Origin of the sequence: Bifidobacterium scaligerum (genome assembly GCF_002802865.1) — a bacterium.
GTDB classification, from domain to species: Bacteria; Actinomycetota; Actinomycetes; order Actinomycetales; family Bifidobacteriaceae; genus Bifidobacterium; species Bifidobacterium scaligerum.
In genome coordinates, this window is record NZ_PGLQ01000009.1 from 1 (window position 1) to 88416 (window position 88416).

Genomic DNA, 88416 nt, shown 5'->3' on the forward strand with positions numbered 1-88416 from the left:
CCTTCGACCACGTTTTTCTTGTTGACTATGCCGCCACCATCGCCATCTACACAATGAGTATCGTCGCCAGCTACAGATGTGTATAAGCGACCGCTCTTCCCCTTCCCGTCCCTTCCCGTCTCCTCCCGTCCGTTCCCGTCTCCTCCCGAACTTTTCGCGCGAATCGTGCGTTTGAGGGTGCGTACAGGGTGCTTTTGCGTACTTTTCGCGCGAAAAGTACGCACAGTGTGCCCCGCGCCGGCCCGTTTCGTACTTTTCGCACGAATCGAGCGCAGAATATGCCCCGTACGCACTTTTCGCACGAATCGAGCGTTTGAGGGGGTGTGCGGGGGCTTTTGCGTACTTTTCGCGCGAAAAGTGCGCAAAGAGGGCGCGTGGGCGTGTGTTTGCGTACGATTCGTGCGAAAAGTATGCGGGGTTGGCGGATGGGGCGGTCTGCTGGTTGGTTTGACTTACTGACTAGTTAGTACGCGCGGCATTCAAATCCCGTGAAAGGTGTTCTTTTGCCCTTGCCCGGCCGCGGTACATTCGCTGCCGAAAGCCGCTGCTCAAGCTGCGCACGATTGTGTACATGCTGCATCTGAAAACGCGCTACAGGAATATGCAGAAGGTTGATGCCGGCTTCTCGATCTTTTTCATGCAGCACGATGTCTATTGAGTCCATCCCTTTGGTCATAGCCGGATTAATGTATTTTTCACGGCCGTCAAGTTCACCGATAATAAGCGAGCCGTCGCTCAATGTCCAAGTGAAATCAGCATATATAGGCTTGTTGTCGATGGGATTGATGAACATGCGTTGACACTCTGGGGCAGCGAATCCCAGCTCAAGTATCGTGGCATATGCGACCGCTTCGCCGCCGTTGGTGCATAGAGGATCTACATTTTGGGCAACGTAGATGGCTCTCCGTATTCCGTGCTTTCTGGAATTAATCTGGCAATAGTTCTGAAGGGCTTCTGCTGTGAGTTGTGTTGCGCGTAATCCCATGGTGCAGATGGACATCGCAGTAGAGAAGTCCAAGGTTCTGGCGCAGTCAAACATGGTGCGGATCGGAGTGGTGGCTCGAATACCGTTATTAACGACGACACTTCTATATTTCGGAATGTAATGTCCTACAAAGGGGCCATGACGACGTGCTTTGGAACGGTCGGAAACAGCTATATGCACAAAGCGATGCTGGTAATAGGTGGCAGTGTAGCCATGTGCCGCAGCGGCTGAGATGCCGCAGACGGTCCAGTCGGGGTGTTGATGGCAGACGGCGCGCAGTATATATGCGATGCGTTCCGCGAATGGTAGTTGAAGCCAAAGTGCTTTTCGCACGAAAAGTCCTTGAAATGGTGTGACGAGGATTCCCGCGCGGACTCGTCGCATAAGGAGCTGACGGTCTCCCTGTTCCATGGGCCATACGCATCTGCGCTGATGCTCCGCCTGTAGCAGGAGCTGCTCGATTCTTGGATGTGATCTCATGCGGGAATCATAGAAGGGTTTCTCTGTCGAGGTTGCGGAATTCAGGGTCTGTGGTTCGAGCTTTCTATTGTGTGCGTGTTTGTTTGATGGTGATACGTGGCATGTCTGATTGTCGTGAATAAATGTGTGCACTTGAGCGTTAAGCTTCGAATTATCCATATTATGGCGTTGCTGAGCGTGTCGTCCCCAGAGGTGTGAGTCTCCTTTCCCTGTACTTTTCGCGCGAATCGAGCGCAGAACATGATCTGTACGTGCTTTTCGCGCGAATCGTGCGTTTGAGGGGGTGCGCAGGGGGCTTTTGCGTACTTTTCGCGCGAAAAGTGCGCACAGAGGGCGCGTGGGCGTGTGTTTGCGCTCGATTCGTGCGAAAAGTGCGGCTGGGGGCGGGAAAAGTGCGCTGGGGACGGGTGCGCTGGGGCGAATGCGCTGGGAACGGATACGCTCGATTCGTGCGAAAAGTGCGGTTGGGGGACGGGAAAGTGCAGCTTGGGGACGGGAAAGTGCAGCTGGGATAACAGCTGCCGCGAGTAGAGGCCGTAAGGTAACCTAGTCCCCGGCGGAAAACGTGCGTGGAGCCGTACAAACAAGTACGAAGCACGCAAAGCACGTGCAAAAACACGTACGAGACAACGTACAACAGTGTGCAAATCGGGGAGGCCAGCATGCCTGGAATTGTTCTTATTGGTGCTCAGTGGGGCGACGAAGGTAAAGGCAAGGCAACCGATCTGATCGGCACCAAGGTCGATTACGTGGCCCGCTTCAACGGCGGCAACAACGCTGGCCATAGCGTGGTGGTCGGCAACGAATCGTACGCCCTGCACCTGCTGCCTTCCGGCATCATCAACCCGCACCTGACCCCCGTGATCGGCAACGGTGTGGTGGTCGACCCGGAAGTGCTGTTCCAGGAGATCGACGGCCTTGAGGCCCGTGGCATCGACTGCTCCCACCTGCTCGTTTCCGAAGCGGCGCACATCATCGCGCCCTATCACCGCACGCTTGACAAGGTGACCGAGCGCTTCCTCGGCAAGCACAAGATCGGCACCACCGGCCGCGGCATCGGCCCGGCTTACGCGGACAAGATCAACCGCGTCGGCATCCGCGTGCACGACCTGTTCAACGCCAAGCACCTGCACGACAAGGTCGAAGCCAGCCTCCACCAGAAGAACCAGATGCTGGTCAAGCTCTACAACCGCCGCCCGATCGACGTGGACCAGACCACCGACGAGCTCCTGAAGCTCGGCGAACGCCTGAAGCCGTACGTGGCCAACACCGGTCTGATTTTGAACAAGGCACTTGACGAAGGCAAGACCGTGCTGTTCGAGGGCGCTCAGGCCACCATGCTTGACGTGGACCACGGCACCTACCCGTTCGTCACCTCTTCCAACCCGACCGCCGGCGGCGCCTGCACCGGCACCGGCGTCGGCCCCACCAAGATCAACCGCGTGATCGGCGTCTCCAAGGCGTACGTGACTCGCGTGGGTGAGGGCCCGTTCCCCACCGAGCTGTTTGACGAGTCCGGCGAGTGGCTGCGCGCCCAGGGCCACGAGTTCGGTGTGACCACCGGTCGCCCGCGTCGCTGCGGCTGGTTCGACGCCGTGGTGAACCGTTACGCTTCTCAGGTCAACGGCCTGACCGACATCGTGCTCACCAAGCTCGATGTGCTTACGGGACTTAAGGAAATCCCGATTTGCGTGGCCTACGATGTGGACGGCGAACGTCACGACGATATGCCGACTGATCAGGCCGCCTTTGCCGCCGCCAAGCCGATTTACGAGACCATGCCCGGCTGGGATGAGGATATTTCGCAGGTCCATGATTTCGATGATCTGCCGGCCACCTGCCAGGCGTACGTTAAGCGCTTGGAGGAGCTCAGCAACTGCCGTATCTCCGCTATCGGTACTGGCCCGCAGCGCGATCACATCATCTCCGTGCACTCCCTGATCGACTGAGCCGCCGACTGAGTCGTCGACTGAGTTGTACGTAACGCGTAACGATTAAGTTCCTCAGTGAAACCGCAGCCTATGTCTGATTCCGTGAACACCATCGGTGCCGAGCCGCAGCCTAGCACGCAGGAGATTTCCGTCGCCCAGGTTCGGGCCCAATCCATGCCCGAACCGCAGGGAGCGGCCGCCGCGGCCAAACCGCCGCAGATTCCGCTTGCTCCCATCAAACGCGTCCAGGCTCGATTCAACCCGCTGGCCGACGGCATGCTGTATCTGGTGGTGTTCCTCGGCGGCACGCTGGGCACCGCCATGCGCTACGGCTTGAGCTTCATCCTGCCCGCCACCGCTGGGACCGAGGGGTTCTGGCATGCCTTCCATGTGCCCACCTTCACGGCGAATATGGCGGCCTGCTTCATTTTCGCGTGCCTGACGTCCTACCTGTCGCAGGCGGTGTGGATTCGTAAGCGCGTGCGCGAGCTCACTTCACGCGGCATCGGCATGGGTATGTGTGGCGGCTTTTCCACGCTGTCCGCGTTGGCGATCGAGGAACTCACCACGTTGCAGGGCAGTGTGGTTGCTGGTGCTGTGTTCTATATGCTGGTGAGCTTCCTGCTGGGCCTGGTTGTGGCGTATCTCGGTGCGCGGCTTGGTTTGGCGCTGGCCGCCGGCAAAACCGCGAAAGTTGCGATTGCCGCGGTCTGTCAACAGCAGCAAAACTGGCGTCATGTGACGGCGGGGGAGACGATAGTCGTGCCTGCCGCTCAGGGTAACGGTACCGCCGCGTCGCCCGCCGCGCCCGCTGCGTCGCCGTCCGGCATGCCCGGCGCGCCCAACGCGGCTTCCATCGCGCCCGACGCCAACGATCCCGCACCTGCCGCCACCGCCCCTATCAACCCGCCCTCCTACGAACCTGCGCCCATCACCGACGAGATTCCGCTGGTAGGCGACCCGACCACTGGGGAGGCGCACTGAGATGTCGTTTCTGCTCATCAGCATGTGCGGCGGCCTGGGTGCCGTGGCCCGATTCGTGCTGAACACATCCATCCAGCGCTGGTGGAATCGCATGTTCCCGCTCTCCACGTTCATCATCAACGTGATCGCCACATTCTGCGCAGGTGTGGCGGCGGCCGCATACGCGCATCAGGTGGTGCCGGAATCCACGTACCTGCTGTTCGTCACCGGTTTCCTCGGCGGCTTCTCAACTTTCTCCACCGCGATTAACGAAATGGTGTCGCTGGCTCGCAACCGTCATTTCGCCATGGCTGCGTACTACTTGGTGGCCACTATCGTGGTGCCGATTATCTGCGTCACGTTGGGATGGATCGTCGGTTCGCTGGGCCGCTGAGCAGGGGGGGCGTACGAAGCTTCATCGCAGCATGCCAACAGATAGTCTCGCCTTGTGCTGACAATGGACTCACGAGAAGCATAAGGAGGGCATCATGTTGGAACCGTATGTGCGCCCGGGCATTGACGATCGCCCGGACCTCGACAAAGCACTCAGCCCGGAAGACAAGGAGGCCGTGGCGCGACTGGCCATGAAACCGAGCCGCCGCCCGCCGGAAGCGTCTTCCGATCAGCCTGAAGCGCAGGCCATGCGCCTGGCCGCATCCGCCTCGTCCGCAGCCGCCGCAGCAGTGTCCAGCGTGGACACTCCGGCGCCTGATATGTCGTCCGCGTATCTTGACATGCGCGACCCGATGGTGTCCGCCAGCGGCGAGAAGCCGTCCGTGGCCCGCGTCTCCCGCCTCAACTGGGGCTTTTTCATCGCCTCCATCTTGGTGGGGGCTCCATGGGTGGCGCTGAACACTGTGGCGATGCCCAACGTGGTGGCGCGCCTCGGCGGCTATAACACGGCCGTCCGCGGCGAGATTCCCATCAACCCTGCCACCGGCCGCGCGCTGCCTGTGGCTACGGAACTGGCGATGCCGCTGGCTGTGCTGGTGATTGTGGGCGTGGTGGCCTCCGTATTCGCCATGCCGCTGATTTCCGGCGCTTCCGACCACACCCGTACGCAGTTCGGTCGTCGTACTCCGTGGATGGTGGTCGGCGGTGTGCTGAGCGCGTTGCTGACGTTGCTGCTTGGTCAGGACCTCAACATTGTCGGTTTGTGCGTGCTCTGGGCGGCGATGCAATTCGCCTACGCCATGCTTTCCGTGCCGCTGGCCAGCGCCATCAGCGAACGCGTGCCGGACAAGTTCCGCCCGCGTATCGAACGCTGGCATGGCATCGGTGTGATGCTCGGCCAAGCGGCTGGCGTGTGTCTGGGAGCCATCGGCGTGATGTTCAGCTCGTTCACCCCCTTCGTCCTGACCGCGGTACTGTTCGCGCTTTCCGGCATCCTGACCGTGCTGATTCTGCCCAAGGAGCCGTCCAGCGAGGCCCTGCCGCGTGCGCCGTTCAACGCGTCCACCGTAGTCGCCCAACTACGCCCGCCGACCGACGCCCCCGCATTCGCCCGTGTGTTCGCCGCCCGCACCGCAATGATGACCGGTGTGGGATTGACCGGCGTCTTCCTGTGGTACGTGGTGCGCTACTGGGTGTACGGCAAGGCGGTGCTGTTCACCTCCGCGCCGCTGACCATTCCGGCCGGCTCCCTGATCATGGCCATGGCGATCGCGACGTTGATCGGCACAGCTTTGGCCTCTTGGCTCGCCGCTCCGATCTCCGAACGCATCGAGGAGCGCGGGATTGCGACCGCCACTGTAGTCGCCGGCTCGTGTCTGCTGTACGCCGTGGGATTGGCGCTGGCGTGGGGCCTCGGCGTCTGGTCCACTGGTGCCGCGCGTGAAAATGGTCTGATCGCCTTCGCGCTGATCTCCGGTTTCGCGTTCGGCATTTACGATGCGCTCGGCCTTGAGCTGGTGATGGATGCCCTGCCCGACCCGCGCAATGCCGGCCACGACCTTGGCGTCTTCGCGCTCGCCAACTCGGCTGGACTGGCGCTTGCGGCCATCATCGGCGCGCTGTTGGTCAACGCGTTCGCATCCAGCTACGGATACTATCTGCTGTTCCCCGCGGCTATCGTCGCGGTGCTGATCGCCGGCGCGGTGACGCTCGTCGGCTCTCGCGCGAACGACTGATCGCCGACTGATCGCCGACTGATCGCCGACTGATCGCGCACGACTGATTATCGACCGCGACTACTGATCGTGAGTCGTGCTGTTGGGCCTGTCCGGCCACCTGCCGACGTCTTTACGAACGTCTGCAGGCGGTTGGGCGAGCCTTTTTGTTTTGCGCAGAGCATATGTCGTGCGAAACGTACGTCGTGCGGTGTGTTGCGGGCATTTGTCGTGCGAAACGTGCGTTTCGCGGGGCGTGTACGTCGTGTGGGACATTTTGTCGTGCGAAACGTACGTTGGAGCGAGCGTTTGTTGACAACGTACGAGAGATTGTCGAACGATGATTGTGCGGTGGTCGTCGTGTGATCAAACCGGTTCGAGTACACTGGGCGTAGTTGACGTTGGCCGTACCGGCGTATGCGCGTATGGCCCAATGGTGTGCACGGCATACGTCCGGAAATCGGCAAGCTGACGGCGATTGCGGGCGATTGGACTCGTAAGGAGGAATCATGGTTGGCATGCGTGACGTGGCTCGCAAGGCAGGGGTTTCAGTGAGCACCGTTTCGTTGGTGGTAAACAACGCCGGATACGTTTCGACGGACATGCGTGCCAAGGTCGAAGCCGCCATGCGCGAGCTCGACTACATCCCCAACGAGTTGGCCCGCAACCTCTACCGCGATCGGACCGACACCGTCGGCGTGATCGTGCCAACCATCGCCCACCCGTTCTTCGCATCCCTCACCTCGGCCCTGCAGCACGAGTTCGCCGAGCGCGGGCTGAAAACGCTGCTGTGCTCCACCGTGGACGCCGACAAGGGCGAGGCTGAATACGTCGATATGCTGCAACGTCATATGATGGACGGCATTGTTATGGCCGCGCACACCGCTCATCCGGCCGATTACTGGACGTCGATCGGACGACCCATCGTGGCGTTCGACCGGTATCTCGGCCCAGGCATCCCTTCGGTGGATTCGGACCATGAGCAGGGCGGTCGGCTGATCGCCCGTCAGCTCATCGATTCAGGCGCGCGTCATGTGGTGCTGATCGGCGGTCCGCGTGCGCAATTCCACGATCTGGCGGCTCATGTTGACGATGCGGTCGCAGACGGGAACACCACCTTCCCCACGGTGCGTTACTACCTCACGTTGGAGCATGAGCTCGATGCCGCGGGTGTGCGCCACGATTATGTGGAGGCCGGCGAGGTGTCCGAGTTCGCCGGATACGCTGCTGCCGCGCGCGAGCTGTTCGACCGGTTCGACGATGTGGATGCTGTGGTCAGCTCGGATACGGGTGCCGCGTTGTGCGTGCAGGAAGCGATACGCCGCGGATTCAGCATTCCGCGAGACTTGCAGATCATCGCCTATGACGGTACGTATGTGGCGGATGCCGCAGGACTTCGCCTCAGCGTGATTCGGCAGGATTTCGCGGCGTTGGCCTCGGTGCTGGCCTCGCGTCTGAGCGACTGCATCGCTGCTGGGGCGGGGGAAGGTGCCGCTGGCGGTGCGTCGAAGTCGTCTGCTGGGGCTGCTGGGGCTGCTGGGGATGCTGGGACTGCTGAGGCGTCGGATGCGGCCGCGGTGAGTGGCGATGGTTTGGCGGATGGTGTTGCCGGCGATACTGCTGCTGGCGACGCTACTGATAATGCCGCAGCCCAGTCCGGCGGCTTCGGCGAAACCGTCGTTCCTGTGACCTTCGTGCCGGGAGAAACCACGCGCTAACCCGGCTTTTTCATATAGCTTCCATCCTTGTGCCTCGGCGTGTCGAACCGGTTCGAGATTTGACGTGCTCGAACCGGTTCGATATAGTATGTATCAGGCTTAGCAAGGACAATGTGCCGTCCTGAACGAGCCGCCGAAACCCTCCATATGAGGAATGCGTTCGCCTGCTGCGAGCGTCACGAGGATAAAGGAGATTCGATGAAGAACAAGGTCCAGCTCATCACCTACGCCGATCGCTTGGGCGACGGAAACCTGAAATCGCTGACCGATATTCTGCGCACCCGCTTCCAAGGCGTGTATGAAGGCGTGCATATCCTGCCGTTCTTCACGCCATTCGACGGTGCCGACGCCGGCTTCGACCCGGTGGACCACACCACGGTCGACCCGCGCCTCGGTTCGTGGAATGACATCACCGAACTGGCCAACACCCACGACATCATGGTGGACACCATCGTCAACCACATGAGTTGGGAATCCGAGCAGTTCCAGGACGTGATGAAGCGCGGTGAAGACAGCCCGTACTACAACATGTTCCTCACCATGAGCACCATCTTCCCGGATGGCGCCACCGAAGAAGACCTCGCCGGAATCTACCGTCCGCGCCCGGGCCTGCCGTTCACCCACTACACGTGGGCCGGCAAAACCCGTCTGGTGTGGACCACCTTCACCCCGCAGCAGGTGGACATCGACACCGACTCCGCCGAAGGCTGGGCTTATCTGACCGGCATTCTCGACCGGCTGGCCGCCAGCCACGTCAAGTCCATCCGCCTCGACGCGGTGGGCTACGGCGCCAAGGAAGCCAACTCCAGCTGCTTCATGACCCCGAAGACCTTCACGCTGATCGAGCGCATCAAGGAAGAGGGCGCCAAGCGCGGTCTCGAAACCCTGATCGAGGTACACAGCTACTACAAGAAGCAGGTCGAAATCGCCCACAAGGTCGATCGCGTCTACGACTTCGCCCTGCCCCCGCTGCTGCTGCACTCGGTGTTCACCGGCCGTACCGACGCACTCGCCCACTGGGTCGAAGTGCGCCCGAACAACGCCGTCACCGTGCTCGATACGCACGACGGCATCGGTGTGATCGACATCGGCTCCGACCAGCTCGACCGCTCCCTCAAGGGCCTCGTGCCCGACGAGGACGTGGACAATCTGGTCAACACCATCCACGCCAACACCAACGGCGAGTCCCAGGCCGCCACCGGTGCCGCCGCGAGCAACCTTGACCTGTATCAGGTCAACTCCACGTACTATTCGGCGCTCGGCTGCAACGATCAGCACTACATCGCCACCCGTGCCGTGCAGTTCTTCCTGCCGGGCGTACCGCAGGTCTACTACGTCGGCGCGCTCGCCGGCGCGAACGATATGGATCTGCTGCATCGCACGAACGTGGGCCGCGACATCAATCGTCACTACTACTCGACTGCCGAAGTCGACGAGAACCTCGCTCGCCCGGTGGTCAAGGCGCTGAACGCACTGGCCAAGTTCCGCAACGAACTGCCGGCGTTCGACGGCGAGTTCACCTACCAGGCCGACGGCGACCGTTCGCTGACCCTCACCTGGACCGCCGCCGATGGCTCATCCGACACGACGCTCGTATTCGAACCGGCTCAAGGCCTCGGGGTGGATAATGGAAATGCCATTGTCACACTCACTTGGCGCGACGCCGCCGGTGAACACGAGACCCGCGATCTCATCGCCGAGCCGCCGGTCGTGTCCGCCTGAGCGGCTGGACGCTCCCGATTTCCCTGACCTTCCTTGGCCCGTCTTTCGCGAGACGGGCCAAGGAATCGCCTGGCATAATCCCGGGCCGCACATACTTGTGACTCACATACTTGACTGAACAACGAAGTTATCAATAACAAGAAAAAGAAAAGGGAATCAATTATGGAACAGAATAGTGCGGCTGCAACCGCTGCTGTACCGGTCCGGGACCCGTCGGTATCCGCCGACGGACACCGTCCGACCAAAACCGAGGTTATTCGCCTCGGCATCGGCTTCACCGTCTCCGCGGTGGCCTGCGCCATCCCGTGGGTCGCGCTGAGCTCGCTGATCCTGCCGTACGTGTTCGAAAGCATCGACGCGGGCACCAAGGAAACGATGCTGGGCCTGGTCAACATCTTCGGCTCCATCGTGGCCTTGCTGGCCAACATCATCTTCGGCACACTCTCCGATCTGACTCGTTCGCGCTTCGGCAAGCGTACGCCGTGGATCATCGTCGGCGGCCTGATCACCGGTCTGTCGATCGGTGCCATCGCGTTCACTCGCTCGCAGGTGCTCATCATCATCCTGTGGTGCTGCGCTCAGCTCGGCTACAACGTGATGCTCGCCCCGTACGTGGCCACCATGTCCGACCGTGTGCCTGACAACGTCCGTGGTACGATCTCCGGCTTCTACGGTGCCGGCATCGCCACCGGTCAGACCCTCGGCTCGTTCGTTGGCGCCCAGCTGCTCAAGCAGGGTGATTCCGGTGTGTTCGCCGGCTGGATGATGGGTCTGGTCATCTTCGGCCTGTGCGGTATCTTCGTTGTACTCGTCTGGCCGCGTGAGAAGGGCAACAAGGATGAGGCCCGCGAGGAGATCACCGCCAAGTCCGTGGTCATGCGCTTCCGTCCGCCGAAGAACGCCCCCGACTTCTACTACGCGCTCGCCGGCCGCACGATGATGATGGGCGGCTACTGGATGATCAACACCTACCAGCTGTACATCGCCCAGGATTACGTCTTCGCAGGAGACCCGAACGCCAAGATCAAGGCCGCATCCGTCATCGCCACGATGGCTGTGATCACGCTGGTCGTCTCCCTGATCGCCGCTGTGTGCGCCGGCCCGATCACCGATAAGCTCGGCATGCGCAAGCTTCCGGTGGCGCTCGCCAGCTGCCTGTTCGCCGTCGGCGCGTTGATGCCGCTGCTGTTCCGCTCCGAGATGGGCATGTACCTGTTCGCTGGCATCGCCGGCCTCGGCTACGGCACCTACAACGCCATCGATCAGGCGCTGAACGTCTCCGTGCTGCCGAACCCGGAGGAGGCCGGTAAGGATCTGGGCATTCTGAACCTCGCCAACACGCTGTCCACCGTGATCGGTTCCGCGATGACCTCGTTGATCGTGGTGATCGTCAAGTCCGTGCTGGGCGTGACCAAGACCCCGCCGGCCGCGTACTCGGTGGTGTTCATCGTGGCCATCGCGATCGTGCTGGTCGCCGCTTGGCTCATCATGCGCATCAAGCACGTGAAGTGATTGCGGCGTGGGGATGAGCTTGTGGCTGCTTGTGGCTGTCCGTTGCGTTTGCAGGTGCGGGTGTCCCGCGTGATTGCAGGTGCGGCTGTCCCGCGCGATTGCAGCGCGATTGCAGCGTGGTTGCAGTGCAGTTGCAGCAGTTGCCCGGATCCGCAATATAGCGCTCCTGCGCTGCAGGGCTGAGTTCGCACTGCACTGAGCCCCTATTCAATCCCCCAAAGCTCCATCGGTCCAATGTGACCGGTGGAGCTTTTCTGTTGGTACGGGCGGGTCTGGAGCTGGAGCGGGGCGTGCCGGCTGCCGAGATGGGCGTGCGGGCCGCCTTCGTGCCGAGCACTCAGCGATGTTGCCGGGCTATTCCTTGGCTCACTGCCGTCACTGAAGGGGTTTCATGGCTGATGCGCTGATTTTGGCTTGCTGCTTGTCGAGAAGAGGTGTTCTTGCGGTGGGGTGGTGCCGTGTGCTGGCGGGCTGCCTTCGTGCCGAGCATTCAGCGATGTTGCCGGGCCGGTCTTTGGCAGGATGCCGTCGCTGGGAAGTTTGCTGGCGTCGGCGTAATGCCATGTACTGGCATGTTGCCTTCGTAATCGGGTCTGGGCGCGGTTGTTCGGCCAGTTCTTGGCAGGATGCCTTCGCTGAGGAGGAGGTTCATGGCTGATGCGCCGATTTTAGCTTGTGACATGCCGAGAAGAGGTGTTCTTGCGGTGGGGTGGTGCCGTGTGCTGGCGGGCCGCCTTCGCGCCGGGTATTTGGCGATGTTGCTGGGGATGGGATCTGGCATGCTGGCGTCGCTGAGGAGTTTGCTGGCGTCGGCGTGGTGCCATGTGCTGGCGGGATGCCTTCGTAATCGGGTTTGGGCGGAGTCGTTTGGCCGGTTCCTGGCAAGCTGCCGCCGCTAAAACGGGGACGGGCGACGCCAGCACATGCCCCTCTGGCACGCTGCCCTCGCTGAAGAGGTTTCATGGTTGATGCGCGCCGATTTTTGCTTGCGGCATACCGAGAAGAGGCGTTCTTGCGGCGTGGCGGTGCCGTGTGTTGGCACGCTGCCATCGCAAATAATATGCGGCATCCGTTTGTCAAGACCCTACGTCCACATAATGAACCCTTACTGGATTGCGCGTCCGGCCGAACCTATCTTTGCATTCCAGTTCGGGTCGAACGGACCCGAGGAACACCGAAAGGAGGCCACGCGATGACTGGATTCAATGCTTCTGCGTTTGTATCCGCACGAATTATTAGCCCGTCTTCGCTGGCGGACTAATTCGGCATGATGCTTGAAGCCCCGTCAACGAAGGCAGGGCCCATCAAGCTGACACAATCGGTAAGGCCCTGCACGATGCGGGGCTTTTTTGTTGCGCTCACAAGGCTTATGGCAAACCCCGCAACCCGCAAGAGGAAAACCGCGGACGGATAGCAAACAGTAACAAGCAAGACAACAACAGTGATGCAGTGTGAAACGAAAGCGTGAAACGCATCGTGAAACACTGCGGAACATCGCTCTCGCAAGTTGGGTAATGCGAGGCGAGAACCTACAGGAGCAATAATGACTGCAGCTCTCGAAGAGAACGGTCTGACTCAGGCCGCCGGCGCGGCAAGCGCAGCAGCCGGCAAGGCCGCCGCATTGGTACGCGATTCGGTCAAAACCGTGATCGCGGCATCGATGGTCGGTACCGCCATCGAATTCTATGACTTCTACGCTTACGGTACCGCAGCGGCAAACTACTTCCCGCACATCTTCTTCTCCGACAAGGCCAACCCGACCGTGGCCCTGCTGATGAGCCTGCTGACGTTCGCCATCGCATTCATCGCCCGCCCGCTCGGCTCGCTGGTCTTCGGCCACTTCGGTGATCGCATGGGTCGCAAGACCACGCTGGTCGTAAGCCTCATGACCATGGGCGTCGGCACCTTCCTGATCGGCTGCCTGCCCACCTATGATCAGGCCGGCGTGTTCGCAGTCGCCATTCTGTGCCTGCTGCGTTTCGTGCAGGGCATCGGACTGGGCGGCGAATGGTCCGGCGCAGCTCTGGTGGCCACCGAGAACGCGCCTGAAGACAAGCGCGCGCTCTACGGCTCCTTCCCTGAGCTTGGCGCACCGATCGGATTCTTCCTGTCCAACGGCACCTACTTCGTGCTCGAATCCTTCAACGATCAGGATGCGATGCTGTCGTGGGGTTGGCGCGTACCGTTCCTGCTTTCCGCAGTGCTCGTGATCATCGGCCTTGTAGTCCGCGTTCACATGGAGGAGACTCCGATCTTCCGCATGGCTCAGGCGCAGAAGAAGGTCGTCAAGTCCCCGCTGACCGAGGTCTTCCGCAAGTCTTGGCGTCAGGTGCTGCAGGCCACTTTCCTTGTGGCTGTGACCTACACGCTGTTCTACACGCTCGCCACCTGGTCCCTTGCATGGGGCACCAAGGACACCGCGAACGGCGGTGGCGATCTGGGCTTCACCAATCAGGAGTACCTGCTCATGCTGATGATCTCCATCTGCGTGTTCGCCCTGTTCATCGTGCTTTCCTGCCTGTATGCGGATAAGCTGGGCCGCCGTCGTGTGCTCACCTTCTCCTCCTGCGCACTCGTGGTCTTCGCCCTGCTCTTCCCGTTCCTCTTGGACGGCCAGCTCGTGGGCCAGAAGAACTTCGTCGCCAACATGGCCTTCCTGTGCATCGGCTTTGCGCTGATGGGCATCGCCTTCGGCCCGATCGGCGCGTTCCTGCCCGAACTGTTCGACGCCAACGTGCGCTACTCCGGTTCCGGCATCGGCTACAATCTGGCCGCCATCGTCGGTGCGGCATTCGTGCCGACCATCGCCACCTGGCTGTCCCACAACTGGGGCGTGCACTCCGTGGGCCTGTACCTCGGTGTAATGGCCGTGTGCTGCTTGGTCTCCGTGCTGACCTGCAAGGAAACTAAGGACGTTGATTTCACCAAGTGAAATCAACGGCTGGTTTTCGACTTCGCGATTGCTTGTAGGTTGCAATCGCTCACTGAGCCTACGAAAGCCCACAGGGCTTTCGCTTCACGGCTCAGCACGGATGTTGTTTTCACCAAGTGAAATCCGCGAAATCCGTCCATATTTATAACTGAAAATCGATGGTTCACAACGTGAAAAAATACAGGTTCACAACGTGAACCCCTTGGAGATTTTCCGGGTGCAGGCGGACTAAACCTGCATCTCGGAAAAGCCCACAAGGAAAACCAAGAAGTTTTCTGCACCAGCAGAATGCAGTAATCAATACTCATCCCATAAATAAATAAGAAATAAAGGAGCGCCAAAAATGGCAGCAACTATCTGGTACGAGAAGGACGCCGATCTGTCCGTGTTCGATGGCAAGAAGGTCGCCATCCTGGGCTACGGCTCTCAGGGTCACGCTCATGCGCTGAACCTGCGTGATTCCGGCGTTGACGTGGTTGTCGGCCTGCGTCCGACCTCCAAGTCCGTCGAGTTCGCCAAGGAGCAGGGCCTGGAAGTCAAGTCCGTCGGTGAGGCCGTTGCCGAGGCTGACGTCGTGATGATCCTGCTGCCTGATCAGTACCAGGCCAAGGTCTACAAGGAGGACGTTGAGCCGAACCTGAAGCCGGGTGCTGCTCTGGCCTTCGCTCACGGCTTCAACATTCACTACGGCTACATCAAGCCTTCCGAGGATCACCCGGTGTTCATGGTCGCCCCGAAGGGCCCGGGCCACATCGTGCGTCGTGAGTACGCCGCCGGCCGTGGCGTCCCGGTCGTCGTGGCCGTCGAGCAGGATCCGGACGGCAAGACCTGGCCGCTGTGCCTGGCTTACGCCAAGGCTCTGGGTGCTCTGCGCGCCGGTGCTATCAAGACCACCTTCACCGAGGAGACCGAGACCGATCTGTTCGGCGAGCAGGACGTGCTGATGGGTGGTATCAACCACCTGTGCGACATGGGCTTCGATGTGCTGACCGAGGCTGGCTACCAGCCGGAGATCGCTTACTTCGAGGTGTTCCACGAGCTGAAGATGCTGGTCGACCTCGCTAATGAGGGTGGTCTGAACAAGGCTCGTTGGTCCTGCTCCGACACTGCCCAGTACGGCGACTACACCTCCACGGTTATCACCGAGGAGACCAAGAAGCGCATGCAGTACCAGCTCAAGCGTATTCAGGATGGCTCCTTCGCCAAGGAGTTCATGGATGATCAGGCCGCCGGCGCTCCGAAGTTCAAGAAGCTGCAGGAAGAGTACTCTCACCCGCACCTTGAGACCGTTGGCCCGAAGCTGCGCGCCATGTTCTCCTGGAACAACGGCCCGGCCAAGGATCAGGATGAGGCTGAGTCCTTCAACGGCAAGATCGCTCGTACTCAGGTTCAGTGATTGAGGCGGCAGCAGCCGCTGAGTGCCTAAAGAAACAGGTCGCCATCTCGCGCACAATCTCGTGCAACGGATGGCGGCCTTTTTATGTGGCGCGGGTGCTTGGGCGAACATGTGGAGGCGTGAGCGGGACATATATGGGCATGCTGTACTGAGACGCAGGGTGCAGCATGGCTGCAAAACGAAATGCCGTGGCGACTGCGTCCCGCCCGTGCTGTGTAGGTGAGTCTTCTACTCTTCTGGTTCCTGCTTGAACGCGCTGCGCAGAGACACTCCCTGCCCTTCTTATGCTGCTTGAGCGCTGCGCCAAGATGCTCCCTATATCTTCTTGCGTTCATGTCGCGCGAATACATCTCTGATTCTGTTTTTTTAGGGTTGTGCGCCCTCTTGCTTTTGCCACAAGATTTCGTTTTCTGTGATTCTGCGGTTTCGTACCAATGCGTTGTGCCACGTGAGTGTATTTGCGGCGTTTCCGTCCCTTCGTACCACGCGGATTGGCGTAATTGCGTTATCGCATATGGCTCTTCTCTAGGGTGGCGTGGTACGACATCGCATATTTGGGCATTTTCCAGCTTCGTACCGCGAAACGAATTGCAAGGTGGGAAGCGAGTAACGTGCGCCCGCTCACGAAGCGCGAATCGAAGCGCGAATGGAATCGCGGGGTGACCCACGAAGCGTTCTGCGAGGCGAAGCGGGACATATCGCGAGGTGAATCGCGAATGGAATCGCGAAGCAGGAAGCGAGCAACGCATGTCTGTCCACGAATCGCGAAACGAATTGCAAGGTGGGAAGCGAGTAACGTGCGCCCGCTCACGAAGCGCGAATCGAAGCGCGGGGTGAATCGCGAAACGTCTTGCGAAGCGAAGCGAGGCATACCGCGAGGTGAATCGCGAAGTGTGCCATGAAACGAAACTTGGGTATTGGACCCGACGTAAACCGGTTTCACGGTTTCTGTGTCGTGGCGTTAATCCGGCCAGGGTTGCCTGTTCCGTGAGCAGGAATAAGTCGTCGAGGGACGCTACGCGACGGCAAGCTCGGCCCCACGAAAGTAAGAACCGGGCGCGCCGCCAAGTCCCTTCCGCGCGCCACCAAGTCCCCCTCGCGCACCTACAGCTAGTCCGCATCGTAAGAAAATGTCCATATGCGACCAAAAGTCGATTCGTGAACTGGCTCACGTTGTGGACGGAGGGCAAGCGCCTACGTCGTTCTCGGTAGGATGGACACCAGTTTGCGGGACACAATCCCGCCACGCTTGAGCCCGCTCGGGATATCCCGAGCGCCACCCAAACGCGCACCATGCATACAAATGCATACGCGCAACCACCACAACACCGTGTGCCGGCTGCCCCATTTCGCCGGCACGCCAGTAGTACAAGGAGTGCTTACATGGCTGCACAGATCTGGTACGACAATGATGCCGATCTTTCCGTCCTCGATGGCAAGAAGGTTGCCATCATCGGTTATGGTTCCCAGGGTCACGCTCATGCGCTGAACCTGCGTGATTCCGGCGTTGACGTGGTTGTCGGCCTGCGTCCGACCTCCAAGTCCGTTGAGTTCGCCAAGGAGCAGGGCCTGGAAGTCAAGTCCGTGCCGGAAGCCGCTGCCGAGGCTGACGTCATCATGATTCTGGCTCCCGACCAGTACCAGCGCACCATCTGGGCCAACGACATCGAGCCCAACATCAAGCCGGGCGCTGCCGTCGCTTTCGCCCACGGCTTCAACATTCACTACGGTTACATCAAGCCCACCGAGGATCACCCGGTGTTCATGGTCGCCCCGAAGGGCCCGGGCCACATCGTGCGTCGTGAGTACGCCGCCGGCCGTGGCGTCCCGGTCGTCGTGGCTGTCGAGCAGGATCCGCGCGGCGACGGCTGGGCTCTGACCCTGGCTTACGCCAAGGCCCTCGGTGCTCTGCGCGCCGGTGCCATCAAGACTACCTTCAAGGAGGAGACCGAGACCGATCTCTTCGGCGAGCAGAACGTGCTCATGGGTGGCGTGAACAAGCTTGTCGAGATGGGCTTCGAGGTCCTCACCGACGCCGGCTACCAGCCGGAGATCGCCTACTTCGAGGTCTGCCACGAGCTCAAGATGCTCGTCGACCTGATGAACGAGGGTGGTCTGAACAAGGCTCGTTGGTCCTGCTCCGACACCGCCCAGTACGGCGACTACACCAACACCGTCATCAACGAGGACTGCCGCAAGCGCATGGAGTACCACCTCAAGCGCATCCAGGACGGCTCCTTCGCCAAGGAGTTCATCGACGATCAGGATGCCGGCGCTCCGCACTTCAAGGAGCTGCAGGAGAAGTACTCCAACGAGCGCATCGAGACCGTCGGCCCGAAGCTGCGCGCCATGTTCTCCTGGAACAAGGACGGCGTCAAGGATGCCGACGAGGCCAACTCCTTCACCGGCAAGATCGCTCGCGCCCAGGTGCAGTGATCAGTGATTGCTGATTGCAGTGGATTGCAGTGCTGTGATTGTGCTGCTAGGCGCGGTTTGAGCGAGACAATAGTCCCACGAAAATAGCGTCGGGCTTCGCTAACAGCAAGTACCCAATTGCGCATGCCGCGCACCACACACTAAGACGGCCGTCGTTCCGATTCGTTCGGAGCGGCGGCCGTCTTGTTTTGTTGTGGCGCGTGGTACGTCTGTGTGTTTTGGTTGATTTGGTGTTGTTGTGACAGGATTCCTTGTCGCAACAACGCGCTAGGCGGTTATTTGCTTTAGTGTGGCAATGGTTTGGGCTATTTTGCGTTGGGGACGCATGAAGGGCTGTGGTACGTCCTCATGTTTCGTGTGGATTTGCGTTGTTGTGCCGTCGTGGGTGGGGAGAGCCGCGATGGGGGAGGAGAAAATGGGTGCCGTAGGGCGGCGGCTGTCTTGTTTTGTGGTGGCGCGTGGTACGTCTGAGTGTTTTGGTTGATTTGGTGTTGTTGTGACAGGATTCCTTGTCGCAACAACGCGCTAGGCGGTTATTTGCTTTGGTGTGGCAATGGTTTGGGCTATTTTGCGTTGGGGTCGCGTGAGGGGCTGTGGTACGTCCTCATGTTTCATGTGGATTTGTGTTGTTGTACCACTGTAGATGGGTAGGTGGGTGAGAGCCGCCTCCGTGAAGAAGAGAAGAAATGGGTGTCGTAGGGCGGCGGCCGTGATGTCCTTACGACACCCATGACTTGTTGCACATGGCTGCCGCGCATGAACGGCACACGTAACCATCACGCGATGGATGCGGGTGACCCGTAAGTTGTAATGTATGCGGTGCAACTTACGAGCCGCTTGCGAGTGTGCAGCAGACGCAAGCGCTGCGCACTCGCCTAGTCGGCTCCCCGTCGAGACGGCCGCAAACCCCAACCAGCGTCCGTCTACCGGATCACCCACGCGGACGTGTCGGTGGGCAACTGGCCTTTGGCGGTCAGTGGGCCGGACGTCAGCACGACCTCGCCTTCCGGCAAAGTAACCGGCATGGCACCGAAGTTCGTCACAGCCGTGAACGTACGACCGTTCGTCGCCGCGCGGGTGTACGCAACTACATCGGTGCCCAAATCGATCAGAGCGGCTGACGTGTCTCGTGTGGCAGTCAGCGACTCCTGGCGGATCGCCAGCGCCGCGTGATACAGCGCGAGCATCGAATCCGGGTCGGCTTCCTCCACGTCCACGGCGAAGTCCTTGAACCACAACGGCTGCGGCAGGTGCGGGTCGGCTGCGGGCGTCTCTCCAATGCGCACTGCACCAGCCGTCTCGCCACGCACGTCAGCCGCGCCGGCCGCGCCGGCCGCGCCGCCACGCACGTCAGCCGCACCCGCCGCATCAACCCGCACGGCCGGCGAGAATCCAAACGAAGCACCCGTGCCGAACTGCCCGGCGGCGCACAGCGGCACGTGATTCTCACCGGTGCCGTCGTCGGCCGGAATCGGCAGACTGAAGTCGACCAAAGACGGCTCATCGGCGGCGACCCACGGCAGCGGCACGCGGCAACCGTCGCGTCCCTTGTCCATCGTGGCCTGATTGGTGTGGAATGCGGTCGGATCCTCCAAACGGTCCCACGGAATATCCGCCACCTCGAATAGACCCAGCTCCTCGCCTTGGTAAATGTAGGCGGCACCGGGCAGGCCCAGCTCCATCAGCGCGGCCGCGCGGGCGCGACGGGTGCCGAGCTCGCGATCCTCCGGGTAGCTGGCACCGTTGCGCAGCAGCCAGTCGTGCGGCAGCTGGTGGTACGGCGCACCCTTGACCTGTGGCAGACCGTAGCGCGAGGGGCTGCGCGGCACGTCGTGATTGTTCATCACCCACGTGGTGGTGGAGCCGCCGGTCTCCTCGGCCGCCTTGAGTCCGCCGGCGATCGCCTCGCGGAACTCGTCGGCGAACCAGCTGGCCTTGGCGAAGTCGAAGTTGAAGGACTGACCCAGCTCGTCGGGCGAGGCGTACAGATGTTGATGTTCGGGCACCACCCATGCCTCGGCCACGGCGAAACGCGGCGGATTGTACTCGTTGAACACTTCGCGCCACTCGCGGTAGATGTCGTGCACTTCGCGACGGTCGAACAGCGGGTGGGAGAAGTCGTGGCAGAGCACGCCGACCACGCTGTACTCGCGTCCCAGCTCTTCCAGCGGCTTGGATTCCAGATCTTTGGCCAGACCGTGCGCCACGTCGATGCGGAAGCCGTCCGCACCGTGGTCGGACCAGAAGCGCAGCGTTTTCTTGAACTCTTCGTGGATGTCCGGATTCTTCCAGTTGACGTCCGGCTGGGCTTTGTCGAACAGGTGCAGATACCACTGGCCGTCCGCCACGCGGGCCCAGGCCGGGCCGCCGAAGAAGGACTGCCAGTCGTTCGGCGGCAGTTCGCCGTGCTCGCCGCGGCCGTCACGGAAGATGTAGCGGTCGCGCTCGGGGGAGCCGGGGGCGGCGGCGAGGGCTGCCTGGAAGAATACGTGCTTGTCGGAGGTGTGGTTCGGTACGATATCGACGATCACTTTGATGCCGGCTTCGTGCGCGGCTTTGGCCATGGTGTCGAAGTCGTCCATGGTGCCGAGTCGCGGGTCTACGTTGCGGTAGTCGATCACGTCGTAACCGCCGTCCGCAAGGTCGGAGGGGTAGAAGGGGGAGAGCCAGATGGCGTCGATGCCGAGGCGCTTCAGGTAGTCGATTTTTTCGGTGACGCCGGCGATGTCGCCGAGGCCGTCGCCGTTGACGTCCTTAAAGGAACGTGGGTAGATCTGGTAGACGACGGCTTGCTTCCACCAGTCGTCGTTCAGGTTGTTGGCGGTCATGTTGATCCTTTCCGATGGTTGCGTTGGTTGGGTCGCGCGTCTGTCTGCCTGTGATCGTCGTCTCGTATGCTGATGGGTCGGTTGGGCTGACCTCATCAATGACAACGATACCATCAGTATCGCTCATATTGTTGGGTCATGATATGAATTGGCCGATAATAACGTAGTCATGATTGCTGATGACGTTTGTCTGAGACGGGAGACACGGCGACTCACGGAAGCGCAAAGATGGGATTGGCCGCGTAAGCGTCGCGTCACCGTGCTGCGGCGGCAATGATGTTGCGGGTGCGACGGGGGCACCCGCTACGCGCGCGGCGGCGCGGTGGTCTCGCGCAGCATCAGCGGCGTGGGCGGCTGGCGGAACGCAGCCTCGATCGGCGTGCCCGCGATGGCGTCCATCGCCAGTCGCCCGGCGTCCGCGCCCATCGCAAACGGATCCTGATGCACAGTAGTCAGTCCCACGGCAGGCGCCAGTCCGGCGTCATCGAATCCGATGATCGACAAATCCTGCGGCACCCGACGGCCATATTGACGCAGACGGTACAGTACGGGCAGAGCCAGGTCGTCGTCCTCGAAGCAGTAGGCGGTGATGTCGGCCGGGGCGGTGAGCACGGCATTCAAAGCGGCGCTGGTCTCATCGGCGGACCCGCGTGGCACCTTGAGATGCGTCACCTCGACGTCCGGGTGCGCGTCGGTGGCGTCGAGCATGCCTTGAAGCCGCGCCTCGGCGCTGTAGCGCATATTGGTTTCGGCCCGATACCCGCCCACGAATGCGATACGCCGATGCCCCAGCGCGATCAGGTGCTCGATGGCCGCGCGGGTGGCCGTCCGATCGTCGATGCTGACCGCCGCATCCACGCCCTCGGTGGAGGGGATGTTGATGCCCACGATCGGCACGTGCATATGCTTCAGGCGCGCCACCTCGTCCGGCTCGATGTTGAACGAGCTGACGATCACCGCGTCGGCGTTGCGGCGCACGGGCAGATCGACGAAGAAATCACGGCGCTCGCTGGCGCTGCGCATCGGGTAGACGACGGTGTCGTAGCCGGCCGGACGAAGTACGGAATCCAGCCCGGCGAAAATATTCGAGTTGAACCAAGTGGTGATCGTTTCGCTGGCCAGCAGTGCGATGCGGAACGACTGCCCGGACTTCAGTGCCGCGGCCGAACGGGAGATGGAGTAGTCCAGTTTTTCGGCTGCGGCCATCACCTTGTCGCGGGTTTCGGGCAGTACGAGGTCCGGTTTGGCGAACGTGCGAGACACGGTGGATACGGAGACGCCGGCCTCCCGCGCCACCGCCTGAATGCTTGCCTTGGTCATTGGAACCGCCTTCGCCGTCTGGTTGTTACGCTTGCTCGTTGCGTCGCTCGCCCGCGGCTGATTTGCGTTGCCGACGTGCGGGCTGGTGGCTGGTCATGATCGGACATGGTTTTGCATGTTGTTGGCATGTCTTGATCATGGCCGCGCATGAATGGTGTCGTCATTGCTGTGACAACGATATCATGTGCGGTTCATAAGTGCGACGTGCGATTGCGCGATGTGCGATTGCGCGACGTGTGCTGTGTGCTGTGCCGCAGATTCGTCAGAGTACGTTAGTCCAGAGGAAAAACCCTTCCATCTGGGAAAACGTACGCTGAGTGTCAGTCAGCGTACGTTAGTCCAGATGAGGGGTCTTTTAGTCTGGAAGAACGTACGCTGAGGAGACCGACGGTCCGGATAGACGGGTTGTTCGGTCGCCCGCCCAACCCGAATCAGTCGTCCGAGCGGCGGCGATGGGTGCGGCAGTAACCCATGTAGCAGGTGCCGGACAGCAGCAGCATCAGCACGCCGACGCCCAGAATCGCCGGAAGTCCGCGGCCGCCCGCCATCGGCAGAGTCGGGGTCGCGTAGTTCGCCAGCAGGTAGCCGCCGTCACTGCCCGTCTCGAATCCGGGTGCGAGGGCCGCGGCGCTGCCCACGCTCGTCTGCCCGCTTGCGGTGATGATGGTGGGTTTGTGGATGACGAGCGTGCTGCTGCCTTGGTATGGTGCGGTCACCGTGATGGCCCACTGGCAGTGCGGCGGCGCGAATCCGTCCGGGGTGCCGGTTTCGACCAGCCGATAGGTGCCGACCATCAGGCCGCCGAGCGCTATCGAACCGTCGTCGCCGCTGGTCTTGGCCTCGCCCACGCGCTTCCAGTCGGCAGCGTTGGCGGCGCTGGTGTTCGATTGCGCGCTCGCATCGGTACTCGCGTTGGCGGCAGAATCGTCCGTAGCTGTGCCCGTTTCTCCAGTCGAGCCGGAAGCCGCGCTGTCGATCGCATCCGGGTCGATGAGTCCGGCAGTCGGTGCTGAACCGGAACCGACCCAGCGGTAGAGCGCGAACGTGGCACCCGCGAGCGGTTTCACATCACCCGAACCAGAGCCGCTCGACCCGTCCACCTTGGTGAACGTGAACGTCGCCGTATCCGCCACCAGTCCGACGCGTGTGTATCCGAAGTCGATGTTGTTCACCGCGGTGGCGGCCGTACCGCCAGCCCCAGTGCCAGTGGTGGTGGTCTTCACATGCGTGCCGTTGTAGGCGTGTGCGTCGGCGTCCACATACCCGGCCACCTCGGTCGGATCGCTGGGCGCGTTCATCACGAGCGTCACCTGTACGGACGAGCCGCCGGCGAGTTTCGCTTCGCTGCCGTCCGAGGCCCGGCTCAGGTCAATCGCCACGGCCTTGACCTTGGAATAGTCGTAGGTGCCGTGGTCAGTCTCGTCCCCCACGGCGGGCGGCGTGCAGTCCTCCCAGATTGCGGTGTCCGTCAGGTCGCGGTTCGCTTCGTTGGCGGCCCCGGTCGGCCCGAACAGATTCAGGCCGGCGACCTTGGAGCAGTACACTTTCGGCGCGAACCCTTGGTCGATGGCCTGCTGCACGTTCACGCTGCTGAGCGTGCCCCGCCAGCGCGGCGTGCTAGCGTCGACCGCCGTGTCCGAGGCGGACGTGTCGGAGCTCAGGTAGTTCTCCAGCGAATCGTAGAGCACGATGCCGCGCGCGGTGGTGCTGGGCGTGGGCGTGTAGCGCAGACGGTATTCGTACTGGCCGGCGGCCCGCACCATCACTTCGTTGTTCTTGCCGTTGGTCCAGTCGAGCTGGGTGCCGCCGCGCACGTGCTTCTCCAGGCCGGACGAGGCGACCGTGTCGAAGGCGATGGTGGTGCTGGCCGCCTCGTAGAGGAACGTGAAGTTTGTGTTCATGGTGTCGAGCTTGCGCATGGCGGCGCGCTCGTCGCTGCTCCAGTTGTCGCCGAGCGTGGCGTCCGACAATCCGGTCAGGTCGTCGTTGTCGTCGCCGTCGGCGATGCCGCCGTTGTAGGTTTCGTAGGCCACCACGTTGTGCAGGTCCTTGGCGTTGTCCTTGTAGCCGAGATCGTTGGCGTCCTGCCAGCTGATGTAGGAGTCGAACCGCAGCGTCATGGTGGATTTGCCGGCGTCGCCGTTGGTGTACCGCAGGTTGGTGTAGCCGTCCGGTGCTTCGGCTTCCACTTTCAGCAGCGTGCGTCCGGATCCGCGATAGTTGGGGTAGGCTTTCGCGGTGAGAATGGTCATGACGGTCGTGTCGTCTACGGCAGTGACCTTCACGCTGTCCACATCGGGCGTCACGCCGGTGGGCAGCAGGTCGTAGAAGGTGCCGCGCTGCTGCGGGGTGGCCCAGTTCTTGTTCATGTACTCCTTGCTGTAGTCGCCGGTCTCGCCCATGGTGACCTTGTAGGGGATCTTGACGCGGCCGTTGACGGCGTCGCTCGTCCAGTTGCCGTCGATGGTCTTGCTTTTGATGGATTCCATGGCGAATGGCGTCAGGCGCTGTATGGCTCTGGCGTGGCAGATGGGCGCTCCGGTCGTTGTGCCCGCCCATGGTGGTCCGGAACGTCCGAATGCGGTGTCGTAGTCGTAGTATTGTTCGTCGCTGTTGAACGGGTCCACGTTGAATTGGCCGTGGTAGCCTTCGAACTGCCACTGGTCGTAGTCGCCCCAGTAGGGTGTGCAGGAACCATAATCGTTTCCGGTGATCTGCCGCCAGTCGAAGCCGGCGATGCCTTTCTTGCCTTGCTCGATCTGGTCCTGCGTGCGCACCACCATCGTGTTGTAGTCGGTGAGCGTCACGTAGTCATCGCGCAGTTCGTCGGTTGTCGCGGTTTTGGCGTCGGTGAGTTTCTTGAGCAGCGTCTTGACATGGTCGCTGGTCATGAGCGTGATTCTCACGCCCAGGTTGAGCTCCACGGCGGCTGCGGTCTTGGATTCGTACACGGCCTTGATAGCGATGAAATGGTCGAAGGGGTTGAGCTGCCAGGTGGCTCCGTTGGCCATTGCCATTTCGTTGACGCCGCCGTCGGCATAGCCGAGGTTGCCGCTGATGGGTTTCCATGCGGTGGTCCATTGCTTGGTGTCGTAATTCCATGTGGCGCTCAGGCCGTAGAGGTGCAGTTTGTCGGAATCCTTGTTCTGGTAATCGGTCCAGGGGTCGCGCACGGTCAGTCCCCAGTTGCCGGTGTCGTCCTGCGCCCAGTCGTATACCGTCCAGCCGCGTGCCGATTCGCTGAACTCGACGTCCGATGTGTCGCAGTAGCTTGATTGTGTTTCCGAGCAGCCCGTGGGGATGGTGATCGAGTCGATGTAGAAGTCGTCGGGTTGCAGTTTGGCGTAGCCTTGCGTGGGGAGGGTCGGATCGCCTTGGCGGTCCGGTTCGGTGCCGCCCTGTTCCATCTGGCGCGGGTATTCCTCGCCGAAGAGGAAGTTGTCGTCGATGAATTCATGGCGCACGGTTTTTTGGCCGTATTCGGATTGGTCGGTGGGTGCCGTGTATGACGCGCCTCCGCTCGCGCTGCCCGCTGCGGTGGTCAGGCCGTAGGCCCGGGCGGCGTAGTGGTTTTTGAACATGGTGGGATGTACGGCTTTGCCGATGTCAAGTGCGGTAAGGCCGCCTGTGATGGTGCATTCGGTGGTGGGGTGGTCGAAGTCTTCGTAGTTCGAGTAGTAGTCGCCGCAGGATTTGTCGAGGCGGTAGATGTCGCCGTCGTATGCGAAGGAGTTGTTCTTGATCTCCTGGTCGGCGGTGTTGCTTTTTTCGGTGGTGATGCCGTCGTCGTCGCCGGTGACCTTGCCGGTCACGCTGTTCTCGAACGTGTAGTTTTCGTCGGTGGGCAAGGACTCGCCGTCATAGTAGGTGACCACGTAGTAGGTGTAGGTGGTGCCGGGCGTGATGCTGACCGTGTAAGGCCCCGGGTCCCATGCGTCGCTTATGGGAGTTCCGGCGGCGTTCAGCAGGCCGAGTACGTCGCCGCCCAGACTGTCGGTGATGGTGTCGGTGATTTCGGCGGTGCCCGGTTGGGCGCCGGTGGCGGAAAGCGTGACCTTCCACTTCACATAGTGGTAGCCGTCGATGTATGCGCCGCTGTCGACCCAGTCGCTGGGCAGGAAATCCTCGGTCTCGCCCACGCTGTCGTAATACTTGAAAATGCTGGAGATGGTGATGCCGGTGTCGTTGGTCCCGGTGATTGGCGGGGTGGTTTTGGTTTCGTCGCTGCCTTTGATGGTGGCGCTGGAGGTGATGGAGCCGGTGCCTTTGCCGGCGTAGTCCTTGTCTGGCTTGGTGTTTTTGTCCGGCACGTCGCCGGCGGTGGCTGTGTAGGTGACTTGGATGCTGAAGGTGTTGGCTGCCGGGATGTCGATGGCGTTGGTGACGACGTACTCGTCGGTGGATTCGTCGTAGGTGTACTGCAGTCCGGTACCGGTGTTGTAGTTGGGTGCTTCTGGGACGGGAAGCTGCGCATCGCCGGTGGGTTTGCCGTCGCGTCCGGTGAACAGGTGGGCGGGAATGCGCCATTGGAGGTCGCCTGCGGGGATGGTTTCGCCGCCGCCGGCGCTGGACTGGCCGGACGAGGTGAGATCGAACTGGGCCGTGGCCGAGAGGGTGTCGTAATAGCCGCTCGGCGTAAACGTGATCTGGCCGGTGCTCGGGTCGATGGTGCCGTTGCTGGACGACTTGATCCATTGCGCCGTCAGACTGGTCACGGCGGAGGTGGCGCCTTCGGCTAGTGCGGTGGTGGGGCCGGGGCTGATGATGACGCACAAAGCCGTGACGACGAACGCTGCGAGCATGGTTGACAACGCTTGCAACTTTTTGGCGGTGAATCGTAGCTGTGGGGTTCTCTCCATTGCTCTCTCCCTCACGTAGGCATAGCTCGTCAATGAGTAGTACCGCATACGTATGCACATCAGTATACATGGGAATAATGGGGGATGTATATACGGCGATTATGTGCAAATGACTGAAAATACTTGGATTTGTTAGCGCAAACATGCAATCGGAAGGGAGATGCTGTGATTTCTCTTTCGAACTGTGGACATGCCGAGTAGAAAAATGACAACGTTCGCGGTACACTGTCAACGTGACGGAGGTCATGCAAACAATGCCGTGGTTCAGTTAGCAAACGAATGCAAGATTTCCGGAAAAACAAACGTCACATAACGCCAAGCGACGTGCATAACCCTCAAAGCTGAGCTATGCACCAGCTGACTGCAGAGCTGCACAAGCCGCACAACGGCAAACGGCTCAGCAACAACTCAACAAACCGCAAACGTCAAACAACGACGCACAAATCAACGGCAACGCGAACCGGGCTGGACCGCAATGGTAAGGCGGTCACGGTGAAGAGAGAGCACCGAAGCCCGTGATGCGTGCAGCAGCGCAAAACACAGCGTCGCAAGGCGGAAGTACAGGAGATGAGGTAACCGTGATTCGCGAACATCGCAGGGGAGGCATAACGGCCGGGTGCAAATCCGTATCCGCCGCGATTCTTGCCGTCTCAATGATGCTCGCCACAGCCGTAGCCGGTGCCGTCACAGCCCCTTACGCCGCCTACGCCGACAACGGCACATCTCCTGCAGCCGCCGGAACGGCAGACATTTGCGTGCCAGAAACCCATAATCTTGGTGACAGCAACGCCACGGGTGCCATGAACGACACCGGTGTGGCCACCTATGTGGGCCGCAACTTCTTCGTCGGCACGCCTACCACCGATTCCAACAAACTCAACGGCAGCGACGCACCTGGCCCCGACGGCTCGTACGCCGCGGAAATCGAAGGTCTGACGGTAGTGAAGGGCGATGCATTGCTTCACCCATTGAAGGGCTTCTTCTCAGTCGGCACTGTTGCGTTCGGCTCCCAGTTCACCCCGCCGGTCAACAGCACCGTGCTCGCCGTAGGTGGTCAGGACAGCGGGTTCGACCAAGTTGCCAACGGTGCGAACGTGAAGACGATGGCTTGGGGCACCGCGGCTGGTCTGAACCAGAAGATGAATGCCTCGAAACAGCAGATTACGGGTTACAACGCGAAGCTGGCCGGTACCACGACCCAGGCATGGGGCACGAAAACCGACAGCGTGTATCCATACAGCTACGAGAAGGGCAACGCCGGCGGCGCAAACACCCCGTACGTGGCATGGAACGCCGATGCGAACGGCGCCAACGTGCTCGCCAACGTGAACGGCACCGACTACTCCGGCCAGACCGCCGCAAACGTGCAGCTGTCCACCGAGCTTGCCGCCATCCCGCAAAACGGCACGGTGGCCGTTTCCGACGCGCCGTCCATCAACGGCTACACCCGCTATAAGTACGACAATTCCCAGTCGTTCTCCGGCTTCAATCACAGTGAGAAGCTGCTCACCTTCACCGGTGACGGCCAGTCCCTGCTGCAGTCGTTCACCATCGATGCCGACCTGCTGAACCAGATCACCAATGCACAAGGCGTGAGCTACTGGTTCCGCAACATCCCGGACAATGCTTCCGTAGTCGTCAACGTAACCGGTACGAACAGCGGAACCAACGTCGTGTTCCAGAACGGCTGGCGCTTCTGGTGGGGCGGCAACGCGAACGCCAACATCACCGACGGCGACGTCAAAGAAATCTCCAACGGCTACGTCAACGGCAACGCGAACGCCAAAGCCTACGCCCATGCCGCGCAGGCGATCATGTGGAACTTCAAAGCAATCCCGTCCGGCAGCACACTGAAGATCCTCGGCGGCCAGAACACCACGAACAACGACGACCCGGCCGCCGCCATGCTCGGCAGCATCCTCGTGCCGTACGGCAGCTTTGAATCGCACGTGACCACCAACGGCCGTGTGATGGTCGGCGAGGACTTCGGCATGGCCAACCCGAGCGTGGCGAAGAATTTTGGTGCCAGCAATACGCCTTCCGCATCCATCATCGACATGGATCAGGAGCGCCACAACCTGCCGTGGAATGGCTCGTACACTTCCGAATGCTCGGTGATCGGCTGGCAGAAGGTCGACGCGGCGAACATGACCACGCCGCTGGAAGGCTCCCAGTGGGGCATCTATGCCAGCGAAGCGGACGCCACGGCTGGAACCAACCAGATTCTGTTGGTGGCTGATAACGGCAATAACGATTCCGACGCCACTGGCGGCACCATCAAGGTGCGCAGCCTCAATCCGAACGCCACCTACTACATCAAGGAACTCAAGGCGCCGGCCGGCTACCAGGCGAGCGACAAGATTTACACCGTCACCACCAGCGCGCAAGGCGAAACCGTCAACTGGGTGAGCGGTGTTGCCGGCAGCAGCGAAACCATCACCGACGGCAAGATCGGCAATACAGTCGCCGGCGCAAGCATCACATGGGCCAAGGTGGCTGACGGTAACGACAACGGCACCGTAACTAAGGGGCTTTCCGGCTCCGAATGGACGCTCACCAAGAAGGCCAGCGGCACTGACCAGCAGAAGAGCTGGATCATCCAGGACAACACGTATGCCGTCACCGGCGTGACCGTGACAGACAAGGACGGCAAAACCGTCACTGCGCTCACCATGACCGAAGGCGACACCACCGGCCTGACCGCCAAAGTCACCCCGGCCGGTGCCAGCCAATCCGTGACGTGGATTTCCAGTGTGCCGACCGTCGCCGATGTGAACGCATCCGGCGGTGTGATGGCCTATTCAGCCGGTCAGGCCACCATCAAGGCCTGTGCGGTCTCCGATGCGACCAAGTGCGCCCAAGTGATCGTGACCGTCAAGACACCTGCTGTGAACTCGATCGAAATCCGCGACGAGAACAACCAGACAGTCGAGGCCAGCGACACCCTCAACATGAAAACCGGCGGTGCGGTGAATCTGACCGCCGTGGTCGATCCGGCCAAGGTAAAGGCCGTGTGGTCGTCGTCCAATCCGAAGATCGCCACGGTGAATGCAGCCTCCGGTGTCGTGACCGGCGTGGACACCGGCACCGTGACCATCACCGCGAAGGCCGGCGACAAAACCGCCACCGTGAGGGTGCGCGTCACCGACGATCAGAACACGCTCGTCTACGTCAAGAAGTCGGTGGTTTCCGGCTGGAATGACGCTTGGCTGTACTACGGCGTGAAGAACACATCGGCGGATAAGTGGACGTTCGTGCATCTGGAGCAGAGCTGCAACACCGACTATCTGTATGCCGAAGTGCCGCGACTGGGCGGCAGCAACGGCTTCGTACTGCACGATGCGAACAACAATGCGAGCAGCACGAACTGGTGGCCGGGCGGCACCGGTAAGGATGTGATGTTCAACAACCGCACGATCATTGTGATTGATTCGTACGATGCGAACAACAAGTACGCGGAAACCGCACCCGCCTGCACGTATGTGGCCGCTTCCGCCGCTGCCGCGCAGGACGATGCTGCTCAGGCTGATGTGGCTGCGCAAGCAGCCGAGTCGTGGGCGCGGCTGGGCGGGCAGGTGCCCGGTGACGAGAGCGCTGAGGATGCCGAGGCCGCAGGTTCCGCAGAGATGACTGCCGACAAGGCCGCTGACGAGGCCGAACCTGCCGACTCCGGCACGCTCTCCGACGGCCGTGCGCTCGCCGAATGCGGCACCGACAAGGCGTACCGTTGCGACATCAACGGTACTGAGGGCATCTTCACTGTCAACGACCTGGCTGACGGCACATACACGTTGGTCGAAAAGACCGCGCCGAACGGCTACACGCTCAACGCCACCGTGTACGAGTTCACCGTGACAGGCGGCAAGGTCACGTGGGCGGGCGGCGCAAAGCCGAGCATCCTGACCGATGGCACCGCCGCGATCGCGGACAAGCCCACCGAAGTCAAGTGGTCGAAAAACGACAACAAAACCGGTGAACAGCTCGCCGGTTCGCAGTGGAAGATCGCCGCTTCCGACGGTCGTACCGACACGTTCTGCGTGGCCGACAACATCGGTGGCCAGTCCGACAAGATCGACGGTTGCGACGGTACTGAAGCCAAGGACTCCGACGAAACCGCCGGCGCATTTACCGTAAAGGGCCTTGCGTTCGGCACGTATCACCTGACCGAAACGAAAGCCCCGGCCGGCTACGATCGCATCGCCACGGTGTACACCATCGTCATCGATCAAAGCGGCGTCACAATCACCGACGGCAACGGCAAGGCCGTGACGTCGATTGCGAACAGCGAGACGCCGGTCGACGTAACGATTCCGGTGAAGAAGACCGTGAAGCACACCAGCTGGCCAACCGACGAGAACGGTGCGTTTGTGCCTTTTACGTTCAAGATCGCGGCGTGGGATGCGAACCAGCCCGGCTCGATTCCGGTGCCCAGCAACTGCAGTTCGCTTGACAACTGCACGATTGCGCTCGCACCTGCCGCCGGTTCGACAGGAGAGACTTCGGTCACCGGTACGTTCGGCAAGCTGACCTTCACCGAAGGCACGCTCGCTGATTCCGCTGGAACTGACGGCACGTATGCGAAGACGTACGTGTACCGGATTACCGAGGTTGTGCCGGCCGCCGCCGATCAGGTGGAGGACTTGCGGTACTCCAAGGCCGTGTACAAGGTCGAAGTGACCGTGCAGCACAAGAAGGCTGCGAACGGTACGCTTGCTGGCCTCGCGGTCAGCGCCGTGATGACTCGCGTGACTGACGACTTCGGTAACGCCGAATCCGGTGACGGTGTTGAGGTTGGCAAGATTCCTGCCTCCAACGATTCCAATACTTCGGGGGACGCTCCCGCCGCTGCCTTTGTGAATACGAAGGTGCTGACCGGATTGCCTGTTACGGGCATCGATTGGACCGGAAGACTGGTGCTTCTGGTCGGCGGCGGATTCATACTTGCCGGCCTTGTTGCCGCCGGCATCCATCGATTCATCACTCACCGGCGAGGGGAGGGAGACGCCGAGTCATAACCGCGTTGCACACACCCTGAACCTCATCACAAATGTAAGAACCTTTACACAGGAGTAGAGAAAGGAACAACCATGAACTCCCTGTTCAAGAAGGCGATCTCCGGAGCTGCGGCTCTGGGCGTCGCCGTCGCCGGCCTCGCGCTCGGCGCATCCTCCGCCTATGCGGCGGACACTGATCCGACCGAGGGTATGATTACCATCACAGGTGCCAAGACTACGCACAACTTCAGCGGTTGGCGTCTTGCCCAGTTGACTGATATCACCAAGGACGATGGTGGTACGATTAACGGCTTCCAGATTGATACCATCAATGATCGCGTCACCGACATTGAAACCGCGATGAAGGCGGTCAAGCTCGATGATAACGGTGCCATTTCCGCCACCGGTACGAAGAGCTTGTACACCGGCTACTCCGCAGATAAGAACTACTTCACTGCCGAAGGCAACACTACCGACAACAACCCGATGGGCTACTTGGCGGATGTGGCGTTCAAGGACGGCAACGGCACTTCGATGAGCGAGACCGTGGACCCGTGGGGTGGCGACAGCTCAACGCTGCGTGCCTTCGCTCAGGCGCTGTCCGCGCAGATTACGGCCACGGCTGATAAGACCTTCACGGTTGATGCCACTGCAACTCCTCAGACGGTTCCGCAAGGCCTGTGGCTGCTGAAGGATACCACTGCCACGTCCGACGATACGGCCAAGGAAGAGACCAACTCCATCCCGATCATCACGCCGACCAGCTTTGACGGCAAGGCCGGTTGGGGCACCATCGCCATCAAGAACACCACCCCGACCATTGACAAGAAGCTCGTTGACCCGAACGAGCAGGGCGGCTACACCGACAACACCAAGCCCGACTACGCCGTGGGCGATACCGTCACCTATGAGCTGACATCCAAGATCCCGACCTTCACCGGCTATGACATCGATCCGACGATGGCCGACTCCGACAAGACCCGCGTCTTCCAGATCATTGATACTGCTGATAAGTCGCTGACTGTCGCCGACCCGGTCACGAGCACTGACCCGGTTGTGTCTGTCAAGGTCGGCACCACCGAGCTTAAGTACGACAAGGACTACACCGTGTCCGTCGCGGATTACACCGGCACCGACACCAAGTACACCAACGGCCACGTGACCACCATCGATCTCGCCAAGTACGTGAACATGGCTGATGAGTCCACTTCTAAGACCAACGGCAAGATCGACGAAGGCGCTACCGTCACTGTGATCTTCCAGGCCAAGCTGAACGCCAACGCGAAGATCTCCGATGCAGACTCCAACGATCCGCAGGAGAACTGGAACCGCGACGATCTGCGCTACTCCAACAAGCCGAACGAAGTGAGCGACGCCCACAAGGTCCCCGGCAAGGAAGTTCCGGTCTACGCCTACAAGTTCAACATCCACAAGACCGACAAGGCCGGCACCAAGCTGCCCGGTGCCCAGTTCGTCATCAAGGCTGGTGCGGATACTTCCAACAACGGTAAGTACCTCGGCACGTACACCAACACCGCCGACGACAAGTCCGGCTGGACGTACGAGCCCGCCAAGCCTACGGCTTGCACCGCCACGCAGATCACGAATAACACCTGCACCACTGCTGGCGTCTTCGTGAGCGACGCCGATGGCAACATCGCGGTTGAAGGCCTTGACTCCGGTACCTACGAGGTCGAGGAGATCGCTCCTCCGGCTGGCTACACCACCGCCAACCCGCTGAAGTTCACCTTCACCATCACGCCGACTCCGGATACCACGGAAGGTGCCGGCCATGCGACCATCACGAACGTCAATCTGTCCCTCCAGAACAACGTCGATGAGCGCGTCACCACGGATGCGACGGACGGCAAGACCCTGAACATCTGGAACGCCAAGAACATCACTGAGCTGCCGAAGACCGGTGGCGTGGGCCTCGTGATGATTATCGCGGCCGGTGCCATGTTCATCGCCGCTGGTGGTCTGTTCGCCCTTCGCGCTCGCCGCAAGGCCTGACGTGAATCCCTGAATGATGCCGGCGGAGGTCTTCTCTCCTTCATTCCTTCGCAGCATCATTCCCGCCTCTGGCGCGCGGCGCTGCTTCCTCTCCTGAGCGACGGCGCGCGCCAGAGGTTCTCTCATATCTGTGAAAACGCTATTTATTCGTCAACGTCCATCAACAACAATCTGAATCGCGCCAAAGGAGGTGATGATCATGACCACAGCAGTCGCAAGCACAAACACAAACAGTCGTAACGACAAATCGAACGAAACCAGCGAAACCAATCAAACGGGCGTCACAATCAGTCGTAAGACCAGCGAATCCAGCACAGGCACAAGCGAGGTCGGCAACACAGCCAACGACCACTGCAAACCCAGCAAGCCCAACGCAAGCCGAGACAAAGGCTCCCTGCTGTTCAGCATCCTGTCCGTAGTGTTCCTGCTGATCGGACTGGCCATCATCACCACTCCGTTTGTGATGCGCGCCATCAACGAATACCGGCAAAACAACACCGTGCAGCAGACGCAAAGCGAGGTTGCCAACTGGCCGTACCCACAGGCTGAGAACAAGCTCAAAGCTGCGCGCGCCTACAATCAGCGGCTTGCCGCAAGCGGGCAGACCACCATCGGCGAGGTCCAAGACCCCTTCACCAGCAACGCCGGCCAATCCACCACCTCCGACGCGGACGATTCCCTGGCCGCCAAAGACACCGAATACCAGAGTCTGCTCGACACCGGCCAAGGCGTGATGGGATCCATCCGCATCCCCGAAATCGACGTGAACCTCCCCATCTACCACGGCACCAGCGACGATGCTCTGGCCGTGGGTGCCGGCCACCTGTACGGCACCTCGCTACCGGTGGGCGGCCAATCCACACATTCCGTAATTACCGGGCATCGCGGGCTGCCCGGCTCGCTGCTGTTCACCCGCCTCGACGAATTGAAGGTCGGTGACTCGTTCTACATCGACGTTATGGGTGAAACCCTCGGCTACAAAATCGACCGCATCACCGTGATCGAGCCCAGCGACTCCAGCAAACTGCGCATCACACCCGGCGAAGACCGCGTCACCCTGATGACCTGCACGCCCTACGGCGTCAACTCGCACCGACTGCTGGTTTCCGCCGTCCGCGCCGAAATCCCCAACGAGGTGCCCGCGCCCGATGAAGTGCACGGACTCAACACCACGTGGCTGGCGTTGGGCGGCATCGCGGCCGCCGTGCTGGCCGTGATCGTGGCGACGGTGTTGCTTCGGCGTCGGCGGCGTGGTCGGGAGCGGATCGCCGGTGGTGCCGGTCGTGGACCCAACGTCTCTCTCCAGGCCCGTCACGCCGCTCGCCGCGGCTGACGGTCTCCCCCTGTGCGGCCTCTCCTTTGTGCGAATTTGACTCACTGAGCTCGCGTCAGTGAGTCAAATTCGCGAAGAGGATTCCACGAGGCAAGGTGGACGAGATAAGGCGACCTTCAACGCACCGACGTTTGCAATCGTTGTCAATTTGAGTTACCGTATGATGCGAAAGGCTTAGGCATTGGCCTGTAAGACTGCTGGAAACTCAGTGTAGAGCGGCTTCCGGGTAGTAATGCAAACGATAGGCAATCATAAAGCGTACAAGGAGTCTGTAATGACAGATGAGCAGAGTAATGGCGCGTTCGCCGCTACGGCAGCCAGCACAGGTGCGGAAGAAACTACAGTGATTGATATGGATACAAAGAAAAACGTGGCGGCTGCGGCAGATATGGGGAAGTCGGCGGCGGCTAAGACGACCACAACGGCCACAACGACCACAACAGATGCGGAAGCAACCGCACAATCCTCGCAGTCTTCCGAAACAACCCAGCGCACGGAAAGCGCGGCGCGACTGGCCCGCCCGCTGATCAGGCTCGCCAAGGCGTCCGGCCTGGCCACTTCATTTATTGACCAGCTCGGCACCTACACCGAAATCAGCGACGAAGCGCTGATCGCCGTGCTTAAGGCGCTCGATGTGGACGCCTCGACCCCCAAAGCCGTGGCGCAATCCATCGAGAACCTCGAAGCCGCCGAACGCGCGCAGCTGCTGCCGCCCACCATCGTGGCGGTCGTCGGCAAAAAGACCCGCATCAAACTGAACTGTGCGCCTGACGCGGACGTGAACATCAGCATCACGCTCGAAGACGGTTCGGCGTTCACGGACTTCACCGTACTGCCGAACTTCAATGCCGATCGTCCGGTGCTGACGCTCGACGCCGACCTGCCGATGGGGTACCACACGCTGACGGCCACCGTCGTCGCGCCCGATGCCGCAACAACCGCAGCCGATGCCCCCGCAAGCACCGCAATCCCGGACACCCGCACCGGCACCGCCACCATCATCAACGCCCCCGAGCGGATCCCGGTGCCCAAAGCGGTGCAGGAACACCACCGCTGGGGCTGGATGACGCAGATGTATTCCGTGCGCTCGCACGAATCATGGGGCGTCGGCGACTACGGCGACCTGAAGCGCATGCTGGCCGACGCGGCGCACAAAACCGGCGCGGACTTCATGCTCATCAACCCGATTCATGCCGGCGCCCCGATCCCGCCGCTCGAACCTTCGCCCTACTTGCCGGAATCTCGCCGATTCCTCAACGTCACCTACATCCGTCCGCAGGACATCCCCGAATACGCCACGCTGAGCGCCGAAACCCGTGCGAAAGTCGACGCCTTGCACGCCGAAGTGGCCGCTCGCAACGAGGAATCCACGCCGATGGACATCAACGCGGCATGGGATGCCAAGCGCCCCGCCCTGCGCCTCATCTTCGACGCCGGCCGCAGCGCTGAACGCGAACAGGCATTCGAAGCCTTCAAAGCCGCGGCTGGCCCTGACCTCGACTCCTTCGCCACATGGTGCCTCTGCTTCGAGGTGTGGGGCGCTCCGTGGGGTGAGAACCGCTGGTTCTTCGAGAACACCATCGACGACCCGTCCGTGCAGGAGTTGGTCGCCACCCACCGCGATCTGTTCGAGTTCAACCGCTGGCTGCAGTGGATCGCCGCCGAACAGGTGACTGCCGCCCAGCAAACGGCCACGGACAGCGGCATGGCGTTGGGCCTTATGCAGGATATGGCGGTCGGCGTGCATGGCCTCGGCGCGGACGCCTGGGCCAACCCCGAGCGCTTCGCCACCGGCGGCGTAACCGTCGGCTGCCCGCCGGACTTCTACAACCAGCAGGGACAGGATTGGGGTCAGCCGCCGTTCAACCCGCGCTACTTGGAAGCCACCGGGTACCGGGTGTACCGCGAGATGGTGCACTCCATGTACGAGCATGCGGGCGCGGTGCGCATCGACCATATGCTCGGCCTATTCCGCCTGTGGTGGATTCCGCAGGGGCTGGGCGCGCGCAACGGCGCATACGTGATGTACAACCACGAGGCGATGCTGGGCGTGCTCGCCATCGAAGCCACTCGTGCCGGCGGTATGGTCGTGGGCGAGGACCTGGGCACCGTGCCCGACTACGTGCGTCAGATTCTCGCCGAACGCGGCGTGCTCGGCACGGACGTGGAATGGTTCTCCCGCGAGAATGACTCCCCGAACGCCGGCGACCCGTACAAGGGACCGGAAGAGTACCGCAAGCAGGCGCTTGCCTCGGTCACCACGCATGACCTGCCCCCGACCGCCGGGTACCTGACGTTCGAACACGTCAAGTTGCGTGAGGAACTGCATCTGCTCAGCGAGCCGGTGGAGGAGTTCGCGGTGGCCGCAATGGCCGAACGCACCGCCATGATGAACCGTTTGGTGGAGAACGGCTACATCAGCCAGTCGGTTGCCGACGACGTGCCCGCCCACATTCAGGAAATCGTCGAGGCGCTGCACGCCATGCTTACCGATACGCCGTCGCTGCTGCTGCAGGCCGCGTTGGTGGACGGCGTGGGCGAGACGCGCTCGCAGAATCAGCCGGGTACGTCCAGCGAATACTCCAACTGGCGTGTGCCGCTGGCCGACGGCGAAGGTCACGTGGTCGCGTCCGGCGACGTATTCGACCTGCCGCGCGTGCAGTCGCTGGCCGCCGTGATGCGCGGCGAACGCAAGTAACGCACGTGTCGCGAGTAGCGCACGGCCGCCCGCCTCAACCGAGAGGCCTCGCTTTCCCCGGTACCTAGGAGTACTCAGGTGAGCCAAGGCCTCCCGCCCGTCACGTCTACCGTACTTTTCGCACGATTCGACTGTTTCGCGCCGGTTTTTGTGGGGCTTATCGTACTTTTCGTGCGATTCGATCGTTTCGTACCGGTTTCAGCCGCGTCTATCGTACTTTTCGTGCGAATCTGACAGTTTTGCGGGCCTACTGTACTTTTCGTGCGATTGGACTGTTCCCCGTCAGTTTTTGCGGGTGTAAGCGTACTTTTCGTGCGATTGGACTGTTTCGGGTCGGTTTTTGCGTGGGTTAGCGTACTTTTCGCGCGATTTGGTTGTTTCCTGTCGGTTTTGCGTGGGTAAGCGTACTTTTCGTGCGATTGGACTGTTTCCTGTCGGTTTTGCGTGGGTAAGCGTACTTTTCGTGCGATTGGACTGTTTTCCGTCCGTTTTTGCGGGGGTAAGCGTACTTTTCGCGCGATTTGGTTGTGTGGCTGCGGGGCTGGCTGCTGTGGATTCAGGCTGCCTTGAGGATGACGAACGACTGCGGCGGCAGAAGCAGCGACGCGCCGGATGCCGTAACGCATACGTCGGGCGACGATTCCCGGCCGAGGCTGGCCAGTACCGTCGCGTCGCTGGCGAACGCTGCCGGAACATCGATGGTTTCCTCGTCGCGCCCCGGGTTCATCGCAATCAACAACGATTCCGATTCGTTCGCAGCCGAACGGACGTACGCGAACGCGCGGCCGTCCGACGGCGCGGCGGCCACGTCGAACGCAGCGTACGAACCCAACGCAGGATGCTCGGCGCGCAACTTCAGTACCAGCTGAATCCAGTGCCACAGTGAATCCGGACGTGCCGTCGCCTCGGCAACGGTCGGCGGCACAGTGCCGCCCGACACCGCGCCGCCCGGCACCGCACCGCCCGGCACCGCGCCGCCCGGCACAGTGCCGCCCGACACCGCACCGCCCGGTACCGCACCGCCCGGTACCGCGCCGCCCGACACAGCGCCGCCCGGCTCGACCGGCAGATACAGCGCCTTAGCGTTCGCGGCCGCAGAGAAGCCAAGATTCGGTGTTTTCGCATCCCACTGCATCGGCGTACGGCTGCCGGTGCGCACATAGCCGCCCTCCTTGGTGGGCAGCGGGCGGTAGTGCATGCCGATTTCGTCGCCGTAATAGAGGAACGGGCAGCCCGGCATGGTGAACAGCATGCCGTACGCCACCTGAAGTTCGCGCTCGGTCAGTCGCTGGGCCGTGCGCAGAGTGTCGTGATTGCAGGTGATGAGGTCGAACAGTCCGCCGGCCCGCTCGGCATCGCGCAACTGCGGCAGGTACTGGTCGAGGAACGGCGTGATCGAAGTGCCGGAATCCGCGTTGAAATAGCTGGCGTCGTTCTCGTGGACCAATGGCGTATCGGTGTTGCGCAGCAGCATGTTGTAGCCGTTCGGGTTGCCGTCCCAGCGCCAGTCGAGGTAGAAGTCCATGTCGAATCCGGCTTGCATCGACTCGTGCGGGCGGCCCCATTCGGAAACGAACGCGGCGTCCGGAAACTCGGGGCGGATCTTCGAGAACAGATACTGCCAGGTGCGGATGGTGAAGGGCTTGCCGTCGTCGTCATGCTTGACGAGGCTGTCGGCCATGTCCACGCGGAAACCGTCTGCGCCGCGGGAAAGCCAGAAACGCATCGCGTTCAGCATCGCCTCGCAGGTGGCGAGGGCGTCCGGGCCGAGCGCCGGCTTCTGCCATGGGTACTTCGGGTGCGCGAAACCGTAGTTAAGCGCCGGCTGGCACTTGAAGAAGTTCAGGATGTAGGTGCCGTCGCGTTCGGCCTCGCCGCCGATGAACGGCAGTCCGTCGCCGCCGGCGATCCACGAGTCGGTCCAGATGTAGCGTTCGGAGACGTTCTCGCCGTCGCTCAGCGTGCGTGCTGCCGGGTCGGGGTGGCAGGAGGCGCGGAACCATTCATGCGCTTCGCTGGTGTGGCCGGGTACCAGATCGAGCAGTACGTGCATGCCGCGTTCGTGTGCGGCGGCGAACAGGGCGACGAGATCGTCGTTGGTGCCGTAACGCTCGGCTACGCGGGTGTAGTCGCGCACGTCATAGCCGGCGTCTTTGAAGGGGGAGTCGAAGCATGGATTGATCCACAGCGCGTTGCAGCCGAGGTCGTTGATGTAGTCGAGTTTGCCGATGATGCCGGGGATGTCGCCGATACCGTCGCCGTTGGAATCGGCGAAACTCTGCGGATAGATTTCATAGAATCGCGCTTCGGCAAGCCAGCTTGGGTGGGGGGATGAGATGTTGGAGATGGTATTTGTCTGGGTGTGTCGCGGTTGTGCAGTCATCGAAACTCCTTTGTTTTCGCGGGTTTTCGGCGGGTTGGCCCACTTGCAATACTACTGGTTTAGCAAATATTGCCAACGTATGCAAAAAAACGTGGTACGCTTACAAGCAACGATGTTCCGCAGCGTTGCAAACACGAAACATTTCAAGGCATAACCAAGATGATGCGAGCGTATGCAACACGATATCCAGCGATGGGTTGAGAACGTGTGCATCGAATCGAGAACTTTGGACGTAACAGGCCAAGAAAAGAGAAAGGATCGATCAATGATGATCAACTGGAAGAAGGCTATCGGCCTTACCGCCGCTGCCGCCATGCTGCTGCCGCTCGCCGCGTGCGGTGGCTCCGACTCCTCCAAGGGCGCTTCCTCCTCCTCCGAAGGTGGAGCCGTAACCCTGAAGGTCTGGGCTCCGCAGGAGGACCAGGACGGCGATAACTCCTGGCTGTCCCAGGTCGAGGCCAACTTCGAGAAGGCTCACCCGGAGTACAAGATCACGTGGAAGAACGACGTGGTCTCCGAGGGTGACGCCTCCAAGACCGTGCAGACCGATCCGGCCTCCGCCGCCGATGTCTACATGTTCGCTTCCGATCAGCTCGGCACCCTTCTTGACGCCGGCGCTATCGGCCAGCTCGGTACCGACGCCGCCACTCAGGTCAAGAAGCAGAACAACGACACGGAAATCAACTCCGTCACCGGTTCCGACGGCAACCTGTACGGCGTGCCCTACACCGACAACACCTGGTTCATGTACTACGACAAGTCCGCTTTCTCCGAGGATGACGTCAAGAGCCTCGACGCCATGGTTGCCAAGGCCCCCGTCGCCTTCTCGCTGTCCAACTCCTGGTACATCGGCGGCTTCTACTCCGGCCTGACCCTCTTCGGTGAGAAGGGCAACGATGCTGACGCCGGCATGGTCTTCCCGAAGGATTCCGTGGACATCACCAAGTACCTGGCTGGTCTCGTCGCCAACCCGAACTTCCATGATTCCGCCGAGAACTCCGGCCTCTCCGAGCTGCAGGCCGGCACCGTCAAGGCCTACTTCTCCGGCACTTGGGACGCCGCCACCATCAAGAAAGCTCTGGGCGACAACTACGCCGCTGCCCAGCTGCCGACCTTCACCGTCAACGGCCAGACCAAGCAGATGAAGTCCTTCGCCGCCACCAAGGCCGCCGCCTACAACCCGAACGCCAAGAACCCGAAGGTCGCCGCACAGTTCGCCGCCTACCTCGGCTCCACCGAATCCCAGAAGCTGCACTACGAGCTGCGTCAGATTCCGCCGTCCGACAAGTCCCTCGCCGACCTGACCGCCGACGATCTGGCTGCCAAGGCACAGTCCGACACCATGGCCAACACCGCCATCGTCCAGTCCGGTCTGTCCGGCATGAACGACTGGTGGGCCCCGGCCGAAACCTTCGGCAAGGCTCTGGTCAACAAGGAAGTCACCGCTGACAACGCTCAGGAGAAGACCGACGCTTGGGTCAACCAGGTCGGCAAGTACGCTGAGTGATCCCCTCGATGGTCAAACATCGATAATCAAACACTTGGGCGATACGTATACCCCCTAACTCCTTCGTACCGCCCAACGTAACTTTTCCAACTCAACAACTCAAACTCAATAACTCAACAAAACTGAATATCGAAAAACTGAACACATAACTGAACAGCCGAAAGGCACTGTGCTGGAGGTCCGTCAAAGGTACGCCAGTTGCGGGCGGATGATGGGAAACCGCGCATCCGCCCGCAATCCCCAGCACTTATCAGTGGTTTCATCTTCTTGTTTCTCCTCCTTCATTGCCAGGCAGAGCTCGGGCGACGTGCATGCGATGCCCGAGCTCTCCGTGGGTTTAGCGGGAATCCGCGTGTACCATACCGGCGACGGAGCCGCCAAGGGCGATGATGGGGAAATGTATCAACTAGTAATCGTTATTGTGAGAGGCGGTAGGGTGCGATGAGCACAGCAACCCTTTCCCGGCGGGAGATGAGGCTCCGCAAGAAAATGGGCGCCGATTATGTGGCTCCTTCTCCATATTCGGTGAAGGCCGCGCTGACCAAGGGCGACATTTTCACCAAGCTGTCCGCGGTCGTCTTTGGCCTCGGCAACATCGTTCGCAAGCAGTATGTCAAAGGCGTCGCGCTGCTGGCGCTCGAAATCGCGTTCATCGTGTTCATGATCACGAACGGCGCGAGCTACCTGAGCAAACTGCCCAGCTTGGGCACGCAGAAGCAGGGCAAGCAGCTGGTGGACGGCTTCTGGGTCTACACCGCCGGCGACAACTCCGTCATCATTCTGCTCTACGGTGTGTGCACCTTGGTGGTGTGCGTACTGTTCGTCTACCTGTGGACCATCTCCCTGAAAGCCGCGTACAAGGCCGAATGCCTGATGCGTGACGAGGGCAAGGCGCCGGGTGTGGCGGACGATTTCCGCGCGTTGACCGACCAGAAGGCCAACCAGCTGCTCATGTTCCTGCCCACCCTCGGCATTCTGGTGTTCACCGTGCTGCCGTTGATCTTCATGATCTCGATGGCCTTCACCAGCTACGACCACAAGAACCTGACCCTGTTCGACTGGGTCGGCTTCAAGAACTTCGCCGAAGTCTTCTCCAACAAGGGCGGCACCGTCAACGCCGGACTGTTCATGTCCGTGCTGGTATGGACGCTGGTTTGGGCGTTCTTCGCCACCTTCCTGAACTTCTTCCTCGGCATGTTCTTCGCGATGATCATCAACCGCAAGACCACCCGATTCAAGGGCTTCTGGCGTGCGTGCTTCTCGATGTCCATCGCCGTGCCGCAGTTCGTCTCCCTGCTGGTCATGCGCACGATGCTGCAGCCCACCGGCGCCATCAACCGACTGCTGATGGAGTGGGGTTGGATTGATTCCGCACTGCCGTTCTTCACGAACGCCACGTGGGCCCGCGTCACCGTGATCATCATCAACCTGTGGGTCGGTATTCCGTACACGATTATGCAGATCACCGGTATTCTGCAGAACATTCCGGCCGACCTGTACGAGGCGGCCAAGATCGACGGCGCGAACTGGTGGCAGATCTTCACCAAGATCACGATGCCGTACATCATCTTCGTGCTCACCCCGTACCTGATCACCACGTTCACCGGCAACGTGAACAACTTCAACGTGATCTACCTGCTGTCCGCCGGCAACCCGACGCCGGTCGGCTCGTCCGCCGGCAAGACCGACCTGCTGATCACCTGGCTGTACAAGCTGACGGTCGATAAGAACGACTACAACCTCGGTGCCGTCATCGGCATCATGACGTTCATCGTGCTCGCGGTGGTGTCGCTGATCACCTACCGCAATTCCGGTTCCTACAAGAATGAGGAGGCGTTCCGCTGATGAGCAACCACAGCATTCAGAAGGCTGAATCGCACAGCCTCATGCACGATGCGAAGAAGCGCCGCATCTTGGGCGACGTGCTTTCGCACCTGTTCCTCGCCGTCATGGCCGTGATCTGGCTCGTGCCGATCGTATGGGTGTTCGCCGAAAGCTTCAACAAGAACACCGCACCGTACACGAGGACGTTCTTCCCGACCGAGTTCTCGCTGGACAACTACATCGCGCTGTTCACCGACCGGTCCGTGCTGAACTTCCCGAAGATGTTCATGAACACGTTCATCGTGGCCGTCTTCGTGTGCCTGATCTCCATGTTCTTCGTGCTTTCGGTGGCCTACTGCATGAGCCGTCTGCGCTTCCGCACACGCCGCACGTTCATGAATGTGGTGCTGATTCTCGGCATGTTCCCGGGCATCATGGCCGTCTCCGCCATCTACTTCATCCTGAAGGCCGTGGGGCTGACCGGTGAAGGCCTGACCACGATCGCCCTGATTCTGGTCTACTCGGCCGGCTCGGGCGCAGGTTTCTACGTGATGAAGGGCTATATGGACACCATCCCGACCTCGCTCGACGAGGCCGCGATGCTCGACGGATGCACCCGCCTGCAGGTGTTCTACAAGATCATCATCCCGATCTGCAAGCCCATGATCGTCTACCAAGCCATCATCGGCTTCCTGACCCCGTGGCTCGACTTCGTGATGGCCAAGGTGATCTGCCGCACGCAGTCGAACTACACGGTCGCGCTTGGCCTGTGGCTCATGCTCGACAAGGAGTACATCCAGAACTGGTACGCGCGCTTCGCCGCCGCAGCCGTGGTGATCTCCATCCCGATCGCCATCCTGTTCATCGTCATGCAGCGCTTCTACCAGGAGTCGATGTCGGGGTCTGTTAAAGGCTGAGCCGTTAAGCGGACAGTCCAGTGGACTGTCCGTAGGCTCAGCCTGAGCGAGGCGATAGCCGAGCGAAGGTCGGTTTGAGTCTCGCCGGAGGCGAGTCCGAAATTGCTGGGCCGAAGGCGAGCCGTTAAGCAGGAAGCCCAGTGGGCTTCCCGTAGCGTCAGCCTGAGCGAGGCTCGTTCTTGCCGCCCCTGACACTACATACATAACTGAATGGCTCCCGCCGGATTCGGGAGCCATTCGCATATACATCAACAAAGGAGCTTCCCGTGCCGCAACCTGCTTCAATGGCAGTCGCCGATTGGACCCCAGCCGAGCCGGCGTTGCCGTGCCCCGACTACCCCGTGTATACGGATGGCGATCTCGGCGCGACGCCCGACGCCAAAGGCACCACGTTCCGTGTCTGGGCGCCTACGGCCAGCGGCGTCACCTTGCGACTGTTCGCTACCGGTTCCGCCGGCGAGGAGATCGTAACCGACCATGCCGGGCGGCTCATGGACATCACTACCATCGACGGTCCGTATGCGGCCGATGACGACCCGTGCGCCGCCGGACTCGTCGCCACCCACGAACTCACCCCCGGTGCGGACGGCACCTGGCTCGTCCGCTGCGACGGCGTCGGTCACGGCGTCTACTACGACTACATCGTGCGTTTCCCGGATGGCACCGAACATCGCACCGCCGACCCGTGGGCACGTGGCGCCGGCGTGAACGGCCGTCGCAGCATGGTCGTGGACCTGAGTCGCACGGATCCGAAAGGCTGGGACGAGGACCGTCGCCCGCACATCCCCAGTCATGATCTGGTCATCTGGGAGACCCACATCGGCGACTTCAGCAACGATCCGCACAGCGGCGTCCCATTCGAACATCGCGGCACCTACCTGGCCTTCACCTACCCGAACACCAGCGTGGACGGCGACGGCGAATTCCCGACCTGCGTGGCCTACCTCAAGCGTCTCGGCGTCACCGCCGTGCAGCTCATGCCGTTCTACGACTACGGTTCCATCGACGAATCCCTCGCGCGCGACGATCCGCGCCACGGCTTCAACTGGGGGTACGACCCGCTCAACTACAACGTGCCCGAAGGTTCGTACAGCACCGATCCGTTCGACGGCGAGGTGCGCATCCGCGAATGCAAGCAGATGATCCAGGCCCTGCACAAGGCCGGCATCAAGGTGATCATGGACGTGGTCTACAACCACATGTTCTCCACCGACAACTGGTTCGAGCGCATGATTCCCGGCTATGCGCTGCGCCGGCGCGAGGATGGCAGCTTCGCCGACGGCTCGGCCTGCACGAACGATGTGGCCACCGAACATCCGATGATGCGCAAGTACATCGTGGACTCCGTGACCTACTGGGCGCGCGAATACCATATCGATGGCTTCCGTTTCGACCTCATGGGCCTGATCGACGTGGACACCATGAACGCGGTGCGTTCCGCGCTCGACCAACTGCCGGGCGGCGCTTCGATTTCGATGCACGGCGAGCCATGGGCGGCTCGCGAGACCGCGCTCGTCAAGGGCACGATTCTGGCGGACAAGCGCGGCATGCCGTACCTGAGCCCGCGCATCGGCATGTTCTGCGACTCCACGCGAGACGCGGTGCGCGGCCATGTGTTCTACCAGAAGGTGCCCGGATACCTGACCGGCGCGGCAGCCGATTACGCTGACGACATCCGCCATGCCGAGGACGGTTGGCGCGGCACGTTAAGCGGTACCGCGGCCGTGGGCCAGCTCATCCAGTACGTGTCCGCGCACGACGATTTGACCCTATGGGACAAGCTGTGCGCCACGATGCGCCCGCTGCCGGTCGAGGCCGATTATGCGGCCGAAGGCGAGCGGTGCGAGGACCTGATGCATGCGAACCGACTGGCGGCTGGCATCGTGTTCACCGCGGCCGGCGTGCCGTTCCTGCTGAGCGGCGAGGAATTCGCCCGCACCAAGCACGGCGTCTCCGATTCGTTCCGCAGCCCTGTGGAATTGAACCAGCTCGACTGGCGTCGCGCGCAGCGGCTGAGCGGGCTGGTGGACCATTACGCGGCGCTGATTCGCTTGCGTCAAGGCAATCCGGCGTATTTCGGCGGCGCACGCATGATTGTGCCCCGCGACGACGAGGTGGTGGTGTTCCGCGTGGGCGACGATTGCGTGGCCATCAACCCCACCGGCGAGACGCGTGTGCAAGCCGCGGTGCAGCTGGAAATGCCCGGCCCGTACGACGAGGTCGCGAAGATCGCGCCCGACGATTGGCAGTGCATCTACTGCTCTGAGCCGGATGCCGCCCCCGCTGGCGTCGAGGATCGTCAGCTGCCGCTGCCGCCGTACAGCTTCACCGTGTGGCGGCGCTCGCGCTAACGCTGGCGCTCGCGCTCGCGCAGGAGCAGGCGCTGGTCCGATGAGGCCGTGAGACCTCTTCATTCATTATGAAAGGAATCCCATGCCTCAATATTCCGCTGTATTGTTCGACCTATACGGCACGTTGGTCGATATTCGCACGGACGAGTCGTCGGAGAGGGCGTGGACGGCCCTGTGCGATGCCTTGGCCATCGAATGTGGCGCGCTCTACCCTTCCAACGAGGCGTTGCGTGAGCGATTCGAGACACTTGCCTCTCCGGTTCGGGCCGCGGCTGAGAATGCGCACGGCGAATGGGGCGAACCCGATCTGCTGCCGGTGTATCAGGGATTGACTGCGCGTGCGGCGCGGCGTTCGACGTTGCGCGAGGCGTTGCGTCAGGCCGACGGTGCGGCCGGTGCGGGCGGCATACCAGACGGCATTTCGGGTGATGTAGCGGCCGATGTGGCGGACGTATCGGTTGCCCGTCGTCTCGCGTGGACGTTCCGCCGCGCCAGCACCAGTGTGTTGCGTCTGTACCCAAGCGCGCTGGAGTTGCTGGACCGATTGAAAGCCGCGGGATTGCGCGTAGTACTCGTCAGCAACGCGCAATCCTGCTACACCCGGCCAGAACTGGGGCTGCTGGGTCTTGACGACGCGTTCGATCGTATCCTCATCTCCAGTGAGGAAGGCGTGCGCAAGCCGTCGCCGGACATCTTCCGTCGTGCGTTGGCGCGTGAAGGATTGCGACCGGACCAAGTGGTGATGGTCGGCAACGATTCCGTTTCGGACATCGCCGGTGCCCGCGCGGCCGGCATCGACGGCATCTACCTGCGTACCGCCATCTCCCCGCCGGACGATCCGGACGTCTGCCCCGAAGCAGTTCTCTCCTTAACCGGCGCTGATTATGCTGGACTCGTACGATTCCTCGGCGTGCAATAAGCGAATTACTCGGTACAAAGGAGCATCCATGAACGAGATCGAAATGGCTCGTCAGCGCAAGGCGGCTGAAGTGAGAGCCGGGCGACGTCACAAGGGTCTGTCCGTGTTCCGTCTCAAGGTGATCGGTGCCGTGTTCATGGCGCTTTCCGTGGCCTCCACCACGCTGGTGCCGCTGCTGTTCGGTGAGCCGTCCGCCGACAACATGACTGGCCTGACCGTCGCCGTGGTGTGCGAGATCGCCTCGTGGTGCGCGGTGCCGATCTACGCCTGGCTGCTCTTCGACGGCTGGAAGCACACGGGCAACCGGGTTCGGTATGGGGTCGAGCTGTTCATCGTGGCGAGCCTCGCCGGCTTCCCGTACGACAAGATCATGACCGGGCATTGGTTCGACGCGCACACGCACAACCCGGTGTGGGGATTGTTCTTCGCATACGTGGTGCTTGTCTGCATCGATTGGATTCGGCGCACATATTCGGGCGCTCCGCGTTGGCTGCTCGCCATCGCGGTGATCATCGCCGGCGTGCTGTGGAATCTCATCATGCGCGTCGGCGTAAGCCAGCGCGTGATGTATACGGGCGCGGTGACCCTCGCCTTCGTGCTGATCTTCTACTTCCTGGCTCCCCGCGAGAACACGATGATGTTCACCGCCGGTCTGTTGGGTGCGGTGATGTGCATTACGCCGGGCATTGGTGTGGCCTTCCTCCACTACCGCAACGAGGAGCTTGGGTATAAGCATTCCTGGACCAAATGGGTGTTTTACGCGCTCTACCCGGCCATGCTGCTCATCGGCGCCTTGCTGTAGCGCGATTCGCCTGCATGACTTGATGACGGTCGGACAATAGGAAAACGGCCTGCGAACCATGTAAGTCACATTGGTCGCAGGCCGTTTCCGTGTCTTCGTGAGGGCAGTCTCTTACTCCATGTCGCCGAATGGCATATCGGTGCTGCGCGGCACCAGCTGCGCTTCCACCACTTCGTGCTGGTTGTCGAGCGGCTTGCCGTCGATGAGCTTCAATGCCTTGGTGGCCGCGATCTTGCCCATCGCATACGGATCCTGCTTCATGGTAGTCAGGTTGATGGTGTCGGCGTAGGGGCTGTCGTCAAAGCCCACAATCGAGTAATCGCGTGGCGTGCGGTGACCGTAGCGCTCCAGCTTGAGCACCAGCGGAATCGCCATCATATCCATCTGGCAGCAGATCGCGTCCGGGAATTCCTCCAGCGCCAGCAGTGCGGACAGCGCGGAATCGGCGAACGCCGGACCGCGCGGCACGGACAGCACCTGCCAGTTGAGATCGTGCTTGTGCTCGTTGTCCTTGCAAGCCTGGATGAAGCCGCGCGTACGGGCGTCGATCGAGGAGTTCAGCAGTGCCGCCTCCGAGCACGGGTACACGATGTGCTTATGTCCGAGGTTGATCAGGTGCTGGGTGGCGGTGTACATGCCGCGCTCGTCATCGATGCTGATGGAGGCGTCGAAGCCGGCCTCGGACGGGGTGTTGATACCGACGATCGGTACGTGGAGTCGCTTGAGCTGCTCCGCCTCGTGCGGGTCGATGGCGAACGACGCTACGAACACGGCGTCCACGTTGCGGCGGATCGGCAGCTCGGTGAAGAACTCATGACGGTTCTCTTCGGTGTCGATGTGCTGGAACAGCGAAATGTCGTACCCGGCCGGATGCATCACCGATTCGATGCCGGCGAACGTTTGCGTATTGAACCAGCTGGTGATTTCCTCGTTCATCAGCAGCGCCACGCGGTTGGTGCGGCCGGACTTCAGGGCTGTGGCCGAGCGGGAGATGCTGAAGTCGAGTTTGTCGGCGATATCCAACACCTTGCGACGGGTTTTGTCCGAAACCAGGTCCGGTCGGGTGAACGCGCGTGAGACTGTGGAGATGGATACGCCGGCGGCCTTTGCTACTTCGTAGATATCTGCCTTGCCCATGTGCCCTCCTCAGTTGATGAGACAGTCGGTCATCGTCCCGTGATGGTTGAACTGTCGTGATAATACGTCGTTGTGCTGTCAACTTATATCATTGTACACTGCAAACGTTAGCGAAACGTCGGATTAACGACTGCTTTAATCATGATATTCTTGCGATAGTTACCCGTTGCGAACGTATGCTATTGGTGACGGGGGTACTCGATGGTGAGTAGGGGGTGCGGTGATGCGACGATTTGACGGAGCGCTGCGGGTCGGCGGAACGCGTCGGGCCGATGAGACGTGGCGTGGGAAGTTGCGCGGAGCGTTGCGTAGGTTTGCGGCGGCGATTGCGGCGGGCGTTCTGGCGTTTGGTTCGGCTGGTGCGTCGGGTTTAGGTGCGATTGGCGCGGGCGCAACATTGCTGGGTGCAACGGTCCCGCTTGCCTCTGCCGCCGAATCCGAGCCCGGCAGCGACGTGATCGTCATCGCCTTCCAGACCAACTGGAATTCCGTGGCGCGCGAATGCACCGAAACGTACGGTCCGGAAGGCGTGGGGTACGTGCAGGTCTCCCCGCCGCAAGAGACCATCGCGGGCCGGCAATGGTGGACCTCCTATCAGCCGGTCAGCTATCGGCTCGATTCCAAACTCGGCACCGAAGCCGAGTTCAAAGCCATGATCAAGCAGTGCAAGGCGGCCGGCGTGGGCGTCATAGCGGACGCGGTCATCAATCACATGGCCGGCGCGGATCGTTCCGGCTCCGGCGTGGCCGGCAGCCGGTTCGACGGCGAGGGCAACTTCCCCGAAGTACCGTACACTGCCGCCAATTTCCACAGCTGCACCGACAACGTCAGCAATTATCGCAACGCGAGCAACGTACAGAACTGCCGTCTTTCCGGATTGCAGGACCTCGACACCAGTCAGGAGTATGTGCAGAACAAGCTCGCCGACTATATGGCCACGTTGCTGGACATGGGCGTGGCCGGCTTCCGCGTGGACGCCGTCAAACACATCGCCGCCGCGGATGTTGCGGCCATCAAAGCCAAACTAGCGGCCAAGTCCGGGCGCGCGGCAGACGACATCTTCTTCGAGCAGGAGGTGATCGGCAACTCTGCGGAAGCCAAGGAAATCCAACCCGCGCAATATCTCGCCAACGGCAAAGTCTCCGAATTCAACGTCAACGCGCGACTCAAGCAGGCGTTCGATAACGATATCAATTCCGCCAGTTTCGGCCTTGGAGGCATCGGGGCCAGCGCAAGTTGGGTGCCGTCCGACAGGGCCGCCGTGTGGGTGACGAACTGGGACACCGAGCGTAACGGCAGCGCGCTGACCTATAAGGACGGTTCGAAATATCTGTTGGCCAACGCCTTCCTGCTGGCGTACGGGTACGGTCAGCCGCACGTGTTCTCCGGCTATTACTTCGCCAATGCCGACGGTGGCGCGCCCGGTGCCACGGATAGTGCGGTGCCGGATATGACTTGTCCGGCGGGTGATGCGGGCGAATCGGCGAATACTGAGTCGAGCGGGACGTGGCAGTGTGCGCAACGATGGACCGCCATTCGCGGCATGATCGGCTTCCACAACGCGGTTGCCGGCACCAAGGTCACGGATTGGAAGGAATACGGCGAGAACGTGGTCGGTTTCGGACGCGGCGCGATTGCGGATGATTCCGGGGATTCTGACGGTTCTGCGGCTGCCGACGACCTGGCTGTAGCGGGCAAGGCCGACGCCGGCGTGGGGTATCTGGCGATCAACAACAGCGATGAATCGGTTACGCGAACATTCGCGACTTCGCTGCCGGCCGGCGTGTACTGCAACGTGTATGCCACAGGCGACTGTTCCGCCGCGGTCTCCGTCAGGTCGGACGGTACCTTCGAAGCCACGTTGCCTGCCGGTTCGGCGGTCGCCATCCATGTGGGTGCGGAGCGTTCGGGGAGCGCGGGGAGCGCTGGCGGTGCTTCTGGCGGTGCTTCTGATGGCCGGCGTACCGACCCGGCCGACCCGGACTGGTTCGTCTCCAGCGCGGCGGCGATGGTGGGTGCGCAACCTGCGGATCATGCGCAGATCGTGATGGACGAGGAGATGGCCGAGGCGATCGACGAGGCCAATCATTCCGCGGGGTTGTCGGTGTTGGTGCTGGCCGGCGCGATGCTGCTGGTCGTCGCCGCCGGTCGTGTGTGCAAGTCGTTCGCAAAACTTGAGTGAGATGTGCTCAACTTTTTGTGGGGAATTTGGGAATAGAACTTGCGTCCGGGAAGTTGAGTGGTGTAGGCTCAAGTTTTGGAAGGTCCGAGAACCTGCCAAGGAATCTCCAAAGGATTCCCGAGGAACTTGGGCGAAGAACGTAAGAACGAATAACAAACAAAAAAGGAGCACACATTATGGCACGTGCAGTTGGTATCGATCTGGGTACTACGAATTCCTGCATCGCAACGCTGGAAGGCGGCGAGCCCACCGTTATCGTCAACGCTGAGGGTGCCCGCACCACGCCGTCCGTGGTGGCATTCTCCAAGTCCGGCGAGATTCTCGTCGGCGAAGTGGCCAAGCGTCAGGCCGTGACCAACGTTGACCGCACCATTTCTTCTGTCAAGCGTCACATGGGCACCGATTGGACCGTCGAGATCGACGGCAAGAAGTGGACCCCGCAGGAGATCTCCGCGCAGATCCTGATGAAGCTGAAGCGCGACGCTGAGGCTTACCTCGGCGAGCCGGTCACCGACGCCGTGATCACCTGCCCGGCATACTTCAACGATGCTCAGCGTCAGGCCACCAAGGACGCCGGCAAGATCGCAGGCCTGAACGTCCTGCGTATCATCAACGAGCCGACCGCAGCCGCTCTGGCTTACGGCCTTGAGAAGGGCAAGGAAGACGAGCGCATCCTGGTCTTCGACCTCGGCGGCGGCACCTTCGATGTCTCCCTGCTGGAGATCGGCAAGGACGACGATGGCTTCTCCACCATTCAGGTGCAGGCCACCAACGGCGATAACCACCTGGGCGGCGACGATTGGGATCAGAAGATCATCGATTGGCTGGTCGGCGAAGTCAAGAACAAGTACGGCGTTGACCTGAGCAAGGACAAGATCGCCCTGCAGCGTCTGAAGGAAGCTGCTGAGCAGGCGAAGAAGGAACTCTCCTCCTCCACCTCCACCAGCATTTCCATGCAGTACCTGGCCATGACCCCTGACGGCACCCCGGTCCATCTGGATGAGACCCTGACCCGTGCGCACTTCGAGGAAATGACCTCCGATCTGCTCGGCCGTTGCCGCACCCCGTTCAACAACGTGCTGCACGACGCCGGCATCTCCGTGTCCGACATCGATCACGTGGTGCTCGTCGGTGGTTCCACCCGTATGCCGGCCGTCAAGGAGCTCGTCAAGGAGCTCACCGGCGGCAAGGAAGCCAACCAGTCCGTGAACCCGGATGAGGTTGTGGCTGTCGGCGCTGCCGTGCAGTCCGGCGTCATCAAGGGCGACCGTAAGGACGTGCTGCTCATCGATGTGACCCCGCTTTCCCTCGGTATCGAGACCAAGGGCGGCATCATGACCAAGCTCATCGACCGCAACACCGCTATTCCTACCAAGCGCTCCGAGGTCTTCTCCACCGCTGAAGACAACCAGCCGTCCGTGCTGATTCAGGTCTACCAGGGTGAGCGTGAGTTCGCTCGCGACAACAAGCCGCTGGGCACCTTCGAGCTGACCGGCATCGCTCCGGCTCCGCGTGGCGTCCCGCAGATCGAGGTCACCTTCGATATCGACGCCAACGGCATCGTGCACGTCTCCGCCAAGGACAAGGGCACCGGTAAGGAGCAGTCCATGACCATCACCGGTGGTTCCGGCCTGCCGAAGGACGAGATCGATCGTATGGTCAAGGAAGCTGAGGCTCACGAGGCTGAGGATAAGAAGCGTAAGGAAGACGCCGAGACCCGCAACCAGGCCGAGGCCTTCGCCTACAGCACCGAGAAGCTCGTCAACGACAACAAGGACAAGCTCTCCGACGACATCGTCAAGGAAGTCACCGAGAAGGTCAACGCTCTGAAGGAATCCCTGAAGGGCGAGGACACCGAGAAGGTCAAGACCGCTCAGACCGAGCTGATGACCGCCGCCCAGAAGATCGGCCAGGTGCTCTACGCCCAGCAGGGCGCTGAGGGTGCCGCCGGTGCGGCTGGCGCTGCTGGTGCTGGCGCGGCTGGCGCTTCCGCTGGTTCCGCTTCTGCTGACGACGACACCGTTGAGGCCGAGGTCGTGGACGACGATGACGACAAGGGCAACAAGTGATGTCCGAGTTCAATAAGGACGACTATCTGAACGACCTGCCGGACGCAGACGACTTGGCCAACGCCCAGTCCTCTGCGGCCGGCACGGCCTCCTCTGCGGGCGATTCGGGTGCTGCTGGCGCCGGTGCAGCTGGTGCTGCGGCTGGCGACTCGGCTGCCGATTCGGCCAAGGCTGAGGGCGCGAAGTCCGATGCCGATGCCAACGCCAACGCTGCGAAGTCTGCGGCTGACGGCGAGAAGCCGGCTGGCGATGGCTCGGCTGATGCTGCTGATTCTTCCGATTCTGCTTCCGACGACACCTTGACCCCGCTGGGCAAGGCAAAGAAGGAAGCCGCTGAATACCTTGAGGCTCTGCAGCGTGAGCGTGCGGAGTTCATCAACTACCGCAACCGCGCCACCCGTGAGCAGGAGCGCTTCCGCCAGCATGGCATCATCGACGTGCTGACCGCGCTGCTGCCGGCTCTGGACGACATCGACCGCATCCGCGAACACAGCGAGATGGACGACTCGTTCAAGGCTGTCGCCGCGAAAATCGACAAGGCCTTCGAGAAGTTCGGCGTGGAGAAGTTCGGTGAGAAGGGCGAGGAATTCGACCCCACCAAGCATGACGCGATCCTGCACAAGCCGGACGCGGACGCCGACAAGGAAACGGTCGATACCGTGGTCGAAGCCGGCTACCGCATCGGCGACCGCGTAATCCGCGCCGCCCGAGTAGTAGTAGCCTCCCCGCAAAACTAATCCCTCCGCTAAAAGAGGGCCTTTCCGAAATCTGTTCGCTCGTCAGTCGCTCATTTTCAAGCGCGGCGAGTTGACGAACGTACGGATCTGTGTGCTAACTCACTTACGCTCCATCCAACGTAAGTTGACCGCTACACAGAGCGGGGAGTCGGGATATGCGTTGCTCGACTGTAGGCTTGGCCAAACGGCCTTGAGTGTGTCGAGCAACGCATATCCCGACTCCCCGCGGTCACCGCGCTGAAGTGACCGGCCGTCATCCCGCGGTCACCGCGCTAAAGCAACGTTTCATCATTAACGGTCGCCCCTTCATCTGTTGAGGGGTGCCGGCCAATCATACAGACTTTTACATATAACGAAAGGAGACATGAATGGCTGAGAACGAATGGCTCAGCAAGGATTTCTACAAGGTCCTTGGTGTCTCCAAGGACGCTTCGGACGACGAAATCAAAAAAGCGTACCGCAAGCTGGCGCGCAAATACCATCCGGACGTCAACAAGACCAAGGAAGCCGAGGAGAAGTTCAAGGACATCTCGGAAGCCTATGACGTGCTGAGCAAGAAGGAGGATCGCCAGAAGTACGATGCGATCCGTCAGTTCGGCATGGGCGGCGCTCGCTTCGCCGGCGGTTCCGGTTCCGGCGGCTTCGATGCTTCCGGCTTCTCCGATATCTTCGGTTCCATGTTCGGGGCGGGCTCCGGCATGGGCGGCAATGGCTCGCGTATTCGTTTCTCCACATCCGGTGGCAACGGCGGGCCCAACATCAACGACATCTTCTCCATGTTCGGTGGTGCAGGCGGTCAGGCCGGTGCACAGTACGGCGGCGGGTACGGCAACCCCGGCGGCTCGTACGGCTATGAGGAGGCTCCGCGTCCGGAGCGCGGCGAGGACCGCAACTCCAAGATCAGCCTGACGTTGCGTCAGGCGGTGAAGGGCGCGACCGTGTCGCTGTCGGTGGACGGCAAGAAGTTCAAGGCCCATGTGCCTGCCGGCGTCAAGGATGGCCAGAAGATCAAGCTGTCCGGCAAGGGCAAGCCGGGTGTGAACGGCGGCGCGTCCGGCGACCTGTACCTGCACGTCACCGTCAAGGACGATTCGACCTTCTCGATGCGCGGCCATGATCTGGTCATGGACCTGCCTGTTACCGTGGGCGAGGCCGTGGCCGGCGGCAAGGTCGAAGCCAAGGATATTGACGGCAATCCGGTCACTTTCAAGGTGCCGGCCGGTTCCAGCTCGGGCGCTGAAATCAAGCTGTCCGGGTTGGGCGTCAAGCATGGCAATGCGGCGGGCGATCTGATCGGCCGCGTGCAGATCATGGTTCCGGCCAAGCCGGGGCTGGCGGTTAAGCACGTCGCCAAGGAATTCGACGCCAAGGCCGGCGACTATCTGAACCGGTAACGGATCGGATTCTGACGTTTCGAGTGTTGACGGTCGGCCGTAGCCTAGCGGTTGCGGCTTGACCGTCAACTCGTTTGCCGGGTTCGTCGTTCGGCGGTTCGGGTAAGTCGGTTCGGGTGAATCGTTCGGGTGAATCGTTCGGGCGAATCGCCGATTCAAAGATTCAAAAGTTTGTACTAGGAGGCGCATGATGGCCAGAGGAGCCAATCAGATGCGACAGTTGTACGCCATGTGCGCCACCGCAATCGTCTTGGGGCGTGCCGATCTGGACGGAGCCGACGAGGTCGGTTTCGACATCGAACTGCCTATTTTTACCGTCGGGCAAACGGCCGAGCTGGCCAATATGCATCCTCAGACGCTGCGTCAATACGACCGTCTGGGGCTGATCCGCCCGCAGCGCACGGATGGCGGCGCTCGCCGCTACTGTCTGCGCGATATCGCCCGCTTGGCTCGTGCTCAGCGTTTGAGTCAGGACGAGGGCATCAACCTTTCTGGCATCGCGCGCATTTTGGAGCTCGAAGAGGAGAACCGCCAATTGCGCCGCGAGGTTAAGCGCATGCAGACGGCCAGTGGGGACAGTGTCTTCGCCGCCGGTCGTGATGGCAACATCGTGGAGGTGCAGCGCTCCAATCGTGCTCGTCTGTGGCGTAATGCGATCCGCCATGAGGTCCGAGAACTTCCCGGCCGTTTCACCGCTTCCGGTGTGACTGGCGCTGGTGCGTCGGGCATGTCGGGCGCGTCGGGCGCGGGTGCCAACGCGGGCAGCGTTGGGGGTGCCGATGGCCCCTCTCGTTCCGCCGACATCTCCCCGTATATCGACGACTCCAAATCCATGGTCCTCTGGGGCTGGTGAGACACAAGGCCCTCGGTGCTGGAGCTAGCGCCAAGAGTTTTGTGACTTGACATCTTCATCTGGGCCGATGGCCGTCATCCGCATCTCCATATCCTCATATCCTGAGCGCCATCAGCTTATTTGGCCTGAGTTTTTCTCTCCCCCCCCCGCGAATATGTCTCTCTGACTTCGTCTCAGTGGTACATTTTCGCGAAGGGCGGCGGTGAATTTGTTGGAATTTGCTGGGGTGGATGGAAAATTTTCGTCGTTTCCTTGTTTCGCGAATATGTCTCTCTGACATCGTCTCAGCGGTACATTTTCGCGGCGAGCGGCGAAGGGCGGTGGTGAGAGGCGGTGAGAGGCGGTGAGAGGCGGTGAGATTATCGTTGTTCGCCGCATCCGACACGACCGTCAGAACGATGGCCACCGCTGTCTCACGGAGTTGATGATATAGAAGTGGTTGAAATGGCCGTTGCCCGACTACGAATGGAGAAAAACCATGCTGCTTAAGGCCGTGTTCTGGGATCTGGATGGAACGCTTATCGATTCGGAGCCGCTGTGGCACGACGGCGAAATTGAAATCGCCCATGCCAACGGCGGTGAATGGAATGAGGATCTCGGCTGGCAGTGCTCCGGTACGCCGGTGCCCAGCGTGGCGCGACATATGATCGAGCGAGGTTGCAAACTGAGCGTCGAGGAGATCGACAAGCAGCTCAAGGATTACGTGTTCAACGCCGAGGTGACGCGTCTGCCGTGGATTCCCGGTGTACAAGATGTACTGCGTTCCCTCAAGGATGCCGGCATTCCTTCGATGTTGGTCACCACTTCGCCCCGGCGCATGGCGGAGAACATCATGAAGCAGGCGGATGGTTTGCTCGCCGGCTACGTGTGCGGCGATGATCCGTTTGAACACAAGCCGAACCCCGCGCCGTACTTGGCGGCTGCCGCGAAACTCGGCATCGCGCCTGAAGACATGGCCAAGTGCGTGGTTCTGGAGGATTCCTCGGTGGGGCTTCAGGCCGGTGCCGCTTCCGGTGCCACGTTGATTGCACAGACTGGCTGGATCCGCACTGATACGTCCGGCCTCGGCCAGTTCGCGTCCATCGACTCGTATGATGGCATCGACGCCGCTGCGCTTGATGCTTTCGTGCGTCAGCGGTTAGGCAAGTGACGGTGCTGATTGGCATTATGGAGCTGTGAACGTCAGGTAATCGGCTGTTTGACCGATTGCTTGACGTTTTTTGTTTGATTGTTTGTCTGATGCTTTTCGATGAACGCCGATTGGTATCGGGCAAACGGTGGGCTCTCTCTGATCTGCGCAACGATCTATTGATGCTGGTGGGCCGGAATCATTTGATTGACGTGGGCTGACTCACGCGAGTCAATCGACGTGCATGGCCACAGGCGGGCTGCGCCCAATAATTGTGCAGATTTCTCTGACCTGTTGGTCTGCGCCGTCACTTGTATAAGCCCCGCTGGTAGGGTAGTGGGCGGTTTCCATACGTGCGCCGCGCGTACGGCCGCCCGCCGCAGCGTTCGGCGAGAGCGGGACGAGTGGTGCATGACCGACTTCGACTCATAGGAATTCCAGGAATCAGATGGGCTTTATCAACTTTATTCTTGAACTGCTGAAGGATCCGCGCGCCGCTATCGCCGGCTGGATCGCCATGGGCGTGGCACCGACTCTCGGCTTCATTTTCCTTATCGTTTTCATCGAAACGGGCGTGGTGTTCTTCCCGTTCCTTCCCGGCGACTCGCTGCTGTTCGCCGCCGGTGTGTTCGCCGCTCCGGATGCGGCGACCGGCAAGGCTGCACTGCCGTTGTTCTGGCTGTTGCCGGTTGTTTGGTGTGCGCCGATTATCGGTGATCAGTGCAACTACTTCATCGGTCACTTCTTTGGCCGCCGCATCATCCAGTCTGGCAAAGTGAAGGCCATGACTCCCGAGCGTATTGCCAAAACTGAAGGCATGATCGAGAAGTGGGGTCCGCTGGCAGTGTTCCTGGGCCGTTTCTTCCCGTTCATCCGTACGTTCATGCCGTTCATCTCCGGTATTTCCGGCATGCGTTGGAGCCGTTTCACGCCGTTCTCGGTGCTCGGTGGTCTCACTTGGTCCACGCTGTTCACGCTGCTGGGCTACTTCTTCGGCAACATTCCGGCTGTGCAGGACCATTTCGAACTGGTGATCGTACTGATTCTGTTGGTCTCGCTGACGCCGACGATTGTTGGCCTGTTCAAGGCCAAGTTCGGCAAGAAGAAGCCGGCCAAGGTGACCGACTCCCAGCTGGATGCTATGGAGGATGGCATCGAGCATTTGGAGAAGTAGTCGTACGGTCTGTAACGGCTCGGGGAAGGCTCTGCTGGGCGACTGACTGACTGACTGGTTGGGCTGGACTGGGCTTGGTTGACTGGCTACTGATACGGGGGCGACCGGGCTGGTTGACTGGGCGACCGACTGGCTAATTAGCCGACTGACTGACTAACTAACTAACCGACTGACTAACCCATGCTGGCGTGGTTATCCACATTTGTTGTGGATGACACGCCGGCATGTGCATAACTGGCAAGCTGGAACCACATAGGTCGTTTCAGGTTGCCGAGAACTTCGCCGATACGATTCAATCGGCGTATGAACAGCAACAGCAATATTTCCTCCCGTTCTCACGCAATGCAGCGCTCGCGGGATTCACGAGCCGCGGTGTCCCTCGCACCGCCGCTTGATGTTCCGCTGCCGGATGATGACTGTGCCGCAGCCCGCGCGATCAGGCCTCCGGACATTGCCGCCGCAGTCCCGCGCTACTACACGCCGCCGCCCCAGCCGGCAACCTCGGGCAAACGAAAGCGGTCCAAAGCAGCGCCGGAAATCTTGCCTGCCACGGATACGGCATTGCACAATATCGTGACGATGACCGCCGGGCACGCAGGTGTGGGATCGAGCGTGCTTGCGGCCATGCTTTCGTGGGAGCTTGCCAATCGCGGATTGCGATGCGCGCTGGTGGACGTCGATTTCACTTCGGGATGTTTGGACCTGCTGCTGGGCGTAGAGCGCGAACCGGGTTTGCGATTCAACGAGATCGAAGCTCCGCTTGGCCAGATCGAAGGCGAGGCATTGCATTACGAGCTGACCGCATGGGAGGGCGTGCGTGTGCTGCCATACCACCCGTGGGATGGGCAAACTCCTGAATGGTGGGAAGTACAGGCGGCTTTGCGCGCGCTGGCGCAAACGAATGACGTGGTGATTGTGGACGCCGGGCAAGGCGAGTTGGTGGAAGCGATTCCTGAGTTGCGTGACGCTGCGCAACTGATGGTCGTGGAATTGTCGGTACTTGGTTTGGCGCGGGCCAAGGCGCACAGGAATCGATTGGCGGCGTGGAAGTGCGCAGCGCCGGATGTGGTGGGGATTGAGCCGCGAGGGGCACCGCGCGGGCGCGGCAATGTAGGCATCGGCGAGGCTGAGGATTATCTTGCGGCGGCGGTACTGGGGCCGGTACGACCGAGTGTGACTCTGTGCGGTGATGTGCTGGAAGGATTGGGCATCCGTTCGGTGCCGAAGGGGAGCCGTAAAACGGTGGATTCTTTGGCTGATTTGGTGGAGCGTGCCGTACACCCGAGGTCTCGTGGCCGTGGCAATGATGCCGGTCGTGGTCGTGGACTCAACGGCAATGGTGCCCGTGAGAGTGGCGGCGCTTGGGAAGATGAAGGCGCTTGGAGCGATGGCCGGTGAGTTGGTGCGCGGCCGTGATCGCAAGCGTGTGTGGCGGGGCATGGCGTTCGGCTTGCTGCGCGAATTGGCACAAGATCCGCAGGTGACCGATGTGGCGGTGACATGCGATGGTCGGGTATGGGCGGATCGTGGTACGGGGATGCGCGAGCATGCGCTGCAGGTGCCGTTTCGCAGTGCGCAGGTCGTTCGGGAATACGCGGTGCAGCTGTGTGCGCAATTGGGATGCCGTCTGGATGATGCCAGCCCCATTGCCGACGCGGCCAATGCTCAAGGCGTACGTGTGCATGCGGTGATTGCACCGCTGGTGCCGCAAGGTGCCGCGATATCCATACGATTCCCCAAACAGGAAGCCATGACGCTATCCATGCTGAGTCAGGCTGGACTGTTTCCGGCTGGATGGTTTCCGCTGATTGCCGGTTTGGTGGCCCGCCGCGCCACGATATTGGTCACCGGAGGTACCGGAGCAGGTAAAACCACGTTGATTAAAGCGCTGCTTGGCCAATGCGATGACCGGGAACGCATCATCACCGTGGAGGAAGTGCGTGAGCTCGGCGATTTCGGTCACGCCAATCATGTTTCGCTGGTGGCTCGCGCCGCCAATGTGGAGGGCGCGGGCGCGGTAGGGCTTACTGATTTGGTGAAGGCCACGTTGCGTATGCGTCCCGATCGTGTGGTGCTGGGGGAGTGCCGAGGGGAGGAAGTGGTGGATCTGCTGCGTGCTTTCAACTCCGGTCATCATGGCGGTATGACCACCTTGCATGCGGACGATGTACGCCGTATACCAGCGCGATTGATCGCCTTGGGACTACTTGCCGGAGTCTCGCCTCAAGCGTTGGCGGCGCTCGCGGAAGGCGCATTCGACGTGGTATTGCACGTGGAGCGTATTCGTGGACGTCGTTGTATTACGCAGATCGGGCGTCTGCGTGCGAAGCCGGACATGCATGCGCATCAGCTTTCCGCCGGTGGGTTTTCCGATGGTCTGATGGGTGAAACGCTTGCGGTATGGGATGGCGTGCATGAGCCGCGTTATGCGTCGAGCTGGGCGGATTTCCGTAAGGAGTGGAGCCTATGACGGCGGCAACTGTTTGTTGTGCCATATTGATGGCGTTGGCGATGCTGATATGGCCTCGCCGTGGTTCTGGTTCCGAAGATAGCGTCGCGCGATTGCACGTGGCTTCGTTAAGGCGGACTGGGAAGTCACGATCCGTGCGGGCGGAAGCGTTATCAGGTGATTCGTCGGGTTTTGTGCGACATGTTGCGCGACATCTCGTACAGCATCGTGCGCGGGATGAGCCGTTACGTTCGGGTGTGCTTCGTTCGGACACGCTTCGTTTAGAGGCGTCGCGCGTGGGCGTCGCGCAGGTGATCGCTGCCGTCATCGCGCGAATGAACGGTGGCGGCAGCGCGATGGAAGCGTTCATCGAGCAGGGATTGCGCCCGAGCGCCGTACACCGTATATCCGAGTCGAGGCTGCGTGCGTTGTTTGAGGCTCGTCGGCTGCCGGAAGAAACCGAATCGCAGTGCACGCAAGTGGCGGTCGGAGTGGCGGGTGCGATAGCACTCAGCGAGAGACTGGGATGCCGGGCTGTGCCATGCTTGCAGGCGGTGCTTGAAGCCTGGAGCCAGATGCGGCTTCTGCATGATTTGCGTGCGCAAGCGATGGCTGTGCCCAAGGCCACGGTCGGATTGCTGACCGCGTTGCCGGCTATCACGGTAGCGCTCGGCGAATTGATGGGTGCCAGACCGCTTTCGTTCCTGTTCGGTTCAAGACAAGGTCTGCTGTGCCTGGTGTTGGGATCCTGCTGCTATGCCTTGGGCCTGTTCTGGATGCGTGCATTGCTCAAAACCATAGAAGGGTAAGGTGCGCCATGAGCCTTATGACAACGCACGCGATGTCTTGGTGTGTGGCGGTTGCGGTGTGGCTGTATACCGCGAAACCGGCGGACGATGCCCGCTTGCCGAAGCCAACGGCCCAATCGACGTCAGCGTACGACACCGGCGCATCCGGCACCATGCTGATCTTGCATATGTTACAGGCGGCTCTGCGCCAAGGGGCTTCGATTCCCGGTGCCTTGGAGGCCGTGGGCGCTGTTGCGAAAGGCGCTTGCGGCGGTGGCTTGGCGCGGACCGGGGAGTTGCTGAATGCCGGTGCCTCTTGGCATGATGCGTGGAAAGTCGCGTTCGCTGGTACGAAAGAGCCGACCAACAAGAAGCTGCCTTATGCAGAGCGTTCCCATGTGGAGGCATCTCACACGGAGTCGGCTTTGCGCTTGATTCGCGATGCTTTGGAATCCTCTTGGATGCACGGTGACGCTCCTGCAGCCCGTATTGAAGCGGCGTCGGAACAGTTGAGTCGTGACGAACGTGCGCGTATCGAACGCAGCACCGCCAAGCTCACTGTACGTCTCCTCATGCCTACCGGACTGTGTTTTCTCCCGGCATTCGTCTGCATCGGCGTAATCCCCTCCATCATTTCCTTCATGGTGTAGGAGCTGGTTTTACTTAATGTCCCGCGGCGCGACGAACATTGTACATGTAAATATACATGCATAAAAACATGGAGAATTGTATGACTACATTAACTGTTCCTGTGGATACCTTGGTTCCCATCAGCCGGTTCGGCCGTGGCACGGCAAGCGCTGAGTTCGCCAAAGTTGCCGATAACACTCCTGTGACCGTTTTGCGTAACAACGAACCTGTCTACTTCATCATCAACGAACACGACTATCGGCATTTCCGCGAATTGGAGGACGAAGTGAAGGAGCTGCGCAATGCGGAAGCCCGCCGTCAAGCGCGAGACAAGGAGCATACCCATTCCTTTACATCCGTAGACGAATTGGATGGTTACTTCGATGCGCTCTAGGCTGTCCGGCATCGCAACTATCAGAGCGTTTGATCAAGACGCAAAAGCACTGAAAAAGAAACATTTCGACCTCAAGCTCATGAAGCCGGCCATACAGGCGATAGTTGACGGGAATACTGACCTTCTGAAAACAAAATATCGCGATCATCCTTTGACGGGCCAGTGGACCGGCTTCCGAGAATTGCACATCGACGGCGATTGGCTTCTCGTGTATTTCATCGACGGTGATGAATTAGTGCTCGTGCTCACTCGTACGGGAACGCATGATGATCTGTATTCGGCGAAAACCGCGAAGAGTCTCATTCGTGGGTATAAGGCTTCAGAACGAACAAAATTGCGCTGAAATACATCTTGAAATTCAGAAATACAACAAACATTCTTTGATTTGAGTGATTACTGATTGAAACGGGTGCAGCTGGGCTCGCCATCTTAGTGCTCTCACTCGTTTTTTATCGTCCGGTCTTCCGCCTTTCTGCCGGATCGATGCCCCAACCAAATTGTCGCCCAATGGTTATCCACATGTGTTGTGGATGACACGCCGGGGTGTGGATAACCAGGAAGCTAGAACCACATACCTCGTTTTCACTGGCTTTCGCAGGCTCGATGCCGCACAGTGGAAGTACCTCGCGCGGGGACATCACATTCGACAAACGGAGCAGACGCGACGCCGCGCCACGCTCCGCAAATGAAGAAAGGAACGCCGATGAGCGATCTCATACCACTCACCGTCGGAAATCATGCCGCGGTCATTCCGCGCTTGCAGTCGCGTCTCACCGAATGCAAAGCGGCGGCCAGCAAGCGCTTATGTCTACTGGATGCCCGAATGCGTCTACTGATGGCCGAACCGGAAGAAGGTGCCGCCACAGCCGAATATGCGGTGGTATTGGTGGCCGCTACCGGTTTTGCCGCAGTGCTGATCGCCGTACTGAAGTCGGATGCCATCAAAACGCTGCTGACGAATCTCGTCAAGCGTGCGCTGAACGTCGGGTGATCATATGACATACCGATGCTTTCGACAATGGTCGGCCAGATTGCCGCCGGGATTCGAACAGGGGTCCGCCACCGCAGAGTTCGCTTTGGTGCTGCCGAGCGTGGTAGCCATCGCCGGATTGATTCTGGCTTTATGCCGGGTGGTGGTCGTGTCTATGGATTGCCAAAGTGCGGCGGCCGCAGCCGCCCGAGCACTGGTGGTGTCTGATGCCCTGTCAGATTCTGGCGCAGGTTCCGGTGGGGGAACCGGAACGCACGGTGATGCCGCAGCGGTGGCGTCGCATGTTGCTGGTGCGGAAGTAAGTCTGAACGTCGAGTGGGGGAGCCGGTCGGTACGGGTTATCGCTGAATGCCCGGTCCTGCCGGGGCCGCTCGGGCTTACGCCGGTGAAAGTCAGTGGTGACGCTACCGCGATGAAGCAGTAGCGGTAATGGTAAGGGGATAACGGTGATGAGGTCACGTCTCGAAGAAGGATCGGGCACGATGGCGGGTGCCATGCTGGTCATGGTGGTCGCGGTGGCGCTCGCCGTGACGGCCTGTGCGGGCAATCTGCTGATATGCCAGCGCAAGGCGCGTTCTATGGCTGACCTCATCGCCTTTCAATCCGCGTATGCCTTGTGGCAGGCGGAGTCCGACCCGTGCGCGCTGGCGCAAGATCAGGCTGATGCCAATAATGTGCGTCTGACCGCCTGTTCGCTGAACGACGAAGATGTAGTGGTGACCGTCGCCGTGTCTACCATGGTTCCATTCGTGCCGCAGGTTGAACAGTCATCACGTGCCGGACCGGTCTCATGCGAGGAGCGGCCCATGAGTAGCTAATACTGGCTCTGTACAATCGGAAATGGGCATGACAGCGGGATATGTATTCATCGATGTAGCTGCGCTGAGGCTGCAGTAACGGCGGAAGGAGAAATGGCATGGCGAGTACGCTCACTGAGACTTTGAGCCTCGATTCTGAGCTGAAAGACGAACTCGCCGGCAATGGCGGAATTCGCCGGTTCGCGGAATCCATCATGTCTGGAGTCGGTCCTACGGGCAAACTCTCTACGGCTCTTGCTTTGGGGGATGACCTGCTTGGTGAGGCTTATATGGAATGCCGTACCGCCGAGGAACGCCGTCCCAGCGGAAGTACATATACTCCTCGTCCCATTATTGATGAAATGGTCGGCATCGCGCTTAAGAAGATTCAGCCGTCCCTAATCGTCGACTGTGGATGTGGTAGCGGCAGATATGCTCTAGCATGCGCACGGAAGTTTCCGAACGCCAAAATACTCGCTTTGGACAATTCAGCTGATGCTATCGCGATGTGTCGGGCCAATGTTGTCGCATCCGGATTGTCTTCAAGAGTGCGTGTGGTTCAAGCTGATTTCACCGACTACACAATCGAGCGGCCGCAGGATGGAACGGTGCTATGGATTGGCAATCCTCCGTATGTCAGACATCACGATATTGATCCCGCAGCTAAAGCGCGGTTCAAAGCCGCTGCCGAGAAACTGGGTTTGAAAGCGAGTGGGCTCTCGGGTCTCCACGTGCATTTTCTTGCTGCCATCGCACGGCAGTGGCGAGAGGGTGATTATGGCGTTTTGGTGACGAGCTCCGAATGGATGGACGTGAATTACGGTTCCTTCGTTCGGGAATTGCTGTCCGATAGATTGGGATTGGACGAACTGCGTCTGTTCGACAGGACCAGTCATGTTTTTGACATTGCGGATACGACGGCAGTCATCGTTGCCTTCGGGAGAAAGACAGACAAGGTTCGCGTACGTTCGTCAAATGGAACTGACAGGGACATTCCTTCCTCGATGTTCCGACACAGTGAACGTTGGACCCAATTGATCGAATCCGATGATGATTCTTCCCGCGATGATGCAGACCATTCTTCTGAAAGAATGGTTCCTTTGGGATCGTTGGCGCAAGTTCACCGCGGAGTAGTCACCGGGAACAACAAATTCTGGGTGCGCAAGGGCTCGGAGCTTGATGGTATTCCCGATGAACTCACTGTTCCGGTAATCGCCCATGCAAAGGAAATCATGGGAGACTGTGTGGCGCAGACTTCGCCAGGCTCACTGGGGAGGCTGATTGTTCTTCCCGAGAATACCTCCGTTTTGGAGCGTGACTCCTATGAGGCTGCTATCCGAATCATCGAACAGGGTGAGGCCCAAGGCGTCAATGCAGGATATGTGGCGCGGCATAGGAGGAGATGGTGGTCTATCAGGCCTCCTCAGCCGCCGGCCATTTTGATGACATATATGGGTCGAGGGAAGCCGACGTTCGTGGTGAATCGTCAGAGGCTGCCCATGCTGAATGTTGTGCATGGCCTGTATCCCAAAGTTGAGATGACCCCGAAGGCCCTTGACCGGCTTGCGACGTTCCTGAACGAATCGGTCAATCCGGCCGAAGGGCGGACCTATTGCGGCGGCCTCGTCAAATTTGAACCGAAGGAGGCCGAGGCCATTATGGTTCCCGCATTGGAAGAATTGGAATCGTGAACATGATGTTTGCGCAACCTAGAAGTTTCACCCGTGAAGAACTTGAGGCGGCTGCGGCTCGTGCCGGCGATCATTTCAAGTGCATGCGTGCCGAATCGGAATCCTCGACTGCCGAATATTACAACTCCGTATTTGATCAGGCGTATTCGGAGGTTGAGTACATTCTTTCGTCCACCGATCAGCTTCGGAACCTTGCAGATATGGCCACGCAATTGTTCGAGGAGGGATGTCTTGACACCTTGAGATATATGGAACGGCCGACGCTGAGTGCTGATGATTTCAAGAAGCTTTCGGAAACAAACACGGATGCGAAAGGAAAACTCAGCCAACCCGAGACCGCCGTTATGGCTATGGACTATCTTCGTCGGAACCTGAATACGAGGCTTTTCCCGTGGCTTGACAGCGATGTGGCTCCTGCAGACAGTGATTTGATCGCGGCAAAGTGCGCTGTTGCAGCCTTGGTGGCCGATCAGAAAACCAAGACGATGTTGCGGAACAAACAATCTCACGCTCAGGAAGAAGCTGTACGTGCAGCGTTGGTGAACGATGCTGGCTACACGAAGGTCGCTGCGCATGATTTCCGAATGCTTGCTGAGGGACCAAAACCGGGTGAAGTTTTCCATAAAGAGACTTCGATTGATGGGGTTAAAGCTGATGTTGTCTTTGGCCTTTATGACGGCAGGGTCATGGCATTGGAATGCAAGGTTTCGAATACGGCTGTGAATTCCTACAAGAGGCTCAACCATGAGACGGTAGACAAAATCGTCAAATGGAACAACATGTTCGGTAGCAACGGCATTGTAGGTGGGTGCGTCCTCCAAGGAGTATTTGCTGTGGACAATCTCGTATCGGCTCAGCAAGCCGGCGTTGCTATGTTCTGGTCAGCGAATCTGAAAGAGCTTACGGATTATGTACTGAGCACCAAACAATGAAGGGCAACCTCGAAATGGTTTCGATTAGATTTCGATTAATGCGGCAAGGAGAAGAGTATGTAATTTCCATATATTGATTTTGTGATTCCTGCATAGGTGAAGCGCTAATACTGGCCTCTGGCGGTCCATGGCGGGTATTCGCTAAGGTGAAGGCATGAGTGAACGTAATGAACGCCGTCGGGTCGTGGCTATGGTGGGCAACCCCATCTCAGACAAAGGCCGCGGTGCCAAAATCGATGCCGAGGTGCTCAGGCTTCTGGAAGAGGCCGGGCATATCCATGACTTCACGGTTCTGGACCTCACCGGCACCAGTTTTGACGATTCCCTGCAACGGGCGCGCGAGCATGCCCACGAATACGACTATCTGGTGGTGGTCGGCGGCGACGGCATGATTGCGCTTGGCGCGAATGCCGTGGGATGCAGCGGCAAGCCGCTGGGCATAGTCGCCATCGGCTCGGGCAATGATTTCGCACGCGGTCTGAAGCTGCCGGTGAACCGTGTGGAGACCGCGGTGGAAGGCATTGTGGGCGCCATCGTGCGCGGTTCGCACATCGATGTGGATATGGGCCGAGTGACTTCGCTGCCGGGAGGCTATGCGGTTGATCCCACCACCGGTGAGGAGCTGAACGATTCTAGGGATCGTGCTGATGTCATCGGGAATCTTGACGCCGTTGCCGAGGGGCGCGATGGTGCTACCGGAAGTCGCGACGCTGCCGCCGAGGACACCACTGCCGAGCCGGCCGTCGAAAAAGTCCCGATAGACCGGTACTACGCGGGCATGCTGTCTTGCGGCATCGACGCGAGCATCAACGACCGGGCCAATCATTCGCATCTGCCGAACGGTTCCGTGCGTTATTTCGCGGCGGTCCTCGTAGAGCTGACGCATATGAAGCGGTATGGGTACCACATCAAGGCCACGATGGCGGACGGTTCCACGGATGAGCGAGACATTATCTCGCCGCTGTTGACGGTCGCCAATTCGCGGCATATCGGCGGCGGTATCGAGGTCTCGCCATACTCGTGCTTCTCGGACGGGGAGTTGGACTTGGTGTGGATGGACCACGTGCCCAATTTCGGCGAGTGCGTGCAGGCCATCGCGAACGCCTATAACGGTCGTCTGCTGGCTTCGAAGGTATTCGGCTGGGAACGTGTACGCGAGATCGAGATCACTCGGGCGAATGACGGTGCTGAGCCGCCGGTGCTGATGGCCGATGGCGAGTACATCGGTCGTCTGCCGGTGCGGATTGCGACCGAGAACCGCGCCTTGCGCGTGCTGGTGCCGCCGGCAGTGGCCGCACAGGGCATAGACGACCCGCAACGGACATGGAACGCCATCGTGCGCGACGGCCGTGCGCCTAAAACGGTGGATGGCGGCCCTCAGACTCCTCAGACTCCTCAAACGATGTAGTTCTCGATGTGTAGCGTCTGCGCCATCACCTGCTTAATGGTGCAATCGCTGACGTCGGGGTGCGAGCGGATCAGCGAGATCAGGCCGATGATCAGCGTGAAGAACGTTTCATGCACGTTGGTGATCGGCAGTCCGTGCATCTGCTCGAAGTCGCGTACGGTGGTCTGGGCGATGTAATCGGCGATGCGGTCCGCCGCGCGGTCGATGAACTTGATGTACAGCTCGGCGTTGCCGTCCTGAATCATCTTGTTCGAGAACGGGCTTTCGTCTGCGATCAGCGAGCGAAGCACGAGAACGATGTCGTCAAGTGCCTTGTTCACATTGCCGGTTTCGCGTGCTGCGTTCCACTGGTCGAGCTTGGCGAGGATTTCGCTGATGACGTCGTCCAATACGGCGTCGGCAACGGAATCCTTGTCTTCAAAATAGTGGTAGAACAACGAGCGCGTCATGCCCGCCTTGTCGGCAATGTCGGAAACGGTGATCTTGGAGAAGCCCTTCTCCAGGCAAATGCTTCGTGCGGCGGTGATGATGGCCCTGCGTCGGGCATCGCCGCGCTTGACATTTTGATTCTCGTTCGTCGCGACGTACTCCGCCATGAGGCCCTCCTGATAACAACCATTGTTGACACTATGTTAATACTTGTGGAAGTCGTGGTGATGTGCGCATGTTGTGCGCATTGCGTCGCTCGCATCGCACGCCAAACCAACGTATCAGGCAGCTCGCCAAATCAGCCCACCCAGATCAACAACCAAACCAACGCACCAGACCAACAATCAAACCAAAGACTCCCGCGCATCGCGAATGTTAGTGAGGGCAAGGTAGGTTAGTAGCTATGGCACTTGCACTGTATCGTCGCTATCGTCCGGACACCTTCGAAGGCGTAATCGGCCAGGACCAGGTCACGGTCCCGCTGATGCGCGCGCTTGACGAAGGCAAGCTCACGCATGCCTATCTGTTCTCCGGCCCGCGTGGCTGCGGCAAAACCAGCTCGGCGCGTATTCTCGCCCGCTGCGTCAACTGTGCCAAAGGCCCTACCTCGCATCCCTGCGGCGAATGCGAAAGCTGCAAGGATCTGGCCACCGGCGGTCCCGGCTCCATCGACGTAGTGGAGATCGACGCCGCCAGCCATAACGGTGTGGACGACGCCCGCGAATTGCGCGAACGCGCCGGATTCGCCCCCGCCCGCGACCGCTACAAGATTTTCATCCTCGACGAGGCTCACATGGTCACGCAGCAGGGCTTTAATGCGCTGCTCAAAATCGTCGAGGAGCCGCCCGAGCATGTGATGTTCATCTTCGCCACCACCGAGCCGGACAAGGTGATCGGCACCATCCGCTCCCGCACCCACCACTATCCGTTCCGCTTGGTGCCGCAGGAGGTCATGGGCCCGTACTTGGAGCAGATTTGCGCCAAGGAGGGCATCAAGCCTGAGCCGGGCGTGCTGAAACTGGCCATGCGTGCCGGCGGCGGTTCCATGCGAGATACGCTGTCGGTGCTCGATCAGCTGATGGTCGGGTCCGTGGAAGGCGTCATCACCCATGATGCGGCCGTGGCGCTGCTCGGCTTCACGCCGGAAGCGTTGATCGGTGAGGCCGTTGACGCCGTGATCGCGCATGACGGCGAAGCGTTGTACGCAGTGATCCAGAAAGTGGTCGTTGGTGGCTTCGACCCGCGTCGATTCGTCGAGGATCTGCTGGCTCGCGTCCGCGATCTGCTGGTGCTCACGTTGGCCGGTGACCGCGCGGAATCCGTGTTGTCCGACACGGCTGAGGCTGAAGATATGGCTGATTTGCATCGTCAGGCGAGTGCGTTGGGCTTGGGAGCGCTCACCGGTATGGCCGAGATCATCAACGCCACGTTGGGCTCGATGACGGGTGCGATTTCGCCGCGTATGCGTCTGGAATTGTTGGCGGCACGACTGTTGGCCGGCAGCGAATCTGGGTTCGCCGCCGGTGTCCCGGGGGCTGCTGGAGGTGCTGCTGGCGCGCCGGTACGTAACGTTGGTGCCGCTTCTGGTCCGTCTGGATCGGCAGATGCTGCTGGCCGTAACGCTCAAGGTGGATTCGCCGGGTCATCGCACGGTGGTTTTTCCGGTGCGACGCGCAATCAGCAGACGGCACAGGCGGCTTCGGCTTCGGAACAGTCGCCGTCCGTAGCCCAGTCGGGATCCGCTGTACAGTCGGCCGGAACAGTCGCCGGCCAGACCGCAGGACATGCCGCCAATAACGTTTCCGGTGATTGGAACAACGCCGGGTTTGCCGACGACGCGACCGGTCGCCCAGGTGCACCTGCGACCGTCGCCCCACAGGCCGCGCCTGTTTCTCAGGCCGCGCCCGCGGTGGACAATCGGTCCGTTGACGAAAAGTGGGATGCGGTCGTTGCCGCGCTGCCGGAAACCATTCGCGAATATGTGTCGCGAGATAAGGTGCCTACCGTCAAGTTCGGTCCGAATCGTAAGGGTCTGCCGTGCCTGTCGATGACCTTCGACCAGTCGCTCAGCCAGCATGCCTTCGCTTTAGCTGTGGATAACAGCGGCAAGAAGGCTGCAACCGTGGTGATGGATGCCGTGCGCGACGAATTCGGTGCCAATGCAGTCATCGCGCCGACCGTGGTGGCGGCCAACGGTGAGCGGGTCGAATCCGTCAAGCGCATGAGCCCGGAGCAGCTGGCCAAGGTCAAGCAGCAGATCGCCATGGCCAAGGCCGGTCTTGCCGCGGCAAGTCTTGGCGGCGGTCTTGGCGGCGCGGCCGGAGTGCGCGCCGGCAGCGAGCCGAAAACCGCGAAGGCTTCCGGCGCAAGCCAGGAGGACGGCGGCGAAAGCCATCGAGCCGGAGCCAATGCCGGGGGTGCGGCCGGAACTGATTCGCCGGCCGAAGCTCATCACGAGCACCACAAGAAGCATGTGCCGGTGCCGGATGTAAGTGACGGCATCGATCCTTGGGGGATTTCGTCGTCCGCCGGCACATCGTCCGTGGGCGCGCAATCCGTGAAACAGCCTGTGAAACAGCCCGTGGAACATGCTGTGAAACAATCCGATGACCCGTGGAATCAGCCTGTTTCCGCCGAGCCGAGCGACGACCCGTGGAGTCAGCCGCAACATCAGTCTCACGGCGCGTCAGCTCAGATGACGGCCCCGGAGTCTTCGCCGCAGAAGCAGCTTGGCGACCCCTGGAATCAACCCATGCCACAGCCGAATCCTGCCGATGACCCGTGGAACCAGCCCGCGCCTTCTGCGGGCGCAGACAACGACCCGTGGAATCAGCCGGCACCGCAGCGGTCGAATCAGTCGCAGCCCGCGCCGCAGACGTTGCAGCCGACTCCCGGTCAGGAATCGGACCCGTGGAACCAGCCGATGCCTCCGGCTGGTCCCGAGCCGAGCGACGACCCGTGGAATCAACCGGCTCCCGCAGTCCAGTCCGCGCCCGCGAACGACCCGTGGAACCAGCCGCCAGACGGTTCCCCGAATCCCTCCGGGTTTGAGTCGCATCTCAAGCCGGCTGCCTACAACGCTGGAAACACTGGAAACGTCGGCAACGCTGGAAACGCTGGAAACCAACCGGCTCCCGCAGTCCAGTCCGCGCCCGAGCCGCAGGTGGATCCGGACGAGGACGAGTATTCGATGAGTGACCAGTCGCTCGGCGATGCCACGGCCATGAGTCTGGACGATTTGAAGACGATGTTCGAGGTCAAGAAGGTGGAGGAGTTCGCTGCCGACGACCCGAGGAACCCGCGCAACGTGCAGACCTCCAAGTCGCTATAAGCAAGTCGCTATAAATCCGCAAATCCGCAAGTCCGCAAGAAGGAGCACAACCATGGCCTTGGCGTATGACGGCGCCATTCAACGGCTGATCGACGCGTTCGGACACCTGCCCGGAATCGGGCCGAAAGGTGCGCAACGCATCGCGTTCTATATCCTGTCCGCCCCGGAAGATGAGGCCCGTGAACTGGCCGAAGCCATCGAAGAGGTCAAGGCGAAGATTCGATTCTGCGATACTTGCGGCAACGTCTGCGAGTCGAGCCCATGCCCGGTGTGCCTCGACCCGCGGCGCGACCGCTCGGTGATCTGCGTGGTCGAAGAGCCCAAGGATGTGATGAGCATCGAGCGCACGCGCGAATACCGCGGTCTCTACCATGTGTTGGGCGGTGCCATCAATCCGATGGCCAACGTCGGCCCCTCGGACTTGAAGATCGCCGGTCTCATCAAACGTCTGGAAAGCACCGGTGCCGATGAGGTCAAGGAGGTGATTCTGGCGCTCGATCCGAATATCGAGGGCGAGGCCACCGCCAGTTATCTGTCCCAACTGTTGCGACCGTCCGGCGTTAAGATCACGCGACTGGCCAGCGGTCTGCCTGTGGGGTCCGATCTGGAGTACGCCGACGAAATCACGCTCGGCCGCGCCCTCGCCGGCCGCCGCGAAGCCTAGTCGCCGGCCTAGTGCCGACTTAACTGCGCGGCCTAACCGTCGCGACCTAGTCACAAAGCCTAATCACAAAGCCTAGTCACGTGGTCCCGGCCGATACGTCGTACTGCTCCCCCCCCCTGCCGAAAAGCGCTATTGGAACAACTCATCTATGCCAATGAGCCGGACCGTTGGATCGGTGATATCCGCCAGTGCCGAGTCGAATCCCGACAGAGAGAATAGATAGCAGTTTGTGTCATCGACTCCGATGTTTGCCGCTCGCCTGCGCAATAGGTTCAGCATGCCCATATCCATTGGCGTATTGCGGAATTTGCATTCCCCGGCAATGGCATGGCCGCCGCTGTCGTCTACGGCCATCACATCGATCTCGTCGGTGCGATTCCACCATCGGCCGATTCGTGCCGCGTGGAATGGCAGTCGGTCGGCGATGCTTTCTCTCCATAGCCATTCGCGGCATATCTCTTCAAACGGTTTGCCTGCGAAATCATGCAGTACGGGGGCAATGCGGCGTTCATAAACGCTGATGGCATCGCCGTGCTCCAATTCTGAACGGTATGGGAACACGAAGGAGTACCAGAAACGGAAGAAATTGTCGCTCAGCTGGTAGAGTCCGCGCGTACCCTTCGCTTGTTCTTTGAGCTTGGCAGTGACGGGGAACTCGCGTTCTACGATGCCTAGTTCCATCAGACTGGATAGGTATGACGAGACTGTTCCGTTCGAGAGCATGGCATGCGTGGCGATTTCGTTGAGAGAGGTATCACCTAAAGCAATTGCTCGAATTACGCTGTTGTACCGTGCGGTTTCGCGCAACTCTTCATGGAGTAGAAACTCGACCTCGCTATACAGCGGGGCTATGCGCCGCAGAATGTGTTTTTTGATGTTTACGTCTACAGGCTCGTCCGGGTCAAATTCCTCCAGATATCGGGGAATTCCTCCGAGAATTGCATAGGCGAGGGCCTTCTCCTCGTTGCTATAGTCGGGGAAGAATTTGACTGCGTCCCAGTACGGCATCGGATTCATTTTGAGAATGCCGGTAGCCCGGCCGTATAACGGTGATTTTTCGGCGAGCAGCTCCTTCTCGATAAAGCTCATGGAACTGCCGCAGATGATAATCATGATATTTGCATTGCGCAGCGTATGGTCCCATAGGTTCTGCAATATCGATGGCAGGGATGGATCGGCTTTTACCAAATACGGGAACTCGTCGAACACTACGAGGCGTCGCTCGCCATTGGATGGCTCAGGGAGTTTGCTGAGTTCCGTCAATGCGCTTTCCCACGTCGGGTACTGGCGCAGGTAATCCTTGCCGGGGGCTCCGGCCTCGAACATGAGACGCGAGAATGAGGCGAGCTGTTCCTCGCGGGTTGCGTTTTGCGCAGCAAAAAACAGTGTCTCTTTGCCGCGAGAAAAGTGGGTTAATGTCTCGGTTTTTCCTACGCGTCTACGTCCGTAAACGAACACGAGCTGACTTTTGCGCGAGTGGTAGCACTCGTCCAGTTGTTGCAGGTCATGTTCGCGCCCGATAAATACCATGCCCTCATAGTAACACAGATCAGCCGCTTATATAATCGTGATTATACTAATCGTAACAAGTATAATCACGATTATATAAGCGCTGGTCAGTGGGTCTGGTCAGTGGGTCTGGTCAGTGGGTCTGGTCAGTGGGTCTGGTCAGTGGGTCTGGTCAGTGGGTCTGGTCAGTTCGCCAAACGTATCGCCAAGCGTATCGCCGCCCAGTTCGCCGACCAGCTCCCCGAGCGTATCGTTGGCGCGCATGCCGCGGCGCTTCTGCCACGGCCACCACGCGGCGTGACGCATGATCAACGTGACCTGATGCCGTCGAGCCAGCCAGATGAAGAACCATCCGCCCAGCAGCATCACGGCGGTGGTCAGTATGCCGATGTTGCGCCCGTCATGAACATCCGCCGGCTCCGGGGCGGGCAGCGGTATCGAGACGCGATGCCCGGAGATCAGCAGTCGATGCGTGTTCACGCCATACGGCGTGCAGGTCATCAGTGTCACGCGGTCCTCGCCCGGCACGATGCGGAGCTTTGAGGTGTCGTCCGGCAGAATCACGGAGATGCGGTCCACTTTGTAGCCCAGCGTCTCGCCCATGATTTCGATGTAGAAGAAGTCGCCCTTGCGTACTTCGTCGAGTCGCGTGAACATCAGCGCCTGCACCAGACCGCGGTGTCCGGTGATCACGGAATGCGTGGAGGTGCCGCCCACCGGCAGCGACGAACCGTACAGATGCCCGGCACCGGAGGCCAGCGCCTCTTCGGAGGTGCCGTGGTAGATCGGCAGGTTGATGGATTGCTTGGGTACTTTGATGGTACCCATCACGCCGTTGCCGGTATCGAGCAGCGATTGGTATTCCTTGTCTTTGGCGGAGGCTGAATCCTTGCCGCTGGCGCGCGAGCCGCCTTGCTCGGAGGAGAACGGGTCGACGGCCTCGCCGAGCACCGGTTGGCCGGATGCCGCAAGCTTCTCGTTGTATTCGTGCGCGGCTTTGAGCTTGTCTTCCGCCTGTGGGTATGGCCAGCCGGCGACCGACTTGGCTGTGGTGGCTGTGGTGGCGGCCAGTTCGCGGTCGGATTCGAACTGCAGTGCCAGTGGGAAACAGGCCACGCCGATTGCGGCGATCAACAAAATGATGGTGATCGCGCGCATGATGAACAGGTTGCGCTGCAGCCGGCGACGTTCGGCTGCGATGTCGGTAACGTCGATTGTCTCGGCGAACGGCGTGGGTACGAAGGTTGTGCCGTCGGTTGGGTGAGTGGTCTTGCCGTCTGTTGGAAGGACGGCTGGGCGGACGGCTGAGTGGCTGGCTGGGTCGGTGCTCCGGCTACCGGTCGGGCGGGAGCTTGCCGCATTCGACGCACGTACGCTCTTCACGGAGGTGTGCTTCCCCGCGGAACGTCGGTGAATCGATGCCATGATGTCCACTTCCCTGATGATTGGTTTTCGAATCGGTCCCTGGTCGGCGCTGATGTTGCGTGGCCGTCAATGCCGTTGACGATGCGTCGTCAACGATGCAGCTGGGGCAAACGTTACTCCAAGGCAATCCCTGAAGTTTGGCGGTGCGATGACTGATGCCTGGACTGTGCGCGGTTGGCGGAGCCGTACGGCACCCGAGTTGTCTATGAGTTGTCTACTTTGTCCATACCTCTGATAAATCGCTTTATAAAGGGTAAAGAAAGGGGGTGTGGCGCTGCGAAAAAATGCGAAAATAACACGGAAATGCGAAAAAAGATTGTAATTTATATAACAATTTGATAACAACATCGCTTTGTTTAACGCGTAAACAAAGGCGTAAAGCACTGAATTGATGCGAATGCAAAGGATTGCATAAACCTCGAATTTGACGAAAGCGCTTTCTTTGACAAGCGCGCGTCGGAGGGGTATCTGTTGAAAACAGCGGGGGAAGGCCCCTCAGAGGTTAAAGGGTATAGACGATGGTTTCTTTAGTGCGATGTTGCAAGGGGACTATCGACAAGAAGGAAGTTAGCCAGAGGTATGCACGGTAAAAACGCGAAGGCTACTCGATTCCACCGTACGGTGTGGGCGTTGCTCGCACTGCTTGCGGCGGTGGCGATGCTGCTGGTATGTTCCATGCCGGCTTCCGCGGAAGACACGGCTGGTGACGGTAGCGGAGATACGCAATCATCACAGTCCCAGAACGGTAACGGCTCAGGCACGTGGGCTGATCAGGCCGACGGCACCGTAACCGTAGCGCCTGGCACCACCGATACGAACTCAACTCCGTCCACTGATGGCAATACCGCCTATGGCAACGCTTCTGGTTCCGATTCCAGTGCGTCCGGCAACCCGAGCGACGCAACGAGCAATGCAAACGCAGATAACGCCACGTCCGACGGCACTGCTGTTGACGGTCAGCAGTCCGACTTCGCTCCCGCCGACTCGCAGGCCGTAGCGCCCGTTGCAACCGGTGACTGCGCTGCCGTATCCGACTGGGATACGCTCGTCAGCTGTGTCCGCGACAATGTTCCTGCTGACGGCGTCCTCGTCACTATCGCGAAGAGGATCACCGCCCCGGCCAACAGCGGTCCAGTCACCATCGGCGGCAATGTGACGCTCACTGCGACCGACGATGTGGACCCGGCTCTGACTTCGTCCACCGGCGACGCAATCTTCGTCGTGAATGGCGACCACACTCTCACCATTGGCAAGAACGCCAATGACGCCAGCTTCTCCTACAAGAACGCCCAACGCTGGCTCGCCCTTGTGAACAAGGATGCCGCGGGCAAGGCCGGCACGCTCGTCATCAACAACGGCACATTCGACAGCATCAAAACCACCGGCACAGGGTATGACACCGGTTCTGTGGCAAATGTGGACCATGGCACGGTTACTTTTAACGGCGGAACGTTCTCCAACAATCAAGCAAAGAACGGCGGCGTGATTCGGAACAATGGTGGCACACTGACTGTGTCTGGCGGTACCTTCACGGGTAATGTCTCCACGGGTGACAATGCCGGCAATGATGGCGGTGGCGTTATCTGGCAAGACAATAACGGTTTCACCACCATCAACAACGGCACATTTAAGGAAAACAAGGCCGTGCGCGGTGGCGTGATGCGTAGCAACACCGGTGACATTACCGTCAATAATGGTACCTTTGACGGTAATTCTTCAGACCAGGCGGCCGGTGCGTTCATGCAGAACACGACTGGGACCATGACTGTGAATGGCGGAACGTTCTCGAATAATGTGGCCAACACCAGCGGCGGTGCAATTCACAGCGATGGAACGTTGAAAGTCACCGCTGGCACTTTTACAGCCAATAAGACTTATGGCGGCGATAACCAAGGTGGCGGTGCCATCTCTCAGGACCAAGGCTCCACCACCATTACCGGTGGTACGTTCACCGGCAATGCGCAGACTTTCACGTCAGATGTGCAGTGCACAAATGACAATCCGGTGCCATGCCGTAAGGCGACAGGCGGTGGCGGTGCCATTCGTGTGGACGGCGGTTCCCTGATTATCGAAGGCGGCGTGACGTTCACGCAGAATTATTCGCGTTCCTACGGTTGGGGCGTGGGTGGCGGTGCCATCTATGTGAATGGCAGTCTTTCCGTGCGTAATGATTCCCGCGGTGTTAAGCCGAAGTTCGACCACAACTGGTCTGGTATCTATGAGCACCAGTACATGCAGGATGCAAACGGCAAGGATCTTACTGATGATAAGGGTAATAAGGTAATTCCTAACGGTGGCGCTGGTGGTGCCATCTTCTTGCAGGGGAATGATAAGAATCCGCCAGTTGCTTACTTGATGGGCGGTTCGTTCACCAATAACTCTTCCGGCTACCTTGGCGGAGCCATCTATACTGAAGAGAATTCAGTCACTTACATCGCCAAGGCAGTGGCATACTCCAACACGGCTGGTCACTTTGGCGGCGGCTTGTGGCTGTGCCCGTCCGGCAGCGGCGAGGCCTCAAAGGGTGGCAACATCGCGCTGTTCGACAACAGCGTGGATAAGGGCTCTGACTCAAACAGTGAGAACCAGAACCCGGTATCTGGTGCGAATGGGGTTGAAGCCGGTGACGATTTCGCCATCATGAATCCATACCATAAGAGGCATGAGGACACCAGCTTCATGCTGATGGACACGTGGTTCACCGATCGCACCGAGAAGGCGGTCACGTGGTACCACGACGGCAGCCCGCTGCAGGATGCCAGTGGTTACGACGATTCCTATCAGAAGTGGAACTCCGGCGTAAAGCCGACGAACAACAACATCGCTGTCAGCAGTGAGGACTCTCGCTACAACGAAAACAGCGCCGATAACAGGGCCATTCCTGATAGTGAATACACCGACTATGTCAAGAATCTGACGTTGGGCTGGAACGGCGACGGTCATTCAACCAGTGCCGAATTCCATGATCGGGGCGTCGCTCTGAAGGCCGTGGTGACAGGTACTCCGGAGGAACAGGCTTCCAAGAAGTCTGCTGCCAGGGCTTCGGCCGCAGTGGAAATCACCGGTAACCAGGCTCGTCTTTCTGGTGGTGCTTTCGGCACTAATGGCAATGTGAAGTTCTCCTCGCCGTACACGGCTTCGTGGAGCAAGGTGAAGAACAACGAGGATGGTACCACGCCTACTAAAGCCACTAAAGACAACCAGCTTGCTGGTTCCGAGTGGCTTATCGAAACCAAATCTGCAACGATTGCTGTGAAGAACGGCGATGGTACTACCAACACTACTGACGTGACCACCGTCGGTGGCCCGTTCGACCCGAACTTCTACCCGAAGGTGTGCACTGCCGGCCAACTGGCCGCAGGTGACTGGGAGAACGGCTACTGCTGGAAGGAAGAGACTGACGCCAACGGCAAAGTGACCAAGCGTTCCGCCATCGTCAAAGACAATACGTCTAACGACAAAGACGGCAACACTAGCTACGCCGGTTTCGATAACAACCCCGACGGCGGTGCCTTCGACATCAACAACCTCGCTAATGGTAAGTACACGGTGAGTGAGTACAAGGCTCCGGCTGGCTATGGTCCGTCCTCGGAGACGTACACGTTCGTCGTTGGTAATGCTCAGGCGGAGTGGACGGATGGAAACAGTACGTCTCTAGGCATTGAGGCAGTTATCGGAAACAGCGCGCTCCCGGGTGTTTCGTGGAGCAAGGTGGATGGCGATCATACCAACGAAGCCGTCAAAGACACGGAGTGGAAGGTCACGCCTATCGACAATGACGGCAAGACCACCGGTACCGCTTACACGGTTACCGACTGCGTCACCACGAACAGCGCCGGCATTGCATGCGCGGACGCAGCCAACGACCTGAACAACCATGTATTCGCCGATCGCAACCCCGACGCAGGTGTGTTCACCTTGGAAGGCATCCCTGCCGGACGATACAAGCTTGAAGAAGCTCAGACCCCTGATGGCTATTGGCAGTCCGATCGTATGACGGATTCGTCGTACTACTGGTTCGTTGATATCAAGGCTGGGAGCACCGACAAAACTGTGCCGCTTATGTATCACGACGGTAAGGACACTACCAATCCCGATTCTGAGATTGCGAACAAGACCATCGTGAATCAGAAGCCGAATGTGCAGTGGTCGAAGGTGGCAAAAGATAACGACGAGCTACTCAGCGGTTCCGCGTGGAGTTTGCGTGGTCCGCTGAAGTTTGACACGGCCAGTGGCAAGTATGAGGACGTCACTGTGAGCGGCAAGACGTTGACGACTACAGTGACGGTGACCGACTGTGTGAGCGAAAACGGTGCTACCTCCCCATGCTCGTCTGAGCACAACACTGTGAATGCCACGACCGGTCTTGTGACCGCATACGCCGATTTGGACAACGAGGCTGGCAAGTTCAAGGTTTCCGGTCTTGTGCCCGCGCCGGATACCGCTACCGAGTATTACTACGAGCTCACCGAAACCAGGGCGCCGCAAGGATTCGTGCTGTCCCAGACCACGTATCGGTTCAAGATCGAGCATTCTGTACCGACTACCGGTCCTGTGCAGATTTGTACGCCAGATACTTCGACTTCGTCGAAGGTAACTCGCGCCGCTGGGGATGCTTGCACGTACGTGACCGACAACAAGATCGCCAATATTCGTCAGGTGACGGCGTTGCCGTTTACCGGTGGCGTGGATGCGCGTGAATGGCTGCTGTATGGTGGCGCGTTCGCCGTGTGCGCGGCCGTCGCCCTTGCACTTGTCAACGAATACCGCAAACGGAAGGGGCTTAACGGCTAGCCTTGCGGTTTCGCCTCCCGCACTCCCGCCGCGCCTGTTGTGCTTATGACGCAGCGTCAGACAGACATGTCTTACGGAGCGCATCGACTGGTGCCTCCGACTCATCCAGAAACAAGAAACAAGAAGAACACAAACAACAGGAAGAAGGGTCTCATCATGAAGATGAGAAAACTATTCGCCGGCATCGCCGCCGCAGCCACCCTATTCGGCGGCCTAGCCCTCGGTGCCACCACGGCCATGGCCGATGACAATGGCACGGTGCTTGATCCGAATGATTCAAATAATCAGGTGAACTTCACGTTCACTGCCGACGATGCTGATCAGTGGACGAACCGTGAGGTCAAGTACTACAAGCTCGCCGATTATGTGCGCTACTATGATGCGAACAACAATGGGGCCACCCACTATGGCGTGAAGACTGCTACCACCGTGGACCGTGCGGCTCTTAAGACTGCTCTTGAAAAAGCCGTGGAAGGCACTACATTGACCGTGCCAGCCGATGCCAACACTGATCTCATGGCATGGGCCCTGCAGAACGGTGCTTTGGACAACGAGTCTTCCAAGCCGTGGACCGGTTCAACCCGCAACTTCGCCGATTCGCTTGCCAGCAACGATGCGGTTACCGGAGATACCACGAACTTTAAGACCATTACTTGGCCGGCTTACGGCAACGGCACTCCGCAAGACGGCCAGCAGGAGCGTTGGATTACCCTGCCCGCCGGTATCTACCTGTTCGTGGATGTCGCCAAGAGTAATGGCAATTCCGCCGCCGGTACCGGTGCTCAGGCCAACAACGGAAATATTGCGAATGGTACTGAGCAGAATAGCGGCAACCTTCAGGATAATCAAAACCCGGCTGGCGGCAAGGTTGTCTCCCAGTCCGCTCCGATTGTCATCGCTTCCGGTGTCGTGAAGGATGGCGAGATCGATAATCCGTATGGCCCGGTAGCTGATTCCGATGGCGTGCAGCGGAACAAGGTCGAGTTCAAGAACCACGTCACTCCGGTTCAGAAGACCTTCGGCGACAAGGACGGCACTGTGTCCACCGGTCAGACCGTCGCGTACACGCTGACCAGCCAGCTGCCTTCCTACACCACCGGTTTCACCAACTATCAGTTCTCCCTTACCGATACCCCTGGCGCGGGTCAGACTGTTGATCTGAGCAGCGGCCTTGTGGTGAAGGTCGGCGATGTAGAGCTTGATCCGTACGATCAGACCAACAACGCGACTGGCTACGAACTGAAGTTTACTGGTCTGACGCAAGATGAGCAGACCGATAAAAAGTTCAGTGGCGACAACACCAAGCAGTTCATCATCGACTTGAGCAAGTACGTGCAAGCCCAGACGTACAGCGCCAACGCGAACCTCGCAGTCACCGTTACCTACAACGTGACCATCAATGAGGACGCCAAGACGAACGCCACCGTGCCGAACACCGTCGAAGTGAACGACAACAATTCCAAGGCACAAGATCAGACTAGCCTTAAGCTCGGTAAGTTCGCTTTCACTAAGACCGACGCCTCCGGCAACGCATTGCAGGGTGCTGAGTTCACCATCACCGGTGTCGTTACGGATAACACCGGCAAAACCGATGCCGCCGTCCCGTCCAACACTGATAAGGTTGCGACCTCCAACGATCAGGGTGTGGTTACCTTCAGCGGTCTCGCCGATGGCGTGTACACCGTGGAGGAGACCAAGGTACCTGATGGGTTCCTCGGTCCGAAGGATAACGCTCCTTCTTCATTCGCCGCGAAGTTCAATGTCACCATCAGCAAGGGCAAGGCCACTGCGTTCGATGGCATCGATATCTACGGTCTCGCTCCCGACCTGAACGACCCGACGACTGATACCAACAACAACCCGAACAACCTGACCGACTACAAGGTGAAGAACGTCAAGAACATCACCGAGCTGCCGAAGACGGGTGCTGCGGGCATCATCATGTTTACTGTGATCGGTGCGCTGCTGGCCGGTGCTGCGGGTCTGGTGTTCACGAAGTCTCGCGCCACCAAGCGTGCACTGCGTCACGTGTGATGTAAGTACGCTGTAAGGCAATAGCCAATACAGAGTCTGTGGGGTATGCGGCCTAGCGCTGCATGCCCCACATTCGTATTTCATCGGCACCCGATTCGCACGAAAACGTCACTCAGACGTTTCCGCTACAACCTACGGAACGTATTCCGAGCGGACAGAATCCATACCCGATCAACTATTTGACGTTCCGCAAAGATGCGGGGCATAGATCGCAACATATGCCTGACCCGAACTTCGGGCGGTCGGCTATCCCACCGGTGGGCTGCCGGCTGCCCGTCGGTCGTCTCAGTGTACGTTTCTCCAGAGTAGATTTCCCCTTTTCTGGAAAACCGTATGCTGCGTCCGCTGAGCGTACGTTCTCCCAGACAACACGGGTTTTGCTCCGGAATAACGTACACTACGGGTGTCGTGCGTATTGCAGATCGGTGGTTTGGACGACCTAGACGACTACGTGACTTGCCTGACCCGGGCTTGGCTGCGTGATCCGGATTCGGCTGGTCCGGACTCCTTTTTTCCCCCCATCGCCTCCCAGAAAATCGGCCGCAATCACAAACAAGGCCCATCACAAACAAGGCCCGGCGGTTTGGGCCGGGCCTTGAAACAGGAGAGAGGAAGAAGAGAAGAAGGAATTCAGTTGTGGGGTTCCCTGCGGAAGAACCTCGCCGGTGTGCTTTCGTTTGCCGGTAGTTCATAGTAAACCGCGCGAACTTGTAAGCGGCGATGGAGCACCCTCAAAGAACTCCCGCCAAAACACTGAAAATTCGCTGGGAAAGCCGGTGCCCGGCGCTGCTGCACGCGCCCGCCCGGATCATCGGTGCCGTCGCATCCGAGTGCGGAGTCTTCAAGCGGAGTCTTCAAGCGGAGTCTTCAAGCGGAGTCTTCAAGCGGGGTCTTCAAGCGATACGGCTGGCTACTGTAATCCGTCTATGGTTTTGCGCATTTGATGATATGCGCCATGCTCGCGTAGATAATCGCGCAAATAGGGGAGTTTGAAGTCCACATACCCGTATGCGGATTGATAAATGATATCTTCCTTGATGAGCTGCGTTCGATATACGTTTGCGTAAATTGCGTCTCGTTCCAATCGTTTAGCGATTTCATTGGTAGAAGAAGGCCCATCATCTTGTGCCATGGCGAGCAGATAATCGCGACTCATCGCGGAAAGCTTGTCGACCGCCGGGCCATGCACCATATCGCCGAGTTTGATCTTCGCTTGCGCGATGCCTCTGGCTGCGGCTTCAGCCGTAATCTCTGAGACATTCGAGGTATCTGATGTTTCAGATGCTCTCCATGTCCAGTATCCAACAAGCTGGATCATGAAGGGGTATCCGTTGGTCGCTTGTGCGAGCATATCCAGAACGTCGTCGGAGGCGGTTTTGTTGTTGCGCTCAATAGTCGTAGCGAACGCTTGTTTGACTTCCGTCAGCGACACATCTCCCAGATGTTTCCGTTCGGCCCGGCGCAAGAACGTAAGTACATTGTCATTAATGACATCTTCTACCATCGTGGGGAGTCCAGCGAAAATGAACGCGACGTTGCGTTGTTCGCGGATAAGATGTTGAACAGCGGTGGCCAAAGCGCGTATTTCCGCGATATTGGAAGCCTGTACTTCATCGAGAGTGATGAGGATGCCAAGATGCTTTTTCTCTAATTTGTCGAGTTTTTGGGACATGGATTTGCGGAAATCAAGGGAATGCTCGACTGGATTGAATTGAATAGATCCCAAGGATAATGACGCATCTACCGGGGCTCCGGGAATACTCAATGAACCCGAAGGCATAGTCACTGAGCTAATATGTGACTTGCCATCTGATTGCAGGAAGTCAATCAATCTGGCGAGGAAACCGGTTTCGGCTGTCTCGTCTATTACAAGCCATCCACGTTTTCTGGCGATGTCACCAAGTGCGTTGAGCATAACGGTTTTGCCAACACCTCGCGCTCCAGTTACATACATAAGGCGTCCAGGGGCGCCGACTCCGTCATCCAGGGCATACGAGAAATCCTCGATGTCCGCTGAGCGGCCAACCAAAACAGGCGGAGTCATGCCGGCTGTGGGTTTGAATGGGTTGCTCATGGGTGGTCGCTCCTTCGTGATGCCGCAAAGCATCTTCTCGACATCATTGGTTGGACAGTATTGGCGGAACAATTGGGAAGATATAAAAGATATAAAAGATATAAAAAAGTATAAAACGAGTGTTGCGCTGCGGCAAGTCGATGTTGGGCTGCCACCTAAAGCGAAAACATTTTGGGTATTAGGCGGTTCTTGGCTGTAAAGCAGTGGGGGGCGTAGGATTGCATGAGTGCGGCGGTGTTTCCGGCGGTGTCCGCGTCCGTATGATGGGTGGGCGGTCATATGGCAAAGCGCGTGCTCCTTATAATCGTGCCGCTTACGTAGAATAAGGCGCAAACGTGAGGCAACGGTGGCATCGTAAACATGCGTCCGCGGCCTGAAACACAGCCCAAGAGAAGAACGAAGGACAGCAGTGGCTCTCATCGTGCAGAAGTACGGCGGCTCATCGGTGGCCGACGCGGAATCGATCAAGCGCGTGGCCAAGCGCGTCGTGGAAACGAAGAAAAAAGGCAATAAGGTGGCCGTGGTGGTCTCCGCCATGGGCGACACCACCGACGACCTCATCGATCAGGCGCTGAGCATCGACTCCAACCCGCCCGAGCGCGAGATGGACATGCTGATGACCGCAGGCGAGCGTATCTCGATGAGCCTGCTGGCCATGGCCATTCACGCCGCCGGCGATCGCGCCCACTCCTTCACCGGCCAGCAGGCAGGTTTCTTCACCGACGCCCGTTACGGCGCGGCCCACATCAAGGCCGTCAAGCCGGACCGTGTGAAGAACGCCCTCTCGATGGGTGACGTGGCCATTGTGGCCGGCTTCCAAGGCATCAACGCCAAGGGCGACGCCACCACGCTCGGCCGCGGTGGTTCCGACACCTCCGCTGTGGCGCTTGCTGTGGCGCTCGGTGCGGATATCTGCGAGATCTACACCGACGTGGACGGCATCTTCACCGCCGACCCTCGCATCGTGCCGGCCGCCAAGCGCATCCCGTACATCGGCTACGACGCGATTCTGGAGATGGCCAGCTGCGGCTCCAAGGTGCTGGCGCTGCGTTGCGTGGAATACGCGCAGCGATTCAACATGCCGCTGCATGTGCGCTCCTCGTTCTCGCACCGTCCCGGCACGCTGGTGGTGCCCGACGGTGTGGACCCGCGCACGCTGCCGAATCTGGACTAGCTCCTGATCCGTTCCACCCCCTGAATCATTCGTAATACAGACCACAAGACCACAAGATAAGGCGACAGACATGACTGAAGAAGAAGCGAAATCCATGGGAGACCTGTTCCCCGATCTGGGCCCTGAAGCCCCGGTGATCTCCGGCATCGCGCACGACCGTTCCGAGGCGCTGGCCACGGTGCGCGGCGTGCCGAACGAGCCGGGCATGGCCGCCAAGGTGTTCACCGAGCTGGCCGTTGCCGGCGTGAACGTGGATATGATCGTGCAGGCCGGCGCTTCCGTGGGCACTGCGGACATTTCCTTCACCGTGCCGGAATCCGCCGTCAAGCAGGTGCAGGATACGCTGCTCGACAAGCAGGAGGAGCTCGGCTACCACTCCTTCGACGTGAACACCAACGTGGGCAAGGTGGCCGTGGTGGGCGTCGGCATGAAGACCCACTCCGGTCTGGCCGCCAAGTTCTTCCAGGCGCTGAGCGACAAGGGCATCAACGTGCTGATGATCTCCACCTCGGAGATTCGTATCGCCGCCCTCGTGCCGCTCGACCAGCTCAACGACGCCGTCAAGGCGCTGCACACCGCGTATGGACTTGACGCCGACCAGATCGAGGCCGTGGTTTACGGCGGCACCGGCCGCTGAGCTTGTGCGAATGTGCGTGTAGTCGCACGAAAGCCGCACGAATTCGCGCTATTGCGCTATTGCATGAGAAAGCCCTCCATGTGGAGGGCTTTCTCCGTTACGAGGGGTTGATTCGGCTTGTTCCGGAGGTCTATCTGCTTTGCGAGGGGTACATCCTCAAGTAGCCCCACCTCCACAATGGCGTAATGGCGTTGAGGGAATGCGGTTCATACTCGCGGTTTCGGTCTAGAGGTACCCCTCATAAAGCAGATAGATGTTCTAGCAACCGTGAATCAACCCCTTGTAAAGCAGATAGACCTCCCGCTAACCGGATATCAGCCCCTTGTAAGCGAGAAGGTTTGTTATGCGTGTGCTATGCGTGCTTTTCGTGCGATTCGGGTGCGGGCGGGGTGTATGGGCCACTTGCGGTGTGTTTTTCGCGCGATTTGGGTGCAAAGTGACCGGATGCAGGCATGTGTGGGATGTTTTCGCGCGATTCGGGTGCGGGGCTGCTTGGATTTGGCCTGTTCTGCGTGCTTTTCGCGCGATTTGGGTGCAAAGTGGCCGGATGCAGGCGTGTGCGGCATGTTTTCGCGCGATTCGGGTGCGGGGCTGCTTGGATTTGGCCTGTTCTGCGTGCTTTTCGCGCGATTTGGGTGCAAAGTGGCCGGATGCAGGCA

56 protein-coding genes are annotated in these 88416 nt (G+C 60.0%); 46 read left to right on the forward strand and 10 right to left on the reverse strand.

Annotation, left to right across the window (positions count from 1 at the left end):
- Positions 1 to 463: 463 nt before the first annotated feature.
- Positions 464 to 1318: a hypothetical protein gene (locus CUU80_RS09370; RefSeq protein ID WP_133119417.1), complete on the reverse strand. Its 855-nt coding sequence runs from the start codon at positions 1316 to 1318 to the stop codon at positions 464 to 466.
- Between the two features lie 809 nt (positions 1319 to 2127).
- Here CUU80_RS09370 and CUU80_RS09375 point away from each other — a divergent pair.
- From CUU80_RS09375 to ilvC (CUU80_RS09430), 10 genes are all read left to right on the forward strand, one after another.
- The gene (locus CUU80_RS09375) at positions 2128 to 3414 is read left to right on the forward strand and encodes an adenylosuccinate synthase (RefSeq protein WP_100497075.1); all 1287 of its coding nucleotides are present in this window, start codon (positions 2128 to 2130) and stop codon (positions 3412 to 3414) included.
- Positions 3415 to 3486: 72 nt separating this feature from the next.
- Entirely contained in the window at positions 3487 to 4380 is an 894-nt protein-coding gene (locus CUU80_RS09380) for a fluoride efflux transporter FluC (RefSeq protein WP_100497076.1), read from the forward strand.
- A gap of 1 nt (position 4381) precedes the next feature.
- A complete protein-coding gene (locus CUU80_RS09385; RefSeq protein ID WP_100497077.1) occupies positions 4382 to 4753 on the forward strand; it encodes a fluoride efflux transporter FluC in 372 nt (123 codons plus the stop codon).
- Positions 4754 to 4847: 94 nt separating this feature from the next.
- Positions 4848 to 6488: an MFS transporter gene (locus tag CUU80_RS09390; protein WP_100497078.1), complete on the forward strand. Its 1641-nt coding sequence runs from the start codon at positions 4848 to 4850 to the stop codon at positions 6486 to 6488.
- A gap of 488 nt (positions 6489 to 6976) precedes the next feature.
- On the forward strand, positions 6977 to 8185 hold the full coding sequence (locus tag CUU80_RS09395; RefSeq protein WP_100497079.1) for a LacI family DNA-binding transcriptional regulator: 1209 nt from the start codon (positions 6977 to 6979) through the stop codon (positions 8183 to 8185).
- Positions 8186 to 8383: 198 nt separating this feature from the next.
- Complete coding sequence (gene gtfA, locus CUU80_RS09400; RefSeq protein WP_100497080.1) at positions 8384 to 9907, forward strand: sucrose phosphorylase; 1524 nt, start codon at positions 8384 to 8386, stop codon at positions 9905 to 9907.
- Between the two features lie 162 nt (positions 9908 to 10069).
- Positions 10070 to 11419 (forward strand): MFS transporter, encoded by a 1350-nt coding sequence (locus CUU80_RS09405; RefSeq protein WP_100497081.1) that lies wholly within the window; start codon positions 10070 to 10072, stop codon positions 11417 to 11419.
- Between the two features lie 1543 nt (positions 11420 to 12962).
- Positions 12963 to 14351 (forward strand): MFS transporter, encoded by a 1389-nt coding sequence (locus tag CUU80_RS09420; RefSeq protein ID WP_165775921.1) that lies wholly within the window; start codon positions 12963 to 12965, stop codon positions 14349 to 14351.
- Positions 14352 to 14694: 343 nt separating this feature from the next.
- Positions 14695 to 15747 carry a ketol-acid reductoisomerase gene (gene ilvC / locus CUU80_RS09425; RefSeq protein WP_100497084.1) on the forward strand — a complete coding sequence of 351 codons (1053 nt, stop codon included), beginning with the start codon at positions 14695 to 14697 and terminating at the stop codon, positions 15745 to 15747.
- Positions 15748 to 17040: 1293 nt separating this feature from the next.
- A complete protein-coding gene (ilvC, locus tag CUU80_RS09430; RefSeq protein ID WP_279325005.1) occupies positions 17041 to 18183 on the forward strand; it encodes a ketol-acid reductoisomerase in 1143 nt (380 codons plus the stop codon).
- A gap of 923 nt (positions 18184 to 19106) precedes the next feature.
- Here ilvC (CUU80_RS09430) and CUU80_RS09435 read toward each other — a convergent pair.
- The 3 genes from CUU80_RS09435 to CUU80_RS09445 form a co-directional block, all read right to left on the reverse strand.
- Positions 19107 to 21011 carry a glycoside hydrolase family 13 protein gene (locus CUU80_RS09435; protein ID WP_100497086.1) on the reverse strand — a complete coding sequence of 635 codons (1905 nt, stop codon included), beginning with the start codon at positions 21009 to 21011 and terminating at the stop codon, positions 19107 to 19109.
- Between the two features lie 303 nt (positions 21012 to 21314).
- The gene (locus tag CUU80_RS09440; protein WP_100497087.1) at positions 21315 to 22331 is read right to left on the reverse strand and encodes a LacI family DNA-binding transcriptional regulator; all 1017 of its coding nucleotides are present in this window, start codon (positions 22329 to 22331) and stop codon (positions 21315 to 21317) included.
- A gap of 431 nt (positions 22332 to 22762) precedes the next feature.
- Entirely contained in the window at positions 22763 to 27190 is a 4428-nt protein-coding gene (locus CUU80_RS09445; RefSeq protein ID WP_100497088.1) for a SpaA isopeptide-forming pilin-related protein, read from the reverse strand.
- 578 nt (positions 27191 to 27768) lie between these two features.
- Here CUU80_RS09445 and CUU80_RS09455 point away from each other — a divergent pair.
- From CUU80_RS09455 to malQ, 4 genes are all read left to right on the forward strand, one after another.
- Positions 27769 to 32205, forward strand: a complete 4437-nt coding sequence (locus tag CUU80_RS09455; protein WP_133119418.1) for a SpaA isopeptide-forming pilin-related protein — start codon at positions 27769 to 27771, stop codon at positions 32203 to 32205.
- 72 nt (positions 32206 to 32277) lie between these two features.
- The gene (locus tag CUU80_RS09460) at positions 32278 to 34197 is read left to right on the forward strand and encodes a SpaA isopeptide-forming pilin-related protein (RefSeq protein ID WP_100497091.1); all 1920 of its coding nucleotides are present in this window, start codon (positions 32278 to 32280) and stop codon (positions 34195 to 34197) included.
- Positions 34198 to 34396: 199 nt separating this feature from the next.
- A complete protein-coding gene (locus tag CUU80_RS09465; RefSeq protein ID WP_133119419.1) occupies positions 34397 to 35530 on the forward strand; it encodes a class C sortase in 1134 nt (377 codons plus the stop codon).
- A gap of 388 nt (positions 35531 to 35918) precedes the next feature.
- The gene (malQ, locus tag CUU80_RS09470) at positions 35919 to 38228 is read left to right on the forward strand and encodes a 4-alpha-glucanotransferase (protein ID WP_100497126.1); all 2310 of its coding nucleotides are present in this window, start codon (positions 35919 to 35921) and stop codon (positions 38226 to 38228) included.
- 556 nt (positions 38229 to 38784) lie between these two features.
- Here malQ and CUU80_RS09475 read toward each other — a convergent pair.
- Positions 38785 to 40611, reverse strand: a complete 1827-nt coding sequence (locus CUU80_RS09475) for an alpha-amylase family glycosyl hydrolase (RefSeq protein WP_100497092.1) — start codon at positions 40609 to 40611, stop codon at positions 38785 to 38787.
- A gap of 265 nt (positions 40612 to 40876) precedes the next feature.
- Between CUU80_RS09475 and CUU80_RS09480 the strand changes: the two genes are divergently transcribed.
- The 6 genes from CUU80_RS09480 to CUU80_RS09505 all read left to right on the forward strand — a co-directional run bounded on the left by CUU80_RS09480 (position 40877) and on the right by CUU80_RS09505 (position 48931).
- A complete protein-coding gene (locus CUU80_RS09480) occupies positions 40877 to 42118 on the forward strand; it encodes an extracellular solute-binding protein (protein ID WP_100497093.1) in 1242 nt (413 codons plus the stop codon).
- Positions 42119 to 42589: 471 nt separating this feature from the next.
- The gene (locus tag CUU80_RS09485; protein WP_100497094.1) at positions 42590 to 43963 is read left to right on the forward strand and encodes a carbohydrate ABC transporter permease; all 1374 of its coding nucleotides are present in this window, start codon (positions 42590 to 42592) and stop codon (positions 43961 to 43963) included.
- Positions 43963 to 44859, forward strand: coding sequence for a sugar ABC transporter permease (locus tag CUU80_RS09490; protein WP_100497095.1), 897 nt, complete (start codon positions 43963 to 43965; stop codon positions 44857 to 44859). Before CUU80_RS09485 ends, CUU80_RS09490 begins: the two co-directional genes overlap by 1 nt.
- Positions 44860 to 45125: 266 nt before the next feature.
- Entirely contained in the window at positions 45126 to 47210 is a 2085-nt protein-coding gene (pulA, locus tag CUU80_RS09495) for a type I pullulanase (protein ID WP_243388718.1), read from the forward strand.
- Positions 47211 to 47292: 82 nt separating this feature from the next.
- Positions 47293 to 48129 carry an HAD family hydrolase gene (locus tag CUU80_RS09500; RefSeq protein ID WP_100497097.1) on the forward strand — a complete coding sequence of 279 codons (837 nt, stop codon included), beginning with the start codon at positions 47293 to 47295 and terminating at the stop codon, positions 48127 to 48129.
- A gap of 28 nt (positions 48130 to 48157) precedes the next feature.
- Positions 48158 to 48931 carry a TraX family protein gene (locus CUU80_RS09505; RefSeq protein ID WP_100497098.1) on the forward strand — a complete coding sequence of 258 codons (774 nt, stop codon included), beginning with the start codon at positions 48158 to 48160 and terminating at the stop codon, positions 48929 to 48931.
- 111 nt (positions 48932 to 49042) lie between these two features.
- Here CUU80_RS09505 and CUU80_RS09510 read toward each other — a convergent pair whose 3' ends face one another.
- Positions 49043 to 50068 carry a LacI family DNA-binding transcriptional regulator gene (locus tag CUU80_RS09510; RefSeq protein WP_100497099.1) on the reverse strand — a complete coding sequence of 342 codons (1026 nt, stop codon included), beginning with the start codon at positions 50066 to 50068 and terminating at the stop codon, positions 49043 to 49045.
- Positions 50069 to 50291: 223 nt separating this feature from the next.
- Between CUU80_RS09510 and CUU80_RS09515 the strand changes: the two genes are divergently transcribed.
- The 19 genes from CUU80_RS09515 (at position 50292) to CUU80_RS09605 (ending at position 69686) form a co-directional block, all read left to right on the forward strand.
- Positions 50292 to 52250, forward strand: coding sequence for an alpha-amylase (locus CUU80_RS09515; protein WP_207760116.1), 1959 nt, complete (start codon positions 50292 to 50294; stop codon positions 52248 to 52250).
- Between the two features lie 176 nt (positions 52251 to 52426).
- The gene (gene dnaK / locus CUU80_RS09520) at positions 52427 to 54319 is read left to right on the forward strand and encodes a molecular chaperone DnaK (RefSeq protein WP_100497100.1); all 1893 of its coding nucleotides are present in this window, start codon (positions 52427 to 52429) and stop codon (positions 54317 to 54319) included.
- Positions 54319 to 55056, forward strand: a complete 738-nt coding sequence (grpE, locus tag CUU80_RS09525) for a nucleotide exchange factor GrpE (RefSeq protein ID WP_100497101.1) — start codon at positions 54319 to 54321, stop codon at positions 55054 to 55056. Before dnaK ends, grpE begins: the two co-directional genes overlap by 1 nt.
- A gap of 368 nt (positions 55057 to 55424) precedes the next feature.
- Positions 55425 to 56450 carry a DnaJ C-terminal domain-containing protein gene (locus tag CUU80_RS09530; RefSeq protein ID WP_100497102.1) on the forward strand — a complete coding sequence of 342 codons (1026 nt, stop codon included), beginning with the start codon at positions 55425 to 55427 and terminating at the stop codon, positions 56448 to 56450.
- A 190-nt stretch (positions 56451 to 56640) separates the two neighbouring features.
- Positions 56641 to 57303: a heat shock protein transcriptional repressor HspR gene (locus CUU80_RS09535; protein WP_100497128.1), complete on the forward strand. Its 663-nt coding sequence runs from the start codon at positions 56641 to 56643 to the stop codon at positions 57301 to 57303.
- Positions 57304 to 57781: 478 nt separating this feature from the next.
- Positions 57782 to 58453, forward strand: a complete 672-nt coding sequence (locus CUU80_RS09540) for an HAD family hydrolase (protein ID WP_100497103.1) — start codon at positions 57782 to 57784, stop codon at positions 58451 to 58453.
- Positions 58454 to 58880: 427 nt separating this feature from the next.
- A complete protein-coding gene (locus tag CUU80_RS09545) occupies positions 58881 to 59606 on the forward strand; it encodes a DedA family protein (RefSeq protein ID WP_100497104.1) in 726 nt (241 codons plus the stop codon).
- A 303-nt stretch (positions 59607 to 59909) separates the two neighbouring features.
- Positions 59910 to 61004 (forward strand): CpaE/TadZ family protein, encoded by a 1095-nt coding sequence (locus tag CUU80_RS11050; protein WP_243388719.1) that lies wholly within the window; start codon positions 59910 to 59912, stop codon positions 61002 to 61004.
- Positions 60994 to 62076, forward strand: coding sequence for a TadA family conjugal transfer-associated ATPase (locus CUU80_RS09555; RefSeq protein WP_439329981.1), 1083 nt, complete (start codon positions 60994 to 60996; stop codon positions 62074 to 62076). Before CUU80_RS11050 ends, CUU80_RS09555 begins: the two co-directional genes overlap by 11 nt.
- A gap of 275 nt (positions 62077 to 62351) precedes the next feature.
- A complete protein-coding gene (locus tag CUU80_RS09560) occupies positions 62352 to 62864 on the forward strand; it encodes a hypothetical protein (RefSeq protein WP_279325006.1) in 513 nt (170 codons plus the stop codon).
- Positions 62865 to 62872: 8 nt separating this feature from the next.
- Complete coding sequence (locus CUU80_RS09565) at positions 62873 to 63493, forward strand: type II secretion system F family protein (RefSeq protein WP_100497105.1); 621 nt, start codon at positions 62873 to 62875, stop codon at positions 63491 to 63493.
- Between the two features lie 80 nt (positions 63494 to 63573).
- Entirely contained in the window at positions 63574 to 63867 is a 294-nt protein-coding gene (locus tag CUU80_RS09570) for a prevent-host-death family protein (protein ID WP_100497106.1), read from the forward strand.
- On the forward strand, positions 63845 to 64210 hold the full coding sequence (locus CUU80_RS09575) for a type II toxin-antitoxin system RelE/ParE family toxin (protein ID WP_243388720.1): 366 nt from the start codon (positions 63845 to 63847) through the stop codon (positions 64208 to 64210). Before CUU80_RS09570 ends, CUU80_RS09575 begins: the two co-directional genes overlap by 23 nt.
- Before the next feature lie 360 nt (positions 64211 to 64570).
- Positions 64571 to 64858: a DUF4244 domain-containing protein gene (locus tag CUU80_RS09580; RefSeq protein WP_100497107.1), complete on the forward strand. Its 288-nt coding sequence runs from the start codon at positions 64571 to 64573 to the stop codon at positions 64856 to 64858.
- Positions 64859 to 64862: 4 nt separating this feature from the next.
- A complete protein-coding gene (locus tag CUU80_RS09585; protein ID WP_100497108.1) occupies positions 64863 to 65282 on the forward strand; it encodes a TadE/TadG family type IV pilus assembly protein in 420 nt (139 codons plus the stop codon).
- 25 nt (positions 65283 to 65307) lie between these two features.
- Entirely contained in the window at positions 65308 to 65676 is a 369-nt protein-coding gene (locus CUU80_RS09590; RefSeq protein ID WP_100497109.1) for an Rv3654c family TadE-like protein, read from the forward strand.
- 98 nt (positions 65677 to 65774) lie between these two features.
- Complete coding sequence (locus CUU80_RS09595; protein WP_100497110.1) at positions 65775 to 67346, forward strand: methyltransferase domain-containing protein; 1572 nt, start codon at positions 65775 to 65777, stop codon at positions 67344 to 67346.
- 2 nt (positions 67347 to 67348) lie between these two features.
- Positions 67349 to 68278, forward strand: a complete 930-nt coding sequence (locus tag CUU80_RS09600) for a XamI family restriction endonuclease (protein WP_100497111.1) — start codon at positions 67349 to 67351, stop codon at positions 68276 to 68278.
- A 154-nt stretch (positions 68279 to 68432) separates the two neighbouring features.
- Positions 68433 to 69686 carry a diacylglycerol/lipid kinase family protein gene (locus CUU80_RS09605; protein WP_100497112.1) on the forward strand — a complete coding sequence of 418 codons (1254 nt, stop codon included), beginning with the start codon at positions 68433 to 68435 and terminating at the stop codon, positions 69684 to 69686.
- Here the strand turns inward: CUU80_RS09605 and CUU80_RS09610 are convergent.
- The gene (locus CUU80_RS09610) at positions 69674 to 70282 is read right to left on the reverse strand and encodes a TetR/AcrR family transcriptional regulator (RefSeq protein WP_100497113.1); all 609 of its coding nucleotides are present in this window, start codon (positions 70280 to 70282) and stop codon (positions 69674 to 69676) included. The genes CUU80_RS09605 and CUU80_RS09610 overlap by 13 nt on opposite strands.
- Positions 70283 to 70518: 236 nt before the next feature.
- Between CUU80_RS09610 and CUU80_RS09615 the strand changes: the two genes are divergently transcribed.
- Both CUU80_RS09615 and recR read left to right on the forward strand, forming a co-directional pair.
- Complete coding sequence (locus CUU80_RS09615; RefSeq protein WP_100497114.1) at positions 70519 to 73446, forward strand: DNA polymerase III subunit gamma and tau; 2928 nt, start codon at positions 70519 to 70521, stop codon at positions 73444 to 73446.
- Positions 73447 to 73498: 52 nt separating this feature from the next.
- Positions 73499 to 74110: a recombination mediator RecR gene (recR, locus tag CUU80_RS09620; protein ID WP_100497115.1), complete on the forward strand. Its 612-nt coding sequence runs from the start codon at positions 73499 to 73501 to the stop codon at positions 74108 to 74110.
- Positions 74111 to 74239: 129 nt separating this feature from the next.
- On the opposite strand, the gene CUU80_RS09625 is transcribed toward recR, so the two are convergent.
- Entirely contained in the window at positions 74240 to 75640 is a 1401-nt protein-coding gene (locus CUU80_RS09625) for an ATP-binding protein (protein WP_100497116.1), read from the reverse strand.
- A 138-nt stretch (positions 75641 to 75778) separates the two neighbouring features.
- Positions 75779 to 77044: a class C sortase gene (locus tag CUU80_RS09630; protein WP_100497117.1), complete on the reverse strand. Its 1266-nt coding sequence runs from the start codon at positions 77042 to 77044 to the stop codon at positions 75779 to 75781.
- 579 nt (positions 77045 to 77623) lie between these two features.
- Here CUU80_RS09630 and CUU80_RS09635 point away from each other — a divergent pair.
- Together CUU80_RS09635 and CUU80_RS09640 are read left to right on the forward strand one after the other, a co-directional pair.
- Positions 77624 to 81838, forward strand: coding sequence for a prealbumin-like fold domain-containing protein (locus tag CUU80_RS09635; protein ID WP_100497118.1), 4215 nt, complete (start codon positions 77624 to 77626; stop codon positions 81836 to 81838).
- 156 nt (positions 81839 to 81994) lie between these two features.
- Complete coding sequence (locus CUU80_RS09640; protein WP_100497119.1) at positions 81995 to 83872, forward strand: SpaA isopeptide-forming pilin-related protein; 1878 nt, start codon at positions 81995 to 81997, stop codon at positions 83870 to 83872.
- A 910-nt stretch (positions 83873 to 84782) separates the two neighbouring features.
- Here CUU80_RS09640 and CUU80_RS09645 read toward each other — a convergent pair.
- Positions 84783 to 85946, reverse strand: coding sequence for an ATP-binding protein (locus tag CUU80_RS09645; RefSeq protein ID WP_100497120.1), 1164 nt, complete (start codon positions 85944 to 85946; stop codon positions 84783 to 84785).
- Here CUU80_RS09645 and CUU80_RS10685 point away from each other — a divergent pair.
- From CUU80_RS10685 to CUU80_RS09655, 3 genes are all read left to right on the forward strand, one after another.
- Entirely contained in the window at positions 85945 to 86145 is a 201-nt protein-coding gene (locus CUU80_RS10685; RefSeq protein WP_133119420.1) for a hypothetical protein, read from the forward strand. The two genes, CUU80_RS09645 and CUU80_RS10685, sit on opposite strands and share 2 nt — an antisense overlap.
- A gap of 210 nt (positions 86146 to 86355) precedes the next feature.
- A complete protein-coding gene (locus tag CUU80_RS09650; protein WP_100497121.1) occupies positions 86356 to 87120 on the forward strand; it encodes an aspartate kinase in 765 nt (254 codons plus the stop codon).
- Between the two features lie 70 nt (positions 87121 to 87190).
- A complete protein-coding gene (locus CUU80_RS09655; RefSeq protein ID WP_100497122.1) occupies positions 87191 to 87757 on the forward strand; it encodes an ACT domain-containing protein in 567 nt (188 codons plus the stop codon).
- Positions 87758 to 88416 lie beyond the last annotated feature (659 nt).

What these genes read in the sequence shown, in the direction of transcription:
- CUU80_RS09375 (WP_100497075.1), top strand. Translation starts at nt 2,128, where the DNA reads ATGCCTGGAATTGTTCTTATTGGTGCTCAGTGGGGCGACGAAGGTAAA.
- CUU80_RS09380 (WP_100497076.1), top strand. Translation starts at nt 3,487, where the DNA reads ATGTCTGATTCCGTGAACACCATCGGTGCCGAGCCGCAGCCTAGCACG.
- CUU80_RS09385 (WP_100497077.1), top strand. Translation starts at nt 4,382, where the DNA reads ATGTCGTTTCTGCTCATCAGCATGTGCGGCGGCCTGGGTGCCGTGGCC.
- CUU80_RS09390 (WP_100497078.1), top strand. Translation starts at nt 4,848, where the DNA reads ATGTTGGAACCGTATGTGCGCCCGGGCATTGACGATCGCCCGGACCTC.
- CUU80_RS09395 (WP_100497079.1), top strand. Translation starts at nt 6,977, where the DNA reads ATGGTTGGCATGCGTGACGTGGCTCGCAAGGCAGGGGTTTCAGTGAGC.
- gtfA (WP_100497080.1), top strand. Translation starts at nt 8,384, where the DNA reads ATGAAGAACAAGGTCCAGCTCATCACCTACGCCGATCGCTTGGGCGAC.
- CUU80_RS09405 (WP_100497081.1), top strand. Translation starts at nt 10,070, where the DNA reads ATGGAACAGAATAGTGCGGCTGCAACCGCTGCTGTACCGGTCCGGGAC.
- CUU80_RS09420 (WP_165775921.1), top strand. Translation starts at nt 12,963, where the DNA reads ATGACTGCAGCTCTCGAAGAGAACGGTCTGACTCAGGCCGCCGGCGCG.
- ilvC (WP_100497084.1), top strand. Translation starts at nt 14,695, where the DNA reads ATGGCAGCAACTATCTGGTACGAGAAGGACGCCGATCTGTCCGTGTTC.
- ilvC (WP_279325005.1), top strand. Translation starts at nt 17,041, where the DNA reads ATGCATACAAATGCATACGCGCAACCACCACAACACCGTGTGCCGGCT.
- CUU80_RS09435 (WP_100497086.1), bottom strand. Translation starts at nt 21,011, where the DNA reads ATGACCGCCAACAACCTGAACGACGACTGGTGGAAGCAAGCCGTCGTC.
- CUU80_RS09440 (WP_100497087.1), bottom strand. Translation starts at nt 22,331, where the DNA reads ATGACCAAGGCAAGCATTCAGGCGGTGGCGCGGGAGGCCGGCGTCTCC.
- CUU80_RS09445 (WP_100497088.1), bottom strand. Translation starts at nt 27,190, where the DNA reads ATGGAGAGAACCCCACAGCTACGATTCACCGCCAAAAAGTTGCAAGCG.
- CUU80_RS09460 (WP_100497091.1), top strand. Translation starts at nt 32,278, where the DNA reads ATGAACTCCCTGTTCAAGAAGGCGATCTCCGGAGCTGCGGCTCTGGGC.
- CUU80_RS09465 (WP_133119419.1), top strand. Translation starts at nt 34,397, where the DNA reads ATGACCACAGCAGTCGCAAGCACAAACACAAACAGTCGTAACGACAAA.
- malQ (WP_100497126.1), top strand. Translation starts at nt 35,919, where the DNA reads ATGGGGAAGTCGGCGGCGGCTAAGACGACCACAACGGCCACAACGACC.
- CUU80_RS09475 (WP_100497092.1), bottom strand. Translation starts at nt 40,611, where the DNA reads ATGACTGCACAACCGCGACACACCCAGACAAATACCATCTCCAACATC.
- CUU80_RS09480 (WP_100497093.1), top strand. Translation starts at nt 40,877, where the DNA reads ATGATGATCAACTGGAAGAAGGCTATCGGCCTTACCGCCGCTGCCGCC.
- CUU80_RS09485 (WP_100497094.1), top strand. Translation starts at nt 42,590, where the DNA reads ATGAGGCTCCGCAAGAAAATGGGCGCCGATTATGTGGCTCCTTCTCCA.
- CUU80_RS09490 (WP_100497095.1), top strand. Translation starts at nt 43,963, where the DNA reads ATGAGCAACCACAGCATTCAGAAGGCTGAATCGCACAGCCTCATGCAC.
- CUU80_RS09500 (WP_100497097.1), top strand. Translation starts at nt 47,293, where the DNA reads ATGCCTCAATATTCCGCTGTATTGTTCGACCTATACGGCACGTTGGTC.
- CUU80_RS09505 (WP_100497098.1), top strand. Translation starts at nt 48,158, where the DNA reads ATGAACGAGATCGAAATGGCTCGTCAGCGCAAGGCGGCTGAAGTGAGA.
- CUU80_RS09510 (WP_100497099.1), bottom strand. Translation starts at nt 50,068, where the DNA reads ATGGGCAAGGCAGATATCTACGAAGTAGCAAAGGCCGCCGGCGTATCC.
- CUU80_RS09515 (WP_207760116.1), top strand. Translation starts at nt 50,292, where the DNA reads ATGCGACGATTTGACGGAGCGCTGCGGGTCGGCGGAACGCGTCGGGCC.
- dnaK (WP_100497100.1), top strand. Translation starts at nt 52,427, where the DNA reads ATGGCACGTGCAGTTGGTATCGATCTGGGTACTACGAATTCCTGCATC.
- grpE (WP_100497101.1), top strand. Translation starts at nt 54,319, where the DNA reads ATGTCCGAGTTCAATAAGGACGACTATCTGAACGACCTGCCGGACGCA.
- CUU80_RS09530 (WP_100497102.1), top strand. Translation starts at nt 55,425, where the DNA reads ATGGCTGAGAACGAATGGCTCAGCAAGGATTTCTACAAGGTCCTTGGT.
- CUU80_RS09535 (WP_100497128.1), top strand. Translation starts at nt 56,641, where the DNA reads ATGGCCAGAGGAGCCAATCAGATGCGACAGTTGTACGCCATGTGCGCC.
- CUU80_RS09540 (WP_100497103.1), top strand. Translation starts at nt 57,782, where the DNA reads ATGCTGCTTAAGGCCGTGTTCTGGGATCTGGATGGAACGCTTATCGAT.
- CUU80_RS09545 (WP_100497104.1), top strand. Translation starts at nt 58,881, where the DNA reads ATGGGCTTTATCAACTTTATTCTTGAACTGCTGAAGGATCCGCGCGCC.
- CUU80_RS11050 (WP_243388719.1), top strand. Translation starts at nt 59,910, where the DNA reads ATGAACAGCAACAGCAATATTTCCTCCCGTTCTCACGCAATGCAGCGC.
- CUU80_RS09555 (WP_439329981.1), top strand. Translation starts at nt 60,994, where the DNA reads ATGGCCGGTGAGTTGGTGCGCGGCCGTGATCGCAAGCGTGTGTGGCGG.
- CUU80_RS09565 (WP_100497105.1), top strand. Translation starts at nt 62,873, where the DNA reads ATGAGCCTTATGACAACGCACGCGATGTCTTGGTGTGTGGCGGTTGCG.
- CUU80_RS09570 (WP_100497106.1), top strand. Translation starts at nt 63,574, where the DNA reads ATGACTACATTAACTGTTCCTGTGGATACCTTGGTTCCCATCAGCCGG.
- CUU80_RS09575 (WP_243388720.1), top strand. Translation starts at nt 63,845, where the DNA reads ATGGTTACTTCGATGCGCTCTAGGCTGTCCGGCATCGCAACTATCAGA.
- CUU80_RS09580 (WP_100497107.1), top strand. Translation starts at nt 64,571, where the DNA reads ATGAGCGATCTCATACCACTCACCGTCGGAAATCATGCCGCGGTCATT.
- CUU80_RS09585 (WP_100497108.1), top strand. Translation starts at nt 64,863, where the DNA reads ATGACATACCGATGCTTTCGACAATGGTCGGCCAGATTGCCGCCGGGA.
- CUU80_RS09590 (WP_100497109.1), top strand. Translation starts at nt 65,308, where the DNA reads ATGAGGTCACGTCTCGAAGAAGGATCGGGCACGATGGCGGGTGCCATG.
- CUU80_RS09595 (WP_100497110.1), top strand. Translation starts at nt 65,775, where the DNA reads ATGGCGAGTACGCTCACTGAGACTTTGAGCCTCGATTCTGAGCTGAAA.
- CUU80_RS09600 (WP_100497111.1), top strand. Translation starts at nt 67,349, where the DNA reads ATGATGTTTGCGCAACCTAGAAGTTTCACCCGTGAAGAACTTGAGGCG.
- CUU80_RS09605 (WP_100497112.1), top strand. Translation starts at nt 68,433, where the DNA reads ATGAGTGAACGTAATGAACGCCGTCGGGTCGTGGCTATGGTGGGCAAC.
- CUU80_RS09610 (WP_100497113.1), bottom strand. Translation starts at nt 70,282, where the DNA reads ATGGCGGAGTACGTCGCGACGAACGAGAATCAAAATGTCAAGCGCGGC.
- CUU80_RS09615 (WP_100497114.1), top strand. Translation starts at nt 70,519, where the DNA reads ATGGCACTTGCACTGTATCGTCGCTATCGTCCGGACACCTTCGAAGGC.
- recR (WP_100497115.1), top strand. Translation starts at nt 73,499, where the DNA reads ATGGCCTTGGCGTATGACGGCGCCATTCAACGGCTGATCGACGCGTTC.
- CUU80_RS09625 (WP_100497116.1), bottom strand. Translation starts at nt 75,640, where the DNA reads ATGGTATTTATCGGGCGCGAACATGACCTGCAACAACTGGACGAGTGC.
- CUU80_RS09630 (WP_100497117.1), bottom strand. Translation starts at nt 77,044, where the DNA reads ATGGCATCGATTCACCGACGTTCCGCGGGGAAGCACACCTCCGTGAAG.
- CUU80_RS09635 (WP_100497118.1), top strand. Translation starts at nt 77,624, where the DNA reads ATGCACGGTAAAAACGCGAAGGCTACTCGATTCCACCGTACGGTGTGG.
- CUU80_RS09640 (WP_100497119.1), top strand. Translation starts at nt 81,995, where the DNA reads ATGAAGATGAGAAAACTATTCGCCGGCATCGCCGCCGCAGCCACCCTA.
- CUU80_RS10685 (WP_133119420.1), top strand. Translation starts at nt 85,945, where the DNA reads ATGGGTGGTCGCTCCTTCGTGATGCCGCAAAGCATCTTCTCGACATCA.
- CUU80_RS09645 (WP_100497120.1), bottom strand. Translation starts at nt 85,946, where the DNA reads ATGAGCAACCCATTCAAACCCACAGCCGGCATGACTCCGCCTGTTTTG.
- CUU80_RS09655 (WP_100497122.1), top strand. Translation starts at nt 87,191, where the DNA reads ATGACTGAAGAAGAAGCGAAATCCATGGGAGACCTGTTCCCCGATCTG.